Below are 114,021 nucleotides of genomic sequence, written 5' to 3'. Positions count from 1 at the left end.
GGCGCTGAACGAGCACGTCCCACGACGGCGGCGCCAAAAACACGGTCCGTGCTTCCGGCAGCAGTCGCTTGATGTTGCGTGCGCCTGCCAAGTCAACTTCGACGAGAACGGGACGCCCGGCTTCCATAGCCTCCTGCACCGGACCGGCAGGGGTGCCGGAGCGCTGCAGGCCTCCGTGAATGTCAGCCCACTCCAGCATCTCTCCGCGGTCAATTCGGCCCTGGAAGTGTTCGGGGGTGACAAAGAAGTAGTCCTTACCGTCCACCTCACCCGGACGCGGCGCGCGGGTAGTCATGGAGACGGAGAAGTACAAATCCGGTACGGCACTGCGAAGGCCGCCCACCACCGTCGACTTTCCCACCGCAGACGGGCCAGCCAGGACGACCAGCTGCCCGCGGGGAGCCACCTCGGACACGTTTAGTTCTCTTCGTAGCCGAAGCGCTCGAGCAGCGCGCGACGCTGACGGTCGCCGAGGCCACGCAGACGACGGGTCTGAGCGATCTCCAGCTCCTCCATGATCTCGCGAGCCTTGACCTTACCCACCTTCGGCATAGCCTCGAGGAGTGCGGAGACCTTGGTCTTGCCGATGATCTCGTCGGTGTCAGCCTTGTCCAGGACGTCCTTCAGCGTGGTCTCGCCGCGCTTGAGGGATGCCTTCAGCTCGGCGCGAGCCTTGCGGGCCTCAGCAGCCTTCTCAAGTGCTGCCTTGCGCTGCTCATCGGTCAACTGTGGAAGTGCCACGGGTTCCTCCATGTGATAGTTACGAACATTTATCCAGTCCGACATGTGCCGGATCCGGGGCGCACTCCGCCGAATGTCATCGGTGCAATTCGCCACGTCCGGCACAGTCTAACACTGCTTTTTTCTGCAACGGTGCTGCGGAGCGCGTTGTGCACCGCATTTCTCCACGTCACCGTGCGACGGAATTAAACTACCAGGGATTTTGCTAGGCGGTAAATGCACCCTAGCCTTTTGCCTGTTTCCCCAGGTCAGATACACGTTTACGCAGCTCAGCGACTTCCGGTCCCGCCGCGAGGACGGAGCGGGAAACGCTAGGGAAAACGAGGTGTCCAACCTCACCCGCAATCGCTTGGGCATCGTCCATCGTTGCTCCTTGGGCACCCACGCCCGGCATCAGGACCGGCGCGTTCAGCTGATCCAGCACCGGCGGGTTTTGCACAGTCGCCCCGACGACCACACCGACGTGCCCAATGTATTCAGCATCGTCTCCACGGTTGTACTCCGCGCACTCATCCACCATCCGCTGAGCGAGCATCTTCCCGTCGATAGTGCCGGTCTGCAGCGCCACCGCCTCCGGGTTGGAATTGGCGGCCATGACAAACACGCCCTTGCCGTGCTGGGCCGCCAGCTCGATCGCCGGGTCGAGCGAGCCGACACCAAGGTACGGCGTCAAGGTCAGCGCGTCGGCCTCCAACGGAGAACCCGGCGCAAGCCAGGCCGCCGCGTAGCCCGCCATCGTGGACCCGATGTCGCCGCGTTTCGCATCGGCGATTACCAAGGTTCCGCTCTCACGCAGTTGCGCGAGCGTGTCCTCAAGCACCGCGAATCCGGCCGAGCCGAAACGCTCGAAAAACGCCACCTGCGGCTTGACCACCGCGGCGTGGCCAGCGAACGCCTCCACACAGGTCTCGGAGAACACCCGCAAGCCCTCGACATTGTCCTCGAGACCCCACTGTGCAAGCAGCGCGGCGTGAGGGTCGATGCCCACGCACAGACGGCCATACTCCCGCCCGGCCTCAACGAGGCGCTCGCCGAAGCCCTGTGCCGTCATTACTTCGCCTCCGTCTTGCCGTGCTCGAGCTCCTGCAGGCTGGTCACGGTGAACTCCTTGGCGCGGGTCGCCTCGATGCCCTGCACTGCTGCGGTGACGCCCTGCACGGTGGTCATGATGGCCACATCGGCGATAACGGCCGCCGCGCGGATGTCGTAACCGTCGTGGCGCGCGCCTGCGGAGCCAGCTGGAGTGTTCAGCACCAGGTCGATCTCACCATCCAGGATGCGGTCCACAATGGACTTACCCTCAGCGCCCTCGCGCACCTGCGACCCCTTGAGCGCGACCTCGCATTCGATGCCGTTGCGGCGCAACATCTGCGCCGTGCCTTCCGTTGCCAGGACCTTGAATCCCATGGTGGACAGGCGCTGAATCGGGAAAATCAGGGTGCGCTTGTCGCGGTTGGCAAGCGAGACAAACACAGTGCCTTCGGTGGGTAGTTCGCCGAATGCCGCGGCCTCCGCCTTGGCGTACGCCATCCCGAAGGACGGCGCCAGACCCATGACCTCGCCGGTAGATTTCATCTCCGGGCCAAGGATGGTGTCCAGCAGCGCGCCGTCCGGGCGGCGGAACCGGGTAAACGGCAACACCGCTTCCTTCACTGCGATCGGGTGCTCCATCGGCAGCGAACCGCCGTCGTAGTCGGACGGGATCAACCCTTCGGTACGCAGCTGCGCAATCGTGGTGCCCATCATGATGCGCGCTGCGGCCTTGGCCAGGTGCACGCCGGTGGCCTTGGACACAAACGGCACGGTGCGCGACGCGCGCGGGTTGGCTTCGATGACGTAGAGGATGTCGTCCTTGAGCGCGAACTGCACGTTCATCAGGCCCTCGACGCCAATGCCGTGCGCGAGAGCTTCTGCGGAACGGCGGACCTTGGCAATGTCGTCTGGCCCCAGCGTCATCGGCGGCAGCGCGCAGGCGGAGTCGCCGGAGTGGATGCCGGCTTCCTCGATGTGCTCCATCACGCCGCCGAGGTAGACGTCCGTGCCGTCGCAGAGCACGTCGACGTCGATCTCGATGGCGTTGTCCAGGAAGCGGTCCACCAGCACCGGGTGGTCCGGGGACAGCTCGGTGGCGCGGTTGATGTAGTCGCGCAGGTTGTCCTCGTCGTAAACAATCTCCATGCCGCGGCCGCCGAGCACGTAGGAGGGGCGCACCAGCACGGGGTAACCGATGCGATCCGCAACCTCGCGGGCGCCCTCGAAGGTGGTGGCAGTGCCGAAGGCCGGCGCCGGCAGGTTCGCCGCGTCGAGCACCTTGCCAAACTCGCCGCGATCCTCCGCCATGTCAATAGCCTTGGGCGAGGTGCCGACCACCGGCACGCCGGCGTCTTCAAGCTGCTGCGCCAGACCCAGCGGCGTCTGGCCGCCGAGCTGCACGATCACGCCTGCGACGGTGCCGGTGGCGGACTCCGCGCGGTAGATCTCCATGACGTCTTCGAACGTCAGCGGCTCGAAGTAGAGGCGGTCCGCGGTGTCGTAGTCGGTGGAAACGGTCTCCGGGTTGCAGTTGACCATCACCGTCTCGTAGCCCACACGCGACAGCTCCAGCGCAGCGTGCACGCAGGAGTAGTCGAACTCGATGCCCTGGCCGATGCGGTTCGGGCCGGAGCCGAGGATGATGACCTTCTGCTTGTCGCTGTCGCTCGAAGCAGCATCAGAAGCAACAACCTCAGACTCGGCGTCCGGATCCAGCTCGTAGGCGGAGTACAGATACGGCACCTTCGCGTCGAACTGGCCGGAGCAGGTGTCCACCGTCTTAAACGTCGGGGTAATGCCCAGCGACCAGCGCAGCTGGCGCACACCGGACTCCCCCGCCAGCTCCGGGCGCAGCGCGGCGATCTGGGCGTCGGACAGTCCAAACGCCTTCGCTTCGCGCAACAGCTCGGCGTCGAGCACCGGGGCGTCGAGAAGCTGCTGCCTAAAGTCGATGAGTGCGACAAGCTCCTCCAGGAACCACGGGTCGATGCCGGAGGCCTCGTACACCTCGTCCACGCTGGCGCCGAGACGCAGCGCAAGCTCCACGTCGTAGAGGCGCTTGTCGGTGGGCACCTTCAGATCCTCGAGCACCGCCGCGACGTCGGTGGCGCGCTCGCCGGCGAAGTACTCGTCCGGGCGGGTCCAGAAGCCGTTCGGCTTGTCCTCCATCGAGCGCATGACCTTATTCAGGCCCTGGATGTAGTTACGGCCGATGCCCATGGCCTCGCCCACAGCCTTCATGGACGTGCCCAGGGTCTCGTCGGAGCCCGGGAACTTCTCAAAGGCAAAGCGCGGCATTTTCACAATGACGTAGTCCAGCGACGGCTCCGCGAGCGCCGTGGTCTCCCCGCCGGTCATGTCGTTGGGGATCTCGTCGAGGGTGTAGCCGATGGCGAGCAATGTAGCCATCTTCGCAATCGGGTAACCGGTGGCCTTGGACGCCAACGCGGACGAACGCGACACGCGCGGGTTCATCTCGATGGTGATCATCCGGCCGTCTTTGGGGTTGATGGCGAACTGGATGTTGCAGCCGCCCGTTTTCACACCGACTTCGCGGATGATGGCCTTGCCCTGCTCGATCATGGTGGTCACCTCAGGCTCGGTCATGGTCAGCACCGGAGCCACGGTGACGGAGTCGCCGGTGTGCACGCCCATCGCGTCCACGTTCTCAATGGTGGCGATGGCGATGCAGTTATCCGCGGAGTCGCGGATAAGTTCCAGCTCGATTTCCTTCCAGCCCAGGATGGATTCCTCGATCAGCACGTTCGCCTCCGGCGAGGCCACCAGGCCGTCGCCGGCGATGCGGTGCAGATCGTCCATGTCGTAGGCCAGACCGGAGCCGAGGCCGCCCATGGTAAACGAGGGGCGCACCACGCATGGGAAGCCCAGTTCCGCGACGGTTTCCTCGACCTCTTCCATCGTGTAGCACACGCGGGAGCGGGCGGATTCGCCGCCGATTTTCTCGACGATGTCCTTGAACTTCTGGCGGTCCTCGCCACGCTCGATGGCCTCGATGTCGGCGCCGATGAGCTCCACACCGTGCTTTTCCAAAATGCCGAGGCGGTCCAGCTTGATCGCGGCGTTCAGGGCGGTCTGGCCACCGAGCGTGGGCAGGATCGCGTCCACCGGGTGGCCCTGCTCTGCCTCGCGGGCGAGGATCCGGTCGATGTAGCTGGGCTCGATCGGTTCCACGTAGGTGTGGTCGGCGAACTCCGGGTCGGTCATAATCGTCGCCGGATTGGAGTTCACCAACGTCACCCGCAGGCCCTCGTTCTTGAGCACGCGGCACGCCTGGGTGCCGGAGTAGTCGAACTCGCAGGCCTGGCCGATCACGATCGGGCCGGAGCCGATAACCAGGACGTGGTTTAAGTCGTTGCGCTTCATGTCTGTATCTCCTGGTCTTTCTCTTAGGCTTCGTGCTTATCGACGGTGACCTGGCCCCGCACCGTCTTTCCCTCACGGGTGGCGTTTGCCAGGTGGCGGACGAGCTTCCGGGTGTCCACGCCCCACAGGCCGGTAACACCCTGCGCCGCAAGCTCTTCGGCCAGGGTGCGTTGGGCGTTGTGGTTGGAGGCGATGCGCGCGACGTCGCGCACGATGACGGCTGCGGCGGTGATCTCGGTGCTGCCGGACGCGCCCTCGCCGGTCCAGCCGACGTTGCCCACCTGCGGGGAGGCAAAAACGAGGATCTGGCCTTGTCGCTCGGCCTCGCACAGTTCGCGCTCGTAGCCGAACATGTCGGTGGTGAAGGCGACCTCGCCGGCGATCTCGTCCGAGGTGTCCGCTGCGGGCGTCGCCCCGAAGATGAAGCCGGGGAAGGCGGAGCCGTCGTCAAGCACGAGCGTCGCGCGCGTGCGCTGGGGTTGCTTGGTGGTGTTGTCAGACATGGTTTACGCCTTCTTCGCGTCGTAGGTTTGGGTGCCGCGCAGCCAGGTGCCAACCACGCGGGCGGAAAATTCGATGCCTTCGTACGGGGTGTTGGACGCCTTGGACGCCATCTCATCGCCGTAGGCGGTCCAGGGTGACTGCGGGTCCACCAGCACCAGGTTGGCCGGCTCACCGACGTTGATCGGTCGGCCCTGATCTTCAAGCCTCAGGATCTCAGCCGGACGCTCGCTCATGACCTTGGCCACGAAGCGCCAATCGGCCTCGCCCGTCTCCACGAAGATGCGGTGGACCACGGCAAGCGAAGTCTCCAGGCCGAGCATGCCGGGCTTGGCGTGTTCGAACTCCACGCACTTGTCCTCGGAGCCGTGCGGGGCGTGGTCGGTGGCGACTACGTCGACGGTGCCGTCGAGAAGCGCCTGCTTGAGCGCTTCGGCGTCCCGGGCCTCGCGCAACGGCGGGTTCACGCGGAACAGGCCGTCGTACGTCGCGAGCTTCTCGTCGGTGAGCATGAGGTGGTGCGGGGTGACCTCGGCGGTGACGTCGATGCCCTGGTTCTTGGCAAAGCGCAGAAGCTCCACGGTGCCCTCAGTGGAGGCGTGGCACAGGTGGTAGCGGCCGCCGTAGTCGCGAGTCATGATCGCGTCGCGCGCCACAATGGACTCCTCCGCCACGCGCGGCCAACCGCGCAGGCCCAGACGTGCGGCCTGCTCGCCCTCGTGGGCGACGGAGCCTTCGGTCATGCGGTGGTCCTCGGCGTGCTGCGCGAGGACCACATCGTGCGCCTTGGCGTACTCGATGGCGCGGCGCATCAGCTGCGGGTCGTTGACGCACTTGCCGTCGTCGGAGAACATGCGCACGCCGCTGCGGGACATCAGCCCGATCTCGGTGAGCTGCTCACCCTTCAACCCCTGGGAAATGGAGCCGACCGGGTAAACGTCGCACTTGCCGTACTCCTGGCCCTTGTTCCACACCGCCTCAGCGAGGAACGGCTGGTCGATCACTGGGGAGGTGTTAGCCATGGTGAACACGGCGGTAAACCCGCCCTTCGCCGCGGCGTCGGATCCGGTAGCGATGGTTTCGGTGTCCTCGCGGCCCGGCTCGCGCAGGTGCACGTGCATGTCCACCAGGCCCGGCAGCAAGACGTTGCCGCCGCAGTCCACGACCTCGTCAGCGTCGTCGAAGGGGTTCTCCCCGACCGCGTCGATCACGCCGTCGGTGACATCGATGAGAATGTTGGTCACGTCCTCGCCGTACGGGCGGACGTTGTTCAAAGCGAGCGTGGTCACTTGATGGCTCCTTCCTCAGCGTTGCCCCGCTCGTCAGAGCTGGCCAGCAGGGTAAACAGCACGGCCATGCGGGTGTAGACACCGTTGGAGACCTGGCCCAGCACCACGGCGTTGTCGCGGTCCGCGACGTCGAAGTTGATTTCCATGCCGCGCAGCATCGGTCCCGGGTGCATGATCAGCGCCGAGTCCTTCATGCGGTTCGCGCGGTCCTTGCTCAGCCCGTACAGGGTGGCGTACTCGCGGTGCGACGGGAAGAAACCGCCGTGCATGCGCTCAGCCTGCACGCGCAGCATCATCACCACGTCCGCCTGCTCGACCTCGGCGTCGAAGTCGTGTGAGACGCGCGCCGGCCAGTACTGCACTCCGGTGGGCAGCAGCGTCGGCGGTGCCACCAGCACAACCTCGGCGCCGAGGGTGTGCAGCAGGTCCACGTTGGAGCGCGCCACGCGCGAGTGCAGGATGTCTCCGACGATGAGCACGGTCTTTCCCGCCACGTCGCCGATGTGCTGGCGCATGGTCACCGCGTCCAAAAGTGCCTGGGTGGGGTGCTGGTGCTGGCCGTCGCCAGCGTTGATGATGCTGGTTTCCGGCAGCCACTTGCGCAACAGCGATGATGCGCCCGAGGCCGGGTGGCGCATGATGATCGCGTCTGCACCGATCGCCTCAAGGGTCGCGGCGGTGTCTTTGAGCGACTCGCCCTTCTTCACCGACGACGAGGATGCGGACAGGTTGATCACGTCCGCGCTCATCCATTTGCCCGCGGTCTCAAACGATGACCGGGTGCGGGTGGAGTTTTCGTAAAACAGGGTCATCACCGTGCGGCCCCGCAGGGTGGGCAGCTTCTTAATCTGGCGGCCGTCCAGCGCTTCGCGGAAACGGTCCGCCTCGTCCATCAGGCCGACAATTTCCTCGCGGGACAGATCCGCGATGTCGATCAGGTGCTTCATTTCGTGCCTCCCTCTGCAGGCCTGGCCAGGGTGACCCGGTCCTCGTTGTCGAGCGGCTTCAGCGACACGGTGACGTCCTCGTCCTTCGAGGTCGGAATATTTTTGCCCACGTAGTCGGCGCGGATGGGCAGTTCTCTGTGGCCGCGGTCCACCAGTACCGCCAGCTGAATAACTGCGGGGCGGCCGATGTCGCGCAAAGAATCCAGCGCCGCGCGGATGGTGCGGCCGGAGTACAGCACGTCGTCGACCAGGATCACCACCGCCCCGTCGATATCTACCGGGATATTGGTGGGCCGCAGCGCGCGGTGGGGACGGTTGCGCAAATCATCGCGGTACAGCGTCGTGTCCAGGCTGCCCACGGGGATTTCCACCCCGGAAAATTCTTCAACGGCTACTGCAATTTGCTGCGCCAGCGGCACTCCCCCGGACGGAATTCCCAACAGCAGAACCTGTGGGCTGGTCTCATCGTCCAACGCCGTTTTCTCAATAATCTGATGCGCGATGCGTGCAACAGTGCGGCCGACGTCTTGAGCGTTCAGCAACTCGACGGTCGACCGTTCGTTCTCACTCATCGAACCTCCTTCCCCGCCTCACAGTGCGGAATTTAAAGGATTTCGAACCGACCCCACTTGCCGGGGCCGTGTGTAGTCTTGGGACCGCGTTTCACCTTAGCACCTGCATGCAGAAGCCGGGAAGGATTCCATGGGCATCCGCGCTGAGTACACCCTGCCCTTCGACCGCGACACCGTGTGGCGCTGGCACACCCGCCTGGGCGCCGCCACCCGCCTCACCCCCGGGTTCCTGCCGATGCGGGTGCAAAGCGAAGCGGCGTCGATACGCAATGGCACCACCGTGTTCCGCCTCCCTGCCGGATGCTGCTCCGAAGACCGTGGCCATGACAGGCTCCAGCGGCCTCGTCGGCACCCACCTGCGCGCGCAACTGACCACCGCCGGGCACACCGTGATCCCGCTGGTGCGCGGATCAGCGGGCCTGGGCGAGCGGCATTGGGACATGGACGATCCGGCACCTGACCTGCTGCGCGGCGTCGACGGGGTGATCCACCTCGCGGGCGAGACCATCATGGGCCGGTTCACCGAGGAAAAGAAGCGCAAAATCCGCGACTCGCGTGTGGAACCCACCCGCAAGCTCGCCCGCTTGGCCGCGGACTCCGGCGTGGACGTCTTCGTCGACGCCTCCGCGGTCGGCTACTACGGCACCGATGCAGGCAGCGTGCCTCGCACCGAAGCTGACGGGCCCGGCGAGGGGTTCTTAGCCGAGGTCTGCGAGGCATGGGAAGAGGCGGCCCGCGTCGAGGGGTTGCGCAGCGTGCACATCCGCACCGGGCTGGCGCTTTCCAGCGCGGGCGGATTGCTGCCGGTGCTCAAGGCCAGCGTCAACGCGGGGCTCTCCGCGCGGTTCGGGTGCGGGGATCTTTGGATGAGCTGGGTGGCGTTGGACGACCTCACCGATTTCTACGTGCGCGCGCTAATAGACGACACGGTCTCCGGGCCCGTCAACGCTACCGCCCCGGAACCTGTGACCAACGCCGAGATGTCCTCCACTCTCGCGCGTTTGCTGCGCCGGCCGGACGTGTTTTCCATCCCGACGTTCGGCCCGAAACTGCTACTGGGTGAAGAAGGCGCGCACGAGCTCGCACTGGCCGACCAACGGGTCCTGCCCACTGTGGCCGCCGAGCGCGGCTGGAAGCTGCGCTACCCGACCCTCGACGCCGCCCTGCGCCACGAGTTGGGCCGCGAGCAGCTGCTAGTCTCGCAGGCGTGACTACAGATCAAACCGAAGAGCCCGTCCAGCCGAGCGAGCACCCAGAACGCAACGTGACCGAGAAGGTCACGCCTGAGGCCGTCGCCGCGATCTTCGAGGAGGAAAACCTCGAGTACCGCATCGAAGACCAGGTGGTGCGCTCCGGCTTCATCAACGCCGCCATCGTGGTCGCCATCGACGGCGACCACCTCGTGTTCGAGGCGCTGTGGCGCGGAGAGTTCCCCCGCGAGATGGCGCCGAAAGTGCTCTACGCCTGCAACGAACACAACCAAACGCACTTCGCGCCCACCCTGCGCTTCTTCGAACGCGGCGAGGAGCAGCTGGCCATCAGCGCCATCCGCGCGATGCGTATCGCCGACGGCGCGTCGTTCAACCAGCTTGGCGCCTTCATCGTCAGCTCTATCGACGCCACCTTGCAGGCCTTCGACTTTTTGAAGAACACTTTCCCCACCGTTGTCACCTGGGAGGAGCCGCAGTAATGAGCAACGCAACGCTCGTCACCATCGACCGCGTAATCAAGGCCATGGCCGGCCACGACGTGGAGGTCGCCGACGACCCCTCAGGCCGCGCGGGCCACGCCAACGTCAACGGCTACAACCTTCTTTTCGTGCTGCTGGATTCCGTGCTCATCGTCCGCGCGGACTCCGTCACCGACACACCAGCCGACGACCCGGACGCCACCTTGTACCTGGCGGCGAACCAGGTCAACAGCTCCTACCTGGATGCCCGCGCGCTCGTGGTCAACCGCACCGAGAACCTCGTCGTGCGCACCGAGTCCGAAATCCAGGTAGGCGCAGGGCTTGCGGACGACCAGCTCTCCAACGCGCTCAAGGCCGCCGTCGACGGCGTGCTGGCCACCCAGGACGCGATGCGCGCCCTGGTCAGCGAAATCCAGAAGCAGGCCGAAGCCGCAGGCGTCTCCCCCGCAGACGCCGACACAGACTCCGCCGACTAAGAGTTCTCCAGGCGCTCCAGCTCAACCTCGGGGTCAAAGTCGGCGGCAGGCCACTCGAGGTTGAGCGACTTTAGTGCGTCGAAAAGCAATGCCTTGACCACCGTGCGGCAGTACTTCTTGTTGTCGGACGGGATGCAGTACCACGGCGCGACCTCGGTAGACGTGCGCGTCATGGCGATCTGGTAGGCGGCCATGAACTGGCTCCACAGCTTGCGGTCGTCTATGTCGCTCGCGTTGTACTTCCAGTGCTTGTCCGCCCGCTCGATGCGCTCTTTGAGGTTTTCCGCCTGGAACTCGCGCGAGATGTGGGGCATCACCTTGATGATCTTCGTGCCGTTGGCGGCCAGCTCGTTTTCGAACTCCACGATCGCGCCGTAGCGGCGCTCAATCTCCTCCGGCGGCGCCATTTGCTTCACCCGCTGCACCAGCACGTCCTCGTAGTGCGAACGGTCGAATACCGCGATCTGTCCCGGCTTGGGCAGGTGTGGAGTAAAGCGCCACAAGAAGTCGTGCGCCGCCTCCTCCTCCGTCGGCCGCCCGAAGCCCTGGACGTGCACGCCCTGCAAGTCCATGGTCGCGCCGATAACGTGGCGAACAATACCGCCTTTGCCGGCGGTGTCCATGCCTTGGAGCACCAGCAGAATCGAACCGGCGTTGTCGTTTCCGGCGCGGCCGTTGGCGAAGAGCATCTCCTGCAGCTCGTCCAGGTCGTCGTCGTAGTCGTTGAAGGCGTCGTCCACGTCCGAGACGTCTGGTGTGGCGGCCGGGTCCACATCCGCGAGCTGGAAATCGGGGCCCACGAAAAACTGCTTGGCTTCCTCGATGGTGAGTTTCGACATGTCGTTTCCTTTCGGTGGTGTTCGCCCTGAAAGTCGAGTGAAGGAGGTCGAGAATACCGCGCAATAGGCGCGTACTCGACCTCCTTCGCTCGACCTTTTCTGGATCCTAGGTGCGAGGTTCCTCCGCCGCGGGATCCCCAGCCTCCAAGTCCTCGGTGGACTCGGCGATCTCGTGGGCCGTGGCTGCGTCGGTGTCCTCCGACTGCTCCAGCCCGGGGTCCTCCGAGTGCTCATCGGCGGGGACACTCTCGTCCTCTACCGGGTAGGCGTCTTCCGCCCCCTCGCCGGCGAACGGCGAGTTGGATGCTGCGCGCTGGGCGATGCCGTCGAGCACGACGTTGATGTACGGCGCTGCCTGGGCCCCGGAGTACTCCGCGGCCATCTCCACGCCCTCGGCGATGGACACGGGTGCGTCCACCTCGTCGTTGAAGAGAATCTCCCACGCGGCAACACGCAGAATCTGTCGGTCAACGGCGGGCAGGCGGAACAGCTCCCAGTCCTCGGAGAGGTGGCGCTCGATCGCGTCGTCGAGATCGTCCAGCTTCTCCGCGGCTCCCGCGACAATGTTGCGGGTGTAGTCCGCTACCGGCGCGACGGCGTTGAGCGGGTTCTGCGACAGCTGCGCACGGTCCTCAACGATGGCGACGGGGTCGACGTCGCGGGTTTCCGCCTCAAAAAGAATGTCTACTGCCCGGCGGCGCGCACGGTAGCGCGCGCCGTGTCGTTTGTAATCGGGCATTAGTTGTTCACGCGAGACAGGTACTCGCCGGTGCGGGTGTCCACCTTGACCACGTTGCCGGTCTCCAAAAACAGCGGCACCTGGATCTCGGCACCGGTCTCGAGGGTGGCCGGCTTGGTGCCGCCGGAGGAGCGGTCGCCCTGCAGGCCCGGCTCGGTGTGGTCGATCTTCAGGTCCACAGAGATCGGCAGCTCCGCAAAGAGCGCGTCGCCCTCGTGGAAGGACACCTGCACGCGCATGTTCTCCAGCAGGAAACGGGCTGCATCGCCGAACTTCTCCGCCGGCAGCTCGAACTGCTCGAAGGTCTTGTCGTCCATGACAACGTAGTTGGTGCCGTCGTTGTACAGGTAGGTCATGTCGCGGCGGTCCACGGTCGCGGTCTCCACCTTCACGCCCGCGTTCCAGGTCTTCTCCACGGTCTTGCCCGAAACGACATCCTTGAGCTTGGTGCGCACGAACGCCGGACCCTTACCCGGCTTCACGTGCTGGAATTCGACAATCTGCTGCAGCTTGCCTTCGTTCTTCAGCACCAGGCCGTTCTTAAAATCGGCGGTAGTTGCCATCTTGAGTACCTTCCTCCTGGGAGTATCGGGGCGTGTACAAACACAGCAATGTTACAGCACCGTCAGTTCCTTGGTGTACTCCGTGATCACCTTCGGCGCCGCCGAGGTGATGATGAGGGTGTCCTCGATGCGCACGCCCGCCTTGCCCGGGATGTAGATCCCTGGCTCGATAGTTAACGTCATGCCCTCTTCGAGCACCCCTGTGCCGGTCTTCGCGGCGCTGGGAGCCTCGTGCACATCTAGGCCCACACCGTGGCCGGTGGAGTGCACGAAGTACTCGCCGTAGCCGGCTTCTGCAATCACGTCGCGGCAGGCCTTGTCCACGTCCACAAGCTTTGCCCCCGGCACCGCGGCCTTCACTCCCGCCAGCTGGGCGGCGAGGGTCACCTCGTAGATCTCGCGCTCAAGCTCGCCAATCTGACCGATCGAGAACGTGCGCGTCATGTCCGAGTTGAAGCCGAGTCGGTGCATGCCGAAATCGATGGTGACTAGGTCACCGTCCGCAATGACACGGTCGCCCGCGCTGTGGTGCGGCTTCGCCGAGTTCGGCCCAGAGGCGACGATGGTGTCGAAGCTGACGCGCTCCGCGCCGAGGACCCGCATGCGGTACTCCAGGTCCGCAGCCACCTCCCGCTCGGTGCGGCCAGCGCGGAGCTGACCGGCCTGCAGCAGTCCATCGAGCGCCTCGACCGTCAGCTCCGCCGCCTCCGTCAAGCGTTTGAGCTCCAGGTTGTCTTTGGTTAAGCGGATGTCCTCGATCACCCCGCTGACCGGCACTAGGGTGACGCCCTCGGGGCAGGCCTCGCGCAGCCTTTCCAGCTGGGCTACCGAAACATAGTCGGCCTCGAAACCCACGCGGTGGCCTTCGGCGGCCTTGGACAGCATGGCGACGCCAACGTTGCGCTCAATTGTGGCCTCGATGTCCGGCACCTCTTCGCCAATCTGGGTGGTGTAGCGCCCGTCGGTAGCAATGGCGGCGGTGCGGTCCTTCGACACCAGCATGGCGCCGTTCGAGCCAGAAAAGCCCGAAAGGTAGCGCACATGTGTCAGGTGCGTGACCAGCATGTCGTCGATGCGGCGCTCCGCCAGCTTCGTGGACAGTTTGCGGCGGCGGTCTTCAAATCGGGTGTCTGCCAGTGCCATCAGAGCCTCCTTGCGTAGTAGTCGAGCGCGAGCCGGTAGCCGTCCACCCCCAACCCGGCGATGACGCCTTCGGCGATCGGCGAAAGGTAGGAGTGCACCCTAAACGGCTCGCGTGCGTGCACGTTGGAAATGTGCACCTCGATAAAGCCGTGGTGATCTTTCAGTTCTACCAGCGCGTCACGCAGCGCGACGGAGGTATGGGTAAATCCGCCGGGGTTGATTACCACGGCCCACCCGTTGTCCGCCGCCTCGTGCACCCAGTCGATCAATTCGCCCTCGTGGTTGGACTGGCGGCACTCCACCTCCAAGCCGAGCTCGCCGCCGCGATCAAGCAAACGCTTCTCGACGTCCGCCAGCGTCACCGACCCGTAGATCTCCGGCTGCCGCTTGCCCAGCCTGTTCAAGTTCGGCCCGTTGAGCACCAAAATCTTCATCGTCACTCCGAAATCGCATCAAAGGCGGCACGCATCTCGTCCGCCGTCGCATCCTCGAGCCGGGTGCAAGAGCCCAACCCGTCGAGAACGACGAAGCGGATGCGGCCGTCACGGTTTTTCTTGTCCAACAGCATTGCGTCGTGCAGCTCGTCGAATGCACCCGCCTCGTAGCGGGTGGGAAGACCGGCTGTGGTCAGGATTTCTTCGTGGAGGGCGACCAACGGTGCGTCGATAAGCTTCCTGCCCAATGCCAGGTGAGCCACAAACATCATGCCCACCGCAACCGCGTTGCCGTGCCGCCAAGAGTAGTTTTCGCGGCGCTCGATGGCGTGGCCGAGCGTGTGGCCGTAGTTGAGAATTTCGCGCAGACCGGACTCCTTCAGGTCCTGGCCGACAACGCTCGCCTTCACCGCCACGGAACGCTCCACCAACTCTGGCCAGTGCTTATCGGCACCGTCCTGGTAGAGCTCGAGGATGCGCGGGTCCGCGATAAAGCCAGTTTTGATCAGCTCCGCAGAGCCGGAGACGACCTCCGCTTCCGGGAGGGTGTCGATGCGGGCGAGGTCGATGAAGACGCTGTCTGGCTCGTGGAACGCGCCGACGAGGTTTTTGCCGGCGGAAGTGTTGATTCCGGTCTTGCCGCCGACGGCCGCGTCCACCATGGCCAGCAGCGTGGTGGGCACCTGCACGACCTTGATGCCGCGCATCCACGTCGCCGCGGCGAAGCCTGCGAGATCCGTCACCGCGCCGCCGCCGAGGCCGACCACCACATCCTGGCGGGAAAAACCGCGCTCACCGAGCGTATCCCAGAGATTGGAAAGGACCGCCAGGTCTTTGCCGGCTTCCGCGTCTGGCACGCAGACCGTCACCGGCTGCACTCCGCCGGCATCAAGCGTGCGGGCGAGTTGCACTGCCGCTTCTGCTAGTGGCGCCTGGTGCACGATGAGCGCCCGGCGGGCGCCGATGCGTGCGACACGCTGGGCAGCCTGGTCCACATTGTCGCGCTCTATATGGATGGAGTACGGGTTTTGGCCCGTGACCTCAACTACGGCCATGCGTCTCGCCTTTCTGATGAGTTAGACCACGTTAATCCACGTCGATGAACCCGAGGATTTCCGCCACCACACGCTGGGGCGGGCGTTCGTCCGTGCGCACGCGGAAGCTGGAGACTTCGCGGTACAACGGCTCGCGCTGCTTCATCAGGTCGCGGTACCGCTGCTCCCGGTCGTCGCCGTCAAGCACGGGACGCGACGCGTCCTCAGCAGTACGGCGGATGCCCTCCTCCGCGGTGACGTCTATCCACACAACGGTGTGGCGCTGCAGTAGCGTGCGCACCTGCTCGGAGACAACCGCACCGCCGCCGAGGCTGACTACCCCGCCGGTGGCGAGCGCGCGGGCGACGTAGCCGACCTCAAGCTCGCGGAAAGCTTCCTCGCCCAGCTGCGCGTACACCTCGCCGCAGGCCTTGCCCTCGCCTTGCTCGATCAGCACGTCGGAGTCCACGATGGGCAGGTTCAACGCGCTGGCGATGCGGCGGCCAATGGTGGACTTTCCGGCCCCCGGCATGCCAACCAGCACGACCCGCGGTGCGGCGTTCACCATCGTCGGCGCCGCAGCGACAAGTTCGGTCGCGCTAGGCGCGTCCTCCTCGTCAAACGGCGTCGACCCCTTCTCGCTTTCCGCAGGTTCCGGGGCAAGTTCATCCACCAAGTCGTTCACGATATCTACCGGGGCTCCCCCGGCCTGGGTGGTCATGCCATGTCCTCCTCTTGGGCAAACGTGAGCCGGTCCGCAGCGTACGCGCGGTAGGCCTCCACGTTGCGCCGCACCTCGTCCACAGTATCGCCACCGAACTTCTCGGACACGGCTTGCGCCAAAACCAACGCGACCATCGCCTCGGCGACCACACCGCCAGCGGGCACCGCGCACACATCCGAGCGCTGGTGGATGCCGGTCGCGGCCTCGCCGGTGGACATATCGACGGTCTGCAGCGCGCGCGGAACCGTCGAGATCGGTTTCATCGCCGCACGCAGACGCAACTGCTCGCCGTTGGTCATGCCTCCCTCGAGGCCGCCTGCGCGGTTAGTGGAGCGTTCGATGCCGTCGGCGCCCCGCACCATCTCGTCGTGCGCCTGGGAGCCACGGCGGCGCGCTTCCTCAAAACCGTCGCCGACCTCGACGCCCTTCACCGACTGGATCCCCATCAGCGCGCCAGCCAGGCGCGCGTCCAGGCGACGCTCGCCGGAGACATGCGAGCCCAGGCCGACGGGCAGCCCGTCCACGATCACCTCGACAATGCCGCCGAGGGTGTCGCCGTCCTTCTTCGCCGCCTCGATGCGGGCCACCATGTCCGCTTCCGCGTTCTTGTCGTAGGCGCGCACCGGGGAGGCGTCGATAGCCTCGATGTCTTTGAAACTCGGGTGCGGGCCCGCGTACGGTGCGGACTCGCCGATGGAGATCACGTGCGAGAACACCTCGACACCCAACGTTTCGCGCAGGAAGCTGCGGGCCACCGTCGCCGCAGCCACACGCGCGGCAGTCTCGCGCGCAGACGAGCGTTCGAGCACCGGACGCGCGGAGTCAAAGCCGTACTTAATCATGCCGGCAAAGTCCGCGTGGCCCGGGCGCGGGCGGGTCAGCGACGCTCCGCGCCCGGACGCCATCGCTTTCGCCACATCAGGGTCCTGCATGTCCACGGGCTCCGCCGACATGATCGTGGTCCACTTCGGCCACTCCGTGTTGCCGATCTGGATGGCAATGGGGCTGCCGATTGAAGTGCCGTGCACCACTCCGGTGAGGAGGGTGAGCTCATCGGCTTCAAACTTCATGCGCGCGCCACGCCCATAGCCGAGGCGGCGTCGCGCCAATTGATGGGCAATCTCGTCTTTGCGCACCGGCAGACCCGCCGGCGCATTTTCCACCAGCGCAATGAGGGCTTGGCCGTGCGACTCACCGGCCGTTGTCCAACGAAGCATGGCGACATTCTTGCACAAGCACTGCGCGCATCTGCCTTCAAACCCCCGAATACATACACAAAAAAGGAAACAGCACCCACAGCGCGCAGAGCATCGACGGGCCATGCGGCACAGAACGTTTCCGAAACACCACCGCCACTCCTACGGTGAAGAGACCTGATAGCCCAAACCCGGCAACGACTCCAAGGGGCCCACCGACCGCCGCGCAAGCCACGCCGAGCGGGACTGCGAGCTTGATGTCTCCCCCACCGATGCCCCGGCCCACCAGCAGATACCACCCCGGCCACAGCAGCCCCCACGCCAGGGACGGTTCCCACAAGCAGGCGGCCAAAGCTGCGACCATGGGCGGCCCCGTCAGCGCATCCGGCAGCCTGCGCTCGCGGATGTCAAAGACACACAGCAGCGCCGACCATGCAAGAAAAACTGCCCCTGCCGCATAGGCGGCGAATCCCCCAATCCCCACGCCGGTGAGGTTAGTGGGTCTGCTCCCAGTGGCGCAACAGCGCCTCACGCATCTCCGCCCGTGGAGCAGCAATGCCAGTGAACTGCTCGAACTGGGCGTACGACTGCCCCGCCAGCATGGACAGCCCACCCACCACCGGGTAGCCGTTCGAGGCGGCGCTCACGGCCAACGACGTCGGCCACGGGTTGTAAATCACGTCGAACACCGGAGCATGCCCAAGTGCCTTGGCATGTTGTTCCAGTGCATCCGCGGGAACGGTGGAGGCGACAACGTCCGCTTCCAAAGCAGCCGCTTCAAGGTCGGCGTCGAAGGTGCAGAAGGACACGTCCATGCCCTGTGCCAGTTCCACGTGCTCCGCTGCGCGGTCCGAGCGGTTGACCACGGTCACCTGCTCGCATCCGATCTCGCGCAACGCCCACATCACGGCTCGAGCTGTACCGCCCGCACCGACCAGAACTGCGCGCTTTGCCGGGGTCGTCTCTCCCAGCAGCTCCTGCAGCGCCACCAGGGCACCTTCGCAATCGGTGTTGTCGGCGCGCCAGCCGCCGTCGATACGCGTGAGCGTGTTCGCGGAACCAATCTGCTGCGCACGCTCGGTGACCTCGTCCGCGAAGTCCAGCGCCGCGAACTTACATGGCATGGTCACCGAGAAACCGCGGAACGTCTCGTCCGCCTCCCCCACAATGCCTGGCAGGTCGTCCGCTTCGCAGAGGATGCGGGTGTACTCCCAGCCGTCCAAGCCCAACGCCTGATACCCGGCGCTGTGCAGCACCGGGGAGAGCGAGTGCTCGATCGGCGAGCCGAGGACCGCGGCGCGGTGCGTGGCTTCCATGGGTTAGCGCTGCGAATCCAGCACGCCAGAATCCACCGCACGCTGGGTGTCGTCAAGGTGCTGCTCGAACGTGTCGTTGAAAATGGTCGTGCCGTCCTTGTCCACGGTGACGAAGAACAGCCAGTTGCCTTCGGCCGGGTGCTCCATCGCCTCGATGGCCTCGATGGACGGAGAAGCAATCGGGGTCTGCGGCAGGCCGTCCATGGCGTAGGTGTTCCACGGGGTGACCCGTCCGCGGTCCTCGTCGGTGGTGGCAACCTCAACGGAAGGCAGGCCGTAGTTCACCGTCGAGTCGAATTCCAGGCGCATCGGCTCGTCCAGACGGTTCAGGATCACTCGGGCGACCTTGTCGAACTCGCCAGCCGGAGCCTCGCGCTCGACCAAGGACGCTGCCGTGAGCAGCTCGTACGGGGTCAGGCCAATCGCCTTGGCACGGCCGACAATGTCGGTGGACTCGTACTGCTTGGCAGAGCGCGTGATCAGATCGGTGAGGATCTCCTCGGCGCTCGCGTGCGGGTCGATGATGTACTCGCCCGGGGCGATGAGGCCTTCGAGCCGCTTCGCGTCGCCAGCCCGGCCGGCAACGGTCTCGCGGGCCCATTCAGGAACACCAAGGGCCTCTGGATCCGCTTCCGCGGCAACCTTGTTCAGCTCTTCCAGTTTCACGCAGTCCGGCCCCGGTTCCTCGCCGCAGGCGGACTGCTGAATCATGGTCAAAATTCCGAAGCGCTTCTGTCCGCCGAGGATATTGATGTCCATCAAGGTGGCCCCGCCGTAGACCTGCAACGGAGTAATGCGCTGCTGCGGATCCAAAAGCGCGTCCACCGCGGAGTCGGCGCTCATCTCTCCCTGCAGGCGGTAGAAGCCCGGCTGGATATTGTCGGCGTTCGCGTTGTTTGCCGCGGCAGTTTGGAACGCGTTGTCGGAGGCGACAATGCCGCGTTCCTCCAGCTCGGGGCCAAGCGCGGAAAGGCTTGCGCCTTCCTTGATCTGCACTACCTGCTCTTCGCCGTTGCCTGTGCCCTCGAAGTCGGACACGTTGTTGCCGCGGGCGATGGCAATCCAGGCGATCAGGCCGATGATCAGCAGGAGCGAAGTAACCAGCACCGCGGTGCTTCGTGTGCGCCGCATGGCGGCTTGTCGTGGGGTCACGGTTAATTCTCCTTGAGGTAGTTTTTACGGCCGTCCAGCCATGATTGCAGAATCTCTACCGCCGCCGCTTGGTCGATCACGGCGCGCGCGTCCTTTTCCCGCACACCGGAGGCACGCAGCGCCTGGGTGGCGGCGACCGTGGTCAGCCGCTCGTCCGCCATCTTCACAGGCACGTCGCTGCGGCGCTTGATGCGGAAGGCTATTTCCTTTGCGTGCTTGACGCTCTTAGAGCCGTCGCCGTTGAGGTTCGACGGCAGGCCGACGACAACTTCCACGGCTTCAAACTCGTCGATAAGCTCAAGCAAACGCTCGATGTCCTCGCCGTCGCGGTCTTTGAATCCGGTGACCCGGCGAACCGTTTCCACCGGGGTGGCAAGCGTCGCGTCCTGGTCGGAGGAGGCCACACCGATGCGGACGGTGCCCACATCAATGCCGATGCGGCGCCCTTTCCCCGGGTCGTTGAGCCCCGGGGTGTCTGGCTGCACCTTCATCCGTGTGTCCTTTCCACCTTCGGCGCCTACGGGAACAGGCCGGTTAACGGCTGGGCGGTCAACTGGCCTCGGTTAAACCTAACCGTTTCCTGGGGAACCGGCGGGGTGCCGCCTCGGCGTGTCACGCATTACATCGCTGTCTACTCCGCGAGCGATTCACGCACCGCGCGCAGCGCATCCTCGATTCCGGCCGGGTTCGCACCGGTGCCCTGCGCCAGGTCAGGCTTGCCGCCGCCCTTACCGTCGACGTACTGCCCGATCAGCTTCACCAGGTCGCCAGCCTTCACACCGGACTGCACAGCCTGCTGCGTTGCGGCAGCGGCCAGGGAGACCTTGCCGTCCACCTGGGACAGCAGCACGATCACAGCGTCTTCTGCCTGGAGCTTGCCGCGCAAATCGTTGGCGATCGTGCGCAGGTCACCGGTGTTGATGCCTTCGGGCAGCTGCTTTGCGACGACACGGTGCTCGCCCACCGTCTGCGCCTCATCCGCCAAGTTGGCGGTGGATGCCAAAAGCTGCTGGCGGTGCAGGTTCGCAATTTCCTTTTCTGCCGCGCGCAGACGCTCGCTGAGCTGGGCGATGCGGTCCGGCAGCTCCTCGGTCGGCGCCTTCAACTCCGCCGCCAGGCCGGACGCGAGTGCAGCCTCCTTGGACAGGTACTTGAAGGAATCCATGCCGGAGTAGGCCTCAATGCGGCGCGCGCCGGAGCCGACGGAGGACTCGCCGAGGACGGCCACCGGGCCGATCTGGGAGGCGTGCTCGACGTGGGTGCCGCCGCACAGCTCGACGGAGAACGGCCCGCCGATCTCCACCACGCGCACGGTGTCGCCGTAGCTCTCGCCGAACAGCGCCATCGCGCCCATTTCTTTCGCATGGTCCAGAGAGGTCTCGATGGTGTTGACCGCGAAGTCCGCGTCCACCGCCTGGTTGGTGATGGTGGCGATTTCCTGCAGCTGTGCATCCGTGAGCTGGTCGGTGTAGTTGAAGTCGAAGCGCAGGTAACCCGGCTTGTTCAAGGAACCAGCCTGGACTGCGGTGGGGCCGAGCACCTGGCGGATCGCCGCGTGGATCAGGTGGGTCGCGGAGTGCGCCTGTCGCGCGCCGTGGCGCCACGCGCCGTCGACCTCGGCGGTGACGGTGGAGCCTAGATCGAGCCCGCCGTTTTGCACTGTGGCCTTGTGCAGCCACAGCTTCTTGCCCACGCGCTGGACGTCGTTGACGTTGAGGATGGTCTCGCCCATGAGCAGGCGGCCACGATCGGCCATCTGGCCGCCGGACTCGGCGTACATCGGGGTGACATCGAGGATGACCTCGACCTCGTCGCCCTGGGAGACCTCGCCGACCTTTTCGCCGCCGCGCACAAGACCGATCACCTTCGCGTCGTGGGTGAGCTGGTCGTAGCCGACAAACTCGGTCGGGTTCGCATCCACCCACTCGCGGTAGAGCGATTCGTCCACGTTTCGGTGCTTCTTCGCCTTGTTGTCGGCCTTGGCGCGCTCGCGCTGCTCCTGCATCGCAGCGTTGAAGGCGTCCATGTCCACGTCCAGGCCGGCCTCGCGCGCCATCTCGACGGTCAGGTCGATTGGGAAACCGTAGGTGTCGTGCAGCTCGAAGGCCTGCGCACCCGGCAGGACCTTGGCACCGGATGCGGACACGGCGGACGCGGCCTCGTCGAAACGCGAGGTGCCCGCCTCCAGGGTCTTGGAAAACGCCTTCTCCTCGGCCACCGCCACGCGCAGGATGCGCTCGCGGTTGTCCGCGATCTCCGGGAAAGACGGGGTCATGGTGTCCATGATGGTGTTCATCAGCGTCTCCATCACCGGGCCGGTGGCGCCCAGCAGGCACGCGGAGCGGATGATGCGGCGCAACAGGCGGCGCAGGATGTAGCCGCGGCCCTCGTTGGAGGGGGTCACGCCGTCGAGGATGATCATCATGCCGGTGCGCGCGTGGTCGGCGACGACGCGGAAGCGGACATCGTTGTCCTTGTTGCCGGCGTCGTACTTCGCTCCTGTCAGCTCGACAGCGGCGTCAATCACGGGGCGCAGGAGATCGGTCTCGTAGACGTTGTCCACGCCCTGGAGCAGGCAAGCCACACGCTCGATGCCCATGCCGGTATCGATGTTCTTCTGCGGCAGCTCGCCGACGATCTCGAAGTTGCCCTTCTTGTCGCCCTCGCCGCGGATGGACTCCATGAACACGAGGTTCCAGATCTCCATGTAGCGGTTGTCGTCGGCGATCGGGCCGCCCTCGACGCCGTATTCCGGGCCGCGGTCGTAGTAGATCTCAGAGCAGGGGCCGCACGGTCCCGGGATGCCCATGGACCAGAAGTTGTCCTCCATGCCCATGCGCTGGATGCGCTCTTCCGGGATGCCGATCTTGTCGCGCCAGATCGAGGCCGCCTCGTCGTCGTCCAGGTAAACGGTCACCCACAGGCGCTCCGGATCCAGGCCCAGCCCGCCGTCTTCGACAGCGCCAGTGAGCAGGGTCCAGGCGTGCGTGATCGCACCTTCCTTGAAGTACTGGCCAAAGGAGAAGTTGCCGGCCATCTGGAAGAACGTGTTGTGGCGGGTGGTGATGCCCACTTCCTCGATGTCCAGGGTGCGCACACACTTCTGGATGGAGGTGGCGGTGCCGTTTTTGAAATCCGGAGTCTGGTCGCCCAGGAAGTACGGCTTGAACGGCACCATGCCGGCGTTGACGAACAGCAGCGTCGGGTCATCCAGAATCAGCGAGGCGCTCGGCACCGGGGTGTGGCCAGCCTCGACGAAGTGGTTGGTGAACCGCTCTCGGATCTCATGGGTTTGCACGCGTGATTGTCCTTTCAGCAGCGCCGGTTTTTATCCGCGCTTACTCTACCCCGCGCCCGCACGCAGCCCGGTGTCACCGTCCGCGGACGAGGGCACGCAACCTACCGATGAAGTCTTTGATGCGCCGCTCTGCACCATGGTCGGTGGGTTCGTAGTAGACAGCATCTTCGAGACCGTCGGGCATGTACTGCTGCTTAACGACGCCCAAAGGATCATCATGCGGATAGACATATCCCACCGCATTGCCCATGGCCTTCGCGCCTTCGTAGTGCCCGTCGCGCAGGTGCGCCGGCACTGGCGGGGCGTGGCCTGCGCGCACATCCGCCAGCGCCCGGTCGATGGACTGGATCACCGACGGCGACTTCGGCGCCGTGGCCAAGTGGATCGTCGCCTGCGCAAGGGCGAGCCTTCCCTCGGGCATGCCGATGAACTGCACCGCGTTCGCCGCCGCATTGGCGGTCTGTAACGCAGTCGGATCCGCCATGCCAATGTCTTCGGACGCGTGGATGACCAGGCGGCGGGCGATGAACCGCGGGTCCTCTCCCGCCTCAATCATCCGCGCCAGGTAGTGCAGTGCGGCATCCACGTCGGAGCCGCGGATAGATTTGATGAACGCGCTGACGATGTCGTAGTGCTGGTCGCCGTCGCGGTCGTAGCGCACCACCGCACGGTTCACGTTTTCTTTGACGGTGTCGACGGTGATGGTCTCCCCCGGCTGCACCGCCTCGGCCGCGGCTTCCAGATAGGTCAGCGCCCGGCGGGCGTCGCCGCCGGCGAGGAGGACCAGCTGATCCCGTGCGGCGCCGTCAAGCTCGAATTCGCCGCCGAATCCGCGCTCGTCTGCCATCGCCCGGTCCAGCACCCCGCGCAGGTCCTCCTCGTTCAAAGACTCCAGCTTCAGCAGCAGCGAACGCGACAGCAGCGGCGCTACCACGCTGAAGCTTGGATTCTCCGTCGTCGCCGCTACCAGCAGCACGGTGCGGTTTTCCACGGCGGCCAGCAACGCGTCCTGCTGGGTCTTGGAGAACCGGTGCACCTCGTCGATGAACAGCACGGTTTTCTCGCCGCGAATCAGGTCCCGCCGTGCTTCGTCAATTACGGCACGCACTTCCTTCACGCCCGAGGACAGCGCCGACAGGGCGACGAAGTTCTGCCCCATCGCAGACGCGATCAGCGATGCGATGGTGGTCTTGCCGGTGCCCGGCGGGCCGTAGAGGATCACCGAGGCGGCCCCAGAGCCGTCGATAAGCCTGCGCAGCGGCTTGCCTTCGCTGAGCAGGTGACGCTGGCCCGCGATCTCGTCGAGGGTCCGCGGGCGCATGCGCGCGGCCAAAGGGGCAGCTGCCCCTGCCTCGAAAAAGGCGGTGCCGCGGTTTCCCAGCTCACCGCGGCCGTCTTGCCTTGCGGCCGCGGAGAAAAGTCCCTCTTGCTCCACCCAAACCTCTCCTTATCGCAGGCGCTCAGCCAACGTCTGGGCGAAGTGGCTTATCGTTTGGTACGCGGGGTCTTTGCCGGTGCCCGCGAATGCTGCGAGGGACTCGAACGTCTCACGCAAATCCCTGCGCACTAGCGCCTCGTCTGCGGTGAACGGCCCCTTCGAGTACGGACGCAGAACGTCACCGGCATGGTCTGCGGGATGCTCATCTGTCTCTCCGCCCGCCTCAAGCGGCCCGAGGTCAGCCACGTCGAGACCGGCAGCCTCGAAGTCCTCTTTGAGCTTGGCGTCGTGCTCCAACAAATCGGCCGGGCTGACCGGATCCAGCATCGCCACACTGCTCATTGCCCAACCGATAAGGCCTGCAGTGATCCGCGCCTGGAGTGTATCCGGGTGCTCCACGCTGGGCCAGATGCCTCGCACTTCGCTCACCCAAGCGTCAACGAACGCCTCGGTCGCCTCCGCATTAAACGGCTGCGCCGCAAGAAAGACCGGGAAGCGTGCAACCACAAATGCCACATCGAAGGTCACATCCCTGAAGCCTGCCCACTCGTAATCCAAAAAGTGGAAGGAGTTGCCGGTCTGAATGACGTTGTCCGGGGTCAGGTCGAACGGTGTGAACGCGCGCATGCCTCCCCGCAGCAGACGGGTGCGCACGTTTGTGGCCGCGAACCGGACCTCCCCCGGGATCTCGATGCCGGCGTTTTCCAAAAACTCCACGCCGATGCGGATGCGGTGCGACAGCAGGCGATCGCGCAGCAGCTGCAAGTTCGCCGCGTTCTTCCGCGAACGCGTCATGCGCTGGAACAGCACGTTGAACGCGTCCTCGTCGTCCGCGGTGCCGGCATGCATCCTGCCCAGCGCTCGGCCGAGCCGGCGCAGCAGATCCACGTGGGTTTCCGGGTCCGCGTCCTGCAGCAAGTCGGCCAGTGTGCGGCCGTCGCCCAGATCCGAGATGATCAGGATGCGCTGTGCGGTGTCGTAACCCAGCAGCACCGGGCCCGGGCGCACTTCCTCGCTTAACGACGTCGCGAACTGGTACGCCACCGTCTCGCGCAAAAATGCCGCATCCGCCAGCTCGTCACCGGTGGCCGGCGAATGCTTCACCACTACCGAGCGGTGCTGAAAAAACGGGTTGTTGACCACGCGCGCCCGGAACACGTCAGCCAGCCCTGAGCCGTCGAGCCTTTCGACGTCCACAAGCTGCTGCTCGCCGCCATAGCGCTTGGTCAGTATGTCGGCGGCTGCGCGGATGATCTCCTGCGTATCGCCCATCGCTGGCCTACTTCTCGGCGCCTGCCGCCTCGGCCTCGCCGCCCTTGCCCTCGGCATCCTTCTTCGGCTTAAAGTCCACGCCGGTCTCCTTGCGCTGCTCCGCCGGAATCGGTGCCGGGGCATCGGTCAACGGATCCACGCCGCCGCCCGACTTCGGGAAGGCGATGACATCGCGGATGGATTCGAAGCCGCCGAGCAGGGACACGATGCGGTCCCAACCGAAGGCGATGCCGCCGTGCGGCGGGGCGCCGTACTGGAACGCATCCAGCAGGAAGCCGAACTTCTCGTCTGCTTCCTCGTCGGTGATGCCCATGACTTCGAATACGCGCTTTTGCACATCGTGCTCGTGGATACGGATGGAGCCGCCGCCGATCTCGTTGCCGTTGCACACGATGTCGTAGGCGTAGGCGAGCGCCTCGCCCGGGTTCTTTTCGAAGTTGTCCAGGAACTCCGGCTTCGGGGAGGTAAAGGCGTGGTGCACGGCGGTCCACTTGGAATGGCCGAGCGCGACGTCGCCGGAAGCGGTGGCATCGGCGGCCGGCTCAAACAGCGGCGCGTCGACGACCCAGGTAAACGCCCAGTCGCCGTCCTTGATCAGGTCCAGCTTGCGGGCAATCTCGCCGCGGGCTGCTCCCAGCAGCGCACGGGACGCCTTCGTTTCGCCGGCGGCGAAGAAGATGCAGTCGCCCGGCTTTGCGCCGACGTGTTCGGCGATGCCGGCCTTCTCCTCGTCGGTGATGTTCTTGGCCACCGGGCCGGTCAGCTCGCCGTCCTCCTGCACCAGGATGTAGGCAAGACCCTTGGCGCCGCGCTGCTTCGCCCACTCCTGCCACGCATCGAGCTGGCGGCGCGGCTGGGAGGCGCCGCCTTCCATGACCACTGCGCCGACGTACTCGGCCTTGAACACGCGGAAAGTGGTGTCCTTGAAGAACTCGGTGCACTCCACCAGCGGGATGTCGAAGCGCAGGTCCGGCTTGTCAGAGCCGTACTTCTCCATCGCCTCCTTGTAGGTCATGCGCGGGATCGGAGTCTGGATGTCGTAGCCGATCAGCTTCCACAGCTCCACCAGGATCTCTTCGGCGAGCTCGATGATGTCGTCCTGGTCCACGAAGCTGGCCTCAACGTCTAGCTGGGTGAACTCCGGCTGACGGTCCGCACGGAAATCCTCGTCGCGGTAGCAGCGTGCCAGCTGGTAGTAACGCTCCATGCCGGCCACCATGAGTAGCTGCTTGAACAGCTGCGGCGACTGCGGCAGCGCGTACCAGGAGCCCGGCTTCAAACGAGCCGGCACGAGGAAGTCACGCGCGCCCTCCGGGGTGGAGCGCGTCAGCGTCGGGGTTTCAATCTCGGTGAAGTCGTGGTTGTCCAGCACACGGCGCGCTGCCTGGTTCGCCTTCGCGCGCAGACGCATCGCTTTCGCCTGGCGCTCGCGGCGCAGATCCAGGTAGCGGTAGCGCAGGCGAGCTTCCTCGCCGACCTCGCTGGAGGATGCGTCCTCGATCTGGAACGGCAGTGCAGCCGCCTTGTTCAGCACCTTCAGGTCGGTGACGTTGACCTCGATCTCACCGGAGGCGAGGTTCGGGTTCGCGGAGCCTTCCGGGCGCGGCTCAACCGTGCCGGTTACCTGGACAACAAACTCGCTGCGCAGGTCGTGCGCGGCCTCTGCAACCGCGGACTCGCGGAAGACCACCTGGGCCAGCCCGGAGCGGTCGCGCAGGTCGATAAAGATCACGCCGCCATGGTCGCGGCGTCGGGCCACCCAGCCGGTGAGAGTGACAGTTTGGCCTTCGAGTTCTTTATTCAGGTTCCCCGCAAGGTGAGTGCGCAGCACGGTTTCCACGTCCTTCCACGTGATGGCGAATCTAACCTGGCAAAGTTTACCCGGCGCTGTAACGACGCGCGTCCGGCCCCCTGAAGCGCGCTCGATAACTGGACACCTCGTGCGGGACTGGACCGCGGCTAAACCGCCCCAGATCCAACACGTGCCCTAGATATTTGGCACAATTCTGACCATGACTTTCAGAGGCGATTACGCACAGGGCCAAGGCGGCAACGTCAACACCAGCTCCGGCGGTGGCCGCGGAGGCGGCGGCCTGGGCGGCGGCGCGATGATGCTGCTGCCGCTCCTTCTGCGCGGAGGCGGCGGCGGAACCATCATTTTGGTCCTGCTGGCGCTGCTGTACTTCAGCGGTGCGTTCAACGGCATCCTCGGCGGCGGAGGCAACGACTCCCAGTCGCAGTCCCAGGGCGAGTACTCGCTGGAGCACTGCCAGGAGCAGGGTTCCTCCAACGAGTACGACGATTGCCGCGCGGCAGCGACCATCGGATCGCTGAACGCCATTTGGGCCGATGTCCTGCCCACCCAGTCCGAAACCCAGTTCACCAAACCGGAAATGACCCTCTTCAAAGGCAGCGTGAATTCCGGCTGCGGCTACGCAAGCGCTGATACCGGTCCGTTCTACTGCCCGCAGGACGCCACCGCGTACCTGGACGTGAGCTTCTTCGATCAGCTGTCTCAGCTTGGCGGTTCCAACGGCCCGCTTGCGCAGGAGTACGTCACCGCACACGAGTACGGCCACCACATCCAGAACCTCGAGGGCACCCTCGGCTTGAGCGACTACAAGAACCCGGGCGAGGATTCCGCGGCCGTGGCAATCGAGCTGCAGGCCGACTGCTACGCGGGGCTGTGGGCACACCACGCGTCTAAGGGTGAGAACGCAGCACTTGAGCCGATCACCGACGAGCAGCTGCAGCAGGTTCTGCAGTCGGCACAGTCCATCGGTGACGACAACATTCAGAGGCGCTCCGGCGGCGAGGTCGATCCCGATGCGTGGACCCACGGTTCTTCGGAGCAGCGCATGCAGGCCTTCAAGTCCGGCTACGAAACCGGCCAGATGTCGGCCTGCGACACGCTCAACCGCGGCGTGTACAAGAGCTAGACCGCCTCTTATTCGGCCCTCCTTCCAAACGGCACGGCGCTACAGTGGCCGGCATGAGCAATGCTGAGCCCAACCGCGCCGTGCCGTTTCTTGCTGCGTTCAACTCCATCGAGAAATTCCTGCGCACCGAACTCGATGCCAAACGGTCCGATTCTTTTTCGTGGATGGCCCGCCTCGCGGCGAAGAAGGGCATTGTCACACTGGAGCAATCCGAGACGCTGCAGGAGTTCGCCGATCTGCGCAACGCCATCAGCCACGGCGAGTACGACAACTTGCGCCCGATCGCCGAGCCGCTGCCGGAAACCGTCGCTGAGATCGAGCGGATCCGGGATTCCCTGCTCGCACCGACGCTGGCGCTGGACGTGGTTGAGCACCAGCGGGTGGTCACCTTCTCCCCTGACGCCGACATCCACGAGCCGTTGGGGATTATCGCCTCTGAGGGCCTCGCCCAATTCCCGGTCTACGAAGGCGGCGAGTGCGTCGGCCTCCTCACCACCAATGCGATTGCGCGGTGGCTGGCGGCAGAGCTGCGTGACGACGACACTATCGCGGCAGGCACCGTGGCAGATGTGATTGAACACAGCGGCAAGTTGGACCAGCCGATTTTCCTGCCGCGCAACGTCACCGCGGCGGCTGCCGTAGAGGCGCTGAGCACCCCGCTCGAGTCCGGTGCGGTTCCCCGCCTCGCCATCATCACCGAACACGGAAAGCCGACACAGAAGCCTATCTCGGTGCTGGGCGCGACCGACATTCCGGCCCTTGCGCAGGAAACCTAATAAACCCGGTTTCGCTGTGGCGCTGCACACCTTTTCGTGCTGTAGTATCCGCGACATGTCTGCAAACTTTGTAAGCGTTGTCGACCTGTTCAGCATTGGCATCGGCCCGTCTTCCTCCCACACAGTCGGTCCGATGCGCGCCGCCCAAACGTTCATACAAAAACTCGACAGCTTCCCGGCCAAGGTGCTGGTGGAGCTGCGCGGATCTCTCGCGGCCACCGGCGTCGGCCACGGCACCGACCGCGCAGCGCTGCTGGGCCTTGTCGGCTACACCCCGACCACCACGTCGGCTGATGTCGAGCCGAAACCGGGAGAGCCGATTCCCGCCACCGGCAGCATTTCCGGGCCCGCCGGCACCGTCGAATACGTGCTGCGGTTCGACCCTGCTCCTGTGGCGGCGCACCCGAACTGCCTCATCTTCGACGCCTGGGACGCTAACGGCAATGTGCTTGCCGAGCGCGAGGATTACTACTCCGTCGGCGGCGGCTTCATTCAGGACCGCTGGGAGATGGAGGCACACCGCGACGAAACCGGCGTGGCCTCCGCCCGTGAGATTCCGTCGGTGCCCTACCCCTTCAACACCGCAGCGGAGCTCATGCAGCTTTGCGACGAGACCGGCTTGACCATCGCCGAGATCATGCGCGCCAACGAAGAGTCCATCCACGGCCGCGAAAAGCTCGACACCCATTTGGACGCGGTGTGGAACGTGATGCAGGAATGCGTCGCACACGGTTTGAAGACTGAGGGCACCCTGCCCGGTGGGCTGAACGTCAGGCGGCGCGCGAACCGTCTCCACCGCCTGCTCACCGCCGAGTACGAAGCGTCCACTGCCCGCGGGCTGGACGCGATGGAGTGGGTCAACCTCTACGCGCTGGCCGTCAACGAGGAAAACGCCGCGCACGGCCAGGTGGTCACCGCGCCGACGAACGGCGCCGCCGGCATCATCCCCGCGGTGATGCACTACTGCCGCGACTTCACCGACGACTTCTCCACGGAGCGCGCCCGCGACTTCCTGCTTACCGCGGGCGCGGTTGGGTCGATCATCAAGACGAACGCGTCGATCTCTGGTGCCGAGGTGGGCTGCCAGGGCGAGGTCGGCTCGGCGTCGTCTATGGCGGCCGCCGGCATGTGCGCCGCCCTCGGCGGCACGCCTGCCCAGGTCGAAAACGCCGCGGAGATCGCCCTCGAGCACAACCTGGGCCTGACCTGCGACCCCGTCGGCGGGCTGGTGCAGGTGCCGTGCATCGAGCGCAACGCCATCGGCGGCGTGAAGGCCATCAACGCCGCCCGCCTGGCCAAGCTTGGCGACGGCACCAACATTGTCACCCTCGACGACGTGGTGGAGACCATGGCCGCCACCGGCCGCGACATGATGACGCAGTACAAGGAGACGTCCATGGGCGGCCTGGCGGTGCAGCTGGGCCTGCCGGTGAACATCACCGAGTGCTAGAACTTAAGCTCCCGCGCCGGTGACCGCCTGGGTCACCGCCTGCGCCGAAAGCGCCACGGACTCCTGCGAGTGCTCCGCGAGGTTCTTCACCGCCACCTCGCCGGCCTCCAGCTCGCGCTCCCCGAGCACGAGCGCGTACCTCGCGCCGGCGCGGTCGGCGCCCTTCATCGAGCCCTTGAGCCCGCGCTGCCCGTAGGACATGTCGGCGGAGACGCCGGCGGCGCGGAGCTCGTCGATAAGTTTGCTCATCTTCACGCGGGCCTCGTCGCCGATGGCGATGCCAAACACATCCACCCGGTGCGAAGCCTCTTCCAACTCGACGCCCTCAGCCTCAAGGGCGAGGACGGCGCGGTCGACGCCGAGGCCGTAGCCGATGCCGGACAGATCCGGGCCGCCGATCTGGGCCATCAAACCGTCGTAGCGGCCGCCGCCGCCGATGCCGGACTGCGCACCCAGGCCGTCGTGGACGAACTCGAAAGTTGTCTTGGTGTAGTAATCCAGCCCGCGCACCATGCGAGGGTTGATCACGTACGGCACACCGAAGCTGTCCAGAGCCGCGGTGACAGCGTCGAAGTGGGCGCGGCAATCGTCGCAGAGGTGATCCAGCATCAGCGGCGCATCCGCGGTCATCTCGCGGACTTCCTCGCGCTTGTCGTCCAGCACGCGCAGCGGGTTGATCTCCGCGCGCTTGCGGGTTTCATCGTCCAACGGCAGATCGAAGAGGAACTGCTGCAGCTTCTCGCGGTACGCCGGCCGGCAGTTCCTATCGCCCAGGCTGGTCAGCTCAAGGCGGAACCCGCTCAGGCCGATAGCACGGTAGCTACGGTCGGCCAACGCGATGACCTCAGCGTCCAGCAGCGGATCGTCCATGCCAATGGCCTCCACGCCCACCTGCTGCAGCTGGCGGTAACGGCCGGCCTGGGGGCGCTCGTAGCGGAAGAACGGGCCGTAGTAGTTCAGCTTCACCGGCAGGTAACCGCGGTCCATGTTGTGCTCGATAAACGCGCGCATCACGCCGGCAGTGCCCTCCGGGCGCAGCGTGACGGAGCGGCCGCCGCGGTCTTCAAAGGTGTACATCTCCTTGCTCACCACGTCGGTGGATTCGCCCACCCCGCGGGCGAAGAGCGTCGTGTCCTCGAACACCGGCAGCTCGATGTGTTGGTAGCCGGCGATGCGCGCTTGGCGGGCAAACTCGTCGCGCACATGGATAAACGCCGCCGATTGCGGCGGCGCGTAATCCGGCACACCCTTCGGGGCGGAAAGCTTCTGAAACTGGTCGTTCTTGTTCTCGCTCACACCGGGCAAGTCTAGTCCAGCCCTCCCCCGCCCGGAGCGAGTACCCGTTTAGCGGTCCGCGTTGGCCTGGCGCAGATACGGGTTGGTTGCGCGCTCCTGCGCTACCGTCGTAGCGGGGCCGTGGCCGGGTAGCACCTGCAGCTCATCGGCCAGGTCCCACACCGGACCGCGGAGGGACTGACGCATCTGCTCCGGGTCCGAAACCCGCAGGTCCGTACGGCCGATAGACCCGCGGAACAGCACGTCACCAGAGAAGACCACCTCGTCTGCAACAAGCATCACGCAGCCCGGCGAGTGCCCCGGTGCGTGCACGACGCGCAACTCCACGCCCGCGACTTGCAGCGCTTGCCCATCCTCGAGCGGCGTGGGGTTTTCTATTGGGGGCATGGCGGAGGCGTCGTAAAGCTGGCGTGCCTGCTCGCTGACTCCCTCACCTCGCAGCAGCATGAACGCGTCCGCGGGGTGGATAAATGTCTCCACCCCGAACGCTGCGGCATCGCGGATGTGGTCAATGTGGCCGTGTGTGAGCACCACCGCCTCGACGGTCAGCCCCTGCTCCTGCGCGAGCTGGCTGACCGCCTCGTGCGCGCCCAGCCCCGGGTCGATCACAAACGCGCGATCCCCATGAGCTACGACATAGCAGTTGGTTTGAAAGGGTCCTGCGGCGAAACCGGCGATTCTCATGCTGGCCACTATATCGGTGCTGCTAGGCTTTCTAGCCGTTCAAGGGGCGGATGCTTAACGACGTCCAGCTCCGCCCATCCCAACAAATTGGCGAGGTGTAAACCCCAGTGGCATCGAACGAACAGCGTGGCAAAGAAGCCCTGTCCCACCTGAAAAGCGAGCTGGATTCGCGCGACCGCAAAGAAAAGTCCCGCCCGTGGTCGGTGGCGGCAATCTCCGCGGCAGTGATCGCGCTGATCGGCGGCGGCATTTACTTTGCGGCCAACAACGACAGCGGCGAGGATCTCGCAGCCAGCGAAACCACCGCTGCTTCCGAGTCCACCACCGAGGAGCAGGAGCCGTTCGACGCGTCGGAGTTCGAACCGATCGCCACTAAGCGCGAGCAGGCACTGCCGCCGACTGTGAACTGCACCTACAACGAGGCTGCGGAGCAGGGCGGCGACGGCGTTGGCACCCCGAAGACTGAGGGCGTATCCACCGAGGGCACCCTCACCGTCGAGCTGGACACCAACCAGGGCCCGATCGGCATGGAGCTGGACCGTGCGGCTTCCCCCTGCACTGTCAACGCCATCGAGTACCTCGCTGAGGAAGGCTTCTACGACGACACCGTCTGCCACCGCCTGACTACCGGCGACGGCCTGAAGGTGCTGCAGTGCGGCGACCGTGCCGGCACCGGCGCCGGCGGACCGGGCTTCCAGTTCGCTAACGAGCTGCCCACCGACAAGGCGCTTGAGGGCATCGACCTGTCCGAGGCGGGCATCCCGGAGGGTGCCTCGGAGGAAGAGATGATGCAGGCCAAGACGATGCTGCTGCAGCAAAGCAGCGAGCCGCAGCGCTACGACCGCGGCACCATCGCCATGGCGAACGCCGGCGTGGACACCAACGGCTCCCAGTTCTTCCTCAACTACGGCGACTCCGTGCTGCCGCCGCTGTACACCTACTTCGGCCAGATCGACGACGAGGGTCTTGCCACCCTGGACAAGATCGCCGAGGCTGGCGTTGAGGGTGATCAGCAGGAAGGCGCCCCGGCCGACGAGGTCCGCGTCAAAAAGGCGAACGTGAAGTAGCACGGTCCAGTAACGCTTGTGCGCGCTGAAGCGACGTAGCTCTGGGAATCGCATCAAATTCTGCTGTCCGGTGTAGCGCACCACCAGCGCACCCATTAGCATTCCGAGAAGAACACACATTTTTACAAGTGAGGAAAATTCGATGAAGCTTCGCACCAGCCTTGCAGCGGCAGCAACCGCCACCGCGGTCATGGTTTCCGGCGCCGCAGTCGCCGACGCTGCTCCCACGGTCAACGACACCGCGGAGAGCAAGTCCAAGGACTCCAACAACAAGGACTCTGACAAGAAGACCATCAAGGACAGCTTGTCCTCGTCCGATGAGGAAGGTTCCTCCATCGAGGACATGAGCCCGGAGGAGCTGAAGAGCTGGATCGCCGTGGTCACCGCGATCATCGGCATGCTCACCCAGGTGCTGTCCATCGCGTCTAAGTTCGCGCGCTAGTCCTCGCGCCGCTGCGGGTAGACACAACCGGCTCCCTACAACCGGCTACCAACGGAATTTTCCAGAGGTAACCGGTTCTAGGCAGCCGGTTCTTTTCGTCCCCCCCCCAATACAGCAGCGCCGCCGTTTCCCAATTGTGGGGAATCGGCGGCGCTGTCGCGTGCAACCTGTATCAGATCAGGCTCATGCTCGTCTTACTTGTTGTTGTTCAGCAGCGCGATCGGGCCGAGCACGGAGTCGATCGGGTATGCCAGTGCCAGCGGGAGCACCAGTACCAGGACAGCGGCGATCACACCGAGGATGACACCGATCGGTGCATCGGAGGAACCGTTCTCCTTTGCCGGCTTGTCCTTGCCGTCGTCTTCTGCCGGCTTGTCAGCCTGAGCGACGGTCACCGGCAGGGACACCTTGGTGCCTGCGTCGGTGGTGATCTCCAGGGTCTGCTCACCTGCGGCCTCGGCCGGAATCTCGAGCTCGACCTTTGCGCGGCCCTGCTCGCCGAAGCCCTTGTCGGCGTCGGTGACCTCGTTGTCCACCTCGGCCTCGGCGGTTGCCTCGCCCAGCTTGACGGAAGCGGTCTTCGCCATCGGCTCACCCTCGGAGGAGTAGCTCAGGGAGGTCAGCTCGATGGTGTTCTTCTGGCCAGCCTTCAGGCCGCCCTCCGGGAGCACAACGCCGACGTCCTTCTGGCCCTTGCGGATCTTGGCAGCGCCGGACTCGAGGTAGTCAACGAACGCCTGCAGGTCGTTGTAGCCCACGGTGTTGCGCTCGGTCGCCTTAGCCGGGTCAATGAAGTCGTCACCGCCGTCGAAGAGGAAGGAAGATGCTGCCACGCGGTACTTCTTATCCATCTCCATCGGCTTGCCGTCGATGGAGATAGAGGTGATCTTCTCACCGCGCGGGGCGTCCGGGTTGTAGGTGTAGGAGACGTTGTCGGACAGGCCCATGTCCAGGCGCGGGCGACCCGACTTTTCTGCGGCCTCCGGGGTCTGCCACTGGTTTTCCAGGGCCTCCTTGATAGCCGCGCCGGTGAGGGTTGCGACATCGATGCTGTTGCTGAACGGCTGGACGCTGAATGCCTCCTTGTAGGTCACTTCGCCTTCCACGAGGTCGTCGCGGACACCGCCTGCGTTCATCACGCCGAGGTCGATGTCTTCCCCGAGGAACTTCTCAAGGGCGACCAGAGCGGACTCGGCGATCATGTTGTTGGCGGTGGACTCAGTGCCGCGGTTGGTGCCAGGCTTGTCACCCGGATTGGAGCCGCGCTTGAAGGTAGCGCCAACCTCGGCCACGACCTTCTCGCCGAGCTTGTCAGCCTCGGCCTTGGCTTCCGCGACAAGAGCCTCGACCTCCTCGTCCGGAGTGATACCGAGCTTCTCCAAGTCGGTGATGTCGTACTGCTCCGCGGAGTGGGAGACGATGCCCTTCGTCTCCTTGTCGAAGGTGAACTTCAGATCAGTGACGATCTTGCCGTACTCGTAGGACTGGAAGTACGGAACATCCGCGTCCACGTTCATGTCCTGGATGTGGGAGTCTCCGCCGAAGACGAAGTCCACGTAGTCCTTGTCGAGCTTCTCGGAGGCTTCCTTGGCCGGATCGTGGATCAACGCGATGACGACGTCTGCCTCGCCGTTGTCCTTGATCTTCTTGGCTTCCTCGTTGACCTGCAGCGCGGAGTCCCTGATGTCCAGCCCCTTGACATTTTCCGGGTTGGACTTGGCTACGGTCAGGTTGGAGGTGGTGCCCACCAGCGCGATCTTGACGCCATCGCGCTCGACGATGATGTACGGCTTGACCTCGCGGGTGCCGTCCTCCTTGAAGATGTTCGCACCGATCTGCTTGTCGTTGGTGCCCGGGATGATGCGCTCGATCAGGTCCTGGTAGCCCTTGTCGAACTCGTGGTTGCCCACCGCGGTGCCATCGGTGCCGATGGCGTTGACGAAGTCCATGGTGTACTTGTCGTCAGAGATCGCGGAGATAAACGCGGAGCCGCCCTGGTTGTCGCCGGAGTTGGTGACAATGGTGTTCGGGTTCTTGGAGCGGATGTAGTTCATGATGCCGGCGACGTTGGCGGCACCCATCTCCTTGTTGCGCTCGTTGTACTCCAGGCGACCGTGGAAGTCGGTGATGTTGGCGACGTTGATGGTGACCTGGTCAGCCTCAGCAGCTGCAACGAACGGTGCTGCGGTGAGCACGACGGCGGTCGTGGTGGTTGCGGCGATCAGCGCGCCAGCGCGGCGGAAATCAAACACGGGGAACTCCTCAAATTCGGGGGACGGTGTCCTTTCCTTGTATCTCTTTTCCGGCGTTCCCGCAGGGCAACCACCCAGACCGCGCTCACTTTTGCTGGGGAAATAACCTCGCGTGCACCAACAATTCACCTGCTGGAAACCTGGAGGCAGGCTTGGGTGAGGGTGAGGGGAACCTTTGGCCGTCGTTAAGCAGTGACGCGATAGACGTCAAAGACTCCCTCGATGTTGCGGATCTGATTCATGATGGACCCCAGCTGCTTGATATCGGAGACCTCGATGGTCAAACGAATCATGGCAATGCGGTCGTCTCCCGCCTGAGACGACATGGCCAGGATAGGCAGCTTTGCCTCCGAAAGCACCCCGGTGGTCTCTGTGAGCAGGCCGTTTCGGTCCAGTGCCTCCAGCTGGATGGTGGCCCGCGACGAGCTCTTGTGCGAGCGCTGGTTCGCCCACTCGACATCGACCAGGCGTTCCGGCTCGCCCTTGAGCTTGGTGGCGTTGGTGCAATCGGTGCGGTGCACCGACACTCCCCCGCCGCGGGTGACAAAACCGAAAATGGCGTCCCCGGGCACCGGCTGGCAGCACTTAGCCAGCTTCGCCATCACATCCGGGCTGCCCTCCACCAGGATCGCGGGGCCGTCGCCGCTGGCCTGCGGGCGCACCAACGCCGACATCGGGGTACGTGCCGTGAGCGCGTCAACAGCGTCGTCGTCGCCGCCGAACATGTCCATCAGCAGGTGCGCGACGTGCTGACTGGAGACGTTGCCCGCGCCGATCGCCGTGTACAGCGCGTCCACGTCCTGGTAGTGCAGGCGGGTCGCAACCTGTCGCATGGACTCGTTGGTGAAAAGACGGTGCATTGGCAATCCGCCGCGCTGCACCTCCGCGGCCAGCGCGTCGCGGCCAGCCTCGAGCTGCTCCTCGCGACGCTCCTTGGCAAACCACTGGCGGATCTTCGCCTTCGCGCGCGGGGAAACCACAAAATCCCGCCAGTCGCGCGACGGTCCCGCGTTCTGGTCCTTGGAGGTGAAGATCTCCACCCTGTCGCCGGATTTAAGTTCAGTTTCCAACGTCACCAGCTTGCCGTTTACCTTGGCGCCGATGCAGCGGTGTCCGACCTCGGTGTGCACCGCATACGCGAAGTCCACCGGGGTGGAACCCGCGGGCAGGTCCACCACATCGCCCTTCGGGGTGAAGGCGAAGATTTGCTGGCTCGCTAAGTCGTAGCGCAGGGAATCCAGGAACTCGTTCGGGTCGGCTGCTTCCTTCTGCCAATCCAGCAGCTGGCGCATCCACGCCATCTGGTCCACTTCGGACTGGTCGCCCTTGTGCGAGCCCTTCGTTTCTTTGTAGCGCCAGTGCGCCGCCACGCCGAACTCGGCGTTGTAGTGCATCTCATGGGTGCGCACCTGCACCTCGAGCGGGCGGCCCGTGGGCGTCATCACCGTGGTGTGCAGCGACTGGTACACACCGAAACGCGGGTTGGAGATGTAGTCCTTGAACCGGCCCGGCATCACGGAGTACAGGGAGTGCACCACGCCGATCGCCGCGTAGCAGTCGTTGACGGTCTCTACCAGCACGCGGATGCCCACCAGGTCGAAGATCTCGTTGAAGTCGTGGCCGCGCACGGCCATCTTCTGGTAAATCGACCAATAGTGCTTCGGTCGCCCCATCACCTCGGCGGTGATGCCGTTGGAGGCAAGCTCACGTTGCAGCACGTCGGTGATCTCCCGCAGCGCCCTGTCGCGGGACGGCGCGTGGTCCGCGACCATGCGCACGATCTCCTCGTACTTCTTCGGCTGCAGGATCGCGAAAGCCAGGTCTTCCAGCTCCCACTTCACACTCGCCATGCCCAGGCGGTGCGCCAGCGGGGCGATGACATCGAGCGTCTCCTGCGCCTTCTTCGCCTGCTTCTCAGGTGGCAGAAAGCGCATGGTCCGCATGTTGTGCAGGCGGTCGGCCACCTTGATCACCAGCACGCGCGGATCTTCCGCCATCGCCACGATCATCTTGCGGATGGTCTCCGCCTCGGCCGCCGCACCGAGCGCGACCTTGTCCAGCTTGGTCACGCCGTTGACCAGTTTGGCCACCTCGGGTCCGAAGTCGCGGGTGAGGTCGTCGAGGGAGTAGTCGGTGTCCTCCACCGTGTCGTGCAGCAGCGCCGCCACCAGCGTGGTGGTGTCCATGCCAATTTCGGCACAGATGGCCGCCACCGCAAGCGGGTGGGTGATGTACGGATCCCCCGATTTGCGGAAAACTCCCTCGTGCAAGCGCTCCGCGGTGGAATACGCGCGGTCGAGCAGTTCCGCGTCTGCCTTGGGGTGGAATTTGCGGTGCAACGACAGCAGCGGGTCCAGCACCGGGTTTGTCTTCGAACGGCTGTTGCCCGTCAGCGACCGCGCCAGACGGGCAGACATGCTGCGCACGGAGGGGCCTGTCCTCTTCACCGGCTTGTCAGTCATTCCTAGCCTCCGATTCCAGAACTTCTCCAGCGACTAAAAGCGTAATCCTACGCGTTATCTGGCTGCTCTTCGCCGAGAACCACCAGCGGAGCGTCGCCAAGCTTGCTGCGCCCGCCGAGGCCCGACACCTCGAGGACGACCACATAGCCTGCGACGGTGCCGCCGGCGCGCTCGATCAAGTCCCGAGCGGCGACGAGGGTGCCGCCGGTGGCCAGCACGTCGTCCACAAGCACGATGCTTTTGCCGGTGATGTCCACGCCGTCCGCCGGAATCTCCAGTGCGGCCGAGCTGTACTCCGTGGTGTACTCCTGAGTGATCACCGGCGGCGGCAGCTTGCCTTTCTTGCGGATGGCCAGGATGCCGGTGCCGAGCTCATACGCCACAGCCGAGCCGAGCAGGAACCCACGCGCATCCAAGCCGCCGATGAGGTCGGCGCCGAGCTTGCGGCTGGCGGTGGCCATTTCCGCAATCACAATGTTCAACGCTGCCGGATCCGCGAGCACCGGGGTGAGGTCCTCGAACAGGACGCCCTCTTCTGGGAAGTCCTGCACCTGACGGATCTTATCCTTCAGGGCGTCGCGGGCGGTGGCGTAGCGGTTGCCGTCGATAGGTGTGGGGGCCATTGGTGTGGATTCTCCTGTTACTTCTCGGCCGGGGTTGTCTCTGTGTTCAGCTGCCACCGGTCCATGTTCCAGCCGATGCCGGCAAGACCTGTGTACGGCACCACGTTACGCACTGCGCCATCCACGGCGAAGGTGCGGGGCTGCGCGGCGAGCGGGATGGACGGCAGCTGCTTCCACAGGTGCGCTTCCTGCGCGCGAAGCGCACCGAGTTCCTGGGCGCGGTTGTTGGCGGACGGGAACTCCCGCATGGGGTCCGTGGCGTGCAGAATTACGTCGGCCGCGCCGTCGGTCCAGGTCTCATTGCCCCACTCGTCGTACTCCGCCCGTGGCAGATCCGCGAGCGTTTTTCCGCCCTCGGTCACGTCCTTCACCGTAATTCCCGCGGGCTCGCACGTGCGGCGGATGGATTCCACCATGGCGGCGAAACGCGCGTCCGGGTACGGGTAGCCGATGCGGATCTCTGTGCCGGAAAGCGCGGATGCGCCTTCAATGTCCACGTCGAGGTTCGGCGCCGCTACGTCCTTGACGCGCGCGGACAGCGGGTCGGCGTGGGGCAGCACGTGCAACGGCGCGACCGGCACGTCAATGCCAGCAACGTCGCTCGATGCCTTTGCGACGGCACGCGGGTCCACGCACTTGGCAAACGCCTGGCGGTTCTCGTGGATCGCCCACATACCGACGAGCGGGAACGTCAGCGACTCTGTAAGTTCACCGATCTGGCTGTCCACACTGAGGCGGTTGCCTTCGGCGTCCACGTCGTGCCAAGCCGGCGAGGTTTCCCGCAAGTCACCGATGCGCAGCGCCTCGTCCTCTGCCAACTCGCCGGAATCAGCGGATCCGGGCCAGATCACCATTTCCGGGGTCTGCGGCGCATCACCGTAGTAGTGCTCGTTGGCTACTAGCGTCACTTCACCCTGCTCCCCCACCTCCGCGATCTTGAACGGCCCGAAGGACACCTGCAGTGCAGGATCGAACTCGGCAAGGCTGAAGCCGTGGCGCCACACGTCGCCGATTGGCTTCAGGCGGGAAAAATCGTTGGATTGCAAGTCGCTGTCGAGCTCTTCGAGGCTTTTGCCCAACTTGGCCGCCACTGCGTGAGCGGGCAGCACGGTGCCGGCGTCGAAAAGCCCGCGCCAGCGAGCGCCACGCTTCTCCTTGAAGGTGAGCGTGAATTCCTTGGCCCCTGGGGCGCAGGACAGCTCCTCAGTGTCGTCGAACAGAGGCATGTGGGAGCCGAACATGCTGGGATAGTGCCCCGCGGTAAACGTGAGCAGGAAGTCGGAACAGGTCACCGGTGTGCCGTCGGAAAACACTGCGGCGTCGGACAGCGTGTAGATCACCTTGCGCTGATCGCTCGGCAGGACCTGGGTGGTAACCAAGTCCGTGTTCGGAATCATCTGCCCGCTCGGCCCCGGCACGTACACCCCCGGATACAGGCGCACGGAAAGCTGCTCCGCTAGGTCGGTGGTACCTTCCAATGTGCCAGCGTTGGTGGTGCGCAACTCGCCGAGCGCTTGGTAGCCGAACAGCTTCTTCGACTCTTCATTCTCACTGTCATTTGTGTCGCACGCGGTTAGAGCGAAGATGCTCACAGCTGCTGCAGCCACCGCTGCGACCGCACGGGTGAAACGTCCTGACATGGTTTACCGCCGTCTACCTGCCCGGACGCCAGGTTGAGGAACCGATAGCCCCATCAGCGCTGTCGAAAGAGCTTCCGGCACGGCGCACCGGAGCAGCAACTTGGCGCTTTTCGGGGGCGACCTTTTCGACGGCCTCGTCTTCGAGCTCGCCGGTACCGCGGGCGCGGAAGCGCTCCACGGCTGCGTTGTGCTCCTTGTACTTCTTCTTACGGTTGACCAGGCTCACCAGCAGCGGGGTTGCCAGGAACAGCGAGGAGAAGATGCCCTCGATCACGCCGATGAGCTGGATCAGCGCGAGGTCTTTCAGGGTGCCCACACCGAGCATCCACACGGCCACGATCATCAGCGCCACAATCGGCAGTGCAGAAATGACGGAGGTGGAGATAGAACGCATCACCGTCTGGTTCACCGCCAGGTTAGCCTCTTCGGCGTAGGTGGAGCGGCGCGAATCCAACACACCAGAAGTGTTTTCGCGCACCTTGTCAAAGACAATGACCGTGTCGTAGAGGGAGAAGGTCAAAACGGTGAGCAGGCCGATGATCATCGCCGGGGTGATTTCAAGCCCGAACAGTGCGTAGATGCCGGCGATGAGCACAGCGTCCACGATGAGCGCGGCCATCGCGGCGGCCGCCATTTCGCGCTGCAGGCGCACCGCGACGTACACGGCGGCAGCGACGAGGAAGACGGCCATCGCGAGCAGCATGCGGTTGGTGATAGTTGAGCCCCAGGATTCGGAGACCGTGGAGTCGCCGATCGCGTCGGCGCTGGGTTCGCCGTTGTGGTCTTCAATCTGGTACTCGTCGAAAATCGCCTGGCGTGCTGCGTCGATCTGCTCCTGCGTCAGGTGCCCGGAGTTGATCTCAAGCGTGCGGGTGTCGCCGGAGCCGACGATCTGCGTCAGCTCCGGAGTTACGCCGGTGGCGTCGACGAAGGTGTCCTCCACCTCTTCGGCCACGAGCTCGCCGGCCGGCATCGTCATCTTGGTGCCGCCCTCGAAGTCGATGCCCATGTTGAAGCCGCGAAAGAGCATGGCCAGCAGGGAGATCACCACAAGCGCGAGCGTGATGCCGTACCACAGCTTGCGGCGGCCAACGAAGTCGATGGCGCCGGTGCCGTCGTACAGCGTCTCCGCCGATCGCTTCGCTTTCACGGGTGCGGCGACGGTGTTGCCTGCGTCCGCTGCCTCGGTGGAGGTGTGTGTCGAAGTTGCCTTGGTGCTCGACATGTTTAGTTCTCCTCAATCGTTGCGGCCGGTTGGAGCGTGTGCTTATCGACGCCATCCTGCGCCCGACGTGCCTCAGCCGTCTTGAACGCCTTTCCCATGCCGTTGACGGAAGGCTTGGACCAGAATCCGCTGCGAGACGCGATGATCAGTAGCGGCGCGGTAACCAAGAAGGTGACAAGCAGGTCGAACACGGTGGTCAGGCCCATGGTGAAGGCGAACCCCTTCACGTCGCCAACGGCAAGGAAGTAGATGATCACCGCACCGATCAGGGTAACCATGTTGCCGGTGATGACCGTGTCCTTCGCCCGCTGCCAGCCGGATGCGGTGGCGGAGCGGAACGTCTTGCCCTTGCGCACCTCGTCCTTAATGCGCTCGTAAATCACGATGAAGGAGTCGGCGGTGGCGCCAATACCGATAACCAGACCAGCGATGCCGGAAAGGTCCAGGGAGTAGCCGATCCAGCGGCCCAGCAGCACCAGGGTGCCGTAGACAAGTGCGCCAGCGGCGACGAGCGACGCCAGCGAGATCAGACCGTAGAGGCGGTAGTAAGCGAAGACGAACAGCGCCACCAGGATCAAGCCCACCAGGCCGGAGTACAAGCCCGCCTTGAGCGAAGCCTGGCCCAGCGACGGCGGAACGGACAGAGCGGTGCCGCCCGGCTCGCCGTTCTCACCAGCGAAGGACAGCGGCAGTGCGCCGTAGCGCAGGTTGTTGGCAAGGCCCTCGGCCTCTTCCTGGGTGAAATTGCCGGTGATAGACGTTGCGGAACCAACCGGGGTCGGGCTCTGGATCACCGGTGCGGAAATCACCTGGGAGTCCAGCGTGATCGCGATCTGCTTCTGCAGCATTTCGCTAGTCAGGTGCGCCCAAGTCTCGGAGCCGTTGGGCTCGCCCGCCTGGCTGAAGGCGAAGCTGATCTCCATCTGGCTGGACTGCGGGTTGAAACCGCCGGTGATCGCACGGTTGGTGTCGATCTGCTCGCCAGTCAGGCGCGGGCCGTCAGCGTCGGTGACGCCGGCGAGCAGGGGAACCTCGTCGAGAAGCAATGGCTGGCCCGACGTCGGGTCGCAAGAAACCAGGGGCAGATCCGCCTTGTCGGAGCCGGCCAACGGGTCGGTGATCTGGCCCATGCAACGCGCCGACATCAAAGTCAGTGCCGCGAACTGCTCGGTCGGGTCGGTGGACTGACGGGTGCGCCGCAGCATGTCCGTCGTTTCCTGGCGGCGCTCAGCCGCCTCAACCGGGCCGTTCGGCTCCGGCAGCGGCTCGGCGCTGACCTGCGGAACGTCCTTAGGCGCCTCCGGGGCTTCCTCTTCCTTCGGTGCGACGTCCTTACCTTCACCGCTTTCTTCCTGCGGGTTCTCGGCGGCCTTTTCAGCTTCCTTCTCCGCCGCCTGCTTACGCGCGGCGATCTGGGTGAGCACCGCCTGGCCCTCCTGCGGGGTAAAGATGCCGTACTTGACCCACTCGTTGGTCATGTCCAAGGTGACCTGGTCAATCTTGGTGCTATCCGCGGCCGGCGGGTCAAGCACCGGACGGAAGAAGAGCTGCGAGGTCTGACCGATGTTGCGAATCTCAGCCGTGTCGTCGCCGGCGGCCTCAATGACGATGGTGTTTCCGTCCACAACAACGGACGCACCGGAGACACCCATGCCGTTCACACGGTTTTCGAGGATGTTGCGCGCATCCTCCAGCTGCTCGCTTGTCGGTTCATCGCCCTGAGGAACGAGGGTGACACGGGTGCCGCCCTGCAGGTCGATGCCGAGCTTCGGCTCAGCCGTTTTAGTTCCGGTGAAAAATACTAGGGCGTAGACGCCGATGACAATGAGGGTAAATAGCGCGAGCAGCCGAGCAGGCCAGCGCTTCTTTCCCTTCACCTCGCGGGACCGCCGAGTGTTGTTGGACACTGAGCTGACTCCTCTGCTTTCCGAGCTCCAATTTTCCCCTCCACCGAGCCCTACAACACCCGGGAAGAGACATAAGTGAAGGGCGTGCCGGTGGAGACACAACGGAACATGCTACGGCATAGCCCCGCAAAACCAGCAGTCCGGTCCGCGCCAGCCTTAATAAAGCGACATTTGCCCCGGTGCATCTGGCGGCGCCTGCAACCCCAGGTGTTCCCACGCCGCGGCAGTCGCCACTCGCCCGCGCCCAGTTCGAGACATCAACCCCGCGCGCACAAGGTAGGGCTCGCACACCTCCTCGATGGTGCCGGGTTCCTCGCCAACGGCGATGGCAAGCGTGCCCACGCCCACCGGCCCCCCGCCGTGGCCGCGGATCAACGCATCTAGAACCGCACGGTCCAGTCGGTCCAGGCCCAACTCGTCCACGTCGAACACGCTCAACGCGGAGCGCGCCGCCTCGAGGTTGACGTGGCCGTCACCATGCACGTCCGCCCAGTCGCGCACTCGGCGCAGCAGGCGGTTTGCAATGCGTGGCGTGCCGCGCGAACGCGAGGCGATTTCCACCGCCGCGTCCGTGTCTATGCGCATAGCGAGGATGTCCGCGGCGCGGCTGACCACTTGGGTCAAGTCCTCCACGTCATAGAACTCCATCTGGGCGGTGAACCCGAAGCGGTCGCGCAGTGGGCCTGTGAGCATACCCGCGCGGGTTGTCGCCCCGACGAGGGTAAACGGTGGGATCTCCAACGGGATCGAAGTCGCACCGGGACCTTTGCCCACGATCACGTCGATGCGGAAATCCTCCATCGCCATGTAGAGCATTTCCTCGGCCGGGCGGGCGATGCGGTGGATTTCATCGATGAAAAGCACGTCGCCTTCCATCAGGTTGGACAGCATCGCCGCCAAATCGCCCGCGCGCTCGAGTGCGGGACCCGAGGTCATCCGCAGCGAGGTTCCCAACTCCTGCGCCACGATCATCGCCATGGTGGTCTTGCCCAACCCCGGCGGTCCGGACAGCAGGATGTGGTCCGGGGTCACCCCGCGGCTGCGCGCACCCGCAAGCACCAGGTTGAGCTGCTCGCGGACTTTGGGCTGGCCGATAAATTCGTTGATCGATTTCGGGCGTAGCGAACGCTCGATGTCATGCTCGTCTGCCTGCGCGTGCGCGTCTACTGGCGACGGAGCCTTCGCCGCGAACCCTTCCGGCAGCTCAAACTCTGTCTTTTCCACGTCCGACACGGCGATACCTCCCTATTTCTTGCCTAGCTGGCTCAGCGCCTGACGCAGCAGTGCGGAAGCGTCTTTCTCCGGCTGCTCCTCCACCAACGCGTCGACCACCGGCCGCGCCGAACGCTCCTGGAAACCCAGGCCCACTAGCGCCTCGACCACCTGCTCCGAAATGAGCGACGAGCCCTTGTTCGCTCCGGCTGCACCTGTAGCGGCCGGTGCATCGTCCGCCGGGATAAACGCCTCCACCTTGTCCTTGAGCTCGAGAGCGATGCGTTCCGCCATCTTCTTGCCCACACCCGGAATGGACTGGATCGTTTTCGCATCTCCGGCTGCGATGTGGGAGGACAGCTCGCCTGGGTCAAACACGGACAATGAGGCGAGCGCCAGCTTCGGCCCCAGTCCGGAGACGTTCTGCAGCTTGTGGAACATCTCGCGGGCATTCGCGTCCCCGAAGCCGTACAGGGTCACACCATCGTCTTTGACCACCATCGACGTCATCACCCGGGCGCGCTCGCCGCGGGTCAAGCGGCCCAGCGTTTGTGGGGTGGCAAGGAAGCGGTAGCCCACGCCCGAGCATTCGATGACCGCATGGTCGAGCCCGATGGTGAGCACTTCGCCGTTGAGAGAATCAATCATTGGTTCGCCGCTTTCATGGTCAACTGGTTGGTCCGTGCGATCAGGGGGGCGCGCCAGCAGTGGCACACCGCGATAGCCAGCGCGTCGGCCGCGTCCGCGGGCTTCGGTGCTTCAGACAGGCCGAGAATCCGCGTGATCATCACCGTCATCTGCTTCTTGTCCGCCCGCCCGTTGCCGGAGATGGCCTTTTTCACCTCTGACGGGGTGTACATGTGCACCGGGATGCCCCGCTCCGCCGCGGCCAGCACCATCACGCCCACGGCGTGCGCGGTGTGCATGACGGTTGATACATTGCCGCGCTCAAAGATGCGCTCCATGGCGATGACGTCCGGCTCGTAGTCGTCGATCCACTCACCCACCGCCCGCGACAGGCGCAGAAGACGCTCCGCCAATTCCGCAGTGGACGGGGTGCGCACCACGCCAACCGCCACGGGGATGATCTGACGGCCCCGGCCAGCTTGCACCACGGAAAGACCGCAGCGCGTCAAGCCAGGGTCAATGCCCATGACCCGCAGACCTTCCAGCGACATCGCATCCTCCCTTCCGCACATGTGACACATATGTTCTACCACAGGAGACACAACAAACGCCCGCGCCACCGTCGGCGGCGCGGGCGTTGGCCACGGTGAAAGACTTAGTCCTCCAGCTGCGCCACGACCTCGTCGGAGAGGTTCATGTTGGTGTAGACGTTCTGCACGTCGTCCGAGTCTTCCAGCGCGTCGATGATACGCATCATCTTCTTCGCGCCTTCGACGTCGAGGTCTACCTCCACGTCCGCACGGAACTCCTGGCCTGCTTCCTCAATCTCGATGCCTTCGCCTGCCAGCGCCTCGCGCACTGCCGGCAGATCGGTCGGCTTGCAGGTGATCTCAAACTCCTCGCCGAGGTCGTTGACCTCCTCGGCTCTGGCGTCGAGCACAGCCATGAGCACGTCGTCCTCGCTGAGTTCGCCCTTCTGAATGGTCACCACACCGGTGCGCTCGAACATGTAGCCGACGGAGCCGGACTCGCCGAGGTTGCCACCATTTTTGGTCATGGCGGTACGCACCTCGGTAGCGGCGCGGTTGCGGTTGTCCGTGAGGCACTCGATGAGCACGGCGACGCCGTTCACGCCGTAACCCTCGTACATCACGGTTTCCCAGTTCGCGCCGCCGGCTTCCTCACCGGAGCCGCGCTTGCGGGCGCGCTCGATGTTGTCGCCAGGCACCGAAGCCTTCTTGGCCTTGCGGATCATGTCGTCCAGGGTGGGGTTCGCGGCCGGATCGCCGCCGCCGGTTCGTGCCGCGACCTCGATGTCCTTGATCATCTTCGCCCACAACTTCGACCGCTTCGCGTCGTTTGCGGCCTTCTTGTGCTTCGTGGTTGCCCACTTTGAGTGGCCCGCCATAACGCACCCCTTTTCCTCGGTTGACGTGTAACAGACGGCATTATACGCACCGACTTGCTGAAGCTATTACTGGTCGTCCCGCACGAACTGCGGCAGTGCCGCTGTACCGCCGAGGCGCAAAAAGCTTACCGACGGCCGAAGGCGCAACGCCCGCGTATCCGCCACCGCATCGTTGTAGAAACGCGTGGCCAGCTCGACTCGGATGTCCGCGTCGCTGAGCGGACCCGGCATTTCCTCGCCCGCGATCCGTTCTGCCACCACCGCCGACAGCTGCTTCTCCTGGACAAAACGAGTGTGCACATCGTCCGGCCCTAGTCTGATCTGTTCGGTGCGTTGCGCCGCTGCGCCGAGTTCAGGGTAGAGCGCTGCGATAACGGCGCAGCGCCGGTCCAGCGCCGCCTGCAGGGCGTCGCGCGAACGGTCAAGCCGGATATGCAGGCGGTTGAGCCGCTGCGCCGTGTTGTAGGCCCACGCCGCCAGCACAGTCACCACCACCGCCACAGCGATCCAAACCATCGTCATAGCCACCCCTCCACCCCGACCTTCTCCCCAATGGATACAGCCTCGTACACCGCCAGGACCCGACCCGCCACAACGGACCAGTCGAAGTCTTTCGCCCGCTCCACGCCTCTAGCGCAGAGGTTGGTGCGAAGCGGGAGCTCGTCGATAAGCAACTGCAACTGCTGCGCGAGCGCCGACGCATCGCCGGGCGGAAACAGCAACCCCGCATCCTCGCCGCAGACCGCGGCGAACGCGGGGATGTCGCTGGCGAGTACAGCGCAGCCGGCAGCCATCGCCTCTACGAGGATGATCCCGAACGATTCGCCGCCGAGGTTCGGCGCCACAAAGATATCCGCGCGGCCGAGGATTTCCGCCTTCTCCTCCTCAGACACCAGCCCCGTAAACTCGACGTCCGCGACCTCGCGGTGCGCCCCAGCTCCGATGACGGTGACGCGCGGCTTGCGCGGGAGCTGATCTACGGCCTGCAGAAACACGTCGAGGCCCTTGCGGGGTTCGTCCAAGCGACCCAGGAACACCACTTCTGGCATTGCTTGGCTTCCTGGAGCGCGCCGCGCCGCTTGAAATCTGGCGGTGTCCACCCCGTTCGGGATGATCACGGGATCAGTGCCCACCTGCTGCGACTGCCAGCGCCACGCCTCCTTACTCACCGCGATACCGGCGCGGATCTTCTCTAGGCTGCCGCGGAGTGCCGGCAGCACGAGCTTGAGCGCATAAGAGGATTCCGCTGAGGCGTGGTAGGTGGCCACGATTGGGCCGGAAGCCATGCGCAGCGCCGCCATGGAGTAGCTCGGCGAGTTCGGCTCGTGCACGTGCAAAATGTCAAAGTTGCCGCGCTCAATGAACTGCCGTGTGGTGCGGCGCACTTGCGGGCCGAAGGACAGCCGCGCGACCGAGCCGTTGTAGCGCACCGGCACCGCGGCACCGCCGCGGGTGACCCACTCCGGAAGCTCCACAGCCTCGGAAGCCGGGCCGAGCACCTCGGTGTGGTGGCCCATCTCGCGCAATTGAGCAGCAAGGTCAAGCACGTGGGCTTGAACTCCGCCCGGCACGTTGAAGGAGTACGGGCACACCAGACCGATCCGCACGCCGACTACCTCCCCTGTTCGCGCCGTTGCCGCAGCCGCCGTTCCATTTCCCGGCGGCGGCTCGGCTTCGGCGCGTCTTTAGGCCACAGCGGCTGCAGCATGTGCCAGTCCGCCGGGTGGGCGGCAATGTTTTGGGCGAACTGGTCGGCCACGCGCTGCGCAGTGTCCTCGAGCATGGTCACCTCCACCGGGTCGGAGATGCTAAAGCCCCAGCCGGGGTTGCGCCGCGTGCCCGTGAACCAGGAGTGCGCAACCAAAAGCGACGCGCCGGTGTCACGCGCTAGCTTGGCCGGGCCGACGGGAAAGGTCGTTTCCTCGCCAAAGAACTCAACCGGCACCCCGCGTCGTGAGAAGTCCCGCTCCCCCAACAGGCACACGATCCCACCGTCAGCGAGCACCTCTTTCAACCGCTCAAACGGCGGCTGCTCACCGCCGGTTAGCGGCACGACCTCGAAGCCGAGGGACTCGCGGAACTGCACGAACGCGTCGAACAGCGCCTCTGGTTCAAGCCGCTCCGCAACGGTGGTGAACCCTCCGTAGTTTCGCGCCAGCCATGTTCCCGCCATGTCCCAGTTGCCGGTGTGCGGCAGCGTGAGTACAACCCCGTGGCCCTGCGCCACGGCAGCATCCAAGTGTTCCCGCCCGACCACACCAGCCGAAAGCTTCGCGTTCAGCTCCGGGTCGTCCGCCATCAGCGGCAGACGGAATGCTTCCAGCCAATAGCGCGCGTAGGAACGCATGGCGTCGCGCACCAGCTGCCGGGTGACATTTTCCGGCCCCACCACGCGTGCGAGGTTGCGCCGCAGCATCTCCATGCCAACGCCCTCGCCGGAAGCACGGTCCGCGGCCCATTCGGCTGCCCGCGCTGTCAACGGTGCAGGCAGCGCGCCGACGATCTTCCAGCCGGCGATGTAGCCCGCGGCGACGAGCCGCTCGCGCGCGAAGCCCATTTACGCTCCCGCTGGCGGCGCGATCTTCGCGTCCGCCCCCTCGTCGCGTCCGGCGAACATCAGCCGCTGAACAACGGTGATCACGGAGCCGACCAACAAAATCCACAGCGACACCACCACGGCGTTCGGCACACCGAAGCCCTCCAGCGCAAGGCCGCCGAGTCCCAGGATCAGCCGTTCCGGGCGTTCAATCAGCCCGCCGACGATCTTGAGCCCGCCGGCCTCGCCGCGGGCCTTGATGTAGCTGATGGTCTGCGAAAGCACGATGACCGCCAGGCACACCGCCACATTCACCGGCGCTGCGTCCGCGACGTAGATCAGCCACATCGCGATCGCGCCGAACAGCGCGCCGTCGGTAAGCCGGTCGCAGCTCGCATCCAGCGTCGCGCCGAACGCTGTGCCTCCGCCGCGCAGCCTGGCCATCGTGCCGTCGACCATGTCGAAGGCGGCGAAGAACAGGCTGAGCACCGCCGCCCACACCAGGTGTCCGGTGGGGATGAGCACCACCGCGGTGAGCATGGTCAGCGCGGTGCCCGCCACGGTTGTCGCGTTCGGCGTCAGGCCGATCTTCAGCAGCCCTTTGGCTACCGGTTCGACCACGACTGCTGCGGGTTTGCGTCCGTGCACGCTAAGCATCGCGTTCACCTGATTCCGTCTCGTGGACTTCGCGCCAGCCGTCCGCTAGCAGCGCCCGCGTTTCCTGCAGCAGCTGCGGCAGCACCTTCGTGCCGCCGATGACGGTCATAAAGTTCGCGTCGCCCGCCCAGCGCGGCACCACGTGCAGGTGCAGGTGGTCGCCCACCGACCCGCCCGAGGCCTTGCCCAGGTTGAGCCCCACGTTGATCGCCTCCGGCTTGGACACGCGCTTGAGCGTTTTCACCGCATGCTTGGCAAACGCCATCAGCTCGGCCGTCTCCGCATCCGTGAGCTCTTCCAGCTCGGCGACCTTGCGGTACGGCACCACCATCAGGTGGCCGGCGTTGTACGGGTACAGGTTGCACACCGCGTACACCGTCTCCCCGCGCGCGACGATGAGGCCGTCCTCGTCGCTCATCTTCGGGATTTCGAGGAAGGGATCGCCGTTGCTTCTCGACGATCCTCCGGTTTCCCCCGCCTCATCTTCCGCGGGCATCTGGGTGATGTAGCTGGAGCGGTACGGCGCCCACAGTCGGGTGAGACGGTCCGGGTCGCCTACGCCGGTGTCGGCATAGGTCTCGCCGTTAGTTGCCGGCTGCAACGGTGTCCTCGCTCGGCTGGTCGTTGCGCTTGGCGGTGATCCAGTCCGTGATCAGCTCCACCGCGCGCTCGACCGGCACGCCGTTGATTTGGCTGCCGTCGAGGAAGCGGAAGCTCACCGCGTTCGCGTCCACGTCGCGCTCGCCGGCGAGCAGCATGAACGGCACTTTGGACGTGGTGTGGGTGCGGATCTTCTTCTGCATGCGGTCGTCCGAGTGGTCCACCTCTGCACGGATGCCGCGCTCGCGCAGCTTTGCGACGACACCGTCGAGGTGGTCGGCGAACGCGTCGGCCACCGGGATGCCCACCACCTGGTGCGGAGCCAGCCAGGCCGGGAACGCGCCGGCGTAGTGCTCGAGCAGCACGCCGAAGAAGCGCTCGATGGAGCCGAAGAGCGCGCGGTGGATCATCACCGGACGCTTCTTCGAGCCGTCCGAGGAGGTGTAGGTCAGGTCGAATCGCTCCGGCAGGTTGAAGTCCAGCTGTACGGTGGACATCTGCCAGGTGCGGCCGATGGCGTCGCGGGCCTGCACGGAGATCTTCGGGCCGTAGAATGCGGCGCCCGCCGGGTCCGGCACGAGCTCCAGGCCGGACTTTTTGGCCACGGACTCCAGGATGTTGGTCGAGCGCTCCCAGATCTCATCGTCGCCGATGTACTTGTTCGGGTCCTTCGTGGACAGCTCCAGGTAGAAGTCGTCCAGGCCGTAATCCTGCAGCAGGGAGATGATGAACTCCAGCACGCTGGTCAGCTCGTCTTCCAGCTGCTCCTCGGTGCAGTAGATGTGGGCGTCGTCCTGCGTGAATCCGCGGGCGCGGGTCAGACCGTGGACCACGCCGGACTTCTCGTAGCGGTACACGGTGCCGAATTCGAACAGGCGCAGCGGCAGCTCGCGGTAGGAACGGCCGCGCGAGTCGAAGATGAGGTTGTGCATCGGGCAGTTCATCGGCTTGGCGTAGTAGTCCACCGGCTGCTTGGTCACGTTGCCGTCTTCATCAACCTCGCCGTCCAGCTTCATCGGCGGGAACATGCCGTCGGCGTACCAGTCCAGGTGGCCCGACTGCTGGAACAAGTCGCCCTTGGTCACATGCGGGGTGTTGACAAAGGAGTAGCCGGCAGCGACATGGCGCTCGCGAGAGTGCTGCTCCATGGTCATGCGCACGATGCCGCCGTCCGGGTGGAACACCGGCAGGCCGGAGCCGACCTCGTCCGGGAAGGAGAACAGGTCCAGCTCGTTACCAAGGCGGCGGTGGTCGCGCTTTTCCGCCTCCTCAAGCATGGTCATGTACTCTTCGAGTTTTTCCTTGGACTCCCAAGCGGTGCCGTAGACACGCTGCAGGCCAGCGTTGTCCTGGTCGCCGCGCCAGTAGGCGGCGGACGAGCGGGTCAGCGCGAACGCCGGGATGTACTTCGTGGTGGGCACGTGCGGGCCACGGCACAGGTCATGCCACTCAACCTCGTTCGTGCGCGGGTTGACGTTGTCATAATGCGTCAGCTCGCCAGCACCGATTTCGGTGGCCTCATCGGAGTCCGGATCGACGTTGCCTTTGTCGTTGATCAGCTCGAGCTTGTACGGCTCGTCCTTGAGGTCTTCTGCAGCCTCTTCTGCGGAGGCGTAGACGCCGCGGACGAACTTCTGGCCCTGCTTAATGATCTTCTTCATGCGCTTTTCCAGCGTCTTCAGATCCTCGGGCGTAAACGGCTCCGCAACGTCGAAGTCGTAGTAGAAGCCGTCCTCGATGGCCGGGCCGATGCCTAGCTTGGTGCCGGGGAATTCGGCCTGCACGGCCTGAGCGAGCACGTGGGCGCAGGAGTGGCGGATCACGGAGCGGCCGAGCTCAGTATTTGCCGGCACCGGAGTGAACGTCGCGGTGGCCTCGGGGACGTGCGAGAGGTCTTTCAGCTCGCCCGCTTCATCCTGGACGCACACGACGGCGTCCTCCCCCTTGTTTGGCAGGTTCAGCTCCCGCATGGCCGCGCCGACGGCGGTGCCGGCGGGAACCTCGAACGGTGCGAACTCAACTGCTGCTTCGGTAGACATATCTGTCGTGCGCTCCTTTGCGCGTCACTGGGCTGCGTCATACCTGGACGCCGCCCTTCTTCCACGTTCTCTCCCGACGGCGCAGGTGGCGCGCCGGACGCCTGGGATTCTACCCCCGGGCGCCAGAAAGTACTGTTTCGCCCCAGTACGTGTCGCCGCTTCCTTCCCCGCCAGGCTCACGTGTGCCTGGCGGGATCCAGTAGACCGCGGAGCCGATGTGGGTGGTCCACTCGTTGAGCCGATCCACCTCTAAAAGCCGCTGCAGCACTGGGGTGAACTGCATCTCCGGGTCCTTTTGGTAGGCCAAAAAGACCAAGCCCGCGTTGGACAGCTCACCGGGTGCCGGGGGCAGCGAGTAGTTGTACGGCCTGCGCAGAAACCTCTGCTCGGGGTGGTCCGCGGGCGGCATGGCGCGGGCCATGTGGGAGTTTTTGTCGATCACGGGCAGCCCGTACTCGTCCAACGCCTCCATGTCCGGCGTATCGAACTCGTCCGCGCCGGTCAGCGGAGCGCCGTCGGTAAGCTTTCGCCCCACCACAACCTCGCGGGAGGTGCGGTCCAGCCGCTCCCAATCGTCGAGGTCCATCGCGATTCGGCGCACCACCAGCGACGACGACCCGTCGTCCGCGAAGACCTGCTCGGCAAACTCATCGTCCGAGTGCGGGTTGACGGTCCCGTCCACCTGGCCGAAGAGGTTACGCGGCGTCTGACCTTTGGGGATGGAGCCGAACGCGTTCATGAACCCCTGCTGCAACCAGGCGGTTTCAACGTAGTCCATGCCGGCGCGTGTCATGTGACGCAGCGCCCAGGCGCTCATAACCGGGTCGTCGGAGCAGATCTGCAGCACAAGGTCGGTCTGGCCCCACTCCGGTTGCAGCTGCTCGCGTGGCATCGCGGGGATATCGTGCAGCCACGCCGGTTTTTGGTCCGGCGCCGCGATATCGAAGATGCGCTCGCCGAACCCGCAGGTGACAGTGAGGTTGGCGGGCCACTGCGTCATCTCCGGCTCCAGGCTGGACAGCGGGTTGCGACCGGCGGTCAGCTCGCGGGCGTCTTCTGTCCATAGGCGCATCAGCCTGACCACGCCGCTTCCGTCCACCCCGTCCTTCAGCCTGAACCCAGCCAGGTTGAGCGACGCTTGCGTCGGCGTCTGGATGCCTGCTTGGCGCTCGCCGTCGAAAGCGACGGACGCCTCCGTCAACGGTTCGGTGTTCGGATCGGAGTTGCTCGGATCATTACCTGGATCGTCATCGCAGGCCGAGAGCAGCATGCCTGTCGACGCCACACCGGCGACCCCCGCCGTCCCCGCCAAAAACCCCCGCCGGCTCACACCCGGCATGATTTTTCCTCCTTAGTGCTTGTGTTCAGCGTGGTCGGCATGCTCGGCGTGGTCGGCGTGGTCGGCGTGCTCGCCGAGGTCGCCGTAGCTTTCGTCGCCAGGCAGCATGGTGCGCACGGCAACATCCGGCACGGTCACGGTCGCGCCGCCTTCCAGCAGCAAGGTCAGGTCGATGGTGTCGCCAGCCTCGATGGCCGGCGCGTAGCCCATCACCATGAAGTGGTCGCCGCCCGGAGCCAGCTCGTGGGTGCCACCCGCGGGGATGTCGAAGCCACCTTCTTTCTGGCGCATCATCCCGTCGACGACCTCGTGGATTTGATAGTCCGCCTCGCCGAGAGAGGTGGTGAAGCCCACGACCGAGAGGACCTTGTCGGTGTTGTTGTGCAGCGTGCCGAAGATGGACGTCATGTCGCTGCCGTCAGCCGTATCCTGCGCCGCTTTCGCGCGAACGGCGCCCTGCTCGAGGGTGACCGCATCGTTGTCCAGCTCGCTGGCCGCGACATCGGTTGCCGCCTCCAAGGTGGCCTCGTTGAACGAAGACTGCTGCTCCGCTGCGTTGTTGGTCTCATCGGAGCAACCTGCGAGCACCAAAGCTGCTGCTGCAAGTCCGGTGATGATTCGTTTGTTCATCGGTGTTCTCCTACTTGTCGGTATCAGTGTCGGTTTCAGAGATTCGGCGGCTCTTGGCAAGGGCACCGAAGCCCGCACCTGCTACAACCAGCACACCCGCCAGCGCGAGCAGCACCTTCATGGTGGTGCTCATGCCTTCGGCTGCGTCAACAACTGGGTCCTGGCTCGCGTCCGAGGCCGTCTCACCGGATGGGTTGAAGCTGAACGAGGTCATCCCCTTCGTCGAGTGCCCGTCGGACGAGACAATCTGGTAGCCCACCTTGTAGTCGCCCGGCTGCGCATCAAGGTCCGCCGGCACGTCGAGGGTGACAAACCGACCGTCGATCTCCGGCTCGCCGGAGTAGACGACCTCGGACTGCCCGTTGACATCCCGGGAGAGCGCCACGGTGTTGAAGCCGTCTTGGATCTCTCCGGAAAACTCCAGGGTGACGGCGTCGGGGAACTCACTGACCACGCCCTTATCTTCGGGGTCCGAGCCAATCACAGAGTCGTGGGCGTAAGCCGGCGCCGCCGCGCACAACGTTGCAGTTGCCGCCAGGGCCGCGATTGCGCCACCTCGTGTGAATGATGTCGGGATGAGCATGCTGCCTCCTCAAGTAAAACCAACGCGCCGACTGGCGCTAAGAGCACTAGTCGCATTCAAATCCACGTTAGTTCCCGGCACACCCGCCCCAAAAACTGTGAACCGGGTAACGCAGCCTAAATGCCGATATCGGCGTTTACCCCCGTGACCGAGACGCGACCTGGGCTTTTCCAAGGGCCGAACCCACAAATGCCGATATCGGCGTTTAGCGTGCAAACGCAATACGCCCCAGGCTGCCGTTAACCTGGGGCGTATTTTGTGGTCCTAGCTGGGATCGAACCAGCGACCTTTCCGGTGTGAACGGAACGCTCTTCCACTGAGCCATAGGACCGAACGAGAAGAGAGATTACACACCAAAGCCGAAAGTTCCGAATCGGCTGGTCATCGAGGATAACGGTGGGTGTCGAAACGTGCGCCGTCGAGAAGCGAATGCACCACGGGATCAAATTGCACCCGCGTAATTCACACAAACCCACTAAAAGTGGCCGTGACATGGCGATTTGTAACGGCGGGCAGTATGCGGATAAGGTTTGTTCTCGCATTCAACGCGGACAGCGTGGAACGCATGCGGATGTAGCGCAGTTGGTAGCGCATCACCTTGCCAAGGTGAGGGTCGCGAGTTCGAGTCTCGTCATCCGCTCCAGTTCCCCAGAGGAACTTGGGCGCGATTAGCTCAGCGGTAGAGCACTACCTCGACACGGTAGGGGTCACTGGTTCGATCCCAGTATCGCGCACAGAGGGTTTATCCCCTCGGTAACTGAATAGCAATGCGGATGTAGCGCAGTTGGTAGCGCATCACCTTGCCAAGGTGAGGGTCGCGAGTTCGAGTCTCGTCATCCGCTCCAAGTACTTCGGGGTTGAAACCGAATACTTTGGAGGTAACTCCACGGTGGATTGGTCGAGTGGTTAGGCAACGGTCTGCAAAACCGTGTACACGGGTTCGATTCCCGTATCCACCTCCAAGCTGCAATAGCCTTGCGCGATTAGCTCAGCGGTAGAGCACTACCTCGACACGGTAGGGGTCACTGGTTCGATCCCAGTATCGCGCACAGAGGGTTTACGCCCTCGTCAACTGAATAGCAATGCGGATGTAGCGCAGTTGGTAGCGCATCACCTTGCCAAGGTGAGGGTCGCGAGTTCGAGTCTCGTCATCCGCTCCACTTCAATCCCGGCCCGTGCACGGCCGGGATTATTCTTTTGCGCATGGCTTTATCTGCAACCGACATCCTCGGCCCCGTTCACTCCCCCAACAAGCGCGAAACACGCGCGGCGATGGTGATGACGCTTTTCGGCGCGTTCGGCCGCAACGGCATTTCGGGCGACCTCGGCAACGAGCTGGATTCCGCTTTGCTCCAGCAGCTGCGGGCTTGGGCGGATGTTGTCCTCGTTTCATCCAGCACCGCAACCGCAGAAGAGTACGGGCCTGCGGACACGCCGATAGCTGTGCTGTCGCGTTCGTTGGACATCGACCCGTCGCTTGGGGTCTTCTCCGGCCGCGATGCGATTGTTGTGTGCCCAGAGCAGTCGCTTACCGACGATAAACTGGCACCTCAACGCACCGCCTTAAAACATGCCGGTGCCCGGTTTATCTCCTCCGGCGACGGCTCGCCAGCCACGATCATCGAGGCTCTGCATCGTGAGGGCTTCAACCGAATCGCCTGCGAAGGCGGACCGAGCGTCTATGCGGACATGATCGGCAATGACCTCATCGACGTCCTGCATATCACCCTGGACCCGACCACAAGCGCCGCGGACGGCCCGTGGGGGTTGGCGGATATCGCAAACCAGGAAGCTTTCAAACGACGCTACGCGCTCGAAGCGACACATACCTCACCAGATGAAGGTGACTCGGTGCTCTTCCTGCGCTACCGGAGCGTGCGCGACGAGTAGCCGCACCCCGGCAGGTACGGTTAGGCGCGTGATTGCTACCCCACCGCCACGAAGCGCCACCGAAGAATCCGAGGCGGATTCGACCGCAGTACAGGCCCAGCCAGGCCACCAGCGCGCATCCGTCGCGCCGGCGGTTGCCGCAGCCGCCTGGCCTGTTGCGGTGCTTTTGGTCCTACACCGGCTGTTCATCCTCGCGCGCGCAGGGTCTGTGACGGACGATTTCACCACCGTATGGTCCGCAGCGCGCCGTTTCGTAGAACGCGTCCCCGTGTACAACGAGGTTTACACCCATGTCGATCCGCATTACCTATACAACCCGGGCGCGACGCTGCTGCTCGCGCCGATGGGGCTAATCACCGACATCGACCAGGCGCGCCCGTTGTTCATCGCCGTCAACGCCACGTGCATCATCGCTGCGTTGGCCTGGCTGACCAAACTTGCGGGCCGCAAGCTTTCCGGGCCGACGTTTCCGGTGGCCATCGCATTAGCGTTTTGCACCGAGGCAGTGACCAACACGCTGGTGTTTTCCAACATCAACGGCATACTCCTGCTGGCGCTAGTGGCATTTATCGCGCTGCTGCTTACCCGCCGCGACATCGCCGCTGGCATGGTGCTGGGATTGGCCATTCTGGTCAAGCCAATGTTCGCCCCGCTGGTGGTTCTGCCGCTGTTGCAGCTGCGTTGGCGCCCCGCGCTCGGCGCTATCGGCATTCCGGTGGTGATGAACCTCATCGCGTGGCCGCTGACTCCCGGCGCCCGCGACTACCTCGACGTGGTTGTGCCGTACTTGAAGGTCACGCGCGACTACGCCAACTCTTCCCTGTCCGGATTCGCCGTGTATTTCGGCATGCCTAGCTGGGCGCATGGTGCGCTGTTCGTGTTGCTGGCAGCCGCGGTCGCCGGGGCCGTGCTCGGGCTTTTACGCGTGCGCCATAGCCAGGAGCTGCTGTATCTCGCCGTGGGCTCCGGGGTGCTGCTCGCCGGGGTGTGCCTGTTGTCCTCCTTGGGCCAGGCGTATTACTCCATGATGCTGTTTCCCGCCTTGTTTACGGTGTTCCACCCGGATAGTCCCCTGCGCAGCTGGCCCGCGTGGCTCGGCGCCGCACTGTGCCTGTCCCCCTTGAACTGGTCCAGCTCGTTGCACCCGCTGACCGGTAGTTGGCTCAACACGTTTTTGCCAACCGCCGGCTGGGCCGTGTTTATTGTCGCGTGCGCAGCGTGGGTATTGTTTAGGCACACCTTGCTCGCTCCGACAGAAAGGATTGGGCGATGACGGATTTCAAGGACTTCACCGACGCGCAGTGGCGCGAGAAACTCAGCCCGGAGGAGTTCCGCGTCCTCCGGGAGGCAGGCACGGAGCCCCCAGGCGTCGGCGAGTACACCAACACCACCACCGAGGGCGTGTACCGCTGCCGCGCGTGCGGCGCTGAGCTGTTCCGCTCCACCGAGAAGTTCGACGCCCACTGCGGTTGGCCCTCGTTCTTCTCCCCGCTGGCGGGCGACGCCATTATTGAGCGCGAGGACACCTCCCTCGGGATGGTGCGCACCGAGGTATTGTGCGCAAACTGCCACTCCCACCTGGGCCATGTCTTCGCCGGCGAGGGGTTCAACACCCCCACCGATCTGCGCTACTGCATTAATTCCGTTTCGTTGACGCTCGACGAGGCGTAGAAAAGGCGTCGGAAAGCAATTGCTTTCCGACGCCACCTTCGGTGCCCAGCTGCTTAGGGCAGCACCGAAATGATTTCGCCGATGTCGCCGACCCGGCGGCCCGTCTGGAACGGGATCTCCTCGCGCACGTGCAGGCGCGCCTCGGTGTAGCGCATGGTCTTCATCAACGCCTCGATACGCTCCAGCGTCGGGGCCTCAAAAGCGAGCATCCACTCGTAGTCGCCGAGCGTGAAGGCCTCGACGGTGTTGGCTCGCACATCCGCAAAATCGCGGGCCGCCATGCCGTGCTCCGCGAGAATGCGACGGCGCTTTTGCGGGTCCATCACGTACCAGTCGTAGGAGCGCACGAACGGGTAGACCGTAATCCAGTCCCCCGGCTCCTCGCCCATGATGAAGCTGGGCAGGTGAGATTTGTTGAACTCGGCGGGGCGGTGCAGCCCGTTGCCGATCCAGCTCAGTTCCACCTTCTGCCCGAACTCCGTCTCGCGGCGGAAATCCGCGAGAGCCTTCTGCAGATGCTCGAACTCTTCTGCGTGCCACCAAATCATGAAGTCAGCATCGGCGCGGATACCGGTGTTGTCGTAGATGCCGCGGACCGTGACTACGCCTTCCTGCTCGAGGTTGGAGAAGAAGGCGCGAGCTTCGTCGATAAGCTGGCTGCGCTCGGTGCCAAGCACCCCGGGGAGCGCACGGAACACAGCGAACTGTAGAAAGCGCTGCGTGGCGTTGAGTTTGTCAAAGTCGAGCTTGGCCATAGATTTTGCCCCTTCCCTGCCGCACGGCAGATCAAACGAAAGTCGTAGGACATTCTACGCCCTAGGTTGTGACACTCACGGCGCGCCTCCCCCAACGACGCCGGTTGCTGGATACGTTTGACCCTGTGATGAAACCGGACACCACCTCCCCCATGTCCGCCGGAAGCGCGGGCGGCAACAGGGACGACCACGGCAACAGCGATTCCTGGCCCGCAGAATTCAGCGCGGCCGTTGAATCCATGCACGCGGCGCGCCTGCGCCCCGAAATCACCCTGGGCACCATCCGCCCGCCGCAGCGCCCCGCACCGTTTAGCCACGCCGTCGGTTTGGAGGTCGCGCACGCGGACGAAGAAAACGTCCCGGTCGACTCTGAAGGCGATGCGTTCGGCCGCCTGATCTTGTTGCACTCGCCAGCCGCAGAAGAAGCGTGGGAAGGCACCATGCGCCTGGTCGCCTACATCCAGGCCGACATGGACGACGCCGTAGCCTCGGACCCGCTGCTTCCGGACGTGGCCTGGCAGTGGCTCAACGAATCGCTGGCTGAGACCGGCGCGCGCCACACCAACCTCGGAGGCACCGTCACCTCGACTGCCTCTGTGCGCTTCGGCGAGATCGGCGGGCCGCCACGCGCCTACCAGCTGGAGATGCGCGCGTCCTGGACTGCAGAGGGCACCGACCTTCAACACCACGTCGAAGCGTTTTCTAAGGTGCTCGCACACGTGGCTGGTTTGCCTCCGGAGGGTGTGGCACAGCTCGGCGCACGCTAATATCGTTTTTTGATGAGTGCCCGGCTGGACTACCGCCTTGTAGATACGCCCGCCGCCTTTCGTGAGGCAGCGGGCGCACTCGCGCACGGTCGGGGTCCGTTCGCCGTGGACACTGAACGCGCTTCTTCCTTCCGCTACGGCAACCGCGCCTTTCTTGTGCAAGTAGCGCGACGCGGCGCGGGAACGTTTCTGATAGCGCCCGAAGGCCACCGCGACGAGGTGCGCGAGATTTTCGCCCCCGTGCTGGGCGGACAGGAATGGATCATCCACGCCGCGGGAGAAGACCTGCGCAGCCTGGCACTGCTCGGCTTACACCCGGGCATCCTTTTCGACACCGAGCTGGCATCACGGATCGTCGGCTACGACCGCCCGAACCTCGCCGCCATGGTCGAACGTTTCGTCGGTGTGGAACTGGAGAAAGGCCACGGCCACGAGGATTGGTCGCACACGCCGCTGCCAAAGTCGTGGCAAGACTACGCCGCACTCGACGTGGAATACCTCCACGAGCTGGCAGAGGCGCTCACGGAAGTCCTCGACGCTCAGGGCAAGCTGCATTGGGCATTCGAGGAGTTCGCGCACCTGATCGCCGTATATTCAAAGACTCCCTACCAGGAGAAGACTTGGCGGGATATGAAAGGGCTCGCGTCGGTACGTGACCAATCCGGGCTCCAAGTCGCCCGCGAACTTTGGCACGCGCGTGAAGAGATCAGCGAACAACGGGACATCGCCCCGGGGCGGCTACTACCCAACCGGGCCTTATTGGCTATCGCGCTCGCCGAACCGGACTCTCCTCACGGACTGACTCGTGCGATCGGGAGTAAAGGCATGCCCTCGCGGGATGTGCGGCGCTGGCTCGGCGTGGTCGAACGCGCACTTTCGGTGGACCCAGCCACGTGGCCGCGACGCCGAGATCCGCGTGCAAACAGCACACCGTCGAAATCCGGCTGGGAGCGCCACTACCCCGAATCGTGGCAGATGCTGCAGCTGTGCCGCGAAGACATCGCCGCCATCGCAGAAGACTTGGACATTCGTCCCGACATTTTGCTCACGCCCGCGATTTTGCGCGAGACGGTGTGGAGCGCGCCCGACACGTCACCGGCGTGGGATACCCACCAGGCAGCGACGGCCCTGGAAAATGCGGGCGCGCGACCGTGGCAGATCCAAATCACTGCGCCAATTCTGGCCGCAGCGCACGCGGAGATGCTCGAGCTGGTCTAGCGCTTCGCTTCGGCTTCCGGGTCCGCCAGGCTGGCCGCCCACTCACGAACCTGATCCGCAGCAGAGACTGGATCAAGGCCGTACTCCTGCAGGATCTCGCCGCGAGATGCGTGCAGCGGGAAAATATCTGGGAATGCGAGCTGCCGCACCGGGGTATCCACCTCCGCAGCCGCAAGCGCCTCGGCAACAGCGGATCCCACGCCACCGCGGACCACGCCGTCTTCGTACACCACCACCAGGTCGGCTTCCGCGGCCAACTCCAGCACGTCAGAGGAGACGGGGATGGCCCAGCGCGGGTCTACCACCGTTGCCCGGATGCCGTCGTCACGCACCGCGTCTGCCACCTCGAGGCCGTACTTCGCAAACGCACCAACGGCGACGATCAGCACGTCAATGTCCTCCTCGGTGCCCTCGCCCTCTGGGCGTGCCAGCACGTCGGTGCCGCCGGCAAGACGCTCGAGTGCGTCAATGTCAGCGCCAACCGCCCCCTTGGGGAAGCGGACAACCGTCGGCCCGTCGTCGACAGCAATAGCCTCGGCGAACTCCTCTCGCAGACGAGCCGCATCCCGCGGCGCTGCAATGCGGATGCCTGGCACGATCGACGCGATCGCCATATCCCACACGCCGTTGTGGCTGGCGCCGTCCGAACCGGTCACGCCGGCGCGGTCGAGCACCAACGTCACAGGCTGATCAATCAGCCCCACATCCATGAGCAGCTGGTCGAACGCCCGATTCAAAAACGTCGAGTACACCGCGACGACCGGGTGCAGGCCGCCGAGCGCCATACCGGAGGCGGAAGCGACAGCGTGCTGCTCCGCAATACCGACATCGAAGAAACGATCCGGGAACTGCTCTGCAAAAGGTTGCAAGCCGGTCGGCCCCGCCATCGCCGCGGTGATGGCCACGATATCGTCGCGCTCGTGGCCGGCGCGCAACAGCTCCTCAGTGAACACAGACGTCCAGCCCGGTTCAGACGCGGCGAGCGACTGCCCTGTCACCGGGTCGATCACACCCGTGGAGTGCATCTGATCCGCCACATTGTTCACGGCCGGGGCGAACCCGTGGCCCTTTTCAGTGACCACGTGGACGATCAGCGGCCCCTCATAGCGCTTGGCGTATTTGAAGGCGTTGAGCAAGCTTTTAATGTCGTGGCCTTCAACTGGGCCGACGTACTTCATCCCCAGCTCCGGGAACATCTCGGTGGGCAGCACCTGGTACTTCACGCCTTCTTTGAGGGCGTGAAGTGCGTCGAATGTGCGCTCGCCCACCCAGCCCATGGACTTCAGCGTCTTCTTGCCGGACTCCATCACTTCGTCGTACGCCGGCTGCATGCGAAGCGCCGCAAGCTGGTCGCGCAGCTTTGTCAGGTTGTTCGCGAACCCGCCGATAGTCGGCGAGTAGGACCGGCCATTGTCGTTGACCACGATGACAACGTTGCGGTTGGCCGCCGCAATGTTGTTCAGCGCCTCCCAGCACATGCCGCCGGTCAACGCACCGTCTCCTACCACGGCGACGACGTTGGCGTCATCGCTGCCCTTCAGCGCCTTTGCCTTGGCAAGACCGTCCGCGTAGGACAGGGACGCGCTCGCGTGCGAGGACTCGGTCCAATCGTGCTCCGACTCCGCGCGCGCCGTGTATCCGGAAAGCCCGCCCTTTTTACGCAGCGTGTCAAACTGCCCGCCGCGGCCGGTAAGAATCTTGTGCACGTACGACTGGTGGGATGTGTCCCAAATAATCGGGTCGTTCGGTGAATCGAAGATGTAGTGCAGTGCGATGGTCATCTCCACCACACCCAGGTTGGGGCCGAGGTGCCCGCCGGTGGCGGAGACCTTCTGGATCAGCATCTCGCGGATCTCATCCGCCAGATCTTCAAGCTGCGCAGGAGAAAGCTTGCGGACATCCGCTGGCGTCGCAATGTGCTCGAGCAGTGCCACAGTCCTGTCGTACTCCTTCGCCATATCGGGCGCGCCCGGGAGTGGGCGCAGCTGCCGTTTCGTTCACGCTAGTTTACACGCTGGTTTTCTCACGAAGATTCGTCCCGCGGCACCGGCTCAAGCATCGCCATCACTTCGAAGTGGTGGGTGTTCGGGAACGCGTCGATAAGCTTCATCTGTTTCACCGCGTAGCCGTGCTCGCCAAAGCCCGCTAGATCGCGCGCGAACGTCGCCGGATCGCATCCGACGTGGATGATGCGCTCTGGTGCCGCCTGAGCAATCGCACGGACCACGTCCGCGCCCGCACCTGCACGCGGCGGGTCCAGCACAACTAAGCCGGGACGCTCCAGCTCCGCTACGACTGCCGCCGTATCGCCGTGGTGCACGCGCACATCGCACGCGTCGGCGACCTGCTGGTGGCGGGAGGTGGCGGCGCTGGAGTAGTCCACTGTCTCAATCCGGCCGCCGCCGAGCGCCGAGCTCATCGCCGGCACAAACGCGCCGACGCCACCGTAGAGGTCCCAACCCACGCGGTTGGCGTACGCGCCTGCGCCCCACTGGTAGATGACATCGGAATACGCCTCCGGGGCGCGCTGGTGCGCCTGCCAGAACGCAGTCGGCGGAAAAACGAAGTCGAACCCGCGCACGTGTTCCACCAGCTCACCCGGTCCTTCAAGAACGCGCTCGACGCGCTCCACACGGCGCCCACGTTGCGCAGCCCGGGTCTCCACCACATGCCGGGTGCCCTTCGCGTCAGCCGCGACGACGAGCTCAGCTCCGGGGGTGAACGTTGCAGCTCCCTCGCCCACAATGCCGTCGAGCAAGCCCGCCTTCGGCTGCGTGCACTGCACCCCAGCGACAACTTCAGCGGAACGCGCCCGCCGCATGCCAGCATTGCCCTTACGGTCCACGCCCAACCTGACACGGGTGCGCCACCCGGTCACCGGCTCAAGCTGAATCGCCTCCACCTCGTGGAGGTCGTACCCGTCCAACACCCCGGAACGGGAGGACAGCGCGCCCAGTTGCCCGAGGAGCACCTCGCGCTTGAACTCCAGCTGCGCGTGGGCGGCGATATGGGAAAAGTCGCAGCACCCCGCACCTGCTGCAGCCGCGGGGCAAGTCGGGTCGACGCGATGCGGCGACGGATCAAGCACGGCGGTAGCTTCCGCACGGGCCCACCGCTTCTTCACCTTTGTCAGCGTCGCCTCCACCGTGTCGCCGGGGATTGCGCCACGGACGAACACCACACGCCCGTCGGGTGCGTCGGCGATGCCTTCGCCGCCGTGCGCCATGGCACGGACGTGCAAACGCACCGGCGCCCCCGCCGCTACAGCGGGCACACCGGTGCTGTCAGCCAGCTCCGCCATTTACTCGGCAGCAGACGGGGTGTCGCCGCCTGCCTTCGAACTGCCGCCTGCGGCGCGACGCTCGCGCAGTTCCTGCAGCTGCTTCTGGTTCTCCACGTTCTGGGCGATGATTTGCTTCAGCGCGTCACCCAGGGCGTTCGGGTTGCCCTCCGCCGGTGCCTGCGCGGAAGCCTGGCCCTGACGCGCCTTGGCCTCGGCTGCGGCCTGGACCTGCTGAGCAAGCTGCGCGGGCAGGACCACCTGCAGGGAGTTGCCGGCCAGGATCGGGTCCTCGCCGCGGTAAACGAAGGAGCGCGCGACGGTCTCGCGGCCGATCTCCGCGAGCTGGTCTTCGGAGCCGGTCGGCGCTGCCAAGGTGACGCGGTAGAGCCAGCGCGGGCCCTCCACACCGATAATGCGGATCACGCCGTTGGTGCCGGTGCCAACGATCTCTTGGCCCCACGGGCCCTGCTGGATTTCCACCGGCATGCCTTCGGCGCGCATGCCCGCGATGATCTCCTCCGAGGATTCCTCCCAGAGGCCGCCGGTGCGAGGAGCGGCGAATGCGACCGGGGTGATACGGCCGTAGCGGGTGACCACGTGGACCATCTTCGGGCCCTGCTCACCCATCTCCACCTGCACCTGGGATTCCTTCGGCAACGGCACACGGATGGATCCGAGGTTCAGGGTGACGTCGGAAAAGTCCGAGAAGTCGAAGTCCTCAATGTCGACGTTGTCGCCGTCGAACGGGCCAGTGGAGCCGCCGACCGGGTCGTAGTCCGTCAGCGCTTCCACGCCCGCTGCGGCGGAGGCGACAGGTGTGGCAGCCGGAGCAGTTTCCTGCTTCTCAACGGGCGACGCCTCCTCAGCGACCTCAGTCTGCGGCGCCACCTCGGTATCAGCCGCAGTGGCCTCAGCGCCGGGCTGTTCCTGCTTCGGCTCCAGTGGCGAGGACTCTACGGCTTTTTCCTGCTGCTGCTTCTTCTTTTTCTTGCCAAACGGCCAAAATGCCATCGGTGGTCACTCCCTAAAGTTGGTGGTCGCAGATGAGTGTAATTCTTGCGTTTGCGGTTATTGACTGTAGTCCGTGCTAGCGGTGCTAGTGGGTACCGGTCGAGCCGTACCCGCCGTCGCCGCGCTGCGTCTCGTCCAGAGCGTCAACTTCGGTGAAATCCACCAACTCCACACGCTGAATCACCAGCTGCGCAATCCGCATGCCGCGGGTGATTTCGATCGGCTCGGAGCGGTCGGTGTTGAGCAGGCAGACCTTCAGCTCCCCACGGTAGCCAGCGTCAATGGTGCCGGGCGTGTTGACAATGCTCAGCCCGCGCTTGGCAGCCATGCCGGATCGCGGGTGGATCAAACCGACCGTCCCCACGGGCAACGCGATCGCCACGCCTGTAGCCACGAGTGCCCGCTCCCCCGGCTGCAACACCAGGTCTTCTGCGGAATACAGGTCCGCGCCGGCGTCTTCCGGGTGCGCCCGCATCGGCATTGGCAGCTCCTGGTCAAGGCGCTTAACCGGAATCGGCGGGAGCGGATCGCCCGCGTATGCGCTGTAGGGGTTGTGTGTGCTGTGCTCGCTGTTTTGCTTCTCCACCCGCCCCACACTACGTCAGGGTCAGTGCGTCAGCGCCACCCCGCCAATGCGCGGAACCGGTCTCCCCCACGACTGCCCTGCAAGTATGCCCTTGCACTGGGCACGCCTATTGTGGAGTGCGTGAGTGAGACCGCTTCGACCCCTTCAAACCCCGGCCCCGAAAAGGCAGCGACGGCTGCGACGGCACCTCAGGCGAAGGTGCTGTACACGGAGCGTCAGTGGGTGCCTTGGTATTGGTGGGCTGCCCTCGCCGGGCTCGCGCTGCTGCTCGCCGGACAGTTTGGCCTGAACCGCAACGTCTGGTGGTTCGCGGTGCCGCTGGTGCTGTTCTCAGCGCTGTTCGCCTGGTTTTTGTTCTGGCTATCGCGCACCACGGTCTCCGTGGAGCAGGACCCGGACGGCACGCGCTGGTTGCTCGTCGACGACGCGAACCTGCCCAACACCGTGGTCTCACGCTCCATGGTGGTCCCGGGTTCCGCCCGCCAGAACGCGCTCGGGCGCCAACTGGACCCGGCGGCGTACTTGGTCTCTCGCCCGTGGGTGAGCGAACACGTCCTCATCGTCTTGGACGACCCGGAGGATCCCACCCCGTACTGGTTGATCTCCGCGAAGCACCCCGAAGAGGTCCTGGCGGCGTTCGCCCCCGACACTACCGCCGGATAACCGGGCAACGGGACAACAGACTCAAGGGCGGCGCCACCTGACTAGGTGGGGCCGCCCTTCAGCCGTCGATAGGCAACTGCTTACTCGCAGTCGAGGCAGATCTTCGAACCGTCGTCCTCGGTGTAGGCAAGGCGCTTGTTCTTCTGCACGAGGAAGCAGGACGCGCAGGTGAACTCGTCGTCCTGGCGCGGCTTGACCTCAACGTTGAGCTCCTCGCCGGAGAGGTCCTGGGTCGGAGGCTCCACAGGCTCAACGATCTCGCCGTCGTCGTCCATGCTGCTGCCAGCTACTTCAGCAGCCTTGAGGCCCTCCAAGGAGTCGGTCTCAATTTCGTCGTCCATGCGGCGGCGCGGCGCATCGTAATCGGTGGCCATGGTGGTGTGTCCTCCAGCTCAGCGTGGTCGCCCCGGGAGGGGCCTGAATGTCGTTATTTGAGCGGAATACTAGGTCAAACACATAGCCCTGTCATCTTCCCTGCTCAGACACCAGAACCTTCGCTTGCAAGGCGGGTGACGCGTCGCGTTTGTACACTTCCATTGCATGACGCAAAAGGCTCTGGGTTTCGGTGTGGATATCGGCGGTTCCGGCGTGAAGGGCGCCGTGGTGGATCTACACACCGGCGATTTTGCGGGCGAGCGGGTAAAAATTGCCACGCCCCAACCTGCAACACCAGACGCGGTCGCCGAGGTCGTCGGGCAGATCGTTGATGAATGCGAATGGGAAGGCCCAGTCGGCATCACTCTCCCTTCGGTGGTGACCCAGCAGGTCGCGCGCACCGCTGCCAACATCGATGAGTCGTGGGTGGGCACCAACGTGCATGACCTCTTCACCCAGGCGCTGGGCCGCGAAACTATCTCTGTGCTCAACGACGCGGATGCGGCGGGCATCGCCGAGGTGGCCTTCGGCAGCGACACCGCCCGTAGCGGCGCAGTCATCTTCCTCACGTTCGGCACCGGCATCGGCTCTGCGTTTCTGCTCGACGGCACATTGTTCCCCAACACCGAACTCGGGCACATGCTTATCGACGGCACCGAGGCAGAGCACTTCGCTTCCTCCGCTGCAAAGGACCGGGAAGAGCTGAGCTACAAAAAGTGGGCCAAGCGCGTGGATAAAGTCCTGCACGAATACGACCGGCTGTTTAACCCGGCGGCGTTTATTGTCGGCGGCGGCATTTCCCGGCACGCGGACAAATGGGTTCCGCTTCTGACAGTAGATACCCCGGTGACGGCGGCGGCATTGCGCAACAGGGCCGGGATCGTGGGAGCGGCGATGGCCGCCCAGGACCATGTCGCACCGTAGGTCCGCGGCGGCGGTAATGTACGGTGGTTGCCGTTCAATGGTCGGCCCGCGCGGGGCACGGAATACTCCGCCTGGACGGCTGTTAATATTGGCGTTCTGAAAATTTTTGGACGCATACGTACCCTGGATTGCCAGTGGTAAGGTCCGATTGACTCGAAAGGGCGTACGTGGTAGCCAGCGAAGCTTCAAGCAAAAATACCGACGACGTGACTGCAGTTTCGTCCGACGGTGGCGCAGGCAGCGTTGCCAAATCCAGCGCGAAAAAAGCGGCTAAGAAGGCTGCGAAGAAAACCGCGAAAAAGACCGCTAAGAAGACGGTGAAGAAGGCAGCCAAGAAAACGGCGAGAAAGACCGCGAAGAAGGCTGCGAAAAAGACCGCGAGAAAGACGACTGCGAAGAAGGCGACGGCAAAGAAGGCAACTAAGGCAGCGAAGGATACTGCCGCAGATGCCGACGAGTTGGAGGACGAGCTCCAGGCCGGCGGTAGCGACGCTGACGAGCTGAACGAGCAAGATGTCGACCGCGACGATGCGGATTTCGATCCGGAGATCGACGACGAAGACGACACCTTCGACGAAGACATCGACGATACGCTCGGCGATGATGATGAGGACGGCGCGCGCGATGGCGACGCCGAGGATGACGAGGACGAGGAAAGCGAAGACAGCTCCTCCGTCTGGGACATCGAAGAGTCCGCCGCACTGCGCCAAGCGCGCAAGGACGCGCAGCTCACGGCATCTGCGGACTCGGTGCGCGCGTACCTCAAGCAGATCGGCAAAGTTGCTCTGCTCGATGCCGAGCAGGAGGTCTCGCTTGCCAAGCGTATCGAGGCCGGGTTGTACGCGCAGTACCGTCTCGACGAGATGGCGCGCGCAGCCGCCGAAGGCGACAAAGATGCCAAGCTCACCCCCGCCGTGAAGCGCGACCTGAGGTCGGTTGCGCGCGACGGCCGCAAGGCGAAGAACCACCTGCTGGAAGCAAACCTGCGTCTGGTGGTCTCCTTGGCGAAGCGCTACACCGGCCGCGGCATGGCTTTCTTGGACCTGATCCAGGAGGGCAACCTCGGCCTGATTCGCGCTGTGGAGAAGTTCGACTACTCCAAGGGCTACAAGTTCTCCACCTACGCAACGTGGTGGATCCGCCAGGCCATCACCCGCGCCATGGCGGACCAGGCCCGCACCATCCGTATTCCGGTGCACATGGTCGAAGTTATCAACAAACTCGGCCGTATCCAGCGCGAGTTGCTGCAGGACCTCGGCCGCGAGCCCACGCCGCTCGAGCTTGCGAAGGAAATGGATATCACCGAGGAGAAGGTCCTCGAGATCCAGCAGTACGCCCGCGAGCCGATCTCGCTTGACCAGACCATCGGCGACGAGGGCGACAGCCAGCTCGGCGACTTCATCGAGGACTCCGAGGCTGTCGTGGCTGTGGACGCAGTGTCGTTCACGCTGCTGCAGGACCAGCTGCAAGACGTGCTGCATACCCTGTCCGAGCGCGAGGCCGGTGTTGTGCGTCTGCGCTTCGGGCTAACGGACGGCATGCCGCGCACCCTCGACGAGATCGGCCAGGTCTACGGCGTGACGCGCGAGCGCATCCGCCAGATCGAATCCAAGACTATGTCGAAGCTGCGCCACCCGTCGCGTTCCCAGGTGCTGCGCGACTACCTGGATTAATTCAGCAATCTGGGTATTCTCCCCGCAACGTTTAAGCGCCCCGACCGTTCGTGGTCGGGGCGTTTGAACTTGGTCAAGCAAGCGCTTAGTTGTTCAAGCTCTTTTCAATCTCATCCTCGATGCAGGACTCGTACTGCTCATTATCGCCCTGGAACTGCTCGCACGCTTCAAACACACCGTCGTTGAGAAGCTGCTTCGCCACAGAAATGCCGAAGATGAGCATCAGCGCGGACAGGATCGTGGCAATGGCACCCATGACGATGCCGGAGATTGCCATGCCCTTGCGGGAGCCCGGGCCGACGATGGAGTTCGCCTTCTTCACGCCGACGATACCCAGGATCAACGCGATCACGCCGAGCACGAGGCCCGGGAAGAGGAACAGCAGGCCCAACAGGGACAAGATGCCCACGATCATCGCAGCGAGGGCTACACCGTTATTCTGCTGCGCCGGGGCTGCCTCGTAGCCGTACGACGTCGGCGCCTGATTGTAGTTTCCGCCCGCCATGCCGTATCCGGGCTGGCCCGGTTCGCCGCGGGTGTAATCCGGCTGCAGCTGCTCGTGGCCAGCGTAATCGCCGTAGTTGGAAACGCCCTCCGGGTGGCCGCCGGCAGGGTTGGTGCCGTACTGGTCGCCACCGTAGGGGTTCTGGCCGTTCGGGTTCTGGCCGTTCGGGTTCTGGCCGTTGTAAGGGGTGCTCATCACAATTCCTTTCGTTTCATTGCGGTGCACGCCACTTTACCGCCGGGGCTACCAGTCTCGCAGAAAGGCGATTCGCTCGCGTAACTGATCGGCGTTGCACAGTGCGGTTGGCGGTCCGCCGCAGGCTTTGCGCACCTCGGTGTGGATCGCGCCGTGGGGCCGGCCGCTCTTACCCGCCGCGATGGCCACGCGGGCGTTGAGTTCCTTGCGCAGTGCGGGAATTTCGTCTGCGGCGTTTGTAGCTTCGCCGGCTGCCGCTTCAGGAGCCGGGGTAGGCTTTGCCGCCGGCTCGCCGAGTACCTCCGCCCGTTCGCGGGCTTTTCGCTCTTCTGCCCTGCGCGCCCGCTCTTCAGCGTCGCGCGCGTCCAGTTGATCGCTTTGGCGCTTGGCCAAAAGGGTGCGCACCTGATCGGCGTCGAGCAGGCCGGGCAGGCCGAGGAAGTCCTGTTCCTCCGCAGAGCCGGCTTGGGTAGGCGTGCCGTAGGTGGAGCCGTCGAAAATCAGCGAATCCAGCTCAGCCGAAGCGCCGATGGATTCGTAGGACGGCATGTCGTCCGGCTCGGTTTGGGTGCGGTTGGCTTGCTCCAGCAACTCGTCGGACCAGCCTGACTCCCGGTGGGGTTTGCCCAGGACGTGATCGCGAGAGACCTCCATCTCCTCCGCCAGTCGCAGCAGCACCGGCACCGACGGCAGGAACACGGAGGCAGATTCGCCCGGCATACGGGAGCGCACGAAGCGGCCGATCGCCTGGGCGAAGAACAACGGAGTGGACGCTGAGGTGGCGTACACGCCCACGGACAGTCGCGGCACGTCCACCCCCTCAGAGACCATGCGCACCGCCACCATCCACTCGTCGCGCGAGGCGGAGAACTCGTCGATGCGGTCGGACGCGCCCGGTTCGTCGGAAAGCACCACAGTGACCGGCGTGTTGGACAGCTTCGTCAGAATCTTCGCGTAGGCGCGGGCAGTGGTCTTGTTCGTGGCGATGACTAGGCCGCCGGCATCCGGCATGTTGGCGCGGATTTTCATCAACCTGGTGTGCGCGGCGGAAAGCACCGCGGCAATCCAGTCGCCCTTCGGGTCCAACGCGGTGCGCCAGGCGCGGGTGGTTTGCTCTGCGTTCAGCGGTTCCCCCAAGCGCGCGGAATACTCCTCACCCGCCGAGTCCTTCCACTGTGCCTCGCCCGAGTACGCGAGGAAGACAACGGGGCGCACCACGCCGTCGGCAAGCGCATGCGAATAGCCGTAGGTGTAGTCGGCCTCTGAAACCAAGTGGCCTTCACCGTCCTCGACGTAACGCACGAACGGGATCTGCGAATCGTCAGAACGAAACGGCGTACCGGTCAGCGCCAGCCGGTGTTCGACATCGTTGTACGCCTCATAGACGCCGTCGCCCCAGCTCTTGGAGTCGCCGGCGTGGTGGATCTCATCCAAGATCACCAGCGTGCGGCGCGCGGACGCCACTGCGTGGTGCTTGAAGGGATGCATGCCCACCTGCGCGTAGGTGACCACAATGCCGTCGTAGGAGGCGTTGACGGCAGAGGAATTAGTGAAGTTCGGGTCCAAGGAAAGGCCGAAACGCTTCGCCGCGTCGGACCACTGGTGCTTCAGGTGCTCCGTGGGCACGACGACAATGATGCGTTGGACAGTCTTGTCCTCTTTTAAACGCGAGGCCAGAGTCAGTGCGAAGGTGGTTTTGCCCGCACCTGGTGTTGCCACGGCCATGAAGTCGCGCGGCTTGTCGCGGAGAAACGAATCAAGGGCCTCCTGCTGCCATTTGCGCAGCTGGGGCCCAGAAGTCGCGGCGGTCACTTGCGGCGCAGCCCCTTGTAAATCCGTTCACAGTCGGGGCACACCGGGGATCCCGGCTTGGCCTGCTTTTTCACCGGGAAGGTCTCGCCGCACAACGCCACCACCATTTTGCCGGAGATGGCGGAATCGACGATCTGGTCCTTCTTCACGTAGTGGAAGAACTTGGGGGTGCCGTCGTCTGTGGTCGACGAGGTATCTTCCCTGAGGTCCGGGCGCTCGAGCGTCTTCGTCGTCGTATTCACGGCATCCATCATGCCCCAATTCGGGCGAGAGGTTAAGCCGGAGGGCTAACCTCAAGGTTCATGAGCGCCAACGAACAGCCATCCACTGAGCGCGCCTCCCGCCGCTTCCGCCGGGGCAGGAAAACCCGCGCGCTGATCACGGATGCTTCCTACACTCCCGAGCAGAATAGGCAGTCGCGCGAGAAGCAGTACGCCGTCTTGCAGGGGTTGCGCTTGCCATTCATCGTCGCGGCGGTGGCTGCGGCGTGGGCTCATTGGTGGGTACTCGCCGGCATTTTCTTCGTGGTCTCTGTCCCGTTGCCGTGGATTGCTGTGGTTCGAGGAAACGCACAGGGCGAGGTACGGGATACCCGCCAGAAGAACGTGTACAAGCCTGCCGTGGCACGCCAGGAGCAGCAGATGTTGGCGCAGCAGCGGCGCACGGCGCTCGATTCGGCCGAGACAGATCGCGGCAGCTCCCCCGCTATCATCGACCACGACGAATAAGCCCCCTCGCACTGCAGGAGTTGCGCGTGATTGCACCAGAACCCCTCTCCCCTAATTTTCCCGCAGTTGTCCAGGCGCTTGCCAAAGAACTCGACGAGGCAGGTTTCAGCGCCGACGGCATCGCGGCCCACCTTGGGCCGGAGGCCACCGAGGCGCTCTACCGCCGCGAACCGGGGGTTGTTCTGGCGGCGTGTTCCGACGACGCGCGCCTGTCGCGCCTGATCCGGTTCTTCGTGCTGCGTCGCCCCGCAACAGCGGAGGAGTTGGGTGAGATGCTCACCCCGAAGCTTGCGCTTTCGCTTATCGACGACCACTTGGTGCTGCCCGTGCCAGACTCATCCACCTACCGTATTGCCGTGGAGGTACGTCCCCACGTCGTGGCCGGCGAACCGAGGTTGGTGCTGTCCGACCTGGATGCCTCTATGACTGAGCACGTCCCGGGCCGCGACCACGTCCTCGGCGTCGGTTCGGCCTCGCTGTCCTTGCTGTCGGCCACACCGTGCACGCCCGTGGATTCCGTGCTGGATTTGGGGACTGGCTCCGGCGTCCAAGCACTTGCGCAAGCGGACAACGCCACGCACGTGGTGGCCACGGATGTGCACGCCCGCGCACTGGATTTCGCCGAGGCAACACTGCGGGCGAACGGGGTGGACAACGTGGAGTTGCGCCAAGGTGAATGGTTTGAGCCGGTTCAGGGTGAGCTGTTTGACCGGATCGTGGCTAATCCTCCTTTTGTGGTGGGACTGCCCGAAGTTGGCCATGTCTACCGCGATTCTGGCTTGGACCTTGACGGCGCCACCGAGCTGGTGCTCAGCCAAGCACCGGAGCATCTTGCCGAGGGCGGCCGCGCCTTTATCCTCGGCTCTTGGGTGCATGTGCTTGACCAGCCCTGGCAGTCCCGGGTCGCGTCGTGGTTGCCCTCCCACGGTGTGAGCGCCTGGGTGCTGCAGCGCGACGTGGTCGATCCCGGCATGTATGTCTCCACATGGCTGCGCGACGAGTCCATCGACCCACGTTCGGACGAAGGCGTCGCACGCACGGTGCAGTGGCTCGACCACCTCGCCGACAACGACGTCCACGCTGTGGGCTTCGGCTGGATACTTTTGGAAGACATCGGCGACGCTCCGAGCGAGATCATCTGCGAGGAACTCTCCCAGCCGTTTACAGACCCGCTCGGCCCGGAAGCAGAAGAGTACTTCACCCGCACCGCGTGGCTGCGAGGGAAGGACCGCGAGAACATCCTCGACGCCAACTACGTGGTTCGGCCGACCGTGGCGCTGGAAGACATCAAGCTCGCAGACACCGAACTCGGCATGGGGTTCGCGGACGAAACACTGCGAATTACCCGCACTGACGGGCCACGGTTTTCCCACACCATCGACGCCGGCATCCTCTCGCTGATCTCCGGACTGCACCCGAACGGCTTGCCGCTGCGCGACGTGGTTGGTCTGTATGCGGCATCGCGCGGTGCGGAGCAACCGGAGGACGTCGAAAAGCTTGAGGCTGAAGCCGCGAAAGCTGTAGTCGACCTCGTGCGCCACGGGCTGGTTCTGCCCGCAGAGATCGCGCAACTTACCCACCTCTAGACAGAACGGAGCATCAATGAAAGCTGTACTCACGCGCGTGACGAGCGCGTCGGTGACCGTGGACGGAGAAACCGTCGGAGTGATCGACTGCCCCGACACCGGCGGGATCCTCGCCCTCGTAGGTGCGGGCCGCGAGGACGCGGACGATGCGTGGGAGACGGTGGCGCGCAAGATCGCAGAGCTGCGCATCCTCGACGGCGAACGGTCAGTGGAAGACGCTGGCGCACCGGTCTTGCTGGTCAGCCAGTTCACGCTAATGGGCCGCACGGCGAAAGGCCGGCGTCCGTCCTGGAGCGACGCGGCACCCGGCGACGCGGCGGAGCCGGTGATCGGCGCTATCGCCGAAGCACTGCGCTCGCGCGGCATCCACGTCGAGGAAGGTCGCTTTGGCGCGCACATGCAGGTCGCTAGCGTCAATGATGGGCCCTTTACCGTCATTGTGGAAGCTTGACTTGAATATATTTCCCGCGGGCGGGAACATCAAAGGACAGCCAAGCGTTTCCCATCTAGACTGCCCAGCTGTCCCCCAGCTTTTCCACCTAGTCCGAGGAGGCGTTGCCACATGACCCAACCGGATCACGCTGCACAGGGAACTCAAGAATCCGGGGAGACCGTCGACCGCGGTAGCCGACGGAACCAGACCAACGACAACCCTTCTGCGGACCTCGTCCGCGTCTACCTCAACGGCATCGGCAAGACTGCCCTGCTCAACGCTGAGGAAGAGGTTGAACTTGCCCAGCAAATCGAGGTCGGCTTGTACGCGCAGCGCCTTTTGGACGATCCGGAGGTGAAGCTGACTCGCGCGAAGAAGCGTGACTTGAAGATTCTGGCCAAGGAAGGCCGCAAGGCCCGCGCCCACCTGCTTGAGGCAAACCTGCGCCTCGTGGTGTCTCTGGCCAAGCGCTACACCGGCCGCGGCATGCCGCTTTTGGACCTGATCCAGGAGGGCAACCTGGGCCTGATCCGCGCAATGGAGAAGTTCGACTACTCCAAGGGTTTCAAGTTCTCCACCTACGCCACATGGTGGATCCGCCAGGCGATTACGCGCGGCATGGCGGACCAGTCCCGCACGATCCGCCTCCCAGTCCATCTGGTGGAGCAGGTGAACAAACTGTCCCGCATCCGCCGCGAGATGTACCAATCCCTGGGCCGCGAGCCCACGAACGAGGAGCTTGCGGAAGAATCCGGCATCGAAGAGTCCAAGATTGAGATGCTGCTGCGCCAGTCGCGGGACCCGGTGAGCTTGGACATGCCGGTCGGCGCGGATGAGGAAGCACCGTTGGGCGACTTCATCGAGGACGCCGAGGCCACCGACGCCGAGGACGCCGTGGTGACCACGCTGCGCCACGACGATATCGAGGACATCATCAACGGCCTCGAGCAGCGCGAGCAGGACGTCATTCGCATGCGCTATGGCCTGACCGACGGTGTGCCGCGCACTTTGGACCAGATCGGCCGCCAGTTCGGGCTGTCACGCGAGCGCGTCCGACAGATCGAGCGTGAAGTGATGGCGAAGCTGCGCGCCGGCGAGCGTGCCGACCGCCTGCGTGATTACGCGCTCTAGGCGGCACGGCGCTCCGCAGTTTTTCAGCCCAGCACCTTCAGGTTCACCGGTACAGCCACAGGTGCTGGGCTAAAGTATTGCCACATGGTTTTCGGACCTCTAACCAGTACCGCGATTGGAAGGGAGCATCACAGTGCGTGATCTCGTTGACACCACAGAGATGTATCTGCGCACCGTCTACGAACTGGAAGAGGAAGGCATTACGCCGCTGCGCGCGCGAATCGCGGAGCGCCTCGAGCAGTCTGGGCCGACCGTCTCGCAGACGGTGGCGCGCATGGAGCGCGACGGTCTGATGGTGGTTGAGCACGACCGTTCCCTGTCGTTGACTGAGGAGGGGCGCCGGCGCGCGACCGCCGTGATGCGCAAGCACCGTCTCGCGGAGCGTTTGCTTACCGACGTTCTGAAGATGGACCTCGCCCAGGTCCACGAGGAGGCGTGCCGGTGGGAGCACGTGATGAGCGAAGAGGTGGAGCGCCGGGTCGTCGCAGTGCTTGACAACGCTGACCGCTCCCCCTTCGGCAACCCGATCCCCGCCCTCGCCGAGCTCGGCGCAACCGCCGGCACCGCTGAGCAAGTGGGCACCCGGGCCAGTGATCTGCGCCTGAAGGAACCGGCGCGCGCAAAGGTGGTGCAGATCAGCGAGATCCTGCAGGACGGAGCATTGCCGAAATCCGCAGGCCAGCTTGTGGGACAAACGGTGGATCTGCACCCACTGGAAGACGGCGCGCTGGAGGTCTCCACCGATGAGGGTGAGACTTTCGTGCTCACCGCAGATGTCTCGCACGCCCTGCGCGTGGAGATTCAAGGCTAAAAGCACTCACGAGCACGGAAAGGACTTCCATGAAGCTTGTTGTCACCGGCGGCGCCGGCTATGTGGGCAGTGTGTGCGCTGCCATCCTGCTTGAGGCGGGACACGAGGTGATCGTCGTGGACGATCTGTCTACCGGCAACCGCTACGCCGTTCCGGAAGCTGCCACGTTTGTCGAAGGCAAGATTCAAGACGTCATCGACGACGTGCTCGCCACAGACGGCGGCGCCCCGGTGGACGGTGTGTTGCACTTTGCGGCGAAGTCTCTTGTCGGCGAGTCCATGGAAGACCCCGCCAAGTATTGGCACGGCAACCTCGACGTGTCGTTGGCGCTGCTCGATTCCATGCGCCGCCACGACGTGAAGTCGTTGGTCTTCTCTTCCACCGCGGCCACGTACGGTGAGCCGGATATCGTGCCGATTGCCGAAGACGCACCGACCCGGCCGACAAACCCGTACGGCGCCACGAAGTTGGCTATCGACTACGCCATTACGTCTTATTGCAACGCCTACGGCCTGGGCGCTACCAGCCTGCGCTACTTCAACGTCGCTGGCGCTTACGAAGGTATCGGTGAAAACCACATCACCGAAACGCACCTGATCCCCATCGTGCTGCAGGTAGCGCTGGGCTACCGCGACAAGATCATGATGTACGGCGACGACTGGCCGACGAAAGACGGCACGTGCGTGCGCGATTACATCCACATCCGGGATCTCGCGGACGCGCACGTGCTCGCACTCCAAGCCAATTCCCCCGGCACGCACCAGATCTATAACTTGGGTTCCGGCGACGGGTACTCCGTGCGCGAGGTGGTCGAGGTCTGCCGCGAGGTCACCGGCCACCCGATCCCGGCGGAGATTGCTCCGCGCCGAGCCGGCGACCCGGCAACGCTGATCGCATCCTCGGAGAAGATACGCAAGTCGCTTGGTTGGGAACCGTCGCGGACGGATCTACGCACCATTGTCGAGGACGCTTGGGAGTTCACCCGCCAGCTCGGCGACCGGTCGCACTCCGCGCGCTAGACGCGTATTACCGTTCGAGCTCGCTCCAGGTGTCCACACATCCCTGGCGGCACAGTTCGAGCACAGCGTGGCCCTGCCCGACGTCCATCACGCTCCCTAACAATCCAGACAAGTTGTGTCCTGGCAGTTCTCCCTCGGCGCATGAGAGTGCCGCACTGGCCCAACCGACGAGTCCCCGAGACAAAGCGACCATGGCCCACAGACACAGGGCGTTCGCCCTGATCTCCCCTCGGAAGTTGCGGGCGATGGTCAACAGCACCGCCCCAGCAGCGCGCGGGCGTTCCAGCGCGTCGACGATGAGAAAGTCGCGCAGTCTGCTTCCGGAGAGCATGGCGGCAAACAGCTCGACATCGTCTGGGGTGTTGAAGACGTCGTCGATGATGATGTCGCCTTCGATGTCTATGAGCCCCACGTTCGGTGCTGCAGCAAACACACCGCATGCTTTATCGATGTGAGCGTGCGCTACTGCCGGGGCATGCTTCAGATGGCAGAAGAGCTCGGTGCCGCGTTTTAGGGCGCCGGGTGTGAGAGCCTCCCCCGTTTCCGCATCAGGCTCAAACACCGGAGCAAAGTGGGAGAATACTTCGCTTTTGTGCAGCTCCGGCAGCACTCCGTTGTCGATGAGCGGGCCCATCGGCTCTGCGGCCGCCACCGACGTCACGGTGCCCTGCTCGTATCCTTCGTTCCACTCCCACACTGCGTTAGCAGTATCCGGGTCGGGCCCAAATACCAGCTGGTAAGGCGTTCCGTCCGCGATTTCAGAGACAGTCCAGCAGGCTTCAACGATCTCCCCGAAGGCGTCCGCCGCCATTCGCAGTCCTTCCGCAGCTACCGAAACCATCTGCGATTCCGGCACCCGGGTCACAATCACTGCGAAGGTGGCCACATGACGTGGTAGCGGGATACGTTGCAGCGCGCGCTGGATGCTTTCTGTGTTGCCCACATCGGCGTCGAGGTAGGCGCCAATCTCCAACGTTGGAGAGGCTCCCGGCGGACTGTACGCGTTAATGAGCACTACTGACTCGTTGGGAAAGTAGCCCAGTGCGGCGGGTATGGACGCGATGAGTTGTGCCGGCGAACGGAGAAGTTCCGCGCTCGGATACGGCGTTATTGGGGTGGTCGGACGGTTTGTTTCGTGCGGTTGTGGCTGAATATCCATAACTGTTAGACGCTCGCGGGGCGGTCTCGGTTCCATGGGGCGTGAAGTTTTCTCATCGCCACTTCCTACGCATCCTTTTCGGCCGCGGTGCCACCTTGCGGTTGCTGGTCGGGCACAATGGAATATTCTGCGACACCAACCGTTGTGTGGGTGGAGCACTAAAGCCGGTAAGGCGAGCGATTTCAGGAGGCCGAAGACCATGACGCAGGAACGTCCTATGTACGAACTTGAGTACCCAGCTCCGCAAGTGAGCGGGGAGCCTCAAAACGGTCCTGCCCTGATCGTCGCAATGCACGGTTACGCCGATGCAGGCCATGCCATTGAGTCCGCCGCTGACCACCTCAAGGCAGCGCTGGAGTCGAGGACAGTGGCAACGTTTAGCAACGACGAGCTGATTGATTACCGCTCCCGCCGCCCGACGGTGACGTTGTCGCACGCCGAGATCACCGATGTGGCTGATCTGCAGTTGGACATGCGTGTTGTGCGCGATGAGAAGGGCCAGTCCTTCCTGTTGCTTTCCGGACCAGAACCGGATCTGCGGTGGGAGGCCTTTAGTAATGCAGTAGCGGACCTTGCAGACCGCTTCGGCGTCGGCAAGACCATTTGTCTCTACGCGGCTCCGATGGGCGCTCCGCACACCCGCCCCCTGGTGGTCTCCGCCCACGGCAATGACCGTGAGTTGGTCGGCTCCATGTTTACCTTCGACGGCATGGTCAGCGTGCCGGGTTCCGCATCGGTCTTCATCGAGCAGGAGCTGCACAAGCGCGGCCGCCCTGTTGCCGGGTACACCGCGCACGTGCCGCACTACGTGGCCGCCTCGCCGTACCCGCACGCGACGTTCCAGCTACTGCAGTCAGTCGAAGACTCCACGAATCTGCAGTTCCCGCTGCGTTCCTTGGAGGCGGATATGCGCCGGGTATCGCAGCAGCTGGCGGAGCAGACGCACAACTCGGACGAAATCACGCACGTGGTGCAGGCTCTTGAGGAACACTACGACCGTGAGATGCAGGAATACCGCGATCGCCATCCGCAAGCGATGATGCCGGGCGAGGCACAGATGCCCAGCGGCGAGGAGATCAGCGAGGCGTTTGAGAACTACCTCACCGCCATCGAAGACCGGGACCGCAACGAGCAGCGCAGCCTCCCCCACAGCGAGGAGACGGATCAGCGGTTACGCGACCATTTCTTCATCGATCCTTCGTCGCCGGAGCGCTCGCTTGACGACGACCACGGGGATTCCACCGGAGGCGACACCCCTGACGGGGACGGCGACGGCCCCCGTTAGTATGTCGGCCGGTCGGCTACGGTGAATGCTGTGATGCTGACCGATTTGCTTGAAGACATTGCGCAGGCCCCCGAATCGCTGTTTGAGGATGCCGTCTGGGACTCGTTCAATTCATGGACGGCCTCCCGCGGCATCTCGTTGTATCCGGCGCAGGAGGAGGCCTCGCTCGCGTTGCTTGCGGGCGACAACGTCATCTTGGCCACCCCGACCGGCTCGGGTAAGTCGATGGTGGCCAACGCCGCGCACTTTATCGCGATGGCGCGCGGCCAGCGCTCGTTCTACACCGCACCGATCAAGGCGTTGGTGAGCGAGAAATTCTTCGCTCTGTGCGAGATTTTCGGAGCGGAAAACGTCGGCATGATGACGGGTGACGCAACGGTGAACTCGAACGCCACGATCATCGCCGCCACCGCCGAGATCGTGGCCAACATTGCGCTGCGCGAAGGCAAAGACGCCAAGATCGATCAGGTGGTGATGGACGAGTTCCACTACTACTCGGAGCCGGAGCGTGGCTGGGCGTGGCAGGTTCCGCTGTTGGAGCTGCCGAAGGCGCAGTTTTTGCTCATGTCCGCCACCTTGGGCGACACCGCTTGGTTGGAGAAGGACCTCACTGAGCGCACAGGCCGCAAGACCACGTACGTCGGCGGCGCGGAGCGCCCGGTGCCGCTTGATTTCCACTACGTGTTCTCCCCCGTGCACGAAACCATCGAGGAGCTGCTGGAGGACAACAAGGCGCCAATCTATGTCGTGCACTTTTCCCAGCGCGAGGCCACGGAGCGCGCGCAGGCGCTGACGAGCATGAACATCATCACGCCCGAAGAAAAGCAACGTATCGCGGACGAGATCGGGGATTTCCGCTTCACCACGACCTTCGGTAAAACCCTGTCCAAACTGGTCCGCCGCGGCATCGGTGTGCACCACGCCGGCATGCTGCCCAAGTACCGCCGCCTGGTGGAGCGGCTGTCCCAAACTGGGCTGCTGAAAGTCATCTGCGGCACCGACACGTTAGGCGTGGGCATCAACGTGCCGATCCGCACCGTGCTGATTACCGGCTTGGCCAAGTTCGACGGCACCCGCCAGCGCATCCTGAAGTCCCGCGAATTCCACCAGATCGCCGGGCGAGCCGGACGCGCGGGCTACGACACCGAGGGCACTGTCGTGGTTGAGGCCCCGGAGCACGAGATCGAAAACGTGAAGTTGCGTCGCAAAGCGGGCGATGATCCGAAGAAGCTGAAGAAGATCCGCAAAAAGTCCGCCCGTGACGGCGAAGTGTCCTGGTCCGAGAACACCTTCGAGCGCCTGAAGGTGGCCGAGCCGGAGGAGTTGACCAGCCAGTTCAAGGTGTCCAACTCGATGCTGCTCAACGTGGTGGCACGGCCCGGCGACGGCTATGAGCACATGCGCCACCTGCTGCGCACGAACCACGACCCGCGCGCGAAGCAGAACCGCGACATCATCCAGGCCGTCAACCTGTTCCGCGGCCTGATCAACGCCGGGGTGGTCGAGCGCACGCCGGACTCGCCCGCATTCCGCCCGTACACGCTCACCCAAGAGCTAGACCGCGACTTCGCACTGAACCAACCATTGTCCCCCTTCGCGCTGGCGTTTCTGACATTGTTGGACCCGGAGTCTGAGACCTACACGCTGGACGTAATTTCCGCGTTCGAGGCGATTCTGGATGACCCGCGCCAGCTGCTGCAGGCCCAGCAGACCGCTGCCCGCGGCGAGGAGATCGCGGCGTTGAAAGCGGACGGGGTGGACTACACCGAGCGCATGGCGATCATCGAGGACGTGACCTACCCCAAGCCGCTCGCAGACGAGCTGGACGAGGCCTTCGACACCTTCACCCAGGGCAATCCCTGGGCCAAGGAGTTCGAACTGTCGCCGAAGTCCGTGGTGCGCGACATGATCGAGCACGCGATGACGTTTTCGGATCTCATTGCCACCTACGGCCTGGCACGCTCCGAGGGTGTTGTGCTTCGCTACCTCACCGACGCGTGGCGCACGCTGTCCTATTCCATCCCGGACGCGTACATGAACGAAGAGCTGGAAGACATCGTTGTCTGGCTCGGCGAGTTGATCAGGCAGGTGGACTCCTCGCTTATCGACGAGTGGGCGCACATGACTGGCGACGACCAACCTGTCAGCCAGGACACCATCGACCGCGAGCTTGCCTTCGGCGTGGAGGACCCCACGGCGCTAACCGCGAACCGCCGCGCCTTCACCATCATGGTGCGCAACTACTTCTTCCGCCTGGTGGAGCTATTCGCCTACGAGAAAGAGGATCAACTGGCGGAGATGCTGGACTATTTGGAGCCGGATGCACGTGTGGACTGGCCGGCGGCGATGGACGACTACTTCGACGAGTACGACGACGTCGACTTGGGCCCTGACGCGCGCGGCCCGGAGTTTTTCCGCCTGGCGGACACCACTGGCCGGTCGTGGAAGATCACACAGATCATCAAGGACCCGGAGGGCGACAACGCCTTCCAGTTGCACGGCGTGGTCGATTTGGACGCCTCCGACGAGGCCGGTGAAGTGCGACTTTCAGAGTTGGTGATCAAAGGGGGGTAACCGAAGGAACGTCGATAAGCGAAATGCGGGGCGGCGACAAGTCCGCTGCGGTACATTGCCCTCAGCACAATCGAAATTCTTTGTGAGGAGGACCATAAATGACCCGCACGATCGTCGTGGGAGCTGGCATGACCGGACTTTCCACCGCGTGGCATCTACAGGAATACGGCCATGAGGTGGAGGTGCTCGAGCGCATCGACGTCGCCGCTGGTTCGTCCTGGGGCAACGCCGGCTGGCTGGCACCGGGCAAGACCATTCCCTTGTCGAACTCGAGCTTGTGGGCATACGGTCCGACCGCACTGTTTGATAAGCACGCCGCACTCGATGTGCCCGTGCGCATCGACCCGAAGCTGTGGCGCTTCTGCGCCAACTTCATGGCGCACGCCACCGGCCGCGCCTGGGACAAGACGATGGCGGGCCTGACCAAGGCGGATCTCGGCGCACTCGCGGCTTTCGACGAGCTCGAGGCCGGCGGCGTCAAGGCCACCACCCACGAGGGCCCGTTCATCATCGGCTTCGAGAACGAGAAGAAGGCCGGCGGCTTCCTCAAGGAGGTCGAAGGCGCACAGCGCCACGGCCAGGAGATCCCGTTCGAGCAGATCACGCTCGACGACGCCCGCACGGACGCCCCAATGCTCACCGACAAGGTGGGTGCGACCTACCGCATGGGCGGCCAGCGCTTCATCGAGCCGGGACCCTACTGCCAGGCCATCGCAGACTCCATCGTGGAACGCGGCGGCAAGGTCACTACCGGCGTGGAGGTTGTCGAGGTCAGCTCCACCCGCAAGCCGGCTGTGAAGCTGGCCACCGGCGAGTGGTTGCACGCCGACAACGTGGTGCTGGCTACTGGCGCGTGGCTGCCAAAGCTGGCGAAGGACCTCGGCGTGACCACGCTGATCCAGGCAGGCCGCGGCTACTCCTTCTCCGTGGAAACCGCCGAGCCAGCAACCTGCCCGGTGTACCTGCCGGATCCGAAGATCGCCTGCACCCCGTACCAAGGCCGCTTCCGTATCGCCGGCACCATGGAGTTCCGCGGCCCGGACGAGCCGTTCCAGCCGGGCCGCATCGCGTCCATGATCCACACCACCAAGCCGTTCTTTCAAGGCATCGACTGGGAGGACCGCCAGGATGAGTGGGTCGGCTCCCGCCCGGTGACGCCGGACGGCCTGCCTCTGGTGGGTGCGACCAAGGTGCCCAACGTCTACACCAACGGCGGTCACGGCATGTGGGGCATTATCCTCGGCCCGCTGTCCGGCAAGATGCTGGCAAAGCAGATCGAGACCGGCGAGGTGGATGAGACCATCGCACCGTTCGACCCGCTGCGCGGCCCCTTCGGCGGCCTCTAACCCCCTCTCCCTAGCCCCGGAAATCTGTGGTTTCCGGGGCTTTTTCGTGCGCACAAGGAATCTTTTTCAAATCAGTGGTGTGTACCTACATCTTGCATTAGCTTATGGGCTGTCACATTGTTCTGCTTTAGTGGTAAGGAACACATATGCCGAATTTGCACACTAACCAGCTGCCGCCGGAAAACAGCGCTGAACTCGACAATGTCGTGGAAGCAGCCGTCGCCCGCGCGTACCACTGGATGGAAGCTACCGCCGACGCGGATGCGGATGATGCCCAGACGCAACAGCTCGCGGAAATGCTTCGCGACGACAACGGGGTCCGCTTCACCATGGACTTCGTTGACCGCGTCATGCGCCCTGAGGACAACCGGGTAGCGGCAAACGCACTGCGTGCCATCACCAGGGGCGTCGACGCATCGTTCCTCGGTCACATCAATGCCCTACTCGTCGGCGCCGGCGCCTTCGTCGGCCCGTTCTTGCCCTTCGTGGTCGTCCCCGCAGCGCGCATGCGCCTGCGCCAGCTGGTGGGCCATCTCGTGCTCGACGCTGAGTCAGACGCGCTGAACAACCTGCTCGACAACGCGCAAAAGCGCGGCGAGCAGCTCAACCTCAATCTGCTGGGCGAGGCAGTACTCGGTGAGAAGGAAGCGACGGACCGTGCCGAGCGCACCCTGAACCTGATCAAGAATCCTCGCGTGACGTACGTCTCCGTCAAGGCTTCCTCGATGGTCTCCCAGCTCAACCACTGGGACTACGACGAGTGCGTGCGCCTGGTCAAGGACCGTATCCGCCCGCTGTACCGCGCCGCGCGCGACCGTAGCCCCCAGGTGTTCATCAACATGGACATGGAGGAGTACCACGATCTCCACCTCACGCTCGACGTGTTCACCCAGCTGCTCAGCGAGGACGAGTTCAAGGACTACCAGGGCGGCATCGTGCTGCAGGCGTACCTGCCCGACACGCTCGGCGCCCTGGAATTTCTTGCGCACTTCGCGCAGAAGCGCGTGGCCGGCGGCGGCGCCAAGATCAAGATCCGCCTGGTCAAGGGCGCGAACCTGTCCATGGAGCGACATCACGCGGAGGTCAAGGGCTGGGCGCAGGCGCCGTATCTGACCAAGGACGAGGTGGACGCGAACTACTACCGCCTGCTCGATTTCATCGTGCGCCCAGAGTACGCCGACAGCGTCTCCATCGGCATCGCCTCCCATAACCTGTTCACTTCCGCGCTCGCCTACGAGCTGGCGCACCGCCGCGGTGTGGTCAGCATGCTCGATTCGGAGATGCTGCAGGGAATGTCGCCGGCGCAGCAGCAGATCGTGCGCGAGGCCTACGGCCGTCAGATCCTCTACACCCCCGTCGTGCGTAAGGAAGACTTCGATGTGGCGGTGAGCTACCTCGTGCGCCGACTCGAAGAAAATGCGGCACCGCAGAACTTCCTGCACGCCCTGTTTGCACCCAAGACCGCCAAGCGCGACCCGATCAAGGAACAGGAGGAGGTCTTCCGCTGGGCGGTGGACAACCGATGGGACATCCACAACGGCCCGAACCGGGAGCAGGACCGCACGCAGGAGACCGGACGCCAAGCCGCCGCAGAGGCCGGCACCACCGGACGCTTCATCAACGAACCGGACACCGATCCGGCGCTGGAGGCCAACCGTGCCTGGGCAATCGAGCACCTCGCACACCCGCCGGCGGTGGACACCGGCAACGAGATCACCGATCCGTCCGTGATCGCCGACCACATCGCCCGCGCTAAGGAAGCGCAGAAAGCCTGGGGCGCGCTTTCCGCCGGCGAGCGTGCCGACGTCCTCGACGCCATCGGCGACGAGATCGCGCGCCGCCGCGGCGACTTCATCGCGGTCGCCGCCCACGAAGCAGGCAAAACGGTGGACCAGTCCGACCCGGAGATCTCCGAGGCGATCGATTTCTGCACCTACTACGCCGACAGCGCCCGCCACCTCAACGACATTGCCGCGGACTTCGAGCCGAACAAACTGACAGTGGTTGTTCCGCCGTGGAACTTCCCGGTTGCCATCCCCACCGGCGGCGTGATGGCCGCGCTTGCTGCCGGCTCCGCGGTGATCCTCAAACCGGCGCCGCAGGTGACGCAGTGCGCCAAGCTCATCGCCGATTGCGTCCAGGCGGTCTTCGCCGAGAAGGGCATTAGCGCCGACACCGTGCAATACGTGCGCGCGGATGAGGGCGAGGCTGGCAAGGCCCTGCTTACCGACGACGCCGTGGATGCCATCATCCTCACCGGCGCTTCCGAGACTGCTCAGCTGTTCAAGTCCTGGAACCCGCAGCTCAACGTCATGGCAGAAACCTCCGGCAAAAACGCCATCATCATCACACCATCCGCCGACCCGGATCTTGCAGTCAACGACTTGTACCTGTCGGCGTTCGGGCATTCGGGCCAGAAGTGCTCTGCGGCCTCGCTGGCTATCCTCGTGGGCTCCGCCGGTGAGTCCGAGCGCCTGAAGAACCAGCTGCTCGACGCCGCCTCAACCCTGGTGGTGGGCCCGGGCACCGACCTGTCCACCACCATGAACGGGCTCATCGAGCCCCCGGGCGAGAAGCTCGAGCGCGGTCTGACCACGCTGGAGCCGGGCGAGACGTGGCTGCTCAAACCCCGCAAGCTCGACGACGAGGGCAAGTTCTGGTCCCCCGGCATCCGCGACGGTGTGAAGCCCGGCTCCTGGTATCACCAGAACGAGTGCTTTGGCCCGGTGCTGGGCATCATGCACGCCAAAGATCTCGACGAGGCGATTGATTGGCAAAACTCCACCGGATTCGGCCTCACCGCTGGCATCCACACCCTCGACGGCGAGGAAATCTCCACGTGGCTCGACCGCGTCGAGGCCGGCAACGTCTACGTCAACCGAGGCATCACCGGCGCCATCGTGCAGCGACAGCCGTTCGGAGGCTGGAAGAAGTCCTCTGTGGGGCCCGGCGCGAAGGCGGGCGGGCCGAACTACGTCGCGCAGATGGGTGTGTGGCGCGAGCGGGCGGAGCTGGCGCCGTCGTTAGGCGTGAGCATCTCGGCGAAGGTGCAGGAGCTTCTCGACGTATTCCGCGCCAGCTTAAGCGACGAGGATTTCGGCTGGCTCTCCCGCGCGGCCGAGTACGACCAGCGCGCATGGGACAAGGAATTCGGCCGCGGCCACGACCACTCGGGACTGCGCTCGGAGGCCAACATTTTCCGCTACCGCAACACCCTTGAGCCGGTGGTGGTCTACGTCGGCGAGGGCTACCAGCTGCGGGAGGTGTACCGCCAGCTGCTTGCCGCCGCGATCACCGGCACCGAGGTGCGCGTGGTCGCCCCGGATGCTGTCGCCCGCGTGCTTGAGGCAGCCGATGTCACCGTCGATGCACACGCTGTCACCGGTACGCCTGACCGCATCCGCGTGGTCGGCGAGGCCCCCGAGGAGCTCTACGGCGACATCGCCACCGCGGTCTTCGACGGGCCTGTGCTCATCGACGGGCGCCACGAGCTCCTGCCTTACCTGCTGGAACAGGCCGTTTCCGCGACGCTGCACCGCTTCGGCGTGATCCACGATCCGGCCAACATCCGGAACTGAGCCCCTTACCCATCTAGACAAAAAACCTCCGGCAGTCACCCGCGCAGTGCGGGATCCTGCCGGAGGTTTCGGCGTCGTAAAGCGCTAGTGCTTAGCGTGCGTCCTCGATGGTCAGGGTCTGTGCCACAGCCTGGACAACGCCAGCGACCTTGACGGTCTCCCAGACCTGCTCCTTGGTCACGCCTTCCTCGCGGACGGTGTTCGCGTGTGCCACGGCGCAGTGCTCGCAACCGTTGATGGCGGACACGGCGAGCGACCACAGCTCGAAGTCGGCTTTTTCCACGCCCGGCTTCGAGATGATGTTCATGCGAAGGCCAAACTTCACGTTGGCGTAATCGTCGCCGAGCCAGCCCTTGGCGCGGTAGGCGACGTTGTTCATTGCCATGACGGTGGCGGCGCCGTACGCGGCCTCCACGGCCTCCTCAGAGAGGTGCTCCTTGGCTTCCTCAGCGATCTCGGCGATGACCTTCGCGTTGCGGGTCGCAGCCGCGGATGCGAGAAGGGCGCCCCAGAGCTGCTGCTCGCTGAGCTCGGTGGAGCGGGTCAGCGTGCCGAGGTTGAGCTTTTGATCCTTCGCGTATTCGGGCAGCGCGCCGCGCAGATTCTCAATGGACATCGTGTTCTCCTTTGCCGGACGGGGTTAACTAACGGGTGTTACTTCAGGGATTCCTGGACCACAGCCATCTTGTCGATGTTTTTGGTCGGGTCGTTCTTCTGCCAATCGCAGGCGCAGACTTCCTCGGACTGCAGTGCGTCGAGCACGCGCAGGACTTCGTCGACGTTTCGGCCGACAGCATCCGGGGTGACGGAGACGAACTGGATGACGCCGTCCGGATCGATGATGAAGGTTGCGCGGTCCGCAACACCGTCAGCGTTCTCGACGCCGAGAGCGCGGATCAGGTCGTGGCGGACGTCAGCGAACATCGGGAAGGGGACGTCCAGCAGGTCCTCGTGGGTCGCGCGCCAGTTGAAGTGGGAGTACTCGTTGTCGGTGGAGCCGCCGAGCACCTGGGTGTCGCGGTCCTCGAACTCCTCGTTGAGCTTGCCGAAAGCGGCGATCTCGGTCGGGCAGACGAAGGTGAAGTCCTTCGGGTAGAAGAAGACGATCTTCCACTTGCCCTCGTACTTATCCAGCGAGACGTTCTCGAAGTAATCGTCCGGCGACGAAGCGTTCGCTTCCTTCAGGTTGCCGCCCTTCAGCGCGACGAGGTCGAACTCCGGGAAACGCTCTCCAACAGTCATGATCGGCATAGAAATTCCTCCAAAGAAACTGGTCAAAAGGATTTTTCAACGGACAGCAACCAGTATGACACAGATCGCTCCGGCTTTCAACGTAAAAACTTATGAACTTCGTGTAGTTTAATAGGCATGGCTAATCGAGAGTATAAACCGACGCTTGCTCAGCTCCGTACCTTTGTCACCGTCGCCGAGCAGAAGCACTTCGTCTCCGCGGCGAACAAGCTCGGCATCTCGCAGCCGTCCCTCTCGCAGGCGCTGGCTGCGTTGGAATCCGGCCTGGGCATCCAGCTCATCGAACGCTCCACCCGGCGCGTCATCGTCACCCCCACCGGCGAGGAACTCCTCCCCTACGCCAAGGCGACGCTGGAGGCGGCGGACGCGTTCGTTGCGCAATCCCGCGGTGCCCTCGGGGTGCTAGCTGGCCCGCTCAACATCGGCGTGATCCCCACCATCGCGCCGTACATCCTGCCGACGCTGTTGAAGCTCATCGAGGATGAGTTCCCGGACCTGGAGCCGCGAATCGTGGAAAACCAGACCGAAGAGCTGTTGCTGCGGCTTCGCGACGGCCAAATCGACGTCGCGGTACTCGCCACTCCAACCGACGCCACCGGGGTGTGTGAGATCCCGCTGTACGACGAAGCCTTCGCCATCGTCACCTCCCCCGACCATCCGGCGGCCGGGCGTGGGGATCTCGACCTCAATGCGCTAAAAGACCTCGAGCTGCTGTTGCTTGACGACGGGCACTGCCTACGCGATCAGATTGTGGAACTGTGCAAGATCGCCGAGGTCAACCGCACCCCCGGCGCGCAGTCGGTGACACGGGCCGCATCGCTGACCACGGTGGTGCAGCTGGTAGTGGCTGGGCTCGGCTCCACGCTGGTGCCCGTCTCGGCCTTGTCCACGGAGTGCGCGCGCCCCGGCCTAGCCATTGCCGCGTTCGGCCCCGGCGTGGATGCGAAGCGCACCGTCGGGCTGGTCATGCGGGCATCGTCGCGACGCCGCCCGGAATTCGAGCAGCTCGGCGAGTTAGTCTCCCGCGCCTTCGAGCAAGCGACGGAATCGAGCCGTAAGCTGCTGCCGCGCTAGACTCACGCTCTGGTTATGAATGAGCACGAATCCCCTACCTCGCCTCCCACGAAACCGCAGTTGTACGAGGCGCTCGACGGCGTCCCGATCGCAGACGTGCGCAGGTTCCGCAGGCGCCTAAAAAACGCCAAATCCCCTGAGGCTTTGTCGGCGATTGGCGCGGACGTGGTCAAGGCGGAAGCTGCCGTCGCTAAGCGTGATGCCCTGATCCCCGAGATTGCGTACCCGGAGAACCTGCCGGTGTCCGCGCGGCGCGAGGACATCATGGAGCTGGTGCGCGACAACCAGGTCGTGGTGATCGCTGGCGAGACCGGCTCCGGTAAGACCACCCAGATTCCGAAGATGCTGCTGGAGCTGGGACGCGGCCGCCGCGGCCTGATCGGCCACACGCAGCCGCGCAGGCTGGCTGCGCGCACTGTGGCGGAGCGCATCGCCGACGAGCTGGGCCAAAACATCGGAGAATCCGTCGGCTACGCCATCCGCTTCGACGACCGCGTCTCCGAATCCACAGCGGTCAAGCTCATGACGGACGGCATCTTACTTGCGGAGATGCAGCGCGACAGGTTCTTGAACGCCTACGACACAATCATCATCGACGAGGCGCACGAGCGTTCGCTGAATATCGACTTTCTGCTCGGATACCTCAAGCGGCTGCTGCCGAAGCGCCCGGACCTGAAGGTGATTGTCACCTCCGCAACCATCGACCCGGAAGCGTTTGCGGAGCACTTCGCAGACGCCGAGGGCAACCCCGCCCCCATCATCGAGGTCTCCGGCCGCACCTACCCCGTAGAGATCCGCTACCGCCCGCTGGTGGAGCAGGTGCAGGGCAAAGACGGCACCAACAAGGAAGTCGACACCGACATGATCGACGGTGTGGTCGACGCCTGCAAGGAGCTCATGCGCGAAGGCGAAGGCGACATCTTGTGCTTTTTCGCCTCCGAGCGCGACATCCGCGACTGCATGGAGGCCATTGAAAAACAGCACTGGCGCGGCGTGGAGGTCGTGCCCCTGTTCGGCCGCCTGTCCAACGCGGAGCAGCACCGGGTGTTTGCCCCGCACTCCGGCCGACGCATCGTGCTGTCCACCAACATCGCGGAAACCTCGCTGACCGTGCCGGGCATCCACTACGTGGTGGACACCGGCCTGGCGCGTATCTCGCGTTACTCCACGCGCACCAAGGTCCAGCGCCTGCCCATTGAGGAGATCTCCCAGGCCTCCGCAAACCAGCGTTCCGGCCGCTCCGGCCGTATCGCAGACGGCGTGGCCATTCGCCTGTACTCGGAGGACAACTTCGAAGCCCGCCCCGAGTTCACCGACCCGGAGATCCTGCGCACCAATCTGGCCTCCGTGGTACTGCAGATGATCTCCCTGCGCTTGGGCGACATCAACGATTTCCCCTTCATCCAGCCGCCGGACCAGAAGGCCGTTCGCGACGGGTTGCTGCTCCTGCACGAGCTTGGCGCAATCTCGGACAAGGAACGCGGCGGCGCACCGGTGCTCACCGACGTGGGCCGCGACATCGCGCGCATCCCGGTGGATCCGAAGATGGCGCGCATGCTGGTGGAAGCCAACCGCCTCGGCGTGCTAGACGACGTCACCGTTATCGTGGCCAGCATGACCATCCAGGACGTGCGCGAGCGTCCCCTTGAGTACCAGGCACAGGCAGACCAGGCCCACGCCCGGTTCAAAGACACAACATCGGACTTCCTGTCCTCGCTGAAGCTGTGGGACTACATCGGCGACTCGCGCGACGAGCTGTCCGGCAACGCCTTCCGCAAACGTATGAAGCGCGAGTTCTTGCACTACATGCGCATCCGCGAATGGTTCGACCTCGTGCGCCAGCTGCGCGACGTGGAACGCCAGCTGGGCTGGTCGCGCGCCGAGAACGTCGCGGGCGAGCGCGACGCCGACGCGATCCACAAGTCGCTGCTGACAGGCCTGCTGTCCAACATCGGTGCCCGCGACGGCAATTCGAAGGAATTCCAGGGCGCGCGCGGGACTAGGTTCTTGGTGTTCCCGGGGTCGTCGCTAAGCAAAAAGCCCCCGGAGTTCCTCATGGCGGCCGAACTCGTGGAGACCTCGCGCCTGTGGGCCCGCGACGTGGCCAAGATTGAGCCCGCCTGGGTGGAAGCTACTGCTGGCCGGCTGATGAAACATAGCTATTCCGAACCTGTGTGGTCGCGGAAGCGTTCGGCCGCAATGGTGCACCAGAAGTCAATGCTCTACGGCGTGACAATCGTGCGCGACCGTCTTGTGCCCTACCACCGCGTCGACGCCGAGGGTGCGCGCAACATGTTCATCCGCCACGCCCTGCTGGAGGGCGATTGGAACCGCCACCACCACTTCATCGACCACAACGAAGCTCTGCTCGCCGAGGCCGCTGAGGTGGAGGAAAAGGTGCGCCGCCGCGGCTTGGTAGTGGATGAGGACACCCTCTTCGAGTTCTACGACTCACGCCTGCCCAAGAGCGTGACCACCGCCCGCCACTTCGATTCCTGGTGGAAGAAGAAGCGGGCCGACGACAAGCACTACCTGGACTTCGACCCTGCCGCGCTTCTCGACGACGAGGGCGTGGATTCCTCCACCACCGCCTTCCCTGAGGTGTGGCGCCAGGGCTCGATCGATTACGCGCTGCGCTACAAGTTCGAGCCTGGCGATCCTTTCGACGGCGTGACCGTGGACGTGCCCGTGCCGCTTCTGGCCAACCTGCGGCCGGAGGGCTTTGACTGGCTGGTGCCGGGGTTGCGCTCGGAGCTGGCCGCGGAGTACATCCGCACACTGCCAAAGGCCTTGCGCAAGACGGTTGTGCCGGCCCCCGACTTCGCTGAGCGTGCGATGGAGGCGATCCGGGAGAAGCAGGATGATGACGGCGCCAGTGAGGCCGATCTTCGCGAAACCCCGTTCGCCGAGGCACTCGCGGACGCGCTGCACAGCATCGGCGGGCGCGGCATCAACGGCACCGACTTCAACCCGTCTGCGCTGCCCGAGCATCTGAAGGTGACCTTCGCCGCGATTGACCGCCGCGGCAAAGTCGTCGACCACGACACGGACCTCGGTGCACTGAAGCGCCGCCAGGCCGGAAAGATCAAATCCTCCGTGTCCAAGGCCGGGCGCACCTCCGAGTCGGATGCGGTGGCGAAGTGGACTACCGATTCCCTCGGCGCGGTGCCGGAGACGGTGACGACGACTATCGACGGCAACGAAGTCGACGCTTACCCGGCACTCGAGGCCACTAAAAACGGCGTGAAGGTCACGGTGCACCCGACGAAGGCCGCCGCGGACGCCTCAATGGTCACAGCGACGCTGACGTTGCTGTTGCGCGAGATCACGGTCAACGCCGGGCAGATGACCAAGGGGCTACCGTTGCGTCAGAAGGTAGCGGTGGACCGCTACCCGCACGGCGGCGCCGCCGGGCTCGTCGAGGACGCCCGTGTCGCCGTGATCCGCGACCTGATGTTCTCCTCCGGCGGGCCGGTGCGCTCGCCGGAGGAGTTCGATGCGCTCGTGGCCGAAATCCGCCCCCAGGTCGCTGGTGGGGTGCGCCGGGTGGTGGTCACCTTGGCGCCGGCTCTGGCTGAGTACGCGAATATCGCGGCTGAGCTTGAGCAGTGGGAGGGCCCGGCTATCGACGACATGACGTCGCAGCTGCGGTTTTTCCTGCCGAAACACGCGGTGACTGTCCACGGCATCGGGCACTTGCAGCACCTGCCCCGCTACATCGATGCGATGCGCATCCGCCTGGAAGACATGCGGCTGGATCCTGATCGCGACGCTGACCGGCAGTCAGTGATTGATTCAGTGAAGGCATATTTGGCGCAGCGCATGAAGGCCTTGCCCGCTGGTCGCACGAAGACCAAGGCGTACAAGGATGTTTTGTGGCTGATTGAAGAGCTGCGTGTGAGCTTGTTCGCGCAGCGTTTGGGCACGCCGAAGCCGGTAAGCCAGCGGCGCATTGAAAAGAAGATTGACGCTCTGCGTTAGCGCCAAGGCCGCAGGTTAAAAGTCCTCGCGGTCGCGGCGGCGCATGAGCCGGATTTCGGATTCGAAGTCGTCTGCGCTCTCGAACGACTTGTACACCGATGCGAAGCGCAGGTACGCCACTTCGTCGAGGGCGCGCAGCGGTTCAAGCACCGCCAGGCCGATCTCGTGAGCGGGCACCTGCGAGCTGCCCTGAGCGCGCACAGTCTCTTCCACTTCCTGGGCAAGGCGTTTCAAGGCGTCATCGGTAACGTCGCGGCCTTGGCATGCTCGACGCACGCCGACGATGAGTTTGTCGCGGTCAAACGGTTCGCTCACGCCGTTGCGTTTCACAACGGTGAGGACTGCCTTTTCCACCGTGGTGAAACGACCCCCGCACTCGGTGCACTCCCTGCGTCGACGAATCGCAGCGCCAGCTTCTACCAGCCGCGAGTCAGTCACACGGGATTGCTCGTTGTGGCAAAAAGGACAAAACACGGTTTTCCACCCCCAGAGTCTTCAAGGCTTGGTGTAGCCGTGAGTCTACGCCCTGCCTATCGCGCCGTTGCCACGGTGGCGGCGTGGGCGACCTGGCTGCCGGTCATCGATGAGGGATCCTTGTCTTGCGCTGAGAAAACGCCGCCGAACGCGGAACCAATAAGCAGCGCCGCAGTCATGCATACGCCAAGTAGGAGCGTATCGCGTGTCTCGTGCCGTGTTTCGAACGTGTCCGCTTCAGTAGAACCGCCCGAAACCCGGTTTGAGACAGAACGATCACTCGTTCGATGAGACGCAGAAATGGTTCGAACACCGGCCCCGCCGCTTCGACGCTTCGGTACAGAATCAAGGTCCCAAATCTCCGCCGGGGGAACCACGGATACGGCGCCCAGACGAGATGCGGATGCATTGTGTACTGGATTGATTGCAATGGACATTGTGAGTCTCCCTTCGTTTCGCGGCACACATTACGTTCGGCGCCGACACGCTCGAACGTTCTAACGTTCATTTGTTCGAATACGCTTACGTGTTCGATTTATATCACCCCAGCCGACAGGTGTCCACCCAAACGCCGCAACCATCGAACATGAGTGCCCTATCTGGTAGGTTCGTAGGCGCACTACGCCACCGAGCCCAAGGAGAACGTCATGGCACGAAAGAAGGCCGAGCCCGGCAACCCGGATTACAACGCACTGTCTGACCGTCAGCGCCGTATCCTCCAGGTCATTCAGGACGCTGTTGTCCTGCGCGGTTACCCGCCGAGTATCCGTGAGATCGGCGATGCCGCTGGTTTGCAGTCAACCTCTTCTGTCGCATACCAGCTCAAGGAGCTTGAGAAGAAGGGCTTCCTTCGTCGCGACCCGAACAAGCCGCGCGCCGTGGATCTGCGCCAGCTGCCCGAGACCGGACGCAAGCAGCGCAAGCCGCAGGAAGCGAAGCCGGAGGATTCGGGCAATGCCCGCTACGTGCCGGTGGTCGGCCAGATCGCTGCAGGTGCTCCGATCCTCGCCGAAGAGAACGTGGACACCTACTACCCGCTGCCCGAGGAGCTGCTCGGCGACGGCGATGTTTTCATGCTCAAGGTTGTCGGTGAATCCATGCGCGAGGCCGGCATCCTCGACGGAGACTGGGTTGTTGTCCGCTCCCAGCCGAACGCGGAGGAGGGCGAATTCGTTGCGGCGCTTCTGGACGGTGAAGCGACGGTTAAGGAGCTCCACCGCGACTCCACCGGCGTGTGGCTGTTGCCCCACAACGACGCATTCGAGCCGATCAAGGGCGAAGAGGCTGAGATCATGGGGCGTGTCATCTCGGTGTTCCGTACTCTGTAACCGGTGCGTGCACGCCGAGAGAACACAACGACCAGAATCGCAGGAGATCGATGTACGCCGAAGAGCGGAGACGCCAGATCGCGTCTTTGACCGCAGTTGAAGGCCGCGTCAATGTCACCGAGTTGGCGCAGCGCTTCGACGTCACCGCGGAAACAATCCGCCGGGATCTTTCGGCGTTGCACGATGAGGGCGCAGTGCAGCGCGTCCACGGCGGCGCGGTGGCCAGCCAGTCGTACCGCTCTACGGAGATCCCGCTGGATACCCGCCAGCGCGCCTCGCTCGCGGCCAAGACCGCGATTGCGGAAACCGCGTTGCAGTTCGTGCCGGATACCCAAAGCTGCACCATCTTCTTGGACTCGGGCACAACTATCAGCAGCTTGGGCAAGCGACTTGCAGAGACTCGCGGGGATAGGGAGTATTCGGTGGTGACCAACTCCATCCCCACCGCCTTGGAGCTGAGCGATTCCGGTTTGCACGATGTGCAGCTACTCGGTGGCAGTGTCCGTCCGATCAGCCAGGCGGTCGTCGGCAGTACTGCACTTCGCACACTGGCCCTGTTGCGGGCTGACGTCGCGTTTGTGGGCACCAACGCGCTGTCCATCGGCCACGGCCTCTCCACCGTGGACGCCCAGGAAGCTGCGGTGAAAGCTGCGATGGTGACGAATGCCCGCAGGGTTGTTGTGTTGTGCGATTCCACGAAGCTGGGCAACGACTATGTGGTCAGCTTCGCGCCACTGACGGATATTGATGTGGTGGTCACCGACGCTGAGGCCCCCTCCGCCTTCGTGGACGAGCTGCGCTCGCACGGCATTGAGGTCGTGCTGGCGCAGACCCAATAGTGCGAGCAACATGGTGGCACCAACATCTGTTTGCGACCTACACTCGTTGCAGACCTGGATGAAAACAACGGAAAGGACACCCGAATGGCTTCCAAGACTGTGAAGGTCGGTTCCACCGTCGGGCTGCACGCACGCCCGGCCACGGTGATCGCCGATGCTGCCGGCGAGTACGACGACGAGATTTTGCTGACCCTTGTTGGCGGCGACGATGACGACGAGACGGACGCTGCCTCCTCGCTGATGATTATGGCCATGGGCGCCGAGCACGACGACGAGGTCACCGTGACCTCCGACAACGCCGATGCCGTGGAGAAGATCGCGGCGCTGATCGAGCAGAACCTCGACGAAGAATAGGCGCTGTTCGCTTCTCGACGAGATCACGCCCGGGCCACGCGCCCGGGCGTTTTTACGTGCAACCAGTACCGGACGCTACAACGTCGACGGCTGGGACACCTCGAAATCCTTTCGGTACTGCCCCTCCCCCAACGTGTCGTACGCCCAGCGCATGAGCGGGTAAACCAGGATGATGCCGACCGAGCCCAGAGCGATGCCTTCCAACGTCACAGCACCGACGTCCAGGGTGAGATTGCCGATGCCCACAATCAGCGCGACCGCGGCCGCGGTGAGGTTGGCCGGATCGGTGAAATCCACCTTGTTGTCCTGCCAAATACGCACACCCAGCATGCCGATGAGCCCGTAGAGCACCAGACACGCCCCGCCGAGCACGCCGGCGGGGATGGTGAAGATCACGGCTCCGAACTTCGGGATGAACGCGAGCACGATCGCAAACACGGCAGCGACCCAGTACGCGGCGGTGGAATACACCTTCGTCGCCGCCATGACCCCGATGTTCTCGGCGTAGGTAGTTGTGCCGGATCCGCCGAATCCGCCGGCGAGTGTGGTGGCGATACCATCGCCGATCAGCGCGCGACCCTGCATGTCGTCAAGGTTGCGCCCGGTCATCTCCGAGACTGCCTTGACGTGGCCGACGTTCTCCGCGATCAGCACCACCAGCACCGGCAGGGTCACCAGCACCGCGGAGACATGGAACTCGGGCTGGTGAAACTGCGGCAGGCCGATCCACGGCGCGTCGGCAATGGTCTGCAGCGCGTCCTCGCCCAGCCCTCCGCTCAACGCAGCAAACAGCCAACCGACGAGCACGCCGATGAGGATGGACAGGCGCGAGAGCAGCCCGCGGGTGGCCACTGTCACCACCACAACCGTCAGCAGTGTCACCCCTGCCACCCAGGGCTGGGTTTCCACGTTCGACACTGCAGTCGGCGCGAGGTTGAAGCCGATCAGGGCGACGATGGCGCCGGTGACCGCGGGCGGCATCACCGCATCGATGACCCGCTTGCCCGCCCATTCCACGACGATGCCGACGAGAATGAGCGCCGCACCAGTCAGCAGCACCCCACCCAGCTGCGCACCGACACCATACTGCTGCGAGGCCGTCAACGGCGCGATAAATGCAAAGGAAGAGCCCAGGTAGCTCGGCACTTTGTTGCGGGTAATCAGCAAGAAGATGATGGTTCCCAGGCCGGAAAACAGCAGCGTTGTGTTCACCGGGAATCCTGTCAGGGTGGGCACTAGCAGCGTGGCGCCGAACATGGCCACGACATGCTGCATGCCAATGCCGATGGTGCGCGGCCAGCTCAGCCGCTCGTCCGGGGCGACAACTGCCCCGGGGCGCACAGTGCGCCCGTCTCCGTGAAGGGTCCAGCCAAAAGTGTTAGTCACGAAACGCCATTATCACCCCGCCAGTCCAAATTTCCTGTTCCGGGGGTAGTTGCCGGACAAAGTACACAGCTCTCAGAGTGCGCTTGCTATTTTGGCCATCATGGAAGTTATTGTGCGCCCCACCACCGAAGAAGTAGGTGTCTCCGCAGCCGACATCATCGAACCGTTCGTTCGCGATGGCGCGACGCTCGGCCTGGCCACGGGCTCGACCCCGAACCCCACGTACATGGAGCTGGCCCGCCGCCACCGCGAGGAGAACTTGAGCTTCGCGCAGTGCGACGCGTTCCTCCTGGACGAGTACGTCGGGCTGGAACGCTCCGACGAGCAGTCCTACTACGCCACCATCCGCCGAGAGTTCACCAACCACATCGACATCGACGACGCGAAGGTGCAGTCTCTCGACGGCCTGACGGCAGACCCCGCGGCAGAAGCCCGCAGCTACGAGGAACGCATCGCCACCGCCGGCGGCGTAGACGTGCAGATCCTCGGCGTCGGTGCCAACGGCCATATCGCGTTCAACGAGCCGCCCAGCGCACTGGATTCGCGCACGCGCGAGATCGACCTTCACCCCACCACCGTGGCGGATAACGCCCGCTTCTTCGACGACGAGGACCAGGTGCCGCGTAAGGCCCTGACCCAGGGCGTGGGCACCATCATGGAGGCGCACACCATCGTGCTCATCGCCACCGGCCCGAATAAGGCCGACGCAGTCAAGGCCCTCATTGAGGGTCCGGTGACACCGGGGTGCCCCGCATCGGTGCTGCAAAACCACCCGCGAACCACGGTGATCCTCGACGAGGACGCGGCGGCGAAGCTCGAGCGCTAGCTCACCACGAACTCCGCGTATTGCTCTGCGAGTACGCGGGGCAGGCGGACGTCGATACGCGTGCCTGCCTCCTCATATTCCTCCGAGCGCACCGTGCCCTCGTCGTGGACGCGGCTGACCACGTCGCCGCGTGTGTACGGCACCACCATGGTCACGTGCGCTTCGATGGAGTTGAGGTGCTGCTCAATGCGCGCCTCCAGCTCCTCGATGCCCTCGCCGGTCAGCGCGGAGACGAACACGGCCGTGCGCCCGGTCTTCTCAAACGCGTGGCGCAGCTCGGCTAGCACCAGCGGGTCGGCCTCGTCGATCTTGTTCACCACCACGATCTCGGGGGGTATCTCCTCGCCGGAATCGCGGGTGACCTCCGCGAGCACCTCGTTGACGGCCTCGATCTGCTTCAGCGGGAACGCGTCGGAGCCGTCCACGACGTGCAGCACCAGATCGGCCCCCGCGACCTCCTCAAGCGTCGACTTGAAGGCCTCGACCAGCTGGGTAGGCAGGTGACGCACGAACCCGACGGTGTCGGTGAGCACCACGTTGCGCCCGTCCGCGAGCTTCGCCTTGCGGGTGGACGGGTCCAGGGTGGCAAACAGCGCGTCCTCCACCAGCACGCCGGCGCCCGTCATGGCGTTGATCAGCGAGGACTTGCCCGCGTTGGTGTAGCCGGCGATGGCAATCTTCGGGATGGTGGAGCGCTGGCGCTTCGCGCGCTTAACCTCTCGCGCTGTGGTCATGTCTCGCAGCTGGTGGCGCAGCTTAGCCATCTCGGTGCGCAGGCGGCGACGGTCCGCCTCAATGCGCGTCTCACCGGGACCTCGCAGACCCACGCCGCCGTTGGAGCCTGCGCGGCCGCCGGCCTGGCGCGACAGGTTGCCGCCCCAGCCGCGGGTGCGGCTGTAGAGGTACTCCATCTGCGCCAGGCTGACTTGGGCTTTACCCTCTTTGCTTTTCGCGTGCTGGGCGAAGATGTCCAGGATAAGCATGGTGCGGTCGATCACCTTGATCTTTAGCGCTTCCTCAAGCGCGATCATCTGCGACGGTGAGAGCTCGCCGTCGAAAATCACCGTGTCGGCGCCGGTAGCCTGCACGATTTCTCGCAGCTCCGCCACCTTGCCCGAGCCGATGTAGGTGCCCGGGTCCGGCTTGTCGCGCTTCTGGTACAGCATGTCCAGCACCTCGGCACCGGCGGTTTTCGCCAGCGCCGCCAGCTCCCACATGCTCGCCTCGATCTCGGCCACGGTGCCTTCGGTCCAGGCGCCGACAAGGAGAACCTGCTCGATGCGGAGCTTTCGGTACTCCACCTCGTAGATGTCAACGTGGTCTTCGGAGCGCAGCTCCGTCGCTCCGGCGACTGAGCGGAAGGAGTTGCGGTCCGCCAAATCGAGGGCGCCGACGCTTGGTTCTGCGCCGGGCTGGGGCTCGTTGTGGCGAAACGCCTGTCGCAGCAGCTCCTCGTGGGTGCGCTGCTCTGGCGTCAGTTCGTCTTCAAGCAAAAAGCGATCTTTCCTGTGTGTTGAATCGTTCACTGTCATATCTACCCGATAGAACGCAGTATGGCCCAGGATTCTTCCCGGTCGGGGCGATTGACTAGAATCTACGGCCATGAGCACAGCAGTGAGCACCGATCTTTCCGCACTCGGCTTGAGCTTTAACAAGTGGCAGGACGCGGTTGAAGCCGCGATTGCCACCGACCGCCTCGCAGTCGTCGGCGAGGTCCGCGGTGGCCAGCTGATCCAGTACACCGACCCGTCCGGCGCGCAGCTGAACATCCTGGCTGTGGAGCCGTTTGCGACCTTCGCGGGCTTCGAGTCGGTCACCCGCACCTACGCGCACATCACGCCGCTTAACGACGTTGTCGCGCTGGCCGATGTTGTCGACCCCCGCGGCAACGCCATGGCGTCTTTGACCGTGAACCTCGCGCAGGAGCCTTTGCTTGTGGACGATCCCGCGCTCGAATGGCAGGAGCTCTCGGTCACAGCACTCGGCCTGGCGGTTGAGCGCTACGAGTCCACCGACGCCTACCTGGCGCTGCACCCGGGTGCTGTCGTGGGCACCGTGACCTCCCCCGGCGCCGAGGCTGTGGCAACCGGCAGCGCCACCACCCCGGATGCGAGCGGGGAGTTTTCGGCCCGCGTGCTGGAGGCGGAGTACCGCACCTCCGCGCTGACCGGCCAGCGCTTCATCCACGTCTCCGTGGATGCCGCCTTCCCGTTCGACGTGTGCCTGCCGGACGGTGAGCTGCCCGCCCGCGATTCCGTGATCGCCGGCACCGCCGTGATGGCCGGTTCCATCCCGACGCCTTCCGGCGGCGGCTGCGGGGGCTGCGGCGGATCCTGCGGGTGCGGCGGCCACTAGCCGTTACAAAGGCTTCCCGATGAGCTCACCGAACAGGGATCTCTCCCGAGCGTTAATCGGCGCACTCGTGCTCGCTGCCGTTGTGCTGCTGGTGTTCACGCTCAAACTGCCGGGTCTTTTGCTGTCGGCACTGCTGATCATCGGCGCGATCTTACTCGTGCGGCGCGTACAGATTGACCCGGAAGTCATGGCTATCCGGTCGTCGCTGCAATACGCGCGCGACGACATCGCTGAGGTGCTCGACGCCTACGAGCAGCTGCAGCACGGCGCGACCGCATCCGACATCGCGGACCGCACCTTGCACTACCCCGCCCTGGCGAACCCAGATAATTCGGTGCCACAGGTCAACGAGTTTCTACTCCGCGCGTCTTCCGCCCGGCGCTTCTTAGAGCGCATCGACGGCTACCTGGAGTCCGCATCCACCGACAAGGCACAGCTGGAGCGCATCCTCACCGTCGCCGACGAGCGCGCCTTCGAGCTGCAGGAGGCCTGGGACGACGCACGCCGGGCCGCGAAAGAGATCGGCCCGGCGTAGATCTCCAGATTACAGCTCGTCCGCCAGCTCCCCGCGGAACACGATCGCCGACGGGCCGGTCATCGTGGCCTCGCCGCCGTCAAGCACGACCTCGACGGCCCCGCCCGGAACGTTCACGATTACGGAGCCGTTTTCGATGCCCGCGTCCGCAAGTGCTGCCTGCGCGGCAGCGACGGTACCGGTGCCGCAGGAGCGGGTCTCGCCCACGCCGCGCTCCCACACGCGCATGTGCACGTTGCCCTGGTCGAGCTCCGTGAGCACCTCCACGTTCACACCTTTGGGGAAGAACTCCGGGTCGAACTCCGGTGCCACGAACTCCATGTCCGCGAGATTCGAAGAGGTCATCCCCGGGATCACGCACGCCAAGTGCGGGTTGCCCACGTCCACGCCGATGCCGGCGAACTGGGCCTCCCCCATGGCCGCGGTGGAGACACCCGTGACCTCAACGCGGCCCATGCCCACAGACACAATCGCGTCGGCGCAGTCGGCGGAGATCACCCGGATGTGCTTGACACCGGCGCGGGTGTCCACGTCGAACTCGGTCGCGTCTTCAAGCCCTTCGGCCACCAGCACGTGCGCGAACGCCCGGATGCCGTTGCCGCACATTTCCGCGACGGTGCCGTCGGCGTTGCGGTAATCCATAAACCACATGCCTTCGGCTCCCCCGCGGCGCACCACGCGCAGTAACCCGTCGCCGCCGACACCGGCGCGGCGGTCACAAAGGAATTCGACCTGCTCCGGGGTCACGTCGAGCTGGTCGTCTACGTCGATGAGGACAACGAAGTCGTTTTCGGTGGCGTGCGCTTTAAGAAATCTCACGCCAGCGAGTCTAACGCGGCGCCTACAACGTCATCGCCGGCAGCGTCCAGCCACACCGTGCGCGGGTCGCGGTTGAACCAGGAGCGCTGGCGGCGCACGTACCGACGCGTGCCGGTGATCGTCTGCTCCACCGCCTCGGCCTCGGAGAGCTCGCCGTCCAACATCGCCAGCACTTGGGCGTAGCCGATGGCGCGCCCGGCGGTGGAGTCGCGCACGAGGCCGGCGTCCACCAGGCCGCGTGTCTCGTCGATAAGCCCCTGCTCAAACATGAGCTTCGTTCGCAGCTCGATGCGCGGGTTGAGCCACTCGGCGTTGGTGCGCAGCCCCAGGATGCGCGTGCCCCAGCGCGGTGCTGCGTTCTTCGGCGGCTGGGAGGCCTGAAACGGTTTGCCGGTCAGCTCGATCACCTCAAGCGCGCGCACTGTGCGCCGCGGGTCTTTGTCCTCGATGATGCGCGCGGCCGCCGGGTCCACCTCGGCCAGCTCCGCGTGCAGCGCGTCCACGCCGATCTCGGCCAAGCGCTCCTCGTACTTCGCGCGCACGGTGGGGTCGGTGGGCGGGAACGACCAGGCGTCGATAAGCGATTGCACGTACAGCATCGAACCGCCTACCAGCACCGGCATCTTGCCGCGCGACATGATTTCTTCCACCGTCGCGACCGCAAGCTCCTGGTACTCGGCCACCGAGGCGGTGCGGGTGACCTCCCAGATGTCCAGCAAGTGGTGTGGGATGCCCTCGCGCTCCGCCTCGGGCAGCTTCGCGGTGCCAATGTCCATGCCCTTATACAGCTGCATGGAATCCACGTTGACCACTTCGCCGCCGAGCTCGTGCGCCAGCGCGATGCCGAGCGCGGACTTGCCGCTGGCGGTGGGCCCTACTACTGCAATCGGTTTCATACACTCCACTCCGCTACGTAGCGTCCCACGCCCAAGGTGTCGTCGTGGTCGATCAACCGGGCCTCTCGCGGCCGAAGGGCTGCAAGTTCATGCCACAACGCAGGTTCGGGCAATTGCTTATCGACGACCTCCGGTTGCCCACCGTCCAGCCACCCGCACAGCCGCTGGTGGTACTCCGGCGCGCCGTCCACGAGCGCGAGCGGGGCGCGCGGGGTCAACCCCGCCGGGCCGTCGAGCACCACCACGGTCACCGCGTCCGGGTCGGGGGTGCCGATTACGCCGCGAACTTCGCGCACCTCCGGGTCCCCCAGGGCGAAGCGGGCGACCAGCTCGCCCAAGTGGTTTCCCGCGCGCACGGTGATCTCCGGCCCGCCCCAGGCGGTGAAAGACCCGGTGTGGGCGGTGCGCCAGCGCTCGTCGAGCGAGCAGACGATGTCGATCGCCCTGCCGTCAACGGTGCCTGCGAGTGCGCGGACGGCCTTGACAAGGCGTTGCGAAGCTTCGTCGCTAGGCGAAAGTGCGAGTGCCGGCGATCCCGGCACGATCCAAAGGTTGGGTCTCACGCGCACAACCCTACCCAGCGCCCCGTTTGCTCCCCGCAGGGCGTGAAGTGCCGGTAATATCGCACGCATTGCGCAAGGCAGCCGCGACGCGCGGCACAGTGCGGCCACATCACAGGCCGCGGAAAGGATGTCCACCATGACCGATTCGAACTCCACTCCGACCCCGGGCACCAAGGCGCCCTCGCCGGCCGCGATGGCGAAGAAGCCAGGGCCGCGCCCGGGAGCAGCGGCAAAGACCGTCACCCCGGCTCCCCTGCCGGCGCGCGAGCCGTCGGACCCGTCCAAGTTCGGTCGCGTGGACGAAGACGGCAACGTCTTTCTCACACGCGGCGGTCAAGAGCGCCAGATCGGCTCCTGGCAGGCGGGCACGCCAGAGGAGGGCCTGGCGCACTACGGCCAGCGCTACGACGATTTGGTCACCGAGGTGGAGCTCATTGAGACCCGTCTGCGCGCCCACCCAGAGGACGCGGATTCGCTGCGCAAGTCCGCAGAAGCGCTCAAGGCTTCACTCGCGGACGCTGCCGTAATCGGCGACATCGACGCTGTGGAGGCACGCCTGGACAAGGCAATCGACGCCTCCGATACCGCGCGCGAGAAGGCGAAAGAGCAGAAGGCGCAGCGGCGCGAGCAGGCAATCGCCCGCAAGGAAGCGCTCGCCGCTGAAGCCGAAGACCTGGCGGAAAACTCCACCGAGTGGAAGGCCGCGGGCGACCGCATACGCGCCATCTTGGAGGAGTGGCGCGGCATCCGCGGCATCGACCGCGCAACCGACGACGAGCTGTGGAAGCGCTACTCCCGCGCCCGCGACAGCTTCAACCGTCGCCGCGGCTCCCACTTCGCCGAGCTGGACCGCAACCGCGCCCAGGCCAGAAAGGTCAAGGAAGAACTGGTCGAGCGCGCCGAGGCGCTGAAGGACTCCACTGACTGGGGCCACACCGCCCGCGCATACCGCGACCTGATGACGGAGTGGAAGGCCGCCGGCCGCGCCCCGCGCGAGGTGGACGACAAGCTGTGGGAGCGCTTCCGCGCAGCCCAGGACCACTTCTTCGAGGCCCGCAACGCCATCAACGCCGAGCGCGACCGCGAGTTCGAGGCCAACGCCGAGGCGAAGGACGCGCTGATTGCGGAGTACGACTCGCTCATCGACCCCGCTAAGGGCCTCGGCGCGGCGAAGGCGAAGCTGCGCGAGCTGCAGGACAAGTGGGACGAGATCGGCTTTGTCCCGCGCGGTCGCGTGCGCGAGTTCGAGGACAAGATCGGCAGCATCGAGAAGCGCGTCTCTGAGGCGGAGGATTCCCGCTGGCGCAAGACCGACCCGGCGCAGCAGGACAAGGTCAACCAGTTCCAGGTCAAGGCCGACGACTTTACCAAGCAAGCCGAGGCCGCCGAGGCCAAGGGCGACGCCACCAAGGCCGCTTCCCTCCGCGAGCAGGCGAAGCAGTGGCAGGAGTTCGCCGACGTCGCCGCCAAGGCCGTCAACGAGGGCTAGTAAGTTAACGCGAGTGCTCCACCCCCACCTTTTCGTCCCCCGACCAGACCACGGCGACAATGCCGAGGCCGTGGTCGGGGGCTACGCCTTTTCCGCCACCCTGGCCATCCAGGACATCACCGGCCTTGCCACCTCCGGCGTGTCCGCCGCCCACATCGCCAAACGCCTCGAGCCCTCTGCCGAGTCTGAGGCACTGCTGTTCGGCCTGACATCCTCGCAGCACCTGCGGCCGGTCACCAACCTGGGCTACCCGGAACTGTTCGCCGAGGACCTTAACTTCCTCGACGCCTGGTTGTTCGTCTCCCTACCCCTGCTGGAGGACCGCGGGGTGATCGAAGCGAACTTCACGTTCGACTCCGAGCTCGCGCCCCTTCCGGGTGAGCCAGTCCCCGACGCACCGTGGGAAAGCGCACTTCTGCTTCTCGACGACCTGTCGGCCCGCCTTTCCCGCCCCACCCGCCAACTGTGGGTGTCTCACGCCCTCGACGCGGAGGAGCCGCCGCACGTGCGGGGCTACGGCTACACGCCGGCGTTCCGCGAAGATCAGGGCACGTTCTCCATCTCCGCGATACAGGGACTGCCTCACGCCGTAGACGCCGAGTTCGCGGTCATCGAGGGACCCGGATTCTTCTCGCGCCGCAAGGCGGGCGCGGACGAGGTGCAACAGTTCTCCCGCCTGCTCACCGCGGCGTCGCGCGACTACCCGCGCGGCGAGCTGGTCATGGACACCATCGAATGGGACCTCGAGCGCATCCGCGACGCCGGCGCCAGGTTGCAGGACCGCGGCGGCGCGCAGCTTACCGGCCTTGCGTACGTCGACGGCGTGATCGTCGGATTGTGCGAGGTGGTGCGCTTCCTCGCAGACGACGCAAAGGTCTGCGAGCTGGGCCTGGTCTACGTGCTGCCCGAGCACCGCGGCCGCGGCATCGGTTCGGCGATGCTGCGCGCGACCCTTAAGCGCGCCAAGGAAGTCTGGGAAGACCTCGAGACGGTCTACTGCTCCTACCCCGCCGACTCCCCCGCGGCGAACGCCATCATGCTCGGGCTTAACGCTGAGGTGGTTTCCTCCACCACCGCGTGGCAGAAACGGTAGGCAACGCGCACACCTCGTAAATACCGATATCGGCGTTTACCAGGTGAGCTGCCACAAAAGCCCAGGTCGCGGATCGGCGGTCGAGCCAAATGCCGATATCGGCGTTTACAGGGTGACCCGCCCAGGCTTTATATCCGTTAGTCCGACGACTTGCGGTGTCGCTCTGCTGCGCGGGCACGGCGGTCGTCGATAAGCAAAGGGTTTTCCTGCTCCCTCGCCGCCGCTCGCTGCGCGAGCGCAACCTCGTCTTTGCCTTGCGCCTCGGCGCGCTTTTGGGCGACGGCTGCCTGCTCCTCGTTGCGCGAAAGGATCAGCGGGAACAGTGTGAACACCACGATCACCACCGCAAGGACCACCAGGTAGTAGCCGGGCCCGCGGCTGATGCCGGAGGCGTTGGAGTTGCGCAGCCAGATGCCCAGCACCGAGTAGACAAGGGAGACGGTGGTGACCATCCACGCAGGTACTGCGAGCGCGAAGCGCTGCGTGGCCACAGCAAGGGTGGTCAGGATGCCCACGCCGATAAGCGAGATCCACGCGAAGACGTACTCCGTGATCGCGGTCTGGGCATCCTTTGCCGCGTCAGTTGCGGCGAGCACCTGCCATAGCGACACCCCTCCCACGAACGGCAGGAACAGCGCCACCAGGTAGATGGCTACCGCGGCGGCGAGCACCCAGCGCTTCGCCCCCATGTCCACGGAGGATGCGGCTTTCTTCTCCGCGCGGGCGAGGGATTCGGTGTTGGGCTGCGTCATGTCGCCCAACTGTAGCCCTAGCTCCCGCAGCAGGCGGAATCTGCCGGTGCGGCGGCGGGCTGGCCGATCGTCGGCAAGCCGAGGCCCACACCGATGGGCGCGGTGGTGGGCACCTCTCCCCTCGCGGAGTTGTCGCCAGCCTTGGTGCGGCGGTGCTCGTGGATGCCGGAGTCCGCGATCAGGTAGTGCGGCTTCGCCTCGGTGATGGTGACGGTGACAATATCGCCCGGGCGGACCTCGCCGTCGATGTTTCCCTCAAGCGCGAAGTGCACCAGACGCCCGTCGCGGGCGCGGCCGGACATGCGCTGCGTTTGGTCGTTCTTGCGGCCGTCCTCCTGCACTAACAGCTCCTGTCGCGTACCGACGAGCTTGGCGTTCTCCTCCGCACTGATGCGCTCCTGCAGCGCGTGGAGGCGCTCGAAACGCTCCTGAACCACGGCCTTGGGGATCTGTTTTTCCATCTCCGCTGCCGGGGTGCCGGGGCGCGGCGAGTACTGGAAGGTGAACGCGGAGGTGAAGCGGGCCTTTTCCACAACGTCGAGGGTGGCCTGGAAATCCTCTTCGGTCTCGCCCGGGAATCCAACAATGATGTCGGTAGTGATCGCCGCGTGCGGCAGCTTCTCGCGCACCTCGTCCAAAATGGCCAGGAACTTCTTGGAGCGGTAGGACCTGCGCATGTCTTTGAGCACCTTGTCGGAGCCAGACTGCAGCGGCATGTGCAGCTGCGGGCACACGTTCGGAGTCTCCGCCATCGCGTCGATGACGTCGGAGGTGAACTCCGCCGGGTGCGGGGAGGTGAAGCGCACGCGCTCCAAGCCTTCGATGTCGCCGCAGGCGCGCAGCAGTTTGGAGAAGGCGGAGCGGTCGCGCTCCATGTCCTCGTCGACGAAGTTCACGCCGTAGGAGTTGACGTTCTGGCCCAGCAAGGTCACTTCGGACACACCCTGGTCCACCAACGCCTTGACCTCGGCCAGGATCTCGCCCGGGCGGCGGTCCACCTCCTTGCCGCGCAGGCTGGGCACGATGCAGAAGGTGCACGTGTTGTTGCAGCCCACAGAGATGGACACCCAACCGGCGTAGGCGGACTCACGCTTGGCGGGCAGCACGGACGGGAAGACCTCAAGGGCCTCCACGATCTCCACCTGGGCTTCATCCTCCACACGCGCCCGGTCGAGCAATGCCGGCAGCGCGGAGATGTTGTGGGTGCCAAAAACAGCGTCGACCCACGGCGCCTTTTCAATGACGGTGTCGCGGTCCTTTTGCGCCAGGCACCCGCCGACCGCGATCTGCATACCGGGGTGGTCGGCCTTGACGTTTTTCAGCTGTCCGAGCGAGCCGTAGAGGCGCTTGTCAGCGTTCTCGCGCACCGCGCAGGTGTTGAAGACCACCAAGTCGGGCTGCTCGCCTGCATCGGCCGCGACGTAGCCCGCGTCTTCGAGCATGCCGGAAAGACGCTCGGAGTCGTGCACGTTCATCTGGCAGCCGAACGTGCGCACCTCGTAGGTGCGGGGATTGCTGTTTTGGGTGGTGCTCGCCGTAGTCACGGCGAGACAGTCTAACCAGGTGGGCTGTCTGCGCCTAACCGTTGCGGCCCCTCGGCTGTAACGCGATTTTCTAGGTGATTCACAAAATAGTTTTCCATTTGTGTCATTCGCCTCACAGTTGTGCCCTATGGTGCGATACATGACACAGGAAATTGCCGAACCCATGATTCGCATGGTGGGTGTGGAGAAGTACTTTGACGACTTCCACGCGCTGAAAAACATCAACCTTGAGATCCCCCGCGGGCAAGTGGTTGTGGTGCTGGGGCCGTCGGGGTCCGGAAAGTCCACCCTGTGTCGGACGATTAACCGCCTCGAAACCATCGAGGAAGGCACGATCGACATCGACGGCCAGGAATTGCCCGCAGAGGGCAAAGAACTGGCGCGGCTGCGTTCAGACGTCGGCATGGTGTTCCAGCAGTTCAACCTGTTTCCCCACCTGACCATCCTGGACAACGTCACCCTGGGGCCGATGAAGGTACGCAAGGCCAAGAAAGCGGAGGCCACCTCCCGCGCCCGAGAGCTGCTGGACCGCGTGGGCATCGGCAACCAAGCCGAGAAGTACCCCGCCCAACTCTCCGGCGGCCAGCAACAACGCGTGGCCATCGCTCGCGCTCTAGCCATGGAGCCCAAGGTCATGCTTTTCGACGAGCCCACGTCCGCCCTCGACCCCGAAATGGTCGGCGAGGTGCTGGACGTGATGAGCGAGCTCGCGGAAAGCGGCATGACCATGGTCGTTGTCACCCACGAGATGGGGTTCGCCCGCAAGGTCGCAGACCGCATCTTGTTCATGGCCGACGGCGAAATCGTCGAGGACACCGACCCCGAGTCGTTCTTTACCAATCCGCAGTCCGACCGTGCCCGGGAATTCCTGGGCAAGATTCTGCCCCACTAAATCACGCTGTTTTAAAAAGGAGACCCACAATGAAGCGTTCTATCCGCATCGCAACGTCCGCAGCCGCCGCACTGCTCGCTGCCACTACCCTTGTCGCCTGCGGCGGCGAGGAAACCTCCGCAGATGGCGGCCTGCTCGGCCAGATTGAGGCCGGCAATGTCACCCTCGGCACCAAGTACGACCAGCCGGGCCTCGGCCTGCGCGAGGCAGACGGCTCCATGACCGGCCTCGACGTGGATGTGATCACCTACGTGGTCAACCACATCGCCGACGAGAATGGCTGGGAGCACCCGGAGATCACCTGGCGCGAGACCCCGTCCGCACAGCGTGAGACCGTCCTGCAAAACGGCGAGGTCGCGGCGATTGCGGCCACCTACTCCATTAACAAGTCCCGCTCCGAAGCCGTGGATTTCGGCGGCCCGTATCTGCTCACCCACCAGGCGCTGCTCGTGCGTTCCGACGACGCGGAGATCACCGGTCTGGAGTCTCTCGACGGGCGCATCCTGTGCTCCGTGACCGGCTCCACTCCGGCACAGAAGGTCAAGGACACCCTCCCGGGCGTGCAGCTGCAGGAGTACGACACCTACTCCTCCTGCGTTGAGGCGCTACGCAACGGCAACGTCGACGCGTTGACCACCGACGCGACCATCCTCGGCGGCTACTCCGCCCAGTCTCCGGGCGACTTCAAGGTCGTCGAGCTGAAGAAGGACGGCGAGGAGTTCACAAACGAGCACTACGGCGTCGGCCTGAAGAAGGAGGACCCGGGCGCACTCGAGGCCGTGAACAAGGCACTCGACGAGCTGTACTCCGACGGCTCCTTTGACAAGTTCGTCGACGAGAACCTCGACGGCGGCCAAGGCGTGGAGAAGGACACCGTCGGCGACCTGTCCTTCGTCGAGTAACGCCCGCTCCACCTCTTCGTATTCAGATTTCACCGTTGGGAGTTTCCCGCTATGGATGCAATGTGGGCCGATCTCGCGCCCAAGCTGTGGCCAGCGTTCTGGACCACCATCAAGCTGACCTTCTACTCAGCGATCGGATCGATGATCCTGGGCACGATCCTTACCGCCATGCGGGTCTCCCCCGTCGGTATCTTGCGGAGCATTTCGTCGTTCTACATCAACACCGTCCGAAATACCCCGCTGACGCTTGTGGTGCTGTTCTGCTCGTTCGGGTTGTACCAAAACCTGGGTCTGGAGCTTGCCAGCCGCGAGTCCCAAACCTTCCTCGCAGATCAGAACTTCCGGCTGGCCATCTTGGGGTTTATCCTCTACACCTCGTGCTTCGTGGCCGAATCGCTGCGGAGCGGCATCAACACCGTGCACTTCGGCCAGGCGGAGGCGGCACGCTCGCTGGGCTTGAGCTTCGGGCAGATCTTCTCCCTGATCATCTTCCCCCAGGCTCTCCGCGCGGCGATCGTGCCGCTAGGCAACACGCTGATCGCGCTGACCAAGAACACGACCATCGCGTCCGTCATCGGCGTGGCCGAGGCGTCGCTTTTGATGAAGTCCACCATCGAGTTCCACGCCAACCAGTTGTTCGCCGTGTTCGGCATCTTCGCGCTCGGATTTATCATGCTGACCCTGCCCATGGGCCTGCTCGTCGGCTGGCTCTCTAACCGTTTGGCGGTGAAACGATAATGTCTTCCTCCGTTCGAGCCACGGTGCTTTACGACGCCCCAGGGCCCAACGCCGTCCGCCGCAACTACATCTACACCGCACTCACCGTCATAGCGGTCCTACTTGCCGGCTGGTGGGTGCTGGACAACCTCGCCGCCAACGGTCAGCTGGAGGCGCGCCGGTGGAACCCGTTTTTGGAGAGCAACACCTGGAGCACCTACATCCTGCCCGGCTTGTGGGGCACGATTAAAGCAGCGGTGGTCTCCATCGTGTTCGCCATCGTTTTCGGCGTAGTCTTCGGCCTGGGCAGGCTCGCACCTAGCAAGCTCGTGCGAGGAATCTGCGCGGTCGTCGTCGAATGTTTCCGCGCGATCCCGGTGCTGCTGCTGATGATCTTCCTGTACCAGGTGCTGGCTGTCTACCGGCTGGTCCCGCCGAAGGATCTCGCGTTCTGGGCGGTGGTGATCGCGCTGACGCTGTATAACGGCTCAGTCATCGCGGAAATCCTGCGCGCCGGTATCAAGGCGCTGCCCCGCGGGCAGACTGAGGCCGCCCAGGCGCTGGGGCTGAGCCACTGGCAGACCATGGGCCGGATTCTACTTCCGCAGTCGGTCGCGGCGATGCTGCCGGCACTGATCTCCCAGATGGTCATCGCGCTGAAAGACTCGGCGCTCGGCTACCAGATCGGCTACGTGGAAGTGGTCCGCTCCGGAACCCAGGTCGCTTCAGCAAACCAGAATTATCTGCCGTCTCTGATCGTGGTGGCCATCATCATGATCCTGATCAACTACGGTCTGAC

General features: G+C 64.5%; 105 protein-coding genes, 7 tRNA genes and 1 pseudogene (2 of these 113 running past the window's edge). 46 read left to right on the top strand and 67 right to left on the bottom strand.

From position 1 onward, the window contains the following. The 8 genes from gmk to pyrR form a co-directional block, all read right to left on the bottom strand. On the bottom strand, positions 1-415 hold the 5' portion of the coding sequence (gene gmk, locus NUW87_RS01105) for a guanylate kinase (protein WP_034998871.1). It extends 173 nt beyond the left edge of the window; only the first 415 of its 588 coding nucleotides appear in the window; the start codon lies at positions 413-415; its stop codon lies off the left edge, out of view. Positions 416-417: 2 nt separating this feature from the next. Beyond that, on the bottom strand, positions 418-741 hold the full coding sequence (gene mihF, locus NUW87_RS01100; protein WP_034999332.1) for an integration host factor, actinobacterial type: 324 nt from the start codon (positions 739-741) through the stop codon (positions 418-420). Positions 742-964: 223 nt separating this feature from the next. Next, positions 965-1,792, bottom strand: coding sequence for an orotidine-5'-phosphate decarboxylase (pyrF, locus tag NUW87_RS01095; protein ID WP_269026892.1), 828 nt, complete (start codon positions 1,790-1,792; stop codon positions 965-967). Further along, entirely contained in the window at positions 1,792-5,157 is a 3,366-nt protein-coding gene (gene carB / locus NUW87_RS01090; RefSeq protein ID WP_269026891.1) for a carbamoyl-phosphate synthase large subunit, read from the bottom strand. The genes pyrF and carB overlap by 1 nt, the downstream gene beginning before the upstream one ends. A 23-nt stretch (positions 5,158-5,180) precedes the next feature. Continuing rightward, the gene (locus tag NUW87_RS01085; protein ID WP_269026890.1) at positions 5,181-5,660 is read right to left on the bottom strand and encodes a carbamoyl-phosphate synthase domain-containing protein; all 480 of its coding nucleotides are present in this window, start codon (positions 5,658-5,660) and stop codon (positions 5,181-5,183) included. A gap of 3 nt (positions 5,661-5,663) precedes the next feature. Beyond that, complete coding sequence (locus NUW87_RS01080; protein ID WP_269026889.1) at positions 5,664-6,947, bottom strand: dihydroorotase; 1,284 nt, start codon at positions 6,945-6,947, stop codon at positions 5,664-5,666. After that, positions 6,944-7,894, bottom strand: a complete 951-nt coding sequence (locus tag NUW87_RS01075) for an aspartate carbamoyltransferase catalytic subunit (protein ID WP_269026888.1) — start codon at positions 7,892-7,894, stop codon at positions 6,944-6,946. Before NUW87_RS01075 ends, NUW87_RS01080 begins: the two co-directional genes overlap by 4 nt. Next, positions 7,891-8,466 (bottom strand): bifunctional pyr operon transcriptional regulator/uracil phosphoribosyltransferase PyrR, encoded by a 576-nt coding sequence (gene pyrR, locus NUW87_RS01070; protein ID WP_269026887.1) that lies wholly within the window; start codon positions 8,464-8,466, stop codon positions 7,891-7,893. Before pyrR ends, NUW87_RS01075 begins: the two co-directional genes overlap by 4 nt. 130 nt (positions 8,467-8,596) lie before the next feature. Here pyrR and NUW87_RS01065 point away from each other — a divergent pair. The 3 genes and pseudogenes from NUW87_RS01065 (at position 8,597) to NUW87_RS01055 (ending at position 10,632) form a co-directional block, all read left to right on the top strand. After that, a pseudogene (locus tag NUW87_RS01065) lies at positions 8,597-9,677 on the top strand (TIGR01777 family oxidoreductase). Next, positions 9,674-10,156: a YbjN domain-containing protein gene (locus NUW87_RS01060; protein ID WP_269026886.1), complete on the top strand. Its 483-nt coding sequence runs from the start codon at positions 9,674-9,676 to the stop codon at positions 10,154-10,156. The pseudogene NUW87_RS01065 and the gene NUW87_RS01060 overlap by 4 nt, the downstream one beginning before the upstream one ends. After that, entirely contained in the window at positions 10,156-10,632 is a 477-nt protein-coding gene (locus NUW87_RS01055; RefSeq protein ID WP_239218184.1) for a YbjN domain-containing protein, read from the top strand. The genes NUW87_RS01060 and NUW87_RS01055 overlap by 1 nt, the downstream gene beginning before the upstream one ends. Here the strand turns inward: NUW87_RS01055 and NUW87_RS01050 are convergent. From NUW87_RS01050 to aspS, 16 genes are all read right to left on the bottom strand, one after another. Further along, positions 10,629-11,471 (bottom strand): PPK2 family polyphosphate kinase, encoded by an 843-nt coding sequence (locus NUW87_RS01050; RefSeq protein ID WP_239218186.1) that lies wholly within the window; start codon positions 11,469-11,471, stop codon positions 10,629-10,631. The two genes, NUW87_RS01055 and NUW87_RS01050, sit on opposite strands and share 4 nt — an antisense overlap. A 106-nt stretch (positions 11,472-11,577) precedes the next feature. Beyond that, on the bottom strand, positions 11,578-12,210 hold the full coding sequence (gene nusB / locus NUW87_RS01045; protein ID WP_269026885.1) for a transcription antitermination factor NusB: 633 nt from the start codon (positions 12,208-12,210) through the stop codon (positions 11,578-11,580). Further along, a complete protein-coding gene (gene efp / locus NUW87_RS01040; protein WP_239218191.1) occupies positions 12,210-12,773 on the bottom strand; it encodes an elongation factor P in 564 nt (187 codons plus the stop codon). The genes nusB and efp overlap by 1 nt, the downstream gene beginning before the upstream one ends. 51 nt (positions 12,774-12,824) lie before the next feature. Further along, positions 12,825-13,916: an aminopeptidase P family protein gene (locus NUW87_RS01035; protein ID WP_239218193.1), complete on the bottom strand. Its 1,092-nt coding sequence runs from the start codon at positions 13,914-13,916 to the stop codon at positions 12,825-12,827. Then, on the bottom strand, positions 13,916-14,350 hold the full coding sequence (gene aroQ / locus NUW87_RS01030; RefSeq protein ID WP_239218195.1) for a type II 3-dehydroquinate dehydratase: 435 nt from the start codon (positions 14,348-14,350) through the stop codon (positions 13,916-13,918). The genes NUW87_RS01035 and aroQ overlap by 1 nt, the downstream gene beginning before the upstream one ends. Positions 14,351-14,352: 2 nt before the next feature. Continuing rightward, positions 14,353-15,405 (bottom strand): 3-dehydroquinate synthase, encoded by a 1,053-nt coding sequence (gene aroB, locus NUW87_RS01025; RefSeq protein WP_239218197.1) that lies wholly within the window; start codon positions 15,403-15,405, stop codon positions 14,353-14,355. Between the two features lie 31 nt (positions 15,406-15,436). After that, the gene (locus NUW87_RS01020; protein WP_269027017.1) at positions 15,437-15,952 is read right to left on the bottom strand and encodes a shikimate kinase; all 516 of its coding nucleotides are present in this window, start codon (positions 15,950-15,952) and stop codon (positions 15,437-15,439) included. A 149-nt stretch (positions 15,953-16,101) separates the two neighbouring features. Further along, positions 16,102-17,325: a chorismate synthase gene (gene aroC / locus NUW87_RS01015; RefSeq protein WP_269026884.1), complete on the bottom strand. Its 1,224-nt coding sequence runs from the start codon at positions 17,323-17,325 to the stop codon at positions 16,102-16,104. A 37-nt stretch (positions 17,326-17,362) separates the two neighbouring features. After that, a complete protein-coding gene (locus NUW87_RS01010; RefSeq protein WP_269026883.1) occupies positions 17,363-17,788 on the bottom strand; it encodes a prepilin peptidase in 426 nt (141 codons plus the stop codon). Positions 17,789-17,798: 10 nt separating this feature from the next. After that, on the bottom strand, positions 17,799-18,620 hold the full coding sequence (locus NUW87_RS01005; RefSeq protein WP_269026882.1) for a shikimate dehydrogenase: 822 nt from the start codon (positions 18,618-18,620) through the stop codon (positions 17,799-17,801). Positions 18,621-18,623: 3 nt separating this feature from the next. Beyond that, the gene (locus tag NUW87_RS01000) at positions 18,624-19,751 is read right to left on the bottom strand and encodes an endolytic transglycosylase MltG (RefSeq protein ID WP_269027016.1); all 1,128 of its coding nucleotides are present in this window, start codon (positions 19,749-19,751) and stop codon (positions 18,624-18,626) included. Positions 19,752-19,774: 23 nt separating this feature from the next. Beyond that, positions 19,775-20,263, bottom strand: a complete 489-nt coding sequence (gene ruvX / locus NUW87_RS00995) for a Holliday junction resolvase RuvX (protein WP_126857187.1) — start codon at positions 20,261-20,263, stop codon at positions 19,775-19,777. A gap of 140 nt (positions 20,264-20,403) precedes the next feature. After that, positions 20,404-23,070, bottom strand: coding sequence for an alanine--tRNA ligase (alaS, locus tag NUW87_RS00990; protein ID WP_269026881.1), 2,667 nt, complete (start codon positions 23,068-23,070; stop codon positions 20,404-20,406). A 73-nt stretch (positions 23,071-23,143) separates the two neighbouring features. Further along, complete coding sequence (locus NUW87_RS00985) at positions 23,144-24,505, bottom strand: replication-associated recombination protein A (RefSeq protein ID WP_377734444.1); 1,362 nt, start codon at positions 24,503-24,505, stop codon at positions 23,144-23,146. Between the two features lie 12 nt (positions 24,506-24,517). After that, positions 24,518-25,780, bottom strand: a complete 1,263-nt coding sequence (locus NUW87_RS00980; protein ID WP_269026880.1) for a protein kinase family protein — start codon at positions 25,778-25,780, stop codon at positions 24,518-24,520. 7 nt (positions 25,781-25,787) lie between these two features. Further along, positions 25,788-27,611 carry an aspartate--tRNA ligase gene (aspS, locus tag NUW87_RS00975; RefSeq protein ID WP_269026879.1) on the bottom strand — a complete coding sequence of 608 codons (1,824 nt, stop codon included), beginning with the start codon at positions 27,609-27,611 and terminating at the stop codon, positions 25,788-25,790. Between the two features lie 181 nt (positions 27,612-27,792). Between aspS and ypfJ the strand changes: the two genes are divergently transcribed. Genes ypfJ through NUW87_RS00960 form a run of 3 tightly spaced genes read left to right on the top strand, consistent with a single transcriptional unit; the run spans position 27,793 to position 30,945 of the window. After that, complete coding sequence (gene ypfJ, locus NUW87_RS00970; RefSeq protein WP_269026878.1) at positions 27,793-28,719, top strand: KPN_02809 family neutral zinc metallopeptidase; 927 nt, start codon at positions 27,793-27,795, stop codon at positions 28,717-28,719. 53 nt (positions 28,720-28,772) lie between these two features. Continuing rightward, positions 28,773-29,495 carry a CBS domain-containing protein gene (locus NUW87_RS00965; protein ID WP_269026877.1) on the top strand — a complete coding sequence of 241 codons (723 nt, stop codon included), beginning with the start codon at positions 28,773-28,775 and terminating at the stop codon, positions 29,493-29,495. Between the two features lie 55 nt (positions 29,496-29,550). Next, positions 29,551-30,945, top strand: coding sequence for an L-serine ammonia-lyase (locus NUW87_RS00960; protein ID WP_269026876.1), 1,395 nt, complete (start codon positions 29,551-29,553; stop codon positions 30,943-30,945). Positions 30,946-30,948: 3 nt separating this feature from the next. Here the strand turns inward: NUW87_RS00960 and hisS are convergent, their stop codons facing one another. Further along, a complete protein-coding gene (hisS, locus tag NUW87_RS00955) occupies positions 30,949-32,241 on the bottom strand; it encodes a histidine--tRNA ligase (protein WP_269026875.1) in 1,293 nt (430 codons plus the stop codon). A 48-nt stretch (positions 32,242-32,289) separates the two neighbouring features. After that, positions 32,290-32,925: an MBL fold metallo-hydrolase gene (locus tag NUW87_RS00950; RefSeq protein WP_269026874.1), complete on the bottom strand. Its 636-nt coding sequence runs from the start codon at positions 32,923-32,925 to the stop codon at positions 32,290-32,292. Between the two features lie 107 nt (positions 32,926-33,032). Here NUW87_RS00950 and NUW87_RS00945 point away from each other — a divergent pair, with 107 nt between their 5' ends. Both NUW87_RS00945 and NUW87_RS00940 read left to right on the top strand, forming a co-directional pair. Beyond that, positions 33,033-33,992: a peptidylprolyl isomerase gene (locus tag NUW87_RS00945; protein WP_239218223.1), complete on the top strand. Its 960-nt coding sequence runs from the start codon at positions 33,033-33,035 to the stop codon at positions 33,990-33,992. Positions 33,993-34,134: 142 nt separating this feature from the next. Further along, positions 34,135-34,434, top strand: coding sequence for a hypothetical protein (locus NUW87_RS00940; protein ID WP_269026873.1), 300 nt, complete (start codon positions 34,135-34,137; stop codon positions 34,432-34,434). 194 nt (positions 34,435-34,628) lie between these two features. Here NUW87_RS00940 and NUW87_RS00935 read toward each other — a convergent pair whose 3' ends face one another. The 20 genes from NUW87_RS00935 to NUW87_RS00840 form a co-directional block, all read right to left on the bottom strand. Then, complete coding sequence (locus tag NUW87_RS00935) at positions 34,629-36,686, bottom strand: bifunctional metallophosphatase/5'-nucleotidase (protein WP_269026872.1); 2,058 nt, start codon at positions 36,684-36,686, stop codon at positions 34,629-34,631. Between the two features lie 185 nt (positions 36,687-36,871). Beyond that, complete coding sequence (locus NUW87_RS00930) at positions 36,872-39,148, bottom strand: RelA/SpoT family protein (protein WP_269026871.1); 2,277 nt, start codon at positions 39,146-39,148, stop codon at positions 36,872-36,874. A 47-nt stretch (positions 39,149-39,195) separates the two neighbouring features. Next, entirely contained in the window at positions 39,196-39,771 is a 576-nt protein-coding gene (locus NUW87_RS00925; protein WP_269026870.1) for an adenine phosphoribosyltransferase, read from the bottom strand. A gap of 17 nt (positions 39,772-39,788) precedes the next feature. After that, positions 39,789-41,411 (bottom strand): ABC transporter substrate-binding protein, encoded by a 1,623-nt coding sequence (locus NUW87_RS00920; RefSeq protein ID WP_269026869.1) that lies wholly within the window; start codon positions 41,409-41,411, stop codon positions 39,789-39,791. 13 nt (positions 41,412-41,424) lie between these two features. Beyond that, on the bottom strand, positions 41,425-42,636 hold the full coding sequence (secF, locus tag NUW87_RS00915) for a protein translocase subunit SecF (RefSeq protein WP_269026868.1): 1,212 nt from the start codon (positions 42,634-42,636) through the stop codon (positions 41,425-41,427). Positions 42,637-42,638: 2 nt separating this feature from the next. Then, positions 42,639-44,543 carry a protein translocase subunit SecD gene (gene secD / locus NUW87_RS00910; protein ID WP_269026867.1) on the bottom strand — a complete coding sequence of 635 codons (1,905 nt, stop codon included), beginning with the start codon at positions 44,541-44,543 and terminating at the stop codon, positions 42,639-42,641. 156 nt (positions 44,544-44,699) lie between these two features. After that, the gene (gene ruvB, locus NUW87_RS00905) at positions 44,700-45,776 is read right to left on the bottom strand and encodes a Holliday junction branch migration DNA helicase RuvB (RefSeq protein WP_239218239.1); all 1,077 of its coding nucleotides are present in this window, start codon (positions 45,774-45,776) and stop codon (positions 44,700-44,702) included. Between the two features lie 12 nt (positions 45,777-45,788). Next, positions 45,789-46,403: a Holliday junction branch migration protein RuvA gene (ruvA, locus tag NUW87_RS00900; protein WP_269026866.1), complete on the bottom strand. Its 615-nt coding sequence runs from the start codon at positions 46,401-46,403 to the stop codon at positions 45,789-45,791. Then, positions 46,400-46,933 carry a crossover junction endodeoxyribonuclease RuvC gene (ruvC, locus tag NUW87_RS00895; RefSeq protein WP_194559367.1) on the bottom strand — a complete coding sequence of 178 codons (534 nt, stop codon included), beginning with the start codon at positions 46,931-46,933 and terminating at the stop codon, positions 46,400-46,402. The genes ruvA and ruvC overlap by 4 nt, the downstream gene beginning before the upstream one ends. Before the next feature lie 104 nt (positions 46,934-47,037). Next, entirely contained in the window at positions 47,038-47,790 is a 753-nt protein-coding gene (locus tag NUW87_RS00890; RefSeq protein WP_269026865.1) for a YebC/PmpR family DNA-binding transcriptional regulator, read from the bottom strand. A gap of 66 nt (positions 47,791-47,856) precedes the next feature. Further along, positions 47,857-48,312, bottom strand: a complete 456-nt coding sequence (locus NUW87_RS00885) for a hypothetical protein (protein WP_269026864.1) — start codon at positions 48,310-48,312, stop codon at positions 47,857-47,859. Then, positions 48,309-49,397, bottom strand: a complete 1,089-nt coding sequence (locus NUW87_RS00880) for a glycosyltransferase family 4 protein (RefSeq protein ID WP_269026863.1) — start codon at positions 49,395-49,397, stop codon at positions 48,309-48,311. Before NUW87_RS00880 ends, NUW87_RS00885 begins: the two co-directional genes overlap by 4 nt. Before the next feature lie 5 nt (positions 49,398-49,402). Next, positions 49,403-50,347, bottom strand: a complete 945-nt coding sequence (locus NUW87_RS00875) for a phosphatidylinositol mannoside acyltransferase (protein ID WP_269026862.1) — start codon at positions 50,345-50,347, stop codon at positions 49,403-49,405. Further along, positions 50,348-50,983: a phosphatidylinositol phosphate synthase gene (gene pgsA / locus NUW87_RS00870; RefSeq protein WP_239218249.1), complete on the bottom strand. Its 636-nt coding sequence runs from the start codon at positions 50,981-50,983 to the stop codon at positions 50,348-50,350. Then, positions 50,976-51,584: an ATP adenylyltransferase gene (locus NUW87_RS00865; RefSeq protein ID WP_239218251.1), complete on the bottom strand. Its 609-nt coding sequence runs from the start codon at positions 51,582-51,584 to the stop codon at positions 50,976-50,978. The genes pgsA and NUW87_RS00865 overlap by 8 nt, the downstream gene beginning before the upstream one ends. Next, positions 51,568-53,622, bottom strand: a complete 2,055-nt coding sequence (gene thrS, locus NUW87_RS00860; protein WP_269026861.1) for a threonine--tRNA ligase — start codon at positions 53,620-53,622, stop codon at positions 51,568-51,570. Before thrS ends, NUW87_RS00865 begins: the two co-directional genes overlap by 17 nt. A 109-nt stretch (positions 53,623-53,731) precedes the next feature. Then, positions 53,732-54,961: a Dyp-type peroxidase gene (locus tag NUW87_RS00855; RefSeq protein ID WP_269026860.1), complete on the bottom strand. Its 1,230-nt coding sequence runs from the start codon at positions 54,959-54,961 to the stop codon at positions 53,732-53,734. A 12-nt stretch (positions 54,962-54,973) separates the two neighbouring features. Further along, on the bottom strand, positions 54,974-55,591 hold the full coding sequence (locus NUW87_RS00850) for a copper chaperone PCu(A)C (protein WP_239218257.1): 618 nt from the start codon (positions 55,589-55,591) through the stop codon (positions 54,974-54,976). A 10-nt stretch (positions 55,592-55,601) separates the two neighbouring features. Beyond that, positions 55,602-56,174 carry a copper resistance CopC family protein gene (locus NUW87_RS00845; protein WP_239218259.1) on the bottom strand — a complete coding sequence of 191 codons (573 nt, stop codon included), beginning with the start codon at positions 56,172-56,174 and terminating at the stop codon, positions 55,602-55,604. A 259-nt stretch (positions 56,175-56,433) separates the two neighbouring features. Further along, positions 56,434-56,505 (bottom strand) — tRNA-Val (locus NUW87_RS00840). Between the two features lie 236 nt (positions 56,506-56,741). Between NUW87_RS00840 and NUW87_RS00835 the strand changes: the two genes are divergently transcribed. The 9 genes from NUW87_RS00835 (at position 56,742) to msrB (ending at position 59,735) form a co-directional block, all read left to right on the top strand. Then, positions 56,742-56,817 (top strand) — tRNA-Gly (locus NUW87_RS00835). A 19-nt stretch (positions 56,818-56,836) separates the two neighbouring features. Continuing rightward, positions 56,837-56,908 (top strand) — tRNA-Val (locus tag NUW87_RS00830). A 35-nt stretch (positions 56,909-56,943) separates the two neighbouring features. Then, positions 56,944-57,019, top strand: a tRNA-Gly gene (locus NUW87_RS00825). A gap of 43 nt (positions 57,020-57,062) precedes the next feature. Beyond that, a tRNA-Cys gene (locus NUW87_RS00820) sits at positions 57,063-57,136 on the top strand. A gap of 15 nt (positions 57,137-57,151) precedes the next feature. Continuing rightward, positions 57,152-57,223, top strand: a tRNA-Val gene (locus NUW87_RS00815). A 35-nt stretch (positions 57,224-57,258) separates the two neighbouring features. Beyond that, positions 57,259-57,334 (top strand) — tRNA-Gly (locus tag NUW87_RS00810). A 43-nt stretch (positions 57,335-57,377) separates the two neighbouring features. Continuing rightward, a complete protein-coding gene (locus tag NUW87_RS00805) occupies positions 57,378-58,064 on the top strand; it encodes a dihydrofolate reductase family protein (RefSeq protein WP_269026859.1) in 687 nt (228 codons plus the stop codon). Positions 58,065-58,092: 28 nt separating this feature from the next. Then, entirely contained in the window at positions 58,093-59,337 is a 1,245-nt protein-coding gene (locus NUW87_RS00800; RefSeq protein ID WP_269026858.1) for a glycosyltransferase family 87 protein, read from the top strand. Next, on the top strand, positions 59,334-59,735 hold the full coding sequence (gene msrB / locus NUW87_RS00795) for a peptide-methionine (R)-S-oxide reductase MsrB (protein WP_269026857.1): 402 nt from the start codon (positions 59,334-59,336) through the stop codon (positions 59,733-59,735). Before NUW87_RS00800 ends, msrB begins: the two co-directional genes overlap by 4 nt. A 53-nt stretch (positions 59,736-59,788) precedes the next feature. Here msrB and hemQ read toward each other — a convergent pair whose 3' ends face one another. Next, positions 59,789-60,490: a hydrogen peroxide-dependent heme synthase gene (hemQ, locus tag NUW87_RS00790; RefSeq protein WP_239217059.1), complete on the bottom strand. Its 702-nt coding sequence runs from the start codon at positions 60,488-60,490 to the stop codon at positions 59,789-59,791. A gap of 152 nt (positions 60,491-60,642) precedes the next feature. On the opposite strand from hemQ, the gene NUW87_RS00785 reads away from it, so the two are divergent. Both NUW87_RS00785 and NUW87_RS00780 read left to right on the top strand, forming a co-directional pair. Beyond that, entirely contained in the window at positions 60,643-61,257 is a 615-nt protein-coding gene (locus tag NUW87_RS00785; RefSeq protein WP_228496229.1) for a DUF3000 domain-containing protein, read from the top strand. Positions 61,258-61,269: 12 nt separating this feature from the next. Then, complete coding sequence (locus tag NUW87_RS00780) at positions 61,270-62,475, top strand: HRDC domain-containing protein (protein ID WP_269026856.1); 1,206 nt, start codon at positions 61,270-61,272, stop codon at positions 62,473-62,475. Here NUW87_RS00780 and dxs read toward each other — a convergent pair. From dxs to dut, 4 genes are all read right to left on the bottom strand, one after another. Further along, positions 62,472-64,409, bottom strand: a complete 1,938-nt coding sequence (gene dxs, locus NUW87_RS00775) for a 1-deoxy-D-xylulose-5-phosphate synthase (RefSeq protein WP_269026855.1) — start codon at positions 64,407-64,409, stop codon at positions 62,472-62,474. The two genes, NUW87_RS00780 and dxs, sit on opposite strands and share 4 nt — an antisense overlap. An 89-nt stretch (positions 64,410-64,498) precedes the next feature. Then, positions 64,499-65,776, bottom strand: coding sequence for a class I SAM-dependent RNA methyltransferase (locus NUW87_RS00770; RefSeq protein ID WP_269026854.1), 1,278 nt, complete (start codon positions 65,774-65,776; stop codon positions 64,499-64,501). After that, a complete protein-coding gene (locus tag NUW87_RS00765; protein ID WP_269026853.1) occupies positions 65,777-66,769 on the bottom strand; it encodes a DUF3710 domain-containing protein in 993 nt (330 codons plus the stop codon). An 85-nt stretch (positions 66,770-66,854) separates the two neighbouring features. Then, positions 66,855-67,283, bottom strand: a complete 429-nt coding sequence (gene dut / locus NUW87_RS00760) for a dUTP diphosphatase (RefSeq protein ID WP_269027014.1) — start codon at positions 67,281-67,283, stop codon at positions 66,855-66,857. 183 nt (positions 67,284-67,466) lie between these two features. Between dut and NUW87_RS00755 the strand changes: the two genes are divergently transcribed. Beyond that, positions 67,467-68,018: a DUF3093 domain-containing protein gene (locus NUW87_RS00755; protein ID WP_377734410.1), complete on the top strand. Its 552-nt coding sequence runs from the start codon at positions 67,467-67,469 to the stop codon at positions 68,016-68,018. Positions 68,019-68,098: 80 nt separating this feature from the next. On the opposite strand, the gene NUW87_RS00750 is transcribed toward NUW87_RS00755, so the two are convergent. After that, positions 68,099-68,392, bottom strand: a complete 294-nt coding sequence (locus NUW87_RS00750) for a DUF4193 domain-containing protein (protein WP_063936811.1) — start codon at positions 68,390-68,392, stop codon at positions 68,099-68,101. Positions 68,393-68,558: 166 nt separating this feature from the next. On the opposite strand from NUW87_RS00750, the gene ppgK reads away from it, so the two are divergent. After that, on the top strand, positions 68,559-69,317 hold the full coding sequence (gene ppgK / locus NUW87_RS00745; RefSeq protein ID WP_269026851.1) for a polyphosphate--glucose phosphotransferase: 759 nt from the start codon (positions 68,559-68,561) through the stop codon (positions 69,315-69,317). A gap of 167 nt (positions 69,318-69,484) precedes the next feature. After that, complete coding sequence (locus tag NUW87_RS00740) at positions 69,485-70,990, top strand: RNA polymerase sigma factor (protein ID WP_269026850.1); 1,506 nt, start codon at positions 69,485-69,487, stop codon at positions 70,988-70,990. Positions 70,991-71,075: 85 nt separating this feature from the next. On the opposite strand, the gene NUW87_RS00735 is transcribed toward NUW87_RS00740, so the two are convergent. From NUW87_RS00735 to NUW87_RS00725, 3 genes are read right to left on the bottom strand one after another with little or no spacing between them, the layout of a single operon-like run. Beyond that, the gene (locus NUW87_RS00735) at positions 71,076-71,690 is read right to left on the bottom strand and encodes a DUF4190 domain-containing protein (protein ID WP_269026849.1); all 615 of its coding nucleotides are present in this window, start codon (positions 71,688-71,690) and stop codon (positions 71,076-71,078) included. A 48-nt stretch (positions 71,691-71,738) separates the two neighbouring features. Continuing rightward, positions 71,739-73,502, bottom strand: a complete 1,764-nt coding sequence (locus tag NUW87_RS00730) for a DEAD/DEAH box helicase (protein WP_269026848.1) — start codon at positions 73,500-73,502, stop codon at positions 71,739-71,741. Beyond that, positions 73,499-73,753, bottom strand: a complete 255-nt coding sequence (locus tag NUW87_RS00725) for a DUF3039 domain-containing protein (RefSeq protein ID WP_034999293.1) — start codon at positions 73,751-73,753, stop codon at positions 73,499-73,501. Before NUW87_RS00725 ends, NUW87_RS00730 begins: the two co-directional genes overlap by 4 nt. 51 nt (positions 73,754-73,804) lie before the next feature. Here NUW87_RS00725 and NUW87_RS00720 point away from each other — a divergent pair, with 51 nt between their 5' ends. From NUW87_RS00720 to galE, 6 genes are all read left to right on the top strand, one after another. Further along, positions 73,805-74,230 carry a DUF3099 domain-containing protein gene (locus tag NUW87_RS00720; RefSeq protein WP_269026847.1) on the top strand — a complete coding sequence of 142 codons (426 nt, stop codon included), beginning with the start codon at positions 73,805-73,807 and terminating at the stop codon, positions 74,228-74,230. A 26-nt stretch (positions 74,231-74,256) separates the two neighbouring features. Further along, the gene (locus tag NUW87_RS00715) at positions 74,257-75,816 is read left to right on the top strand and encodes a DUF7782 domain-containing protein (protein ID WP_269026846.1); all 1,560 of its coding nucleotides are present in this window, start codon (positions 74,257-74,259) and stop codon (positions 75,814-75,816) included. Between the two features lie 16 nt (positions 75,817-75,832). Beyond that, a complete protein-coding gene (gene dtd, locus NUW87_RS00710; RefSeq protein WP_239217071.1) occupies positions 75,833-76,267 on the top strand; it encodes a D-aminoacyl-tRNA deacylase in 435 nt (144 codons plus the stop codon). Positions 76,268-76,378: 111 nt separating this feature from the next. Then, positions 76,379-77,380 carry a sigma-70 family RNA polymerase sigma factor gene (locus tag NUW87_RS00705; RefSeq protein ID WP_194559392.1) on the top strand — a complete coding sequence of 334 codons (1,002 nt, stop codon included), beginning with the start codon at positions 76,379-76,381 and terminating at the stop codon, positions 77,378-77,380. A 133-nt stretch (positions 77,381-77,513) separates the two neighbouring features. Then, positions 77,514-78,191, top strand: a complete 678-nt coding sequence (locus NUW87_RS00700) for a metal-dependent transcriptional regulator (protein WP_269026845.1) — start codon at positions 77,514-77,516, stop codon at positions 78,189-78,191. A gap of 29 nt (positions 78,192-78,220) precedes the next feature. After that, entirely contained in the window at positions 78,221-79,210 is a 990-nt protein-coding gene (galE, locus tag NUW87_RS00695; protein WP_269026844.1) for a UDP-glucose 4-epimerase GalE, read from the top strand. Between the two features lie 7 nt (positions 79,211-79,217). On the opposite strand, the gene NUW87_RS00690 is transcribed toward galE, so the two are convergent. Beyond that, positions 79,218-80,369: a DUF4192 domain-containing protein gene (locus NUW87_RS00690; RefSeq protein ID WP_269026843.1), complete on the bottom strand. Its 1,152-nt coding sequence runs from the start codon at positions 80,367-80,369 to the stop codon at positions 79,218-79,220. Between the two features lie 217 nt (positions 80,370-80,586). Here NUW87_RS00690 and NUW87_RS00685 point away from each other — a divergent pair, with 217 nt between their 5' ends. The 4 genes from NUW87_RS00685 to NUW87_RS00670 all read left to right on the top strand — a co-directional run bounded on the left by NUW87_RS00685 (position 80,587) and on the right by NUW87_RS00670 (position 89,152). Continuing rightward, complete coding sequence (locus NUW87_RS00685; RefSeq protein ID WP_269026842.1) at positions 80,587-81,654, top strand: PAC2 family protein; 1,068 nt, start codon at positions 80,587-80,589, stop codon at positions 81,652-81,654. Between the two features lie 33 nt (positions 81,655-81,687). Continuing rightward, positions 81,688-84,228 carry a DEAD/DEAH box helicase gene (locus NUW87_RS00680; protein ID WP_269027013.1) on the top strand — a complete coding sequence of 847 codons (2,541 nt, stop codon included), beginning with the start codon at positions 81,688-81,690 and terminating at the stop codon, positions 84,226-84,228. 98 nt (positions 84,229-84,326) lie between these two features. Beyond that, complete coding sequence (locus NUW87_RS00675; RefSeq protein WP_269026841.1) at positions 84,327-85,574, top strand: NAD(P)/FAD-dependent oxidoreductase; 1,248 nt, start codon at positions 84,327-84,329, stop codon at positions 85,572-85,574. Between the two features lie 146 nt (positions 85,575-85,720). Further along, positions 85,721-89,152, top strand: a complete 3,432-nt coding sequence (locus NUW87_RS00670) for a bifunctional proline dehydrogenase/L-glutamate gamma-semialdehyde dehydrogenase (RefSeq protein ID WP_269026840.1) — start codon at positions 85,721-85,723, stop codon at positions 89,150-89,152. Between the two features lie 91 nt (positions 89,153-89,243). Here the strand turns inward: NUW87_RS00670 and ahpD are convergent, their stop codons facing one another. Together ahpD and NUW87_RS00660 are read right to left on the bottom strand one after the other, a co-directional pair. Continuing rightward, positions 89,244-89,768: an alkylhydroperoxidase, AhpD family gene (ahpD, locus tag NUW87_RS00665; protein WP_269026839.1), complete on the bottom strand. Its 525-nt coding sequence runs from the start codon at positions 89,766-89,768 to the stop codon at positions 89,244-89,246. A gap of 38 nt (positions 89,769-89,806) precedes the next feature. Next, on the bottom strand, positions 89,807-90,403 hold the full coding sequence (locus NUW87_RS00660; protein ID WP_070844258.1) for a peroxiredoxin: 597 nt from the start codon (positions 90,401-90,403) through the stop codon (positions 89,807-89,809). Positions 90,404-90,520: 117 nt separating this feature from the next. Between NUW87_RS00660 and NUW87_RS00655 the strand changes: the two genes are divergently transcribed. Together NUW87_RS00655 and hrpA are read left to right on the top strand one after the other, a co-directional pair. Then, positions 90,521-91,477, top strand: coding sequence for a hydrogen peroxide-inducible genes activator (locus NUW87_RS00655; RefSeq protein ID WP_269026838.1), 957 nt, complete (start codon positions 90,521-90,523; stop codon positions 91,475-91,477). Between the two features lie 15 nt (positions 91,478-91,492). Then, complete coding sequence (gene hrpA, locus NUW87_RS00650) at positions 91,493-95,458, top strand: ATP-dependent RNA helicase HrpA (RefSeq protein WP_269026837.1); 3,966 nt, start codon at positions 91,493-91,495, stop codon at positions 95,456-95,458. A gap of 15 nt (positions 95,459-95,473) precedes the next feature. On the opposite strand, the gene nrdR is transcribed toward hrpA, so the two are convergent. Together nrdR and NUW87_RS00640 are read right to left on the bottom strand one after the other, a co-directional pair. Next, positions 95,474-95,932 carry a transcriptional regulator NrdR gene (gene nrdR / locus NUW87_RS00645; protein WP_194559404.1) on the bottom strand — a complete coding sequence of 153 codons (459 nt, stop codon included), beginning with the start codon at positions 95,930-95,932 and terminating at the stop codon, positions 95,474-95,476. A gap of 56 nt (positions 95,933-95,988) precedes the next feature. Continuing rightward, positions 95,989-96,111 (bottom strand): hypothetical protein, encoded by a 123-nt coding sequence (locus NUW87_RS00640; RefSeq protein ID WP_269026836.1) that lies wholly within the window; start codon positions 96,109-96,111, stop codon positions 95,989-95,991. 468 nt (positions 96,112-96,579) lie between these two features. Here NUW87_RS00640 and lexA point away from each other — a divergent pair, with 468 nt between their 5' ends. From lexA to NUW87_RS00625, 3 genes are all read left to right on the top strand, one after another. Continuing rightward, on the top strand, positions 96,580-97,260 hold the full coding sequence (gene lexA / locus NUW87_RS00635) for a transcriptional repressor LexA (RefSeq protein WP_239217081.1): 681 nt from the start codon (positions 96,580-96,582) through the stop codon (positions 97,258-97,260). 50 nt (positions 97,261-97,310) lie between these two features. Next, positions 97,311-98,099, top strand: coding sequence for a DeoR/GlpR family DNA-binding transcription regulator (locus NUW87_RS00630; RefSeq protein WP_239217082.1), 789 nt, complete (start codon positions 97,311-97,313; stop codon positions 98,097-98,099). An 84-nt stretch (positions 98,100-98,183) separates the two neighbouring features. Next, a complete protein-coding gene (locus NUW87_RS00625; protein WP_239217083.1) occupies positions 98,184-98,453 on the top strand; it encodes an HPr family phosphocarrier protein in 270 nt (89 codons plus the stop codon). A gap of 75 nt (positions 98,454-98,528) precedes the next feature. Here the strand turns inward: NUW87_RS00625 and NUW87_RS00620 are convergent, their stop codons facing one another. Then, entirely contained in the window at positions 98,529-99,839 is a 1,311-nt protein-coding gene (locus tag NUW87_RS00620) for a uracil-xanthine permease family protein (RefSeq protein ID WP_269026835.1), read from the bottom strand. 100 nt (positions 99,840-99,939) lie between these two features. Here NUW87_RS00620 and nagB point away from each other — a divergent pair, with 100 nt between their 5' ends. Next, positions 99,940-100,665 (top strand): glucosamine-6-phosphate deaminase, encoded by a 726-nt coding sequence (gene nagB, locus NUW87_RS00615; RefSeq protein WP_269026834.1) that lies wholly within the window; start codon positions 99,940-99,942, stop codon positions 100,663-100,665. Here nagB and hflX read toward each other — a convergent pair. After that, on the bottom strand, positions 100,662-102,197 hold the full coding sequence (hflX, locus tag NUW87_RS00610) for a GTPase HflX (protein WP_239217086.1): 1,536 nt from the start codon (positions 102,195-102,197) through the stop codon (positions 100,662-100,664). The two genes, nagB and hflX, sit on opposite strands and share 4 nt — an antisense overlap. Before the next feature lie 70 nt (positions 102,198-102,267). Between hflX and NUW87_RS00605 the strand changes: the two genes are divergently transcribed. Continuing rightward, complete coding sequence (locus NUW87_RS00605) at positions 102,268-103,020, top strand: hypothetical protein (RefSeq protein WP_269026833.1); 753 nt, start codon at positions 102,268-102,270, stop codon at positions 103,018-103,020. Between the two features lie 19 nt (positions 103,021-103,039). Continuing rightward, entirely contained in the window at positions 103,040-103,555 is a 516-nt protein-coding gene (locus NUW87_RS00600) for a hypothetical protein (RefSeq protein WP_239217088.1), read from the top strand. A gap of 9 nt (positions 103,556-103,564) precedes the next feature. Here NUW87_RS00600 and dapF read toward each other — a convergent pair whose 3' ends face one another. From dapF to NUW87_RS00585, 3 genes are read right to left on the bottom strand one after another with little or no spacing between them, the layout of a single operon-like run. After that, complete coding sequence (gene dapF, locus NUW87_RS00595) at positions 103,565-104,374, bottom strand: diaminopimelate epimerase (protein WP_269026832.1); 810 nt, start codon at positions 104,372-104,374, stop codon at positions 103,565-103,567. After that, entirely contained in the window at positions 104,371-105,270 is a 900-nt protein-coding gene (miaA, locus tag NUW87_RS00590; protein WP_269026830.1) for a tRNA (adenosine(37)-N6)-dimethylallyltransferase MiaA, read from the bottom strand. Before miaA ends, dapF begins: the two co-directional genes overlap by 4 nt. After that, positions 105,267-105,833: a hypothetical protein gene (locus NUW87_RS00585; RefSeq protein ID WP_269026829.1), complete on the bottom strand. Its 567-nt coding sequence runs from the start codon at positions 105,831-105,833 to the stop codon at positions 105,267-105,269. Before NUW87_RS00585 ends, miaA begins: the two co-directional genes overlap by 4 nt. A 136-nt stretch (positions 105,834-105,969) precedes the next feature. Here NUW87_RS00585 and NUW87_RS00580 point away from each other — a divergent pair, with 136 nt between their 5' ends. Both NUW87_RS00580 and NUW87_RS11720 read left to right on the top strand, forming a co-directional pair. Further along, entirely contained in the window at positions 105,970-107,322 is a 1,353-nt protein-coding gene (locus NUW87_RS00580) for a DUF349 domain-containing protein (RefSeq protein ID WP_269026827.1), read from the top strand. Positions 107,323-107,335: 13 nt separating this feature from the next. After that, a complete protein-coding gene (locus tag NUW87_RS11720) occupies positions 107,336-108,415 on the top strand; it encodes a GNAT family N-acetyltransferase (RefSeq protein WP_269026825.1) in 1,080 nt (359 codons plus the stop codon). A 137-nt stretch (positions 108,416-108,552) separates the two neighbouring features. Here NUW87_RS11720 and NUW87_RS00570 read toward each other — a convergent pair whose 3' ends face one another. After that, on the bottom strand, positions 108,553-109,167 hold the full coding sequence (locus NUW87_RS00570) for an Rv2732c family membrane protein (RefSeq protein WP_269026824.1): 615 nt from the start codon (positions 109,165-109,167) through the stop codon (positions 108,553-108,555). Positions 109,168-109,184: 17 nt separating this feature from the next. Continuing rightward, positions 109,185-110,711, bottom strand: a complete 1,527-nt coding sequence (miaB, locus tag NUW87_RS00565; RefSeq protein ID WP_269026822.1) for a tRNA (N6-isopentenyl adenosine(37)-C2)-methylthiotransferase MiaB — start codon at positions 110,709-110,711, stop codon at positions 109,185-109,187. 163 nt (positions 110,712-110,874) lie between these two features. Here miaB and gluA point away from each other — a divergent pair, with 163 nt between their 5' ends. The 4 genes in view from gluA to NUW87_RS00545 are tightly spaced (at most 51 nt apart) and all read left to right on the top strand, a layout consistent with a single transcriptional unit that may run on beyond the window. Beyond that, positions 110,875-111,603 (top strand): glutamate ABC transporter ATP-binding protein GluA, encoded by a 729-nt coding sequence (gluA, locus tag NUW87_RS00560; protein WP_239217259.1) that lies wholly within the window; start codon positions 110,875-110,877, stop codon positions 111,601-111,603. A 29-nt stretch (positions 111,604-111,632) separates the two neighbouring features. Beyond that, positions 111,633-112,505, top strand: coding sequence for a glutamate ABC transporter substrate-binding protein (locus tag NUW87_RS00555; RefSeq protein WP_239217095.1), 873 nt, complete (start codon positions 111,633-111,635; stop codon positions 112,503-112,505). A gap of 51 nt (positions 112,506-112,556) precedes the next feature. After that, positions 112,557-113,243, top strand: a complete 687-nt coding sequence (gene gluC, locus NUW87_RS00550; RefSeq protein WP_239217096.1) for a glutamate ABC transporter permease GluC — start codon at positions 112,557-112,559, stop codon at positions 113,241-113,243. Next, positions 113,243-114,021 carry the 5' portion of an amino acid ABC transporter permease gene (locus tag NUW87_RS00545; RefSeq protein ID WP_239217097.1) on the top strand. It continues 178 nt past the right edge of the window, so 779 of the gene's 957 nt are visible here — the first part of the coding sequence; its start codon is at positions 113,243-113,245; the stop codon falls past the right edge of the window. The genes gluC and NUW87_RS00545 overlap by 1 nt, the downstream gene beginning before the upstream one ends.

This window comes from Corynebacterium pilbarense (genome assembly GCF_026930265.1).
Lineage (GTDB): Bacteria > Actinomycetota > Actinomycetes > Mycobacteriales > Mycobacteriaceae > Corynebacterium > Corynebacterium pilbarense.
Note: the sequence above shows the minus strand (reverse complement) of the source record. Positions and strands in the feature narration are given on the sequence as shown.

What these genes read in the sequence shown, in the direction of transcription:
- NUW87_RS00625 (WP_239217083.1), top strand. Translation starts at nt 98,184, where the DNA reads ATGGCTTCCAAGACTGTGAAGGTCGGTTCCACCGTCGGGCTGCACGCA.
- galE (WP_269026844.1), top strand. Translation starts at nt 78,221, where the DNA reads ATGAAGCTTGTTGTCACCGGCGGCGCCGGCTATGTGGGCAGTGTGTGC.
- NUW87_RS00685 (WP_269026842.1), top strand. Translation starts at nt 80,587, where the DNA reads ATGTACGAACTTGAGTACCCAGCTCCGCAAGTGAGCGGGGAGCCTCAA.
- efp (WP_239218191.1), bottom strand. Translation starts at nt 12,773, where the DNA reads ATGGCAACTACCGCCGATTTTAAGAACGGCCTGGTGCTGAAGAACGAA.
- NUW87_RS00570 (WP_269026824.1), bottom strand. Translation starts at nt 109,167, where the DNA reads ATGACGCAGCCCAACACCGAATCCCTCGCCCGCGCGGAGAAGAAAGCC.
- secF (WP_269026868.1), bottom strand. Translation starts at nt 42,636, where the DNA reads ATGTCGAGCACCAAGGCAACTTCGACACACACCTCCACCGAGGCAGCG.
- lexA (WP_239217081.1), top strand. Translation starts at nt 96,580, where the DNA reads ATGGCACGAAAGAAGGCCGAGCCCGGCAACCCGGATTACAACGCACTG.
- NUW87_RS00850 (WP_239218257.1), bottom strand. Translation starts at nt 55,591, where the DNA reads ATGAACAAACGAATCATCACCGGACTTGCAGCAGCAGCTTTGGTGCTC.
- miaA (WP_269026830.1), bottom strand. Translation starts at nt 105,270, where the DNA reads ATGAAACCGATTGCAGTAGTAGGGCCCACCGCCAGCGGCAAGTCCGCG.
- NUW87_RS00605 (WP_269026833.1), top strand. Translation starts at nt 102,268, where the DNA reads ATGAGCACAGCAGTGAGCACCGATCTTTCCGCACTCGGCTTGAGCTTT.
- NUW87_RS00960 (WP_269026876.1), top strand. Translation starts at nt 29,551, where the DNA reads ATGTCTGCAAACTTTGTAAGCGTTGTCGACCTGTTCAGCATTGGCATC.
- NUW87_RS01020 (WP_269027017.1), bottom strand. Translation starts at nt 15,952, where the DNA reads ATGGTGAACGCCGCACCGCGGGTCGTGCTGGTTGGCATGCCGGGGGCC.
- aroB (WP_239218197.1), bottom strand. Translation starts at nt 15,405, where the DNA reads ATGGCCGTAGTTGAGGTCACGGGCCAAAACCCGTACTCCATCCATATA.
- dtd (WP_239217071.1), top strand. Translation starts at nt 75,833, where the DNA reads ATGAAAGCTGTACTCACGCGCGTGACGAGCGCGTCGGTGACCGTGGAC.
- msrB (WP_269026857.1), top strand. Translation starts at nt 59,334, where the DNA reads ATGACGGATTTCAAGGACTTCACCGACGCGCAGTGGCGCGAGAAACTC.
- NUW87_RS00705 (WP_194559392.1), top strand. Translation starts at nt 76,379, where the DNA reads ATGACCCAACCGGATCACGCTGCACAGGGAACTCAAGAATCCGGGGAG.
- NUW87_RS01055 (WP_239218184.1), top strand. Translation starts at nt 10,156, where the DNA reads ATGAGCAACGCAACGCTCGTCACCATCGACCGCGTAATCAAGGCCATG.
- NUW87_RS00925 (WP_269026870.1), bottom strand. Translation starts at nt 39,771, where the DNA reads ATGGCCCCCACACCTATCGACGGCAACCGCTACGCCACCGCCCGCGAC.
- aroQ (WP_239218195.1), bottom strand. Translation starts at nt 14,350, where the DNA reads ATGAAGATTTTGGTGCTCAACGGGCCGAACTTGAACAGGCTGGGCAAG.
- ruvX (WP_126857187.1), bottom strand. Translation starts at nt 20,263, where the DNA reads ATGAAGGTGCAGCCAGACACCCCGGGGCTCAACGACCCGGGGAAAGGG.
- nusB (WP_269026885.1), bottom strand. Translation starts at nt 12,210, where the DNA reads ATGCCCGATTACAAACGACACGGCGCGCGCTACCGTGCGCGCCGCCGG.
- NUW87_RS00855 (WP_269026860.1), bottom strand. Translation starts at nt 54,961, where the DNA reads ATGCCGGGTGTGAGCCGGCGGGGGTTTTTGGCGGGGACGGCGGGGGTC.
- NUW87_RS01050 (WP_239218186.1), bottom strand. Translation starts at nt 11,471, where the DNA reads ATGTCGAAACTCACCATCGAGGAAGCCAAGCAGTTTTTCGTGGGCCCC.
- NUW87_RS00780 (WP_269026856.1), top strand. Translation starts at nt 61,270, where the DNA reads ATGAGTGCCCGGCTGGACTACCGCCTTGTAGATACGCCCGCCGCCTTT.
- NUW87_RS00890 (WP_269026865.1), bottom strand. Translation starts at nt 47,790, where the DNA reads ATGGCGGGCCACTCAAAGTGGGCAACCACGAAGCACAAGAAGGCCGCA.
- NUW87_RS01085 (WP_269026890.1), bottom strand. Translation starts at nt 5,660, where the DNA reads ATGTCTGACAACACCACCAAGCAACCCCAGCGCACGCGCGCGACGCTC.
- hemQ (WP_239217059.1), bottom strand. Translation starts at nt 60,490, where the DNA reads ATGGCCAAGCTCGACTTTGACAAACTCAACGCCACGCAGCGCTTTCTA.
- NUW87_RS00660 (WP_070844258.1), bottom strand. Translation starts at nt 90,403, where the DNA reads ATGCCGATCATGACTGTTGGAGAGCGTTTCCCGGAGTTCGACCTCGTC.
- NUW87_RS00580 (WP_269026827.1), top strand. Translation starts at nt 105,970, where the DNA reads ATGACCGATTCGAACTCCACTCCGACCCCGGGCACCAAGGCGCCCTCG.
- NUW87_RS01005 (WP_269026882.1), bottom strand. Translation starts at nt 18,620, where the DNA reads ATGGAAGCCACGCACCGCGCCGCGGTCCTCGGCTCGCCGATCGAGCAC.
- NUW87_RS00770 (WP_269026854.1), bottom strand. Translation starts at nt 65,776, where the DNA reads ATGGCGGAGCTGGCTGACAGCACCGGTGTGCCCGCTGTAGCGGCGGGG.
- carB (WP_269026891.1), bottom strand. Translation starts at nt 5,157, where the DNA reads ATGAAGCGCAACGACTTAAACCACGTCCTGGTTATCGGCTCCGGCCCG.
- NUW87_RS00965 (WP_269026877.1), top strand. Translation starts at nt 28,773, where the DNA reads ATGAGCAATGCTGAGCCCAACCGCGCCGTGCCGTTTCTTGCTGCGTTC.
- NUW87_RS00875 (WP_269026862.1), bottom strand. Translation starts at nt 50,347, where the DNA reads ATGGGCTTCGCGCGCGAGCGGCTCGTCGCCGCGGGCTACATCGCCGGC.
- hrpA (WP_269026837.1), top strand. Translation starts at nt 91,493, where the DNA reads ATGAATGAGCACGAATCCCCTACCTCGCCTCCCACGAAACCGCAGTTG.
- NUW87_RS00750 (WP_063936811.1), bottom strand. Translation starts at nt 68,392, where the DNA reads ATGGCCACCGATTACGATGCGCCGCGCCGCCGCATGGACGACGAAATT.
- gluC (WP_239217096.1), top strand. Translation starts at nt 112,557, where the DNA reads ATGGATGCAATGTGGGCCGATCTCGCGCCCAAGCTGTGGCCAGCGTTC.
- NUW87_RS00940 (WP_269026873.1), top strand. Translation starts at nt 34,135, where the DNA reads ATGAAGCTTCGCACCAGCCTTGCAGCGGCAGCAACCGCCACCGCGGTC.
- gluA (WP_239217259.1), top strand. Translation starts at nt 110,875, where the DNA reads ATGATTCGCATGGTGGGTGTGGAGAAGTACTTTGACGACTTCCACGCG.
- NUW87_RS00555 (WP_239217095.1), top strand. Translation starts at nt 111,633, where the DNA reads ATGAAGCGTTCTATCCGCATCGCAACGTCCGCAGCCGCCGCACTGCTC.
- NUW87_RS00980 (WP_269026880.1), bottom strand. Translation starts at nt 25,780, where the DNA reads ATGGGCGATACGCAGGAGATCATCCGCGCAGCCGCCGACATACTGACC.
- NUW87_RS00805 (WP_269026859.1), top strand. Translation starts at nt 57,378, where the DNA reads ATGGCTTTATCTGCAACCGACATCCTCGGCCCCGTTCACTCCCCCAAC.
- NUW87_RS00785 (WP_228496229.1), top strand. Translation starts at nt 60,643, where the DNA reads ATGTCCGCCGGAAGCGCGGGCGGCAACAGGGACGACCACGGCAACAGC.
- NUW87_RS00735 (WP_269026849.1), bottom strand. Translation starts at nt 71,690, where the DNA reads ATGAGCACCCCTTACAACGGCCAGAACCCGAACGGCCAGAACCCGAAC.
- NUW87_RS00765 (WP_269026853.1), bottom strand. Translation starts at nt 66,769, where the DNA reads ATGGCATTTTGGCCGTTTGGCAAGAAAAAGAAGAAGCAGCAGCAGGAA.
- ruvA (WP_269026866.1), bottom strand. Translation starts at nt 46,403, where the DNA reads ATGATTGATTCTCTCAACGGCGAAGTGCTCACCATCGGGCTCGACCAT.
- ruvC (WP_194559367.1), bottom strand. Translation starts at nt 46,933, where the DNA reads ATGTCGCTGGAAGGTCTGCGGGTCATGGGCATTGACCCTGGCTTGACG.
- NUW87_RS01075 (WP_269026888.1), bottom strand. Translation starts at nt 7,894, where the DNA reads ATGAAGCACCTGATCGACATCGCGGATCTGTCCCGCGAGGAAATTGTC.
- thrS (WP_269026861.1), bottom strand. Translation starts at nt 53,622, where the DNA reads ATGTCTACCGAAGCAGCAGTTGAGTTCGCACCGTTCGAGGTTCCCGCC.
- ppgK (WP_269026851.1), top strand. Translation starts at nt 68,559, where the DNA reads ATGACGCAAAAGGCTCTGGGTTTCGGTGTGGATATCGGCGGTTCCGGC.
- NUW87_RS00690 (WP_269026843.1), bottom strand. Translation starts at nt 80,369, where the DNA reads ATGGATATTCAGCCACAACCGCACGAAACAAACCGTCCGACCACCCCA.
- ahpD (WP_269026839.1), bottom strand. Translation starts at nt 89,768, where the DNA reads ATGTCCATTGAGAATCTGCGCGGCGCGCTGCCCGAATACGCGAAGGAT.
- NUW87_RS01000 (WP_269027016.1), bottom strand. Translation starts at nt 19,751, where the DNA reads ATGCGGCGCACACGAAGCACCGCGGTGCTGGTTACTTCGCTCCTGCTG.
- NUW87_RS00950 (WP_269026874.1), bottom strand. Translation starts at nt 32,925, where the DNA reads ATGAGAATCGCCGGTTTCGCCGCAGGACCCTTTCAAACCAACTGCTAT.
- NUW87_RS00640 (WP_269026836.1), bottom strand. Translation starts at nt 96,111, where the DNA reads ATGACTGCGGCGCTGCTTATTGGTTCCGCGTTCGGCGGCGTTTTCTCA.
- NUW87_RS01035 (WP_239218193.1), bottom strand. Translation starts at nt 13,916, where the DNA reads ATGGCACTGGCAGACACCCGATTTGAAGACCGCCGCCGCAAACTGTCC.
- pyrF (WP_269026892.1), bottom strand. Translation starts at nt 1,792, where the DNA reads ATGACGGCACAGGGCTTCGGCGAGCGCCTCGTTGAGGCCGGGCGGGAG.
- NUW87_RS00920 (WP_269026869.1), bottom strand. Translation starts at nt 41,411, where the DNA reads ATGTCAGGACGTTTCACCCGTGCGGTCGCAGCGGTGGCTGCAGCAGCT.
- NUW87_RS00720 (WP_269026847.1), top strand. Translation starts at nt 73,805, where the DNA reads ATGAGCGCCAACGAACAGCCATCCACTGAGCGCGCCTCCCGCCGCTTC.
- hflX (WP_239217086.1), bottom strand. Translation starts at nt 102,197, where the DNA reads ATGACAGTGAACGATTCAACACACAGGAAAGATCGCTTTTTGCTTGAA.
- pyrR (WP_269026887.1), bottom strand. Translation starts at nt 8,466, where the DNA reads ATGAGTGAGAACGAACGGTCGACCGTCGAGTTGCTGAACGCTCAAGAC.
- NUW87_RS00885 (WP_269026864.1), bottom strand. Translation starts at nt 48,312, where the DNA reads ATGACGATGGTTTGGATCGCTGTGGCGGTGGTGGTGACTGTGCTGGCG.
- pgsA (WP_239218249.1), bottom strand. Translation starts at nt 50,983, where the DNA reads ATGCTTAGCGTGCACGGACGCAAACCCGCAGCAGTCGTGGTCGAACCG.
- ypfJ (WP_269026878.1), top strand. Translation starts at nt 27,793, where the DNA reads ATGACTTTCAGAGGCGATTACGCACAGGGCCAAGGCGGCAACGTCAAC.
- nagB (WP_269026834.1), top strand. Translation starts at nt 99,940, where the DNA reads ATGGAAGTTATTGTGCGCCCCACCACCGAAGAAGTAGGTGTCTCCGCA.
- NUW87_RS00725 (WP_034999293.1), bottom strand. Translation starts at nt 73,753, where the DNA reads ATGGATGCCGTGAATACGACGACGAAGACGCTCGAGCGCCCGGACCTC.
- NUW87_RS00630 (WP_239217082.1), top strand. Translation starts at nt 97,311, where the DNA reads ATGTACGCCGAAGAGCGGAGACGCCAGATCGCGTCTTTGACCGCAGTT.
- NUW87_RS00845 (WP_239218259.1), bottom strand. Translation starts at nt 56,174, where the DNA reads ATGCTCATCCCGACATCATTCACACGAGGTGGCGCAATCGCGGCCCTG.
- NUW87_RS00930 (WP_269026871.1), bottom strand. Translation starts at nt 39,148, where the DNA reads ATGACTGACAAGCCGGTGAAGAGGACAGGCCCCTCCGTGCGCAGCATG.
- NUW87_RS00670 (WP_269026840.1), top strand. Translation starts at nt 85,721, where the DNA reads ATGCCGAATTTGCACACTAACCAGCTGCCGCCGGAAAACAGCGCTGAA.
- NUW87_RS00675 (WP_269026841.1), top strand. Translation starts at nt 84,327, where the DNA reads ATGACCCGCACGATCGTCGTGGGAGCTGGCATGACCGGACTTTCCACC.
- NUW87_RS00600 (WP_239217088.1), top strand. Translation starts at nt 103,040, where the DNA reads ATGAGCTCACCGAACAGGGATCTCTCCCGAGCGTTAATCGGCGCACTC.
- aroC (WP_269026884.1), bottom strand. Translation starts at nt 17,325, where the DNA reads ATGCTTCGTTGGACAACGGCCGGTGAGTCGCACGGCCAAGCCCTCATT.
- NUW87_RS00655 (WP_269026838.1), top strand. Translation starts at nt 90,521, where the DNA reads ATGGCTAATCGAGAGTATAAACCGACGCTTGCTCAGCTCCGTACCTTT.
- NUW87_RS00680 (WP_269027013.1), top strand. Translation starts at nt 81,688, where the DNA reads ATGCTGACCGATTTGCTTGAAGACATTGCGCAGGCCCCCGAATCGCTG.